89 protein-coding genes, 1 pseudogene and 1 riboswitch (1 of these 91 running past the window's edge) are annotated in these 115,343 nt (G+C 71.0%); of the genes and pseudogenes, 31 read left to right on the top strand and 59 right to left on the bottom strand.

The window, feature by feature from the left end:
• Positions 1–947, top strand: partial view of an SWIM zinc finger family protein gene (locus tag AQJ67_RS26695; RefSeq protein WP_062721833.1) — the 3' portion only. The gene continues 409 nt to the left of window position 1, outside the view; only the last 947 of its 1,356 coding nucleotides appear in the window; its start codon lies off the left edge, out of view; the stop codon is at positions 945–947.
• Between the two features lie 44 nt (positions 948–991).
• A complete protein-coding gene (locus tag AQJ67_RS26690; protein ID WP_062721832.1) occupies positions 992–2,668 on the top strand; it encodes a DUF5691 domain-containing protein in 1,677 nt (558 codons plus the stop codon).
• Here the strand turns inward: AQJ67_RS26690 and icmB are convergent.
• Positions 2,644–3,066 (bottom strand): coenzyme B12-dependent isobutyryl CoA mutase small subunit, encoded by a 423-nt coding sequence (icmB, locus tag AQJ67_RS26685; protein WP_062721831.1) that lies wholly within the window; start codon positions 3,064–3,066, stop codon positions 2,644–2,646. The two genes, AQJ67_RS26690 and icmB, sit on opposite strands and share 25 nt — an antisense overlap.
• 663 nt (positions 3,067–3,729) lie before the next feature.
• Here icmB and AQJ67_RS26680 point away from each other — a divergent pair.
• Both AQJ67_RS26680 and AQJ67_RS26675 read left to right on the top strand, forming a co-directional pair.
• On the top strand, positions 3,730–4,590 hold the full coding sequence (locus AQJ67_RS26680) for a lipase family alpha/beta hydrolase (protein WP_062721830.1): 861 nt from the start codon (positions 3,730–3,732) through the stop codon (positions 4,588–4,590).
• A gap of 154 nt (positions 4,591–4,744) precedes the next feature.
• Entirely contained in the window at positions 4,745–6,373 is a 1,629-nt protein-coding gene (locus AQJ67_RS26675; protein ID WP_079056185.1) for a M23 family metallopeptidase, read from the top strand.
• A 106-nt stretch (positions 6,374–6,479) separates the two neighbouring features.
• Here AQJ67_RS26675 and pcrA read toward each other — a convergent pair whose 3' ends face one another.
• Positions 6,480–8,963, bottom strand: a complete 2,484-nt coding sequence (gene pcrA / locus AQJ67_RS26670; RefSeq protein WP_062721828.1) for a DNA helicase PcrA — start codon at positions 8,961–8,963, stop codon at positions 6,480–6,482.
• Between the two features lie 304 nt (positions 8,964–9,267).
• A riboswitch (cyclic di-AMP (ydaO/yuaA leader) is annotated at positions 9,268–9,426 on the top strand.
• Positions 9,427–9,434: 8 nt separating this feature from the next.
• Here pcrA and AQJ67_RS26665 point away from each other — a divergent pair.
• Together AQJ67_RS26665 and AQJ67_RS26660 are read left to right on the top strand one after the other, a co-directional pair.
• The gene (locus AQJ67_RS26665; protein ID WP_062721827.1) at positions 9,435–10,598 is read left to right on the top strand and encodes a C40 family peptidase; all 1,164 of its coding nucleotides are present in this window, start codon (positions 9,435–9,437) and stop codon (positions 10,596–10,598) included.
• Between the two features lie 340 nt (positions 10,599–10,938).
• The gene (locus tag AQJ67_RS26660) at positions 10,939–11,967 is read left to right on the top strand and encodes a tellurite resistance/C4-dicarboxylate transporter family protein (protein WP_062721826.1); all 1,029 of its coding nucleotides are present in this window, start codon (positions 10,939–10,941) and stop codon (positions 11,965–11,967) included.
• Here the strand turns inward: AQJ67_RS26660 and AQJ67_RS26655 are convergent.
• Entirely contained in the window at positions 11,945–12,298 is a 354-nt protein-coding gene (locus tag AQJ67_RS26655) for a hypothetical protein (RefSeq protein ID WP_062721825.1), read from the bottom strand. The two genes, AQJ67_RS26660 and AQJ67_RS26655, sit on opposite strands and share 23 nt — an antisense overlap.
• A 543-nt stretch (positions 12,299–12,841) precedes the next feature.
• On the opposite strand from AQJ67_RS26655, the gene AQJ67_RS26650 reads away from it, so the two are divergent.
• On the top strand, positions 12,842–13,906 hold the full coding sequence (locus tag AQJ67_RS26650) for a C40 family peptidase (RefSeq protein WP_062722060.1): 1,065 nt from the start codon (positions 12,842–12,844) through the stop codon (positions 13,904–13,906).
• Between the two features lie 48 nt (positions 13,907–13,954).
• Here the strand turns inward: AQJ67_RS26650 and AQJ67_RS26645 are convergent, their stop codons facing one another.
• Together AQJ67_RS26645 and AQJ67_RS26640 are read right to left on the bottom strand one after the other, a co-directional pair.
• A complete protein-coding gene (locus tag AQJ67_RS26645; protein ID WP_062721824.1) occupies positions 13,955–14,674 on the bottom strand; it encodes a LuxR C-terminal-related transcriptional regulator in 720 nt (239 codons plus the stop codon).
• Positions 14,671–15,960 (bottom strand): ATP-binding protein, encoded by a 1,290-nt coding sequence (locus AQJ67_RS26640; protein ID WP_062722059.1) that lies wholly within the window; start codon positions 15,958–15,960, stop codon positions 14,671–14,673. The genes AQJ67_RS26645 and AQJ67_RS26640 overlap by 4 nt, the downstream gene beginning before the upstream one ends.
• 179 nt (positions 15,961–16,139) lie before the next feature.
• On the opposite strand from AQJ67_RS26640, the gene AQJ67_RS26635 reads away from it, so the two are divergent.
• Together AQJ67_RS26635 and AQJ67_RS26630 are read left to right on the top strand one after the other, a co-directional pair.
• The gene (locus AQJ67_RS26635) at positions 16,140–17,531 is read left to right on the top strand and encodes a PspC domain-containing protein (RefSeq protein ID WP_062721823.1); all 1,392 of its coding nucleotides are present in this window, start codon (positions 16,140–16,142) and stop codon (positions 17,529–17,531) included.
• Entirely contained in the window at positions 17,518–17,745 is a 228-nt protein-coding gene (locus tag AQJ67_RS26630) for a hypothetical protein (protein WP_062721822.1), read from the top strand. Before AQJ67_RS26635 ends, AQJ67_RS26630 begins: the two co-directional genes overlap by 14 nt.
• Here the strand turns inward: AQJ67_RS26630 and AQJ67_RS26625 are convergent.
• Together AQJ67_RS26625 and AQJ67_RS26620 are read right to left on the bottom strand one after the other, a co-directional pair.
• Positions 17,736–18,266 carry a DoxX family protein gene (locus tag AQJ67_RS26625; protein ID WP_062721821.1) on the bottom strand — a complete coding sequence of 177 codons (531 nt, stop codon included), beginning with the start codon at positions 18,264–18,266 and terminating at the stop codon, positions 17,736–17,738. The genes AQJ67_RS26630 and AQJ67_RS26625 overlap by 10 nt on opposite strands.
• Positions 18,267–18,557: 291 nt before the next feature.
• Positions 18,558–19,838 carry a hypothetical protein gene (locus AQJ67_RS26620; RefSeq protein ID WP_062721820.1) on the bottom strand — a complete coding sequence of 427 codons (1,281 nt, stop codon included), beginning with the start codon at positions 19,836–19,838 and terminating at the stop codon, positions 18,558–18,560.
• Between the two features lie 279 nt (positions 19,839–20,117).
• Between AQJ67_RS26620 and AQJ67_RS26615 the strand changes: the two genes are divergently transcribed.
• Positions 20,118–21,008 (top strand): DUF4429 domain-containing protein, encoded by an 891-nt coding sequence (locus tag AQJ67_RS26615; RefSeq protein ID WP_062721819.1) that lies wholly within the window; start codon positions 20,118–20,120, stop codon positions 21,006–21,008.
• A 74-nt stretch (positions 21,009–21,082) separates the two neighbouring features.
• Here the strand turns inward: AQJ67_RS26615 and AQJ67_RS26610 are convergent, their stop codons facing one another.
• On the bottom strand, positions 21,083–21,889 hold the full coding sequence (locus tag AQJ67_RS26610) for a class II aldolase/adducin family protein (protein ID WP_062721818.1): 807 nt from the start codon (positions 21,887–21,889) through the stop codon (positions 21,083–21,085).
• Between the two features lie 163 nt (positions 21,890–22,052).
• Between AQJ67_RS26610 and AQJ67_RS26605 the strand changes: the two genes are divergently transcribed.
• On the top strand, positions 22,053–22,526 hold the full coding sequence (locus tag AQJ67_RS26605) for a pyridoxamine 5'-phosphate oxidase family protein (RefSeq protein WP_062721817.1): 474 nt from the start codon (positions 22,053–22,055) through the stop codon (positions 22,524–22,526).
• A 3-nt stretch (positions 22,527–22,529) separates the two neighbouring features.
• Here the strand turns inward: AQJ67_RS26605 and guaA are convergent, their stop codons facing one another.
• Positions 22,530–24,107 carry a glutamine-hydrolyzing GMP synthase gene (gene guaA / locus AQJ67_RS26600; RefSeq protein ID WP_062721816.1) on the bottom strand — a complete coding sequence of 526 codons (1,578 nt, stop codon included), beginning with the start codon at positions 24,105–24,107 and terminating at the stop codon, positions 22,530–22,532.
• Positions 24,108–24,456: 349 nt separating this feature from the next.
• Between guaA and AQJ67_RS26595 the strand changes: the two genes are divergently transcribed.
• On the top strand, positions 24,457–24,765 hold the full coding sequence (locus AQJ67_RS26595) for a chorismate mutase (RefSeq protein WP_062721815.1): 309 nt from the start codon (positions 24,457–24,459) through the stop codon (positions 24,763–24,765).
• Between the two features lie 584 nt (positions 24,766–25,349).
• Here AQJ67_RS26595 and AQJ67_RS26590 read toward each other — a convergent pair.
• Positions 25,350–26,525, bottom strand: a complete 1,176-nt coding sequence (locus AQJ67_RS26590) for a hypothetical protein (protein WP_062721814.1) — start codon at positions 26,523–26,525, stop codon at positions 25,350–25,352.
• 250 nt (positions 26,526–26,775) lie between these two features.
• On the opposite strand from AQJ67_RS26590, the gene AQJ67_RS26585 reads away from it, so the two are divergent.
• Positions 26,776–27,825, top strand: coding sequence for an LPXTG cell wall anchor domain-containing protein (locus AQJ67_RS26585; protein WP_062721813.1), 1,050 nt, complete (start codon positions 26,776–26,778; stop codon positions 27,823–27,825).
• A 95-nt stretch (positions 27,826–27,920) separates the two neighbouring features.
• Here the strand turns inward: AQJ67_RS26585 and AQJ67_RS26580 are convergent, their stop codons facing one another.
• The 8 genes from AQJ67_RS26580 to AQJ67_RS26545 form a co-directional block, all read right to left on the bottom strand.
• Positions 27,921–29,738 carry a GMC family oxidoreductase N-terminal domain-containing protein gene (locus AQJ67_RS26580; protein ID WP_062721812.1) on the bottom strand — a complete coding sequence of 606 codons (1,818 nt, stop codon included), beginning with the start codon at positions 29,736–29,738 and terminating at the stop codon, positions 27,921–27,923.
• 48 nt (positions 29,739–29,786) lie between these two features.
• The gene (locus AQJ67_RS26575) at positions 29,787–31,400 is read right to left on the bottom strand and encodes a succinic semialdehyde dehydrogenase (protein ID WP_062721811.1); all 1,614 of its coding nucleotides are present in this window, start codon (positions 31,398–31,400) and stop codon (positions 29,787–29,789) included.
• Positions 31,401–31,533: 133 nt separating this feature from the next.
• On the bottom strand, positions 31,534–33,240 hold the full coding sequence (locus tag AQJ67_RS26570) for a serine/threonine-protein kinase (RefSeq protein ID WP_062721810.1): 1,707 nt from the start codon (positions 33,238–33,240) through the stop codon (positions 31,534–31,536).
• A 40-nt stretch (positions 33,241–33,280) separates the two neighbouring features.
• The gene (locus tag AQJ67_RS26565; protein ID WP_062721809.1) at positions 33,281–34,921 is read right to left on the bottom strand and encodes a serine/threonine-protein kinase; all 1,641 of its coding nucleotides are present in this window, start codon (positions 34,919–34,921) and stop codon (positions 33,281–33,283) included.
• 92 nt (positions 34,922–35,013) lie between these two features.
• Entirely contained in the window at positions 35,014–36,234 is a 1,221-nt protein-coding gene (locus AQJ67_RS26560; RefSeq protein ID WP_062721808.1) for a serine/threonine-protein kinase, read from the bottom strand.
• A gap of 104 nt (positions 36,235–36,338) precedes the next feature.
• A complete protein-coding gene (locus tag AQJ67_RS26555) occupies positions 36,339–38,027 on the bottom strand; it encodes a serine/threonine-protein kinase (protein ID WP_062721807.1) in 1,689 nt (562 codons plus the stop codon).
• A gap of 162 nt (positions 38,028–38,189) precedes the next feature.
• The gene (locus AQJ67_RS26550) at positions 38,190–40,946 is read right to left on the bottom strand and encodes a protein kinase (protein WP_062722058.1); all 2,757 of its coding nucleotides are present in this window, start codon (positions 40,944–40,946) and stop codon (positions 38,190–38,192) included.
• A 185-nt stretch (positions 40,947–41,131) separates the two neighbouring features.
• Entirely contained in the window at positions 41,132–43,273 is a 2,142-nt protein-coding gene (locus AQJ67_RS26545; protein ID WP_062721806.1) for a serine/threonine-protein kinase, read from the bottom strand.
• A gap of 210 nt (positions 43,274–43,483) precedes the next feature.
• Between AQJ67_RS26545 and AQJ67_RS26540 the strand changes: the two genes are divergently transcribed.
• Positions 43,484–44,569, top strand: a complete 1,086-nt coding sequence (locus AQJ67_RS26540; RefSeq protein ID WP_062722057.1) for a serine hydrolase domain-containing protein — start codon at positions 43,484–43,486, stop codon at positions 44,567–44,569.
• 84 nt (positions 44,570–44,653) lie between these two features.
• Here the strand turns inward: AQJ67_RS26540 and AQJ67_RS26535 are convergent, their stop codons facing one another.
• Entirely contained in the window at positions 44,654–46,360 is a 1,707-nt protein-coding gene (locus AQJ67_RS26535) for a glycerol-3-phosphate dehydrogenase/oxidase (protein ID WP_062721805.1), read from the bottom strand.
• 263 nt (positions 46,361–46,623) lie between these two features.
• On the opposite strand from AQJ67_RS26535, the gene AQJ67_RS26530 reads away from it, so the two are divergent.
• Entirely contained in the window at positions 46,624–47,832 is a 1,209-nt protein-coding gene (locus AQJ67_RS26530; protein WP_062721804.1) for a nucleotide sugar dehydrogenase, read from the top strand.
• Between the two features lie 683 nt (positions 47,833–48,515).
• Here the strand turns inward: AQJ67_RS26530 and AQJ67_RS26525 are convergent.
• From AQJ67_RS26525 to AQJ67_RS26510, 4 genes are all read right to left on the bottom strand, one after another.
• A complete protein-coding gene (locus tag AQJ67_RS26525; protein ID WP_062721803.1) occupies positions 48,516–49,640 on the bottom strand; it encodes a GuaB3 family IMP dehydrogenase-related protein in 1,125 nt (374 codons plus the stop codon).
• 119 nt (positions 49,641–49,759) lie between these two features.
• On the bottom strand, positions 49,760–51,262 hold the full coding sequence (gene guaB, locus AQJ67_RS26520) for an IMP dehydrogenase (RefSeq protein WP_062721802.1): 1,503 nt from the start codon (positions 51,260–51,262) through the stop codon (positions 49,760–49,762).
• A 140-nt stretch (positions 51,263–51,402) separates the two neighbouring features.
• On the bottom strand, positions 51,403–51,990 hold the full coding sequence (locus AQJ67_RS26515) for a sigma-70 family RNA polymerase sigma factor (RefSeq protein ID WP_030946246.1): 588 nt from the start codon (positions 51,988–51,990) through the stop codon (positions 51,403–51,405).
• A gap of 332 nt (positions 51,991–52,322) precedes the next feature.
• A complete protein-coding gene (locus tag AQJ67_RS26510) occupies positions 52,323–52,934 on the bottom strand; it encodes a response regulator transcription factor (protein WP_003948568.1) in 612 nt (203 codons plus the stop codon).
• Between the two features lie 381 nt (positions 52,935–53,315).
• Between AQJ67_RS26510 and AQJ67_RS26505 the strand changes: the two genes are divergently transcribed.
• Entirely contained in the window at positions 53,316–53,648 is a 333-nt protein-coding gene (locus AQJ67_RS26505; RefSeq protein ID WP_062721801.1) for a WhiB family transcriptional regulator, read from the top strand.
• A gap of 65 nt (positions 53,649–53,713) precedes the next feature.
• Here the strand turns inward: AQJ67_RS26505 and AQJ67_RS26500 are convergent, their stop codons facing one another.
• Entirely contained in the window at positions 53,714–54,619 is a 906-nt protein-coding gene (locus AQJ67_RS26500; protein WP_062722056.1) for a LysR family transcriptional regulator, read from the bottom strand.
• Between the two features lie 81 nt (positions 54,620–54,700).
• On the opposite strand from AQJ67_RS26500, the gene AQJ67_RS26495 reads away from it, so the two are divergent.
• Both AQJ67_RS26495 and AQJ67_RS26490 read left to right on the top strand, forming a co-directional pair.
• The gene (locus AQJ67_RS26495) at positions 54,701–55,369 is read left to right on the top strand and encodes an MOSC domain-containing protein (RefSeq protein WP_062721800.1); all 669 of its coding nucleotides are present in this window, start codon (positions 54,701–54,703) and stop codon (positions 55,367–55,369) included.
• Between the two features lie 109 nt (positions 55,370–55,478).
• Complete coding sequence (locus tag AQJ67_RS26490; protein ID WP_062721799.1) at positions 55,479–56,252, top strand: SDR family NAD(P)-dependent oxidoreductase; 774 nt, start codon at positions 55,479–55,481, stop codon at positions 56,250–56,252.
• Here the strand turns inward: AQJ67_RS26490 and AQJ67_RS26485 are convergent.
• Positions 56,215–59,712: a tetratricopeptide repeat protein gene (locus tag AQJ67_RS26485; protein WP_159058832.1), complete on the bottom strand. Its 3,498-nt coding sequence runs from the start codon at positions 59,710–59,712 to the stop codon at positions 56,215–56,217. The two genes, AQJ67_RS26490 and AQJ67_RS26485, sit on opposite strands and share 38 nt — an antisense overlap.
• Positions 59,713–59,810: 98 nt before the next feature.
• On the opposite strand from AQJ67_RS26485, the gene AQJ67_RS26480 reads away from it, so the two are divergent.
• Positions 59,811–60,503, top strand: coding sequence for an ester cyclase (locus AQJ67_RS26480; RefSeq protein ID WP_062721797.1), 693 nt, complete (start codon positions 59,811–59,813; stop codon positions 60,501–60,503).
• Positions 60,504–60,573: 70 nt separating this feature from the next.
• Here the strand turns inward: AQJ67_RS26480 and groL are convergent, their stop codons facing one another.
• The 4 genes from groL to AQJ67_RS26460 all read right to left on the bottom strand — a co-directional run bounded on the left by groL (position 60,574) and on the right by AQJ67_RS26460 (position 64,893).
• The gene (gene groL / locus AQJ67_RS26475; RefSeq protein ID WP_062721796.1) at positions 60,574–62,202 is read right to left on the bottom strand and encodes a chaperonin GroEL; all 1,629 of its coding nucleotides are present in this window, start codon (positions 62,200–62,202) and stop codon (positions 60,574–60,576) included.
• Between the two features lie 118 nt (positions 62,203–62,320).
• Positions 62,321–62,629, bottom strand: coding sequence for a co-chaperone GroES (gene groES, locus AQJ67_RS26470; RefSeq protein ID WP_013001368.1), 309 nt, complete (start codon positions 62,627–62,629; stop codon positions 62,321–62,323).
• A 360-nt stretch (positions 62,630–62,989) separates the two neighbouring features.
• A complete protein-coding gene (locus AQJ67_RS26465) occupies positions 62,990–63,823 on the bottom strand; it encodes a polysaccharide deacetylase family protein (RefSeq protein ID WP_062721795.1) in 834 nt (277 codons plus the stop codon).
• A complete protein-coding gene (locus AQJ67_RS26460; protein WP_079056184.1) occupies positions 63,820–64,893 on the bottom strand; it encodes a polysaccharide deacetylase family protein in 1,074 nt (357 codons plus the stop codon). Before AQJ67_RS26460 ends, AQJ67_RS26465 begins: the two co-directional genes overlap by 4 nt.
• A 90-nt stretch (positions 64,894–64,983) precedes the next feature.
• On the opposite strand from AQJ67_RS26460, the gene AQJ67_RS26455 reads away from it, so the two are divergent.
• Entirely contained in the window at positions 64,984–66,165 is a 1,182-nt protein-coding gene (locus AQJ67_RS26455) for a class I SAM-dependent methyltransferase (protein WP_062721794.1), read from the top strand.
• 9 nt (positions 66,166–66,174) lie between these two features.
• Here AQJ67_RS26455 and AQJ67_RS26450 read toward each other — a convergent pair whose 3' ends face one another.
• The 5 genes and pseudogenes from AQJ67_RS26450 to AQJ67_RS26430 form a co-directional block, all read right to left on the bottom strand.
• Positions 66,175–67,485, bottom strand: coding sequence for an RNA polymerase sigma factor (locus AQJ67_RS26450; protein WP_062721793.1), 1,311 nt, complete (start codon positions 67,483–67,485; stop codon positions 66,175–66,177).
• Between the two features lie 59 nt (positions 67,486–67,544).
• Positions 67,545–67,898: a YciI family protein gene (locus AQJ67_RS26445; RefSeq protein WP_062721792.1), complete on the bottom strand. Its 354-nt coding sequence runs from the start codon at positions 67,896–67,898 to the stop codon at positions 67,545–67,547.
• Positions 67,899–68,054: 156 nt separating this feature from the next.
• Positions 68,055–68,873 (bottom strand): annotated as a pseudogene (locus tag AQJ67_RS26440) (LCP family protein); the annotation flags it as partial.
• Between the two features lie 94 nt (positions 68,874–68,967).
• Positions 68,968–70,350: a glycoside hydrolase family 10 protein gene (locus tag AQJ67_RS26435; protein ID WP_062721791.1), complete on the bottom strand. Its 1,383-nt coding sequence runs from the start codon at positions 70,348–70,350 to the stop codon at positions 68,968–68,970.
• 99 nt (positions 70,351–70,449) lie between these two features.
• Entirely contained in the window at positions 70,450–71,535 is a 1,086-nt protein-coding gene (locus AQJ67_RS26430; protein ID WP_062721790.1) for a LacI family DNA-binding transcriptional regulator, read from the bottom strand.
• Positions 71,536–71,657: 122 nt separating this feature from the next.
• Here AQJ67_RS26430 and AQJ67_RS26425 point away from each other — a divergent pair, with 122 nt between their 5' ends.
• A complete protein-coding gene (locus tag AQJ67_RS26425; RefSeq protein ID WP_062721789.1) occupies positions 71,658–73,976 on the top strand; it encodes a beta-xylosidase/alpha-l-arabinosidase in 2,319 nt (772 codons plus the stop codon).
• 108 nt (positions 73,977–74,084) lie between these two features.
• On the opposite strand, the gene AQJ67_RS26420 is transcribed toward AQJ67_RS26425, so the two are convergent.
• The 7 genes from AQJ67_RS26420 to tsaB form a co-directional block, all read right to left on the bottom strand.
• Positions 74,085–74,504 carry a hypothetical protein gene (locus AQJ67_RS26420; RefSeq protein ID WP_062721788.1) on the bottom strand — a complete coding sequence of 140 codons (420 nt, stop codon included), beginning with the start codon at positions 74,502–74,504 and terminating at the stop codon, positions 74,085–74,087.
• A 3-nt stretch (positions 74,505–74,507) separates the two neighbouring features.
• The gene (locus AQJ67_RS26415) at positions 74,508–81,398 is read right to left on the bottom strand and encodes a polymorphic toxin-type HINT domain-containing protein (RefSeq protein ID WP_079056182.1); all 6,891 of its coding nucleotides are present in this window, start codon (positions 81,396–81,398) and stop codon (positions 74,508–74,510) included.
• Positions 81,399–81,426: 28 nt separating this feature from the next.
• Positions 81,427–85,779 (bottom strand): LamG domain-containing protein, encoded by a 4,353-nt coding sequence (locus tag AQJ67_RS26410; RefSeq protein WP_244190607.1) that lies wholly within the window; start codon positions 85,777–85,779, stop codon positions 81,427–81,429.
• Between the two features lie 191 nt (positions 85,780–85,970).
• Positions 85,971–86,243 carry a hypothetical protein gene (locus AQJ67_RS26405; RefSeq protein WP_062721787.1) on the bottom strand — a complete coding sequence of 91 codons (273 nt, stop codon included), beginning with the start codon at positions 86,241–86,243 and terminating at the stop codon, positions 85,971–85,973.
• Positions 86,240–87,346 (bottom strand): tRNA (adenosine(37)-N6)-threonylcarbamoyltransferase complex transferase subunit TsaD, encoded by a 1,107-nt coding sequence (gene tsaD / locus AQJ67_RS26400; RefSeq protein ID WP_062721786.1) that lies wholly within the window; start codon positions 87,344–87,346, stop codon positions 86,240–86,242. The genes AQJ67_RS26405 and tsaD overlap by 4 nt, the downstream gene beginning before the upstream one ends.
• On the bottom strand, positions 87,339–87,836 hold the full coding sequence (gene rimI / locus AQJ67_RS26395) for a ribosomal protein S18-alanine N-acetyltransferase (RefSeq protein ID WP_062721785.1): 498 nt from the start codon (positions 87,834–87,836) through the stop codon (positions 87,339–87,341). The genes tsaD and rimI overlap by 8 nt, the downstream gene beginning before the upstream one ends.
• A gap of 56 nt (positions 87,837–87,892) precedes the next feature.
• The gene (gene tsaB, locus AQJ67_RS26390) at positions 87,893–88,549 is read right to left on the bottom strand and encodes a tRNA (adenosine(37)-N6)-threonylcarbamoyltransferase complex dimerization subunit type 1 TsaB (RefSeq protein WP_062721784.1); all 657 of its coding nucleotides are present in this window, start codon (positions 88,547–88,549) and stop codon (positions 87,893–87,895) included.
• A 112-nt stretch (positions 88,550–88,661) separates the two neighbouring features.
• Here tsaB and AQJ67_RS26385 point away from each other — a divergent pair, with 112 nt between their 5' ends.
• Positions 88,662–89,216, top strand: a complete 555-nt coding sequence (locus AQJ67_RS26385; protein ID WP_062722053.1) for a L,D-transpeptidase — start codon at positions 88,662–88,664, stop codon at positions 89,214–89,216.
• Between the two features lie 398 nt (positions 89,217–89,614).
• Here AQJ67_RS26385 and tsaE read toward each other — a convergent pair whose 3' ends face one another.
• The 4 genes from tsaE to AQJ67_RS26365 all read right to left on the bottom strand — a co-directional run bounded on the left by tsaE (position 89,615) and on the right by AQJ67_RS26365 (position 93,647).
• Entirely contained in the window at positions 89,615–90,127 is a 513-nt protein-coding gene (gene tsaE / locus AQJ67_RS26380) for a tRNA (adenosine(37)-N6)-threonylcarbamoyltransferase complex ATPase subunit type 1 TsaE (RefSeq protein ID WP_062721783.1), read from the bottom strand.
• On the bottom strand, positions 90,093–91,334 hold the full coding sequence (locus AQJ67_RS26375; RefSeq protein WP_062721782.1) for an alpha/beta fold hydrolase: 1,242 nt from the start codon (positions 91,332–91,334) through the stop codon (positions 90,093–90,095). Before AQJ67_RS26375 ends, tsaE begins: the two co-directional genes overlap by 35 nt.
• Before the next feature lie 186 nt (positions 91,335–91,520).
• Positions 91,521–92,687 carry an alanine racemase gene (alr, locus tag AQJ67_RS26370; protein WP_062721781.1) on the bottom strand — a complete coding sequence of 389 codons (1,167 nt, stop codon included), beginning with the start codon at positions 92,685–92,687 and terminating at the stop codon, positions 91,521–91,523.
• A 69-nt stretch (positions 92,688–92,756) separates the two neighbouring features.
• Positions 92,757–93,647 (bottom strand): L,D-transpeptidase family protein, encoded by an 891-nt coding sequence (locus AQJ67_RS26365; protein WP_062722052.1) that lies wholly within the window; start codon positions 93,645–93,647, stop codon positions 92,757–92,759.
• Positions 93,648–93,745: 98 nt separating this feature from the next.
• Here AQJ67_RS26365 and AQJ67_RS26360 point away from each other — a divergent pair, with 98 nt between their 5' ends.
• Entirely contained in the window at positions 93,746–94,117 is a 372-nt protein-coding gene (locus AQJ67_RS26360) for a holo-ACP synthase (RefSeq protein WP_062721780.1), read from the top strand.
• Between the two features lie 45 nt (positions 94,118–94,162).
• Here AQJ67_RS26360 and AQJ67_RS26355 read toward each other — a convergent pair whose 3' ends face one another.
• Positions 94,163–94,855 (bottom strand): hypothetical protein, encoded by a 693-nt coding sequence (locus AQJ67_RS26355; protein ID WP_062721779.1) that lies wholly within the window; start codon positions 94,853–94,855, stop codon positions 94,163–94,165.
• A 156-nt stretch (positions 94,856–95,011) separates the two neighbouring features.
• Here AQJ67_RS26355 and AQJ67_RS26350 point away from each other — a divergent pair, with 156 nt between their 5' ends.
• Entirely contained in the window at positions 95,012–96,448 is a 1,437-nt protein-coding gene (locus tag AQJ67_RS26350) for a bifunctional ADP-dependent NAD(P)H-hydrate dehydratase/NAD(P)H-hydrate epimerase (protein WP_062721778.1), read from the top strand.
• A 49-nt stretch (positions 96,449–96,497) separates the two neighbouring features.
• Here the strand turns inward: AQJ67_RS26350 and AQJ67_RS26345 are convergent, their stop codons facing one another.
• Positions 96,498–97,406 (bottom strand): RpnC/YadD family protein, encoded by a 909-nt coding sequence (locus AQJ67_RS26345; RefSeq protein WP_079056180.1) that lies wholly within the window; start codon positions 97,404–97,406, stop codon positions 96,498–96,500.
• 104 nt (positions 97,407–97,510) lie between these two features.
• The gene (locus AQJ67_RS26340) at positions 97,511–97,921 is read right to left on the bottom strand and encodes an ATP-binding protein (RefSeq protein WP_062721776.1); all 411 of its coding nucleotides are present in this window, start codon (positions 97,919–97,921) and stop codon (positions 97,511–97,513) included.
• A 203-nt stretch (positions 97,922–98,124) separates the two neighbouring features.
• On the opposite strand from AQJ67_RS26340, the gene AQJ67_RS26335 reads away from it, so the two are divergent.
• Genes AQJ67_RS26335 through AQJ67_RS26325 form a run of 3 tightly spaced genes read left to right on the top strand, consistent with a single transcriptional unit; the run spans position 98,125 to position 99,706 of the window.
• A complete protein-coding gene (locus AQJ67_RS26335) occupies positions 98,125–98,961 on the top strand; it encodes a helix-turn-helix domain-containing protein (protein WP_062721775.1) in 837 nt (278 codons plus the stop codon).
• A gap of 8 nt (positions 98,962–98,969) precedes the next feature.
• Positions 98,970–99,167, top strand: a complete 198-nt coding sequence (locus AQJ67_RS26330) for a DUF397 domain-containing protein (protein WP_062721774.1) — start codon at positions 98,970–98,972, stop codon at positions 99,165–99,167.
• Positions 99,164–99,706: an MOSC domain-containing protein gene (locus AQJ67_RS26325; RefSeq protein WP_062721773.1), complete on the top strand. Its 543-nt coding sequence runs from the start codon at positions 99,164–99,166 to the stop codon at positions 99,704–99,706. Before AQJ67_RS26330 ends, AQJ67_RS26325 begins: the two co-directional genes overlap by 4 nt.
• Before the next feature lie 16 nt (positions 99,707–99,722).
• Here AQJ67_RS26325 and glmS read toward each other — a convergent pair whose 3' ends face one another.
• The 3 genes from glmS to AQJ67_RS26310 form a co-directional block, all read right to left on the bottom strand.
• Positions 99,723–101,570, bottom strand: a complete 1,848-nt coding sequence (glmS, locus tag AQJ67_RS26320) for a glutamine--fructose-6-phosphate transaminase (isomerizing) (protein ID WP_062721772.1) — start codon at positions 101,568–101,570, stop codon at positions 99,723–99,725.
• 133 nt (positions 101,571–101,703) lie between these two features.
• The gene (locus tag AQJ67_RS26315) at positions 101,704–102,519 is read right to left on the bottom strand and encodes an ABC transporter permease (protein WP_062721771.1); all 816 of its coding nucleotides are present in this window, start codon (positions 102,517–102,519) and stop codon (positions 101,704–101,706) included.
• The gene (locus AQJ67_RS26310) at positions 102,516–103,547 is read right to left on the bottom strand and encodes an ATP-binding cassette domain-containing protein (protein WP_062721770.1); all 1,032 of its coding nucleotides are present in this window, start codon (positions 103,545–103,547) and stop codon (positions 102,516–102,518) included. Before AQJ67_RS26310 ends, AQJ67_RS26315 begins: the two co-directional genes overlap by 4 nt.
• A gap of 266 nt (positions 103,548–103,813) precedes the next feature.
• On the opposite strand from AQJ67_RS26310, the gene coaA reads away from it, so the two are divergent.
• Complete coding sequence (coaA, locus tag AQJ67_RS26305; protein ID WP_062721768.1) at positions 103,814–104,782, top strand: type I pantothenate kinase; 969 nt, start codon at positions 103,814–103,816, stop codon at positions 104,780–104,782.
• Between the two features lie 16 nt (positions 104,783–104,798).
• Positions 104,799–105,734 carry a DUF389 domain-containing protein gene (locus AQJ67_RS26300; protein WP_062721766.1) on the top strand — a complete coding sequence of 312 codons (936 nt, stop codon included), beginning with the start codon at positions 104,799–104,801 and terminating at the stop codon, positions 105,732–105,734.
• A gap of 111 nt (positions 105,735–105,845) precedes the next feature.
• Here AQJ67_RS26300 and glmM read toward each other — a convergent pair whose 3' ends face one another.
• From glmM to AQJ67_RS26280, 4 genes are all read right to left on the bottom strand, one after another.
• Entirely contained in the window at positions 105,846–107,204 is a 1,359-nt protein-coding gene (glmM, locus tag AQJ67_RS26295) for a phosphoglucosamine mutase (protein WP_062721764.1), read from the bottom strand.
• A gap of 238 nt (positions 107,205–107,442) precedes the next feature.
• Positions 107,443–107,964 (bottom strand): 30S ribosomal protein S9, encoded by a 522-nt coding sequence (rpsI, locus tag AQJ67_RS26290; RefSeq protein ID WP_062721762.1) that lies wholly within the window; start codon positions 107,962–107,964, stop codon positions 107,443–107,445.
• 42 nt (positions 107,965–108,006) lie between these two features.
• A complete protein-coding gene (gene rplM / locus AQJ67_RS26285) occupies positions 108,007–108,450 on the bottom strand; it encodes a 50S ribosomal protein L13 (protein ID WP_030046395.1) in 444 nt (147 codons plus the stop codon).
• Between the two features lie 398 nt (positions 108,451–108,848).
• On the bottom strand, positions 108,849–110,159 hold the full coding sequence (locus tag AQJ67_RS26280; RefSeq protein WP_244190606.1) for a glycosyltransferase 87 family protein: 1,311 nt from the start codon (positions 110,157–110,159) through the stop codon (positions 108,849–108,851).
• 73 nt (positions 110,160–110,232) lie between these two features.
• Here AQJ67_RS26280 and AQJ67_RS26275 point away from each other — a divergent pair, with 73 nt between their 5' ends.
• Positions 110,233–111,117 (top strand): hypothetical protein, encoded by an 885-nt coding sequence (locus AQJ67_RS26275; protein ID WP_062721760.1) that lies wholly within the window; start codon positions 110,233–110,235, stop codon positions 111,115–111,117.
• 507 nt (positions 111,118–111,624) lie between these two features.
• On the opposite strand, the gene AQJ67_RS26270 is transcribed toward AQJ67_RS26275, so the two are convergent.
• Positions 111,625–111,816, bottom strand: coding sequence for a hypothetical protein (locus tag AQJ67_RS26270; protein ID WP_062721758.1), 192 nt, complete (start codon positions 111,814–111,816; stop codon positions 111,625–111,627).
• 173 nt (positions 111,817–111,989) lie between these two features.
• Here AQJ67_RS26270 and AQJ67_RS26265 point away from each other — a divergent pair, with 173 nt between their 5' ends.
• Complete coding sequence (locus AQJ67_RS26265) at positions 111,990–112,979, top strand: SGNH hydrolase domain-containing protein (protein WP_062721756.1); 990 nt, start codon at positions 111,990–111,992, stop codon at positions 112,977–112,979.
• Between the two features lie 31 nt (positions 112,980–113,010).
• On the opposite strand, the gene truA is transcribed toward AQJ67_RS26265, so the two are convergent.
• The 3 genes from truA to AQJ67_RS26250 form a co-directional block, all read right to left on the bottom strand.
• Complete coding sequence (gene truA / locus AQJ67_RS26260; RefSeq protein ID WP_062721753.1) at positions 113,011–113,868, bottom strand: tRNA pseudouridine(38-40) synthase TruA; 858 nt, start codon at positions 113,866–113,868, stop codon at positions 113,011–113,013.
• A gap of 146 nt (positions 113,869–114,014) precedes the next feature.
• On the bottom strand, positions 114,015–114,521 hold the full coding sequence (gene rplQ, locus AQJ67_RS26255; RefSeq protein WP_062721751.1) for a 50S ribosomal protein L17: 507 nt from the start codon (positions 114,519–114,521) through the stop codon (positions 114,015–114,017).
• A gap of 179 nt (positions 114,522–114,700) precedes the next feature.
• Positions 114,701–115,343: DNA-directed RNA polymerase subunit alpha (locus AQJ67_RS26250; RefSeq protein ID WP_167366226.1), on the bottom strand; the 643-nt coding region annotated here is incomplete at its 5' end.

Raw genomic sequence — 115,343 nt, 5'->3', positions numbered from 1 at the left:
ATCCGGAGGCGGCGCGGCGCCGGGCGGAGCGCCGTGCCGTGCGGGTCACCGCGGGCGCCACGGAGCTGGAGCAGCGCCTGGCGGACCTGCTGCGCGGCGGCCTGGCCGGGGCGGAACAGGCCGGGTACGGGATGTGGGAGGAGACGGCCGCCCGCATGGTCGACGCCCAGGCCCCCGGACTGGCCGCGCGGGTGCGGGAACTGGGGGCGATCCCGGCATCCGGTCCGGGCTGGCCGGTGCGCCTGCTGGAGGAGTGCGCCCTCCTCCATCTCCTCGACCAGGGCTGGCTGCGCCGCGAGGGGCTGCCCGGCGCCCTCTCGGACACCGTCCGCTCCCGCGTCGGCCTGCCCGCCTCGGCAGACGGCCCGCCGGTGCGGGACCGCTGGCTGGTCCTCGCCCAGTACGACACGGCGGACGTGAAGCTGACGACGCGCCGGATATGGCTGTACGGCGCCGACACGGGCCGCACCGCGCTGCTCCTGTCCTACGGCGCCGCCGGCCGAGCGCCGGAGCTGACGCTGCCGGTCGGGCTGGTCCTGGACGGGGAGGTCGCGGCGTACCCGGGTGCCGGGCAGCTGCGGGCGTCCCTGGGCGAGCAGTTCGCCCCGCCTGCGCCCGTGTCGATACGGCCGCCGGGTGTGACGACGGCCGAGGCGACCGCTCGTTACGGCCAGGCGCTCCGCGACGACCCGTGGCTGGACTCGGTCCCGGTCACCCTGGACCGGGTCGTACCGATCCCGGACGGCGACTCCTGGCAGCTCGCGGACGCCGACGCGGACACGGCCCTGCCCCTGACCCCGGCCGCCCGCGCCCGCCCGGGCCTGTGGCGGCTGGTCTCACTGTCCGGCGGCAGACCGGTCAAGGTGTTCGGCGAGTGCGGCCACCGCGGCTTCACCCCGCTGACGGCCTGGCCGGAGGGCAAGGGAGAGGCGGTACGGCTGTGCTGACCGGCACCTCTCGGACACCAAGGCAGAGTGGAAGGCGGACAGGCATGAGCCTCACGAACACTCCCTCCGTTCCTGCGGACGCGCCGGCGCCGAGCGCCTGGGAGGAACTCGTCACGGCGGCCCTCCTCGGCACGGACCGGCGTACGCCCCCAGGCTGCGTGCCGGGCCGGGAAGCACCGGTGACGCTGCTGGACACCGCGGCCGTGGAGACCGTACGGCGGCGGGCCGGGCTGAAGCCGGCCCGGGCGGCGGGACGGCCCGATCCGGCGCCCGAGGACCTCCGCCCGGTGCTGCCCCCGGCGGCGGCCCGCAGGCTGGCGAGGCTGCTCGCCGACCGTCCCGGCGCGGGCGGCGGACGCAGAGGCACGGCACCGGACCTGATGGAGCTGCTGCCCCAGTGGCTCGCCACGGCGAACGACCGCGGTTTCGCGCCGCCCCCGGAGACGCTGCCCGCGCTGCTGGACGCGGCACGGGGCCGCACGGATCTGCGGCCGTCCGCGCTGACGTTCGCCGGCCCGCGGGCGGTGTGGCTCGCCCGGCTGAACCCTGACTGGCGGTTCGCCCTGCGTGCGACCCCGGGCGGGGGTGCGGCACTGCCGTACCTCGACGATCCGGCCGAGGTCCAACAGCTGTGGCAGGAGGGCCTGTTCGCCGAACGGGTCGCCCTGCTCTCCGCGATCCGCGCCCGTGAGCCCGCCGCCGCACGCGAGCTGCTGACCGCGACGTGGCCGACCGAACGGGCGGAGGACCGGCTGATGTTCCTCGACTCGCTGCGAACCGGTCTGGGCCCGCAGGACGAGCCGTTCCTGGAGCAGGCGTTGGCCGACCGGAGCCGTAACGTCCGGGCGACGGCCGCGGAGCTGCTGTCGGCGCTGCCGGGTTCGGCGCTCGCCGCACGGATGGCGGTACGGGCCGGGACCTGCGTGGCCCTGGACCACACCCGGGACGCGCCGACGATCAGCGTGGAGGCGCCGCACGAGTGCGACGCGGGCATGGAGCGCGACGGAGTCGTGGCCAAGGCTCCGGCGGGACGCGGTGAACGGTCCTGGTGGTTCGGCCAGTTGGTGGAGGCTGCACCGCTCGGCACCTGGCCGGGACGGCTCGGAGGCCGCACGCCCGCCGAGATCGTGGCGCTGCCGGTGACGGACGGCTGGCAGGGCGAGCTGCACGCGGCGTGGTGCCGGGCGGCGGTACGGCAGCGGGACGGCGAGTGGGCGCGGGCGCTGCTCGGGTCGCCGTCCGCCCCGGAAGCCGGCGGTCCGGGGGCGGTGTCCCTGGCCGAGCGCGCCAAGCTCCTCGGCACGCTGGGCGCCGCCGAACGGGCCGAGTGGGTCGCCGGGTTCATCGCGACGCACGGTCTGTCGGAGGCGTTCCAGCTGCTCGGGGTGTGCGCGGTGCCGTGGAGCGGGCCGCTCGGGCGGGCGGTGGTCGACGCGCTCAACATCGCACGGGACGAGGGGAGTTACCCATGGAGCTTCAGTGGAGCGATGGGCCTGGCCGAGCGCTGCCTCGACCCGGCCGAGGCAAGCCGCCTCGACGGCCTGCTCGCGATACCGGACGAGCCGGAGGACGCGTCGCCGGGGGCCGGGGGCTACTGGGCGGAGGCGTTCCAGCGACTGGTCACGACGCTACGGTTGCGGGCGGCCATGATCGAGGAACTGGAATCGAGCAGCCCGCCCCCGCACCGGACGTCGACTCAGCCGCCGGAGGCAGCCGGCTGATGCACGTTGGCCCGCACCCAGTCCACGATCGCCTGCGTCGTCGCGCCCGGCGTGAAGATCTCGGCGACACCCTTCTCCTTCAGCGGGGCGATGTCCGCCTCGGGGATGATCCCACCGCCGAAGACCAGGATGTCCTCCGCCTCGCGCTCCTTGAGGAGGTCGATCACGGCGGCGAAGAGAGTGTTGTGGGCGCCGGAGAGAATGGACAGACCGATCGCGTCGGCGTCCTCCTGGATCGCGGTGCCGACGATCTGCTCGGGCGTCTGGTGAAGCCCGGTGTAGATGACCTCCATACCGGCGTCGCGCAGCGCCCGCGCGATCACCTTGGCTCCCCGATCGTGGCCGTCGAGCCCAGGCTTGGCCACCACCACGCGGATCGGACCGGCTGCCACACCCATCACTGCCTCCATGAAGCGACTACATCCATCCGTACCGACAGGCACCGCTCATATCTGAGTTATGCCGCACTCTCCGCACATGTCATACATGGTGCGCGTATCGCACTCCTCCGTCGCCCATCGCTCCGGAGGCGCCCTTGCGGCACGGACGCCCCGGGCCACATCACCCGAGGAAGTGAACGAACGTTATCTCCAGCATCCCGCAACCGGCAGTTTCGCGGTGCGGACAGAGGGGGAAATCACACGGTGGGACACGTTCGCCGCGCACCGTTCCACATCTCTGCGGCACACGGGCCGCAGAGTCTGCGGTGCACGCGTCGCAGCGGGACCACGCGCAAAGGGAGCCGCAACGAGGTCGTCGCACCACCGCGCCGCCGACCGCGCGCCGTGGCGATGCGGCATCGACGGTGGCACGAAGGGCACGTAGGGCACGTAGGGCACGTAGGGCAGGTAAGGCACGACAAGCGGGGAGCTTCGTCGCCACACCGGCAGGGAGCCCCGTCAGGTCGTCGGCGCGCCATGGCCGACCCGACCGAAGCACAGCACGCGCCTCGCTCACCCCACGCGCCTTCCTCATGCTCCGCCGGCCGATCTCCGCCGCGACTTCCACGAGGGCACACGGGGGCCGGAGCCGTCCTCCTGCGTGCCACAAGGAGGTCGGCCATGAAGGTCACCGGGGCAGCACTCCCCTTTCTTCCGCTCTGCCGACGCCTGCTCCCGAGCAGACTCGCCGGCCTCTCCCTCGCCCTGCTGAAGGCGACCGCCCTGGAGATCGCGATCCTCGCCGGTCACGCCCTCCTGTACCCCTCCGGCATCACCCAGGAGCGCCGTACGACCCCCATGCTTCCCGCTCGGGACACCGCCCCGCTGCCGACCCGGACCCGGCCGCCCGTCGTCCTGCTGCACGGCTTCATCGACAACCGCTCGGTCTTCGTCCTGCTGCGCCGCAGCCTCGCCCAGCACGGCAGGCACCAGGTCGAGTCGCTCAACTACTCCCCGCTGACCTGCGACATCCGTGCCGCCGCCGAGCTGCTCGGCCGGCACATAGAGGGGATCTGCGAGCGCACCGGAAGCAGCCAGGTGGATGTCGTCGGACACAGCCTCGGCGGGCTGATAGCGCGCTACTACGTGCAGTGCCTCGGCGGGGACCTCAGGGTCCGCACCCTGGTCACGCTCGGCACACCGCACTCGGGCACCCGCGTCGCCCCGCTGGCGAACGCGCACCCGATCGTGCGTCAGATGCGCCCCGGCTCACCGGTCCTCGAGGAGCTGTCCCGGCCCGCACCCGGCTGCCGTACGCACTTCGTGAGCTTCTGGAGCGACCTCGACCATCTGATGGACCCGCTGGAGACGGCCTGCATCGACCACCCGGACCTGCTGGCGCAGAACGTCCGCGTGAGCGGCATCGGCCACCTCGCCCTCCCGGTGCACCCCGCCGTGGCGACCGGGATACGGCAGGCACTGGACACCGCATCGCCAGGAACCGAAGCCACTCCGCGGGCCGACGGCCTGACCGTGGCGTAACGACCTCCGACGACGCACCCCGACCGACCCCTCGACTCACCCGACTCACCCTCGGCCCACACCCGACACACAGCCCCGGAACAGCCGACCGACATCGAACAAGCTTCGAACACAAGGCCAAACTCGCGCCCGCAGTCCGCCAAAACACGGCCGAATGCCCGTTTCCTTCGCGCGCGAAACCTGCCGAAGATTGTCGTGCCCGCATACCGCCGGGTACAGTCGCCGCACTGCTCTGGCAGCCCCTGTTGTCGAGGCGAGAGAGAAGTTGGTGAACGATCGTCACCCGTCGGGGACCATGAACTCCCCGGCCACGGCTTCCGACGCCGCCTCGGCGCACTACGCGTCCTATGGCGCCCAGGAAGCCCAGTACGGTGACTCCACCACGTACGGCACCTACGACGCCACCGGATTCGACGCCGCCGGTCACGCCACCACCACCTTCGACGCCGACCCCCTGTTCGGCTGCCTCCCCGGCGACACCACGGGCGCGTACGACGCCACGCAGTGGTCCACGGGCAGCCACCACACCGTGAACTACGACGCCTACGCGGCCCAGCACCACGCCGCCTACGACACCGGCGCGTACGACACCACCGCGTGGACGGCCGAGCACGAGCGACTGGCCTTCGTCCCTCAGCAGGCCAACGGCCACGACACGTCCGGCCATTGGGACGCGACCGCCTGGGCCCAGCCCGACCAGTCCGGCGTCCCGGCCGACCAGACCCAGCAGTGGGAATGGGGCACGCAGTCCTTCGACACCGGCGCGTACGACGCCACGCAGTGGAACTCCGACGGCGCAATCGACGGCACCACGGCACAGGCGACGGGCGAGTACCAGCAGCCAGCAGAATCCTTCGATCAGCAGTCGACCGCGCACTTCGACCAGATCGACCCCGCAGGACACGCCGACCCGACGGCGCACGACGGTCCCGCCCAGCCCGACGCCGAGTCGGCCGCCACCGGCGAACTCCCCGCCGCGGCGCCGCTCCTTGACGACCAGGAGGAGACCGCTCCGGCCCCCTCCCCGCGCGCGGCGTCCCGCAGCGGCTCGCGCTCCCGCCGCCGTACGCCCCCCAAGCGCTCCGCGCTGCTGACGGTCGCCGTGCCTTCCGCCTGTGTGATGGGCGTCGCCGGCATCGCCGCCGCCTCCGTCGGCACCCTGACCGACGACAAGGACGCCTCCACGCTCGCCTCGGACAGCGAGGCCGTGAAACCGTCCGCCGCGAACAACAAGCTGGACACCCAGCTCGAGAGCCTCTCCGCCGGCGCCGACGACTTCGCCGACCGGGCCAGCCGTACGCAGGAGCGCATCGACCTCAAGGCCCAGCAGGCGGCAGAGAAGCGCAAGGCCGCCGAGGAGGCCGCCCGCAAGGAGCGGCTGCGCCCGAAGTTCGCGATCCCGGTCGCGAACCACGGCCTCAGCGCCTATTTCGGTCAGTCCGGCATCAACTGGATGTCCGTGCACACCGGCATCGACTTCCCCGTCTCGTACGGCACGACGGTGATGGCCGCGACCGACGGCACCGTGCGGACGCAGTGGAACAGCGCCTACGGCAACATGATGATCGTGACCGCGAAGGACGGCACGGAGACGTGGTACTGCCACCTCTCCAGCTACCGCGTCGCCTCCGGTACGACGGTCAAGGCCGGCGACCCGATCGCGTACTCCGGCAACTCCGGCAACTCGACCGGCCCGCACCTGCACTTCGAGGTCCGCCCGGGCGGGGGCTCGGCCATAGACCCGCTGCCGTGGCTGCGCAGTCACGGTCTGGACCCGACGTAACCGACCGGCCGTCAGCAGACGACGCCGACCACCGGACCGACCGCAAACCGCCTTCCCCGCATGCCGCACGCCCCCGCCCGTCAGCGGGGGCGCACGCTTGCCCGTCCTACAACTTCTCCACCGGCGCGTACCGCAGCAGCAACCGCTTCGGCTTGGTCTCCCCGAAGTCGATCGTCGCCTCGGCGTTCGCGCCGGTTCCCTTCACGGCCATCACGGTGCCGAGCCCGAACTGGTCGTGCGTGACCCGGTCCCCGACAGCCAGTTGGACGACGGGCTTCTCCGACGTACGGCGGGTGGCGAAACCGGACGCGCCCGAGGCCGAGGAGCGCGAGCGGGACGAGGACAGCGAGGCGGCCACCGCGGACGCGGGACCGGAGGACACCGGCGAGGTCGCCCCCGTCCGCTTCCAGTCCACGTGCTGGGCGGGGATCTCCTCCAGGAACCGGGACGGCGGGTTGTACGACGGCTGTCCCCAGGCGCTGCGCATCGCCGACCGCGTGAGATAGAGCCGCTCACGCGCACGCGTGATGCCGACATACGCGAGCCGCCGCTCCTCCTCCAGCTCCTTGGCCTGGCCGAGGGCGCGCATGTGCGGGAAGACGCCGTCCTCCATGCCGGTGAGGAAGACGACCGGGAACTCCAGGCCCTTGGCGGTGTGGAGGGTCATCAGGGTGATGACGCCGGAGCCGTCCTCGTCCTCGTCGGGGATCTGGTCGGAGTCGGCGACGAGGGCGACCCGCTCCAGGAACTCCGCGAGACCGCCGGAGGTCTCGCCCTCGCCCGACTCCTGCTCGAACTCCAGGGCGACGGCCGCGAGTTCCTGAAGGTTCTCGATCCGGGTCTCGTCCTGAGGATCCGTGGAAGCCTGCAGCTCGGCGAGGTAGCCGGTCCGCTCCAGGACCGCCTCCAGGATGGTGGCGGGACCAGCCCCGGACTCGACGACCGTACGGAGCTCCTCCATCAGCGTGTTGAACCGCTTGACGGCGTTGGTCGACCGCGCGGCCATGCCGTACGCCTCGTCCACGCGCCGCAGCGCCTGCGGAAAACTGATCTTCTCCCTCTGTGAAAGGGCGTCGATCATGGCCTCGGCACGGTCACCGATGCCCCGCTTGGGCACGTTCAGAATCCGCCGCAGCGGCACGGAGTCCTCGGGGTTGGCCAGCACCCGCAGGTAGGCCAGCACATCGCGGACCTCCTTGCGCTCGTAGAACCGGACCCCGCCGACGACCTTGTAGGGCAGCCCGACGCGGATGAAGACTTCCTCGAAGACACGGGACTGCGCGTTCGTCCGGTAGAAGACGGCGACGTCGCCGGCCTTCGCGTCCCCCGCGTCCGTCAGTCGGTCTATCTCGTCGGCGACGAACTGCGCCTCGTCGTGCTCGGTGTCCGCGACATACCCGGTGATACGCGCGCCCGCGCCCGCGTTGGTCCACAGGTTCTTGGGCCTGCGGGACTCGTTGCGCTCGATGACGGCGTTGGCGGCGCTCAGGATCGTCTGGCTGGAGCGGTAGTTCTGCTCCAGCAGGATGGTCGTCGCGTCCGGGTAGTCCTCCTCGAACTGGAGGATGTTGCGGATCGTCGCACCCCGGAAGGCGTAGATCGACTGGTCGGCGTCACCCACGACACACAGCTCGGCGGGCGGGACGTCGTACTCGCTGGGCGGCACGTCGACGGGGTGCTCACTGGTCCCGACGAGCTCGCGCACCAGCGCGTACTGGGCGTGGTTGGTGTCCTGGTACTCGTCCACCAGCACATGGCGGAAACGTCGGCGGTAGTGCTCGGCGACGTCCGGGAAGGCCCGCAGCAGATTGACCGTCGTCATGATCAGGTCGTCGAAGTCGAGGGCGTTGGCCTCCCGCAGCCGCGACTGGTACAGGGCGTACGCCTGCGCGAGCGTCTTCTCGAAGCCGTCCGTGGCCTGCGCGGCGAAGTCCTCCTCGTCGATCAGCTCGTTCTTCAGATTGCTGATCTTGGCGCTGAAGGACTTGGGCGGAAACCTCTTCGGATCAAGATCCAGGTCCCGGCACACGAGCGCCATCAGCCGCTTGCTGTCGGCAGCGTCATAGATCGAGAACGACGAGGTGAACCCGAGCCTCTTGCTCTCCCGCCGCAGGATGCGCACGCACGAGCTGTGGAAGGTCATCACCCACATCGCGTTCGCCCGCGGCCCGACGAGCTGCTCGACGCGCTCCTTCATCTCGCCCGCGGCCTTGTTGGTGAAGGTGATCGCGAGGATCTGCCCCGGATGCACGCTCCGCTCGGCCAGCAGATGGGCGATGCGATGGGTGAGCACACGTGTCTTGCCGGACCCGGCGCCGGCCACGATGAGCAGCGGGCTGCCGGAGTGGACGACGGCCGCACGCTGGTTCTCGTTCAGCCCCTCCAGCAGCGCGGCGGCGTCGAGGGCCGGGCGCGGGGCGCCGTCACGGTAGTAGGCGTCCCGGTCCGGCGGCACGTCGAACTTCCCACCGAACAGATCGTCCGGAACCGGTTCCGGAGCGTGATCGTCCTCGGGCGGTGGCGGGTGCTCCTCGTGGGCCCGTGGGGCCTGGAGGTCCGCCAGGAAGCTGTCGTCAAAGAGGCTGCTCATCGCTCTCCGAGTCTAGGGCGCCCCACTGACAGCCCGCCGCCACCCCGAGAACCTCGCCCGAACCAATCCCCGACACCGCCCCACCCCTCACCCTCCAGCACCCGGCAATCACCCTCAGCGACCAACTCGCCAAGCACCCCACACTCCACCAATCACCCCCAAACCGACCTCCGCCCGCGATACACCTCCCCCAGGTCACGAAAATGTATCGGGCATATCGAACATCAACCTTCACAGGGGCCACACGAGTTGGCTACCGTGCCGGGCAGGCCGTACGACCCCCACCGGCGAACGTCGCCGGGCCGCGCGGCCTCCGCCGAGTCCGGTACGCCCCGTGGGGCCCGGAGCCGGGGACCCACCGAACTTGGGGTGAATCGGCCGGATTTCCGAGCCGTAGGGCAACCCTTCCGAACCACCCGCCCGAACCCGACAGCTAACTCGGTAGGCGGAGCACGGAAGGAGTCGCCTCCCTTGGCGTCGCACCGCAAGTCGCGTCCCGCAGGTACGCGCGTAGCAGGCATACGGACCCCCGCCCTCGCCACGGCGGCCCTCACGTCCGTGGCCCTGCTGTCCCAGACGGCCAACGCGAACCCGTCCACGGACGACAAGCCGAGCCTCGAAGAGGTCGAGAAGAAGGTCGACGACCTCTACCGCCAGGCGGAGTCGGCGACCGAGAAGTACAACGCGGCCAAGGAGAAGACCGCGAAGCAGCGCAAGCGCGTCGACACCCTCCTCGACGACGTCGCCGAGCGCACCCAGACCCTCAACGACGCCCGCGAGGAACTCGGCCGCAACGCAGCCGCCCAGTACCGAACGGGAGCGGCCGCCCCCGACACGGCCACCTTCCTCCTCGCGGACACCCCGCAGGACTACTTCGACCAGTCCCAGCTGATGGACCGCATGACGGGCCGTCAAAAGGAGGCGGTCGACGAATACTTCACCCAGCAGTCCGCGACGATGAAGAAGCGCCAGGAGGCCGCCAAAAGCCTCGAAACGCTCACCGAGTCGCAGAACGACCTTCGGTCCGCCAAGGCCACCGTCCAGACGAAGCTCGCCGACGCCCGCCAACTCCTCTCGAAGCTGACGGCCGAGGAAAAGGCCCGCCTCGCCGCGATCGAGAAGCGCAAGCAGGAAGAGGCCGCCCGCAAGGCAGAGGAACTGGCCCGCCAGCAGGCAGAGGCCGAGCGCCAACGCCAGGAAGCGGCACAACAGCAGGAGAGCACCGAGCCCCCGGCCGACTCGTCCTCCTCGGACTCCTCCTCGGACTCCTCGTACGCCACCAAGGCCGAAAAGGCCCTGGCCTTCGCCCGCTCCCAGATAGGCAAGCCATACGTCTGGGGCGCCACCGGCCCCGACTCCTACGACTGCTCCGGCCTCACCCAGGCCGCCTGGAAGGCCGCCGGCGTCGACATCCCCCGCGTCACTTACGACCAGGTCAACGCCGGCACCACGGTCCCGCTCTCCAGCGCCCAGCCCGGTGACCTGGTCTTCTTCTACGACGACGTCACCCACGTAGGCATCTACATCGGCAACGGCATGATGATCCACGCCCCCAAGCCCGGCGCGTACGTCCGCGAGGAGTCGATCTACTACGACGGCGAGTCATCGATCCACAGCGTCGTACGCCCGGCGTAGGACGCCACACACCGAAGGCCATCCGGAACCCCCGGCGGCGCCGCAGCCGCGTGCGGCGACAGGGGGCCGCGTCGGGGGTGTCCGCCGGCAGCGGCGGGCGTCAACAAACAGCACCTCTGGAGCCACGGCAACCGCCCGACCGAGGACGGACACCCCCCGACGCGGCCCCGCCCCCCGCAACGCACCGCAAGGCGCTACGCGCACCTCCACCCACCGCGACAGGCCGCCGCAGGCACCCCCGCCATACCGCCGGGGGCACCCGCAGGCATACCGGCCAAACCGCCGGAGGCAACCGGCGTGCCCCACCCCCCGACCCCCACCCCCCTCCTAGCATCGACGCATGCCCGCCACCACCACCCCCACATCCCCCCTCCACACCTGGTGGTCGCGACGTCCCCCCACAGCCGGCGCCGCGGTCATGGCCACCGGCATCCTGTCGGTCACCCTGCACCAGACCGGCTACGAAACCCTCTCCCGCCTCGCCCTCGCCCTGGCCTCCGTAACCTGGCTCGCCCTCGCCGCCGACTTCACCGCACGCCTCCTGTGGGACCGCGCGAGGTGGGTGAAGGAGGCAGCCACCCCGGCCGCCCTGACCGCCATCGCCGCGACGACCGTCCTGGGCACCCGCTTCAGCGTCCTCGGCTGGCAGACCCTCGCCAAGGCCCTCCTGGCCCTCGCCGCCGTCCTGTGGCCGGGCCTCCTCGTCGCCGTCGTACGCCACTGGCACCGCGGCATGCCGGGCGCCGTGTTCCTGGGCTGCGTGGCCACAGAGGGCCTCGCCGTCCTGGGCGCGACGCTCGCCGTGACCGAGGCCTCGGCGTGGCTCGCCCACGCGGCCCTCGTACTGTTCTGGCTCGGCCTGGTGCTCTACGTCGTCGCCCTGACCCGCTTCGACCTACGGCAGGTGGCCCACGGCGCCGGCGACCACTGGGTGGCGGGCGGTGCCCTCGCCATCTCCGCGCTCGCCGGCTCGAAGCTCTTCGCCGCCGACAGCGCCCGCCTGTACCTCTGGAACGACGACGACACCAGCACCCTGCACACGGTGACCGTCGCCCTGCTGGTGCTGGACCTGGCCTGGTACGCCGCCCTGCTGCTGGCCGAGATCGCCTGGCCACGGCCGCGCTACGACATACGGCGTTGGGCGACCGTGTTCCCCCTCGGCATGACGGCCGCGGCGACCCTCTCCGTCGCCACCGCCCTGGACGTCCCCTGGCTCGACGGCCCCGGCGAGGCACTGATGTGGATCGCGGTGGCGGCCTGGCTGGTGGTCACGGCAGGCGCGGTCTGGGCCTACGCCCACCCGGGCTCCACCACCGGAGCCGGAGCCAGGACCTCCGGGACGGACGTCACGTCCACAACACGGCGATGAAGATGTTCGCCACGGTCAGCAGCCCCACCACCCCGAACAGCCGCTTGTCCACCGTCTCCTCGTCCCGCTTGACGTACACGAGCCCGAGGATCACGACCAGCAGCGCCAGTTTCACGCCGATCTTGACGTTGTCGACGGGCTGGTCGTCCGCCTGATTGAGGCCGACGAGGATCACCCCGGTGACCAGCATGGTCAGCGCGCCGTGCAGCATCGCGGGGACGAACCGGGCGGTGCCCTGGCCCATCGCCTTCATCTGGGTGAGGAAGCCACCGAGCAGGGCGGCGATACCGATGATGTGCAGGCCGACGAAAAGGTGGATGAGTACGTCCATAACGCCGGAGCCTAACCAGCCCCACCGACACCCCCACCACCGCACCCCAACTACCCCACTCGCCCCACCCACCCCTCTCGATCATGCATATATGCGCCCCATAGCACCCGATCGCCTCGCCCCACCCCCCATTTCGCCACATCGGTCAGCACACAGCGTGAACACGACGCCCCCAACCGGGGATCACGCTCACTTACGGTCATCCCCCGGTCTGCTCCCGGCACTTCCGCACAACGCGTTACCGGCCCGACACACAGAGGTTTAGCGTCCTCCACCAGGTGACCGGCTCCCCACCGCCGCCCGGGCCAGGGGCGGCAGTCGGACACCACCGCCGAGAAAGTCCGGCGGCGGCCCGCTCCCCCTGTGCAGGCCGCCGCCGGACGCGTGACCCGCCCCCGGGCGGCCGTACGTCCGCACCCCCAGGCGCTCGTACGCCCGCCGCTCCCCCAAGGGCGGCCCGCTTCCTCCGGGGACGGCCGTACGGCCACCGCCCTGGCGGACGTACGGGACGAGGCGGTCGTACGAAAGGACGTGCAAGTCCACGTGGCAGCGCACCGAAAACCCCGTCAGCGCTCGGCCGGCGGCAGTACGGCCCGCACGGCATGGACGATCGCCCTGGCGGGCGCGGCGACGGCGACGGGCTTCGACGGGACCGGACATGCCGAGCCGCAGCTGACTCCGGCGCAGGTGAAGGCGAAGGTGGACAAGCTGTACCAGGAGGCGGAGGTCGCGACCGAGAAGTACAACGGCGCGAAGGAGCAGGCGAACGCGGCCGAGCGGCGGATCAGGACGCTGCAGGACGAGGCAGCCCGCAAGACGGAGAAGCTCAACTCGGCCCGGGAGAAGCTCGGTTCGATGGCCGCGGCGCAGTACCGCGACGGCGGCCTCGACCCGGCCCTCCGGCTCGCTCTTTCCGCCGACCCCGACCGCTACCTCGACGGAGCGGAGTTCGCCGAACGCACCGGCAACCGTCAGGCGGCGTCCGTCGCGAGCGTCCGCAGCCAACTGCGCGAGATCGAGCAGCTGCGTGGGGCGGCCCACATCGAACTGACCTCCCTGAAGTCCCGCCAGGCGGAACTGCGACGCCACAGCAGGACGGTCAACGGCAAACTGGACACCGCCCGCACTCTGCTCGCCCAGCTGACCACCGAGGAGCGCGCCCGGCTGCAGGCGAACGGCACGGACCGCGCCGCCCGATCCTCGACCGGCAGCCGCGACGCCCTTACGGCCCCCGGATCGGCCACGGCCCAGGCACCCAACTCCCGTGCGGCGGCGGCCGTTTCGTACGCCTACTCAAAGCTCGGCAGCCCTTACGTCTGGGGCGCGACCGGCCCCGACGCCTTCGACTGCTCCGGCCTCACCCAGGCCGCCTACCGCTCGGCCGGTCTCTCCCTCCCCCGCACGACCTACGCCCAGATCGACGCCGGCCGCCGCGTCTCCCGCTCCGAACTGCTCCCCGGCGACCTGGTGTTCTTCTACTCCGGCATCAGTCACGTGGGTCTCTACATCGGCAACGGCCAGATGATCCACGCCCCGAACCCCTCGGCCCCGGTCCGCGTGGCCCCGCTCGACGAGATGCCGTTCGCCGGAGCCACACGGGTCGCGTGACCTCGGAGGCCCCGGCACCCCGACACCCCGGCGCACCGGGGCCCGGTCTCACACCAGACGCCGCGCCGTCGCCCACCGGGTCAGCTCATGCCGGTTGGACAGCTGGAGCTTCCGCAGCACCGCCGACACATGCGACTCGACCGTCTTGACGGAGATGAACAGCTGCTTGGCGATCTCCTTGTACGCGTACCCCCGCGCGATGAGCCGCAGCACCTCCCGCTCGCGCTGGGTGAGCCGGTCGAGGTCCTCGTCGACCGGCGGTGCGTCCGTCGAGGCGAAGGCGTCCAGGACAAACCCGGCGAGGCGCGGCGAGAACACCGCGTCGCCGTCCTGGACCCGGAAGATGGAGTCGACCAGGTCGGTGCCGGTGATCGTCTTCGTCACGTACCCGCGCGCACCGCCCCGGATCACCCCGATCACATCCTCCGCCGCGTCCGAGACGGACAGGGCGAGGAAGCGGACGGGCTGCTCGGGGTCCGCCATCAACGGGGCGCAGCGGCGCAGGACTTCGACCCCGCCGCCACCCGGGAGGTGCACGTCCAGGAGGACGACCTCGGGCCGTGTGGCGGTGATGACGGTGACCGCCTGGTCGACGTCGTCGGCCTCCCCGACGACCTCGACGCCGGTCTGCTCGGTCCGGCCGATCTCGGCCTGGACTCCGGTGCGGAACATCCGGTGGTCGTCGACGAGGACCACGCGCACATGCCGCTCGACCGCGCTCCCGCCGGTCGACTCCACAGGCTCGTTCGCCTCGGTCGGGTCGCTCATGACGTCTTCTCCGCCCTCTCCATCTCCAGCTCGACCTCCGTGCCGCCGTCGGGTACCGCCCGAAGCCGGGCCGTACCGCCGTTGCGCTCCATACGGCCGATGATCGATTCTCTGACGCCCATGCGGTCGGCGGGTATCGAGTCGAGGTCGAAGCCCGGACCGCGGTCCCGGACGGACACGAAGACGGTCCTTCCTTCCACCTCGGCGTAGACCTGCACGGCGCCGCCCTCGCCACCGTACTTCGCGGCGTTCACCATCGCCTCGCGCGCGGCCTGCATCTGTGCGGCGATTCTCTCGTCGAGCGGGCAGTCGCCGACGACCACGACCTCTATGGGGACGCCGTGCTTGTCCTCGATCTCGGCGGCGTTGCGCCGCACCGCGTCGGCGAGGTTGGCGGGTTCGTCGGCCTCGTCCTTGCCGGTGCCCTCGGGTTTGTAGAGCCAGGTGCGCAGGTCACGCTCCTGGGCGCGGGCGAGGCGGCGGACCTCGTTCGCGTTCTCCGCGTTGCGCTGGATCAGGGTCAGGGTGTGCAGCACCGAGTCGTGGACGTGCGCGGCGACCTCGGCGCGCTCCTGGGCGCGGATGCGCATCAGGCGTTCCTCGGACAGGTCCTGCGTCATCCGGACCAGATACGGGCCCGCGAGGAGCGTTATCCCCACGAGGACCGCCAGGGCCGCCTGAAGAACGGAGCCGAGATGGGCGGCGGAGCCCTGGAGGACGAAGATGCCGGAGACACCGGCCGTGACCAGCACGACGCCGCCCGCGGCACGCAGCAGAGTGAGGGTGCGCCGGCGCCGGCCGACCTCCATCCAGCGGGCCCGCCGGGAGTTGTCCGCCTGGCGCCAGACCAGGGCGACGCCCGCGCCGACGAGCACGGCGGGCAGCAGGTAGGCCTTGGCGCCGCTGCCCAGGTCCACGCTGCCGACGAAGACCATCGCCACCACGACCATGAGGAGCAGCGCGACGATCTGCCCCTTGTCCGGCTTGCGGGCGACGAGTCTGCGCCGGCCGTCGGGTGCGGTCTCGGTGGCGAAGGGGGACGGCCGCTGCGCGCCGACGCCGCCGACGCCGAGCGGCACGAAGAACCAGAACGCGGCATACAGCAGCGCCCCCAGGCCGTCCGCCATGAACAGGCCGACGAAGACGACCCGCACCCAGATCACGGGCAGGCCGAGATGCCCGGCGAGCCCCCGCGCCACGCCCCCGAGCCAGCGTCCGTCGCTGCTGCGGTAGAGCTTGCGCGGCGGCCGCGGTTCGACGAGGGGCGCTGCTGCGGCTTCCGGCATGCCATCGATGTTCACACGGTCGGAGCACCAGGGCATCAGGGTCGACCCCGGATACTCCCCTGATCTTCGACACCCGCCGCGTCGAACACTTCCCCCGCCGCCTCCTCAGGGCCGATATCAGGGTCCGACCAGGGTCATTCCGACTCCCGCAGAACCGACCCGCCCGTCACCATGGACACATGACAGATCACCAGCCCGCCGCGGACTCCGTGCCCGAGCCGGACGCCGTGCCCACCGCGGGCACCGCGTCCGGCCCGGCAGCCGCGTCCGAGCAAGCGGGCGTGGAAGCGGAGGCACTCGACCCGCCGCACAAGTTCCGGCGCGACCGTCGGCACAAGATGCTGGCCGGCGTGTGCGCCGGGCTCGGGCGGCAGTGCGACATGGACCCGGTGATCTTCCGGATCACCCTCGCCGTGCTCTCCGCGACCGGTGGCATAGGCCTCCTCTTCTACGGCTTCGCCTGGCTCTTCGTCCCGTACGACGACGAGGACGAGAACGAGGTGCGCAAGCTGCTGACCGGCCGCGTCGACGGCCAGGCGCTGACGGCCGTGCTGTTCGCGCTGGTCGGCTGCGGCGTGTTCCTGACGCTGCTGAGGAACGGCGGCGTGCTGACCTTCGCCGTCGTCCTCTCCGTCCTGGTAGCAGGCGCCGGCTACTGGTCCCGGCACCGCGGCACCCCCGATCCCGACCCCCTCGCCGCCCAGGCCGTCGCCGACGCCCCACCGGAGGCCCAGGCCCCACCGGTCCCCGCCGCCTACCCCTCCTGGTGGCGCGACCCCATCGTCAAGGACGGCACCCACGAGGGCGGCACCGGCTATCTCTGGGGCCCCCGCGACTCCCGCGACCGCGATGTCGCGGCGGCCGTCAACATCGGCCTCGGCACCTGGAGCAGCCGCCGTGACACACACGCCCGACGTCCCCCGCAGCCGAAGCCGCGCGGCCCCCGCTGGATCGGCGGCTGGGTGTTCCTGCTGGCCCTCCTGGCGGGCGCCCTCGGCACCGGCGCCACCTGGGACGACCACGCCCTCGGCACCACCCTCCAGACCGGCCTGGCCTGCGCGCTGCTGGTCCTCGGCCTGGGCATAGCCGTCAGCTCGTTCCTGGGCCGTACCGGAGCGGGCTCCATATTCCTGGCGATCGTCACCGCGGGCCTGCTGGCCGCCTCGGCGGCACTCCCCAAGGACATCAGCACCCACTGGGTCGAGCGGGACTGGCGACCGGCGGCCGTGGCGGACGTACAGCAGCAGTACGACCTCGGCACTGGCGTCGGCACCCTCGATCTGACCCGCCTGACCATCGCCGAGGACAAGACCTTGACCACCAGAGCCGACGTGGGCGTGGGCCGCCTGAAGGTGATCGTCCCCAAGGACGTGACCGTGCAGCTGAGCATCGACGTAGGAGTGGGAGACATCCAGCTGCCGGGCGACGACCGGCAGGACGTGGACGTGGCACCGGGCAAGCACAAGGAGCTGACGCTGACACCGCCCGCGGGCACCAAGGAGGCGGGCACGATGGACCTCGATCTGAGCGTAGGCGTGGGACAGGCGGAGGTGAGCCGTGCTACGTCATGAGTTCCAGCCCGGCAGGCTGGTCGCCGGCACCTTCCTGACCGTCACGGGCGTCATCTACGCCGGAGACGCGGGCGGCGCCTGGGAGACACCCTGGTTCGTGGTGATCCCTCTGGTCATAGGCGGCCTCTGTCTGGCAGGCGCGGTGGGAGTCCTGACCCGAGGGATACGCAAGCGCGGCGCCGCGGACCCCCAACCCCCCACCGACTACCGGTAACCGCCCGCCCGCTGCCGTCGCCGCCCACGAAGCGCGGCGTCCACGGACAACATGGGAGCGCCCGCCAGCACGAGAGGCAGCCAGGCCATCAGATAAGCCAGGTCATTGCCGTAGTAGTAGGGATCGGAGGCCCAGCTCACCGTCAACCACAAGCTCAGTGAAATGAGGGCCCCACCGAGCGCCGCCAGTCGGGCGAACAGCCCGATCAACGTTCCGATACCGACGGCCAGCTCACCGAAGGCAATCGCGTAGCCAAACGCGACGGGACTCTCCAGGGCCATGTCCACCATGGCCGGAATGGCCGAGGAGTCACGAACGGCACGCATCATGTCGCCGACCGATCCCGCACCGGAGACCTTCATGAAGGCACTGTCAGTCAGCTTGTCCAGCCCGGCGTAAATAAAGGTGACGCCCAGAAAGACGCGCAGCGGAAGCAACGCATACCGGGAAGCCGTGTCCCGCCAGTTCCGGTCGCCGTCGAGATAAGGGGAGTGCGTGTCCGAATGCATACCGTGAGTCATCGCCCGTAGCCGCCTCTCGCCCGCCGTGCCGTGACCCCTCAACAGACGATACGTACGCAGCGCCCGCGCCGCTCACCTGTCACAGCCCCGTATTCTCCGACCACCCCCGCCCGAGCGAAACCCCACGGCGCCAACAGCCGCCCGGCGAGAAGCCCCACCCACCCCACCCACCCGCAGTCGCCCACGGCGGCACGGCCCCGACCACAACGCCCGCTCAGGCGCTACGCGAACCCCCGCCGAACACCAGCGGGCCGCCGCAGGCATCGCCCGCCCAACCACCGGAGGCACCCGTCACTCGGTCACATCAATCACGTACCGGTTGGTCTCCACCCCCACCGCACTGACCACCTGCACCTCCACCCGCCCCGGCTCCACATCCGCCGGCACCGGCACCATGAGCACCGCGTCCGTCGGATTGCTGAACCCCCCGTTCACCGGCACCAGCGGCACCCGCACATGCACGGTCCCGATCCGCACCACCATCCGCGACAACCGGTCCGCCCCCTGCGCCCCGGGCGGGACGAACCCGGCCCCCCGGATCTCGATGTCGTCACCCGTACGGATGGGCGCGTCCAGGTCACCGGCCTCCCTCGCCCGTACCACCGAAAGGATCACCGGCCGACCTCCCTCGGCGTACTTCCCGGCCAGATACGTCGCCGCGGAGACCAGCACCACCACCGCCAGTCCCCACGGCAGATCGGGCAGCTGATCCGGCCGCCGAGCCAACCGCACCGCCGCGAACAGCAGTGCCACCCCGCTGATCACGACGTACTGGATGTCGGCGAAGGTGCCCCGTCCCGCGTCGTCCGTCAGCAGGTCCGCCGCCCGAGGCCGATGGGCCCGTACCTTCTGGAGGCGTTGCCCTAGCACCCGCACCCCGACGACCCGCCGCACCAGCACCGCGATGGCACAGACCACGGCGAGCACGGTCACCACACCGGCACCCCGCCCGAGTTCAAGACCGGCGATCAACGCGTCGCGCTCACGGTGCCCGGACGCCGCCGCGAGCTGACCGACCAGCACCAGCACGGCGTAGGCGACGAACAGCACCCAGGCCGCGGCCACCGCACGCGACGTGGACAGCCGGTTGTCCTCACCGATGATCGGAGCCAGCGCCCCGCCGCGCGCCCGGTGGAACCACGAGGCGGCCGTGAGGGCCCCGGCCGTCACCAGCGCCGCCAGCAGCCCGGCCGTACGCGCCGACGTCCACCCCGTGCCGATGGCCGTGAATGCCTGCACCAGCAGCAGCGCGACGACGAGACCCCAGACGGCCCCCGTCGTGCGTGACCACAGCCGCGCCAGCCACGCCTCCCCCTCGGCGCGCCCCCGCTCGGCGACGAGTTCCGCCGACTGGGTCAGTTCCTCGGAGACCCACTGCCGGGAGGCCGAGGCCGAGTGGGCCACCGCGGCGGGGAGTCCTTGACCGGCCGCGAATTCGTCCCGTTTCAGCAGGAATTCGGCGACCGCGCGCCGATGCCCCGCCCGCGCCCCGTGCGGACAGTCCCCACAGGCGCAGCCACCTCCGTGCGCGCCCACCGCCGCGCTGCCCCGTCCAGCCTCCTGCACCGCCACGCCCGACGCCCGCCTTCCCGAAAAACCCTCATGCCCCAGTGCCCCATGGCCTACGACCTCATGGCCTTATAGCCCCACAGCCCCACGATCGGCAGCCCGATCTCAGATACCGGCCACCGCCGATTCCGGCCCCGGCCGCACCACCGACCACCATCGCCGCCAACTCACGTGCGGCGACAGCGAATTGTGCCGTAGTCCAGGCACGACCCGCCCCGCAGGCCGGTTCGGCGCGGGTGATGGGCGGGCCCCCGATGTTGACCCGGCTGCGAGAATTTCCCCATGGCCGAGATCATCCAGCGCGACGGGACCTGGGCCTTCGACGGCACAACGGTCCGGATCACGCCGGGACTCCACCGCTCCGTGCCGCTGTTCCGGCAGACCTACGGAGAGATCGCCGTACCCCTGGAAGCGGTCGCGAGCATCGTCTTCGAGCCCGAACGCAAACGGGGACGGCTGCGGATGCGGCTGCGTGAGGGCGCCGACCCGCTGCTCCAGGCGACCGGCGGCCGGCTGCCCGACACGGCGGATCCGTACCGGCTGACGGTGGACGCCGACCGGGCCGGGGTCGCCGAGTACGTCGCCGAGGAGATCCGCCACGCGCTGCTCCTGGACCAGATCCCCAAGGAGCCGACCAAGACGTATCTCCTCCCCGGCCCACCGGTCCCGGTCTCCGTCCGTTCCTCCGACGGCACGGTCTCCTTCGACGGCAGCCAGGTGCGGATCGACTGGTCCGACACCTCCGAGCGGGTCAAACGGGCGACGGGCCCGCGCATCATCGGCATGGGCGATCTCGTCCAGGTCGAGTGGCTGCCGAACTCCGGTCACGAGGACGGCTTCCTGCGGTTCGTGACCCGGGAGACGGTGTTCTCCAAACTGCCGCCGGAGAAGGACCCGTACGCCCTGGACCTGTGGGGAAGCGTCCGCCGCGACCTGCTCACCGCCCTGGTGGCCACCGCGGTCATCGCCCGCCTGCCGCACCCGTCCACCCGCCCCGTCATCGACTCCCCCGACCGCGCCCCGCTGACGGCGTCCGTCCCGCCACCCCCGGCCGCCGACCACCACGACGTACTCCTGCGCAGACTGAGGGAGTTGGGGGAGCTGCACCGGGACGGCGTGCTCACGGACGAGGAGTTCGCGAAGACGAAGGCGGTGGTCCTGCGGGGCTTCTGACCTCGGCCGGGCTACCCGCCCTCGGCCGGGCTTACGGACCTCGGCCGGGGCTACGGACCCCGGCCCTCCCGCCGTCAGCTCAACAGATCCGGCTCGCTCCGGCTCACGTCCTGCCACAACGGCTGATAGTTGATCCACGCCACCAGATCCCCGCCCAGCTGCTCCCGCGTGGCCACGGCCTGCCGGTGTTCGATGAGTACGGGACGCCCCGCCGCCCGGGCCGTCAGCTGGACCTGGCTGGAGCGTTCCATCGACAGGAACCACCAGGCCGCCGCGTCCACGGAGTCGCCGACGGTCAGCAGGCCGTGGTTGCGCAGGACAAGGGCCTTGCGGGAGCCGAGCGCGGTGGCGATCCGGCGGCCCTCCAGGGCGTCGACGGCCACGCCCGAGTAGGCGTCGTAGAGGGCGTGGTCCTCGTAGAAGGCGCAGCTCTCCTGGGTGATCGGGTCCAGCAGCTCCCCCAGCGCCGCGAGCGCCCGTCCGTGCACGGAGTGGCAGTGGGCGACGGCGACGACGTCCGGGCGGGCGGCGTGGACCTGGGAGTGGACCGTGAAGGCCGCCTGGTTGACGTGGTACCGCCCCTCGATCACCTGGCCCTCGGAGTTGACCAGGACCAGATCGCTGACGGTGACGTGCTTGAACGGCATCCCGAACGGGTTCACCCAGAAGCAGTCGCTGAACTCGGGATCGCGCGCGGTGATGTGCCCGGAGACCCCGTCCTCGAAGCCGCGCCGCCCGAAGATCCGCAGCGCGCCCGCGAGCCGTTCCTTGCGGTGCCGGCGCTCGTCCTCGACCGCCTCGTGCATGGGCGGCATCGCGAACTGCAGCCGTTCGGTCGGCAGCGGCGAGGGCGGAGTGGGCCCGAGGGGCGTCCCGTGCATGTGTCCTCCCGCACTGGGTTGCTTACGGGGCGGAAGTTACCGGCGGTCAGCGCAGGAGAACAGAGATGTTCTGTAAAGATCCCGCCCCCATGGCCCCGGGATCGGCCCTCCCCACCCGGGAATCCAGACAGCGGATGTCGGATATCGACGCGACACTCACCGTATGACAGCGAACTGGGCCACCTTCACCGAGGCCGAACCCGATCTCGCCCGCACCGCCGAGGAACGCTTCGGCGCCTTCACCCACCACGTCCTCGCCACCCTCCGCAAGGACGGCTCACCCCGCACCACCGGCCTGGAGGTGCGCTTTCTGAACGGCGAGCTGTGGCTCGGCATGATGCCGGACTCACTCAAGGCCCTCGACCTGCGCCGCGACCCGCGCTTCGCGCTCCAGGCGAACCCCGGGGACGGGCAGTCCATGGGCGGTGGTGACGTACGGGTCTCCGGGCGGGCGATCGAGGTCGAGGACCCGGCGCAGAAGGCCGCGTACGGCGAAGAGGTGGAACCGCCGGAGCCGTTCCACCTCTTCCGCGCCGAGCTGACGGAGGTCGTGCGGACCTACGTCGAGGACGACAAGTACCTGGTTCTCCAGGTCTGGAAGCCCGGCGAGCCGGTGCGCACGATCAAGCGCAGCTGAGCCCTACTCCCACTCGATGGTGCCCGGCGGCTTCGAGGTCACGTCGAGGACGACCCGGTTGACGTCCCGCACCTCGTTGGTGATCCGCGTCGAGATCTTCGCCAGGACGTCGTACGGCAGCCGCGACCAGTCGGCCGTCATCGCGTCCTCGGACGAGACCGGCCGCAGGACGATCGGGTGGCCGTACGTCCGTCCGTCACCCTGTACGCCCACGCTGCGGACGTCGGCGAGCAGGACCACCGGGCACTGCCAGATGTCGCGGTCGAGGCCGGCCGCGGTCAGCTCCTCGCGGGCGATGGCGTCGGCCTCGCGGAGCAGGTCGAGCCGCTCCTTGGTGACCTCGCCGACGATCCGGATGCCGAGGCCGGGGCCCGGGAAGGGCTGGCGCTGGACGATCTCCTCCGGCAGCCCGAGCTCCTGGCCGACCATCCGGACCTCGTCCTTGAACAGCTTGCGCAGCGGCTCGATCAGCTGGAACTCGAGGTCCTCCGGCAGCCCGCCCACGTTGTGGTGGGACTTGATGTTGGCGGTGCCGGTGCCGCCTCCGGACTCGACCACGTCGGGGTAGAGCGTGCCCTGGACGAGGAACTCCACGGCGGGACCCTCGTCCGCGATGATCTCGGCCTGGGCCTGCTCGAAGACCCGGATGAACTCGCGGCCGATGATCTTCCGCTTCTCCTCGGGGTCGGAGACCCCGGCGAGTGCCTTGAGGAACCGCTCCTCCGCGTCCACGACCTTCAGCTGGACGCCGGTCGCGGCCACGAAGTCCTTCTCGACCTGCTCGGTCTCGCCCTTGCGCATCAGGCCGTGGTCGACGTACACGCAGGTCAGCTGGGAGCCGATGGCCTTCTGGACCAGGGCCGCCGCCACGGCGGAGTCGACGCCGCCGGAAAGGCCGCAGATGGCGCGCTTGTCGCCGACCTGCTCGCGGATGGCCGCGACCTGCTCGTCGATGACGTTTCCGGTGGTCCAGTCCGGCTTGAGGCCCGCGCCGCGGTACAGGAAGTGCTCCAGCACCTGCTGGCCGTGCGTGGAGTGCATGACCTCGGGGTGGTACTGGACGCCGTACAGCTTCTGCTCGTCGTTCTCGAAGGCGGCGACCGGGACGACGTCCGTGGAGGCCGTCACGGAGAAGCCCTCGGGGGCGGCGGAGCAGGCGTCGCCGTGCGACATCCACACATGCTGCTCGGCCGGGGTGCCCTCGAAGAGGGTGGAGGACGACTTCGAGACATGCAGATCGGTGCGGCCGTACTCGCGGGCGCCGGTGTTGTCGACGGTTCCGCCGAGGCTCTGCGCCATCAGCTGGAAGCCGTAGCACATACCGAAGACGGGGACGCCGGCCTCGAAGAGCGCGCGGTCGATACGGGGGGCGCCCTCCTCGTACACGGACGAGGGGCCGCCGGAGAGGATGATCGCCGCCGGGTTCTTGGCGAGCATCTCGGCGACCGGCGTGGTGCTCGGCACGATCTCGCTGTAGACCCGGGCCTCGCGGACGCGACGGGCGATGAGCTGGGCGTACTGCGCACCGAAGTCGACGACCAGGACGGTGTCGGTGGCGGCGGCGGGGTTCGCTGATGACACGGGTTGCCTTCCGGCGGTGAGCGAGGTGTGTGTAGGGCCGAGTCTACCGGGCTCGCCGGAGGCCCTCCCGGGCCGAAGCCCGTCTCACGATGCGAACCCTCTTGGACACCCGTCGACGGCACGGCATACTGACGCCATGCTCACGCACCAGACCTTCCTCTTTACCTATGGCAACCGGCCCACCGGCTGCCATGGTCGTGCTGCTTGAGCAACTGACAAGCGACTTCCCAGGCGCCCCGGGCCGACAAGGTCCGGGGCGCCTGGCGTTTTCCGGATCCTGCCGCTCCGGGGCCCCGCATCCATCCACCCCCATCACCCCCATCAGCCCCATCCAGCGAGGAGCCCCCAGATGACCGCCACCGCAGCAGAGAAGACCGCTTCCGCAGCGGAGAAGACCGGCGCGCACACCCCCGAGGCAGCCGGCGTGATCACCGGTGCCCGGGAACGCATCGACGCACTCGACGACCGGATCATCGGCCTGATCCAGGAACGCGTGGCCGTCTCGGCGGTGATCCAGGAGGCGCGGATCACCTCGGGCGGCCGGCGCGTGAACCTCTCCCGCGAGATGGAGATCCTCAACCACTACAGCGAGGCGCTGGGCAAGCCGGGCACCTCGCTGGCGATGACGCTGCTGGAGCTGTGCCGCGGCCGGATCTGAAACCGCGTTCCGGGGACAGACGTACGCATCCCCTCTCACCCGGACGGAGCGTGACGCCTCCCCGACCCCTTCGTTGGTACCGGTGTCCGTGCCAGCCAGGGGCGGGCCCGAAAGAACCACGCGTGGCTCGCTGGGGCGATGAGGCGTACGGATCGTGTCGTACGCCGTGGGACCTCGCCCCAGGAAGGTGACCGGACGGCAGGGGACAGCAGCCCGGTCACTCAAGAGAAGGTCGGCTCCGGGGACGCCCGGGGCCGACCGGCGGGGAGGGCGACAGGAAGTGCGAGGCCCGGGCCGGAGTACAAGACAGGGTCGAGCGGTTGCGGTGACCCCGTCCGTCCAGCACGATGCGTGAGAAGCGCCTCGGTTCCCTCGACCACCCGGCGCACCCCGACCTGACCAGCGGCGCAACCCCCCGGCGCCGCTCCGCAGGCACCGACGCTGCCCTGACGTCGGTGCTGACGAAAGAAGGGCCCCGCGGCTCCGTCCCGCGGGGCCCTTCTCATGCCGGTCTCCCGACGGTCGCCCGACCGTGGAGCGACGTGTCAGGTGGACGCGTCAGGTGGACGTATCAGGTGGACGCGTCAGGTGCGGGAGACGATGCCGCATCCCTCCGCGCGGTCCGCTTCGATGTCCTTGCTGCGGTCGTACGGGTCCGTCGTCGGTCCGGAGGGGGGTGCGCCGGTGGGTGCCGACGAGTCGAACTGCGGATGCAGATATCCGTCGTACACGTCGCAGGCCGAGTTGCCGATCTCCTGGTCGTAGCGCAGGACGGCGATCTTCCCGGGAGTGACCTGGTACCTGGCCGGGTCGGACAGCTCGATGTCGACGACCCGGCGGACGATGGTGCGGGCCACCTCGGTCGAGCCCTCACGGACGAGGGGGTAGACGAACGTGTAGTCGGCGTGCACGGCGACGGAGGCGTCCTCACCCGCCTTGAACGTCATGCGGCCCCGCGTCTTGACGACGTCACCGGCGAGCCGGACCTCGTCGGGGTCGAAGCGGCTGAACATCCACAGCGGGTCGTGGTCCTTGTCCGGCTTGCGCAGCGCGGTGGTCAGCAGGTTCAGCAGTTCCGTCTGGCGGGGCTCGATGACGCCGAGGGCGGTTTCCGGGCGTTCGCCGCGGAGCGTGGCCGGGTCGAGGTTGGCGTCGACCAGGAGCTTTCTGGTCTGTTGCAGCGCCTGCTCCACCTGGCCCTTGGACAGCGTGCCGACGGGGGTGGCCTTCGGCAGCGATATGCCGGCCTCGCCGTCGGCCCAGCGCTCGGCCGGCGAACCGGCGAACGGCCGGGCCACGGTGGGAACGGCGGAATCGGCGGCTCCGGGCGCGGCCGTCGGGGCGGCGGTCTCGGCCGGGAGCGGCGACGCGGCCACGCCCTGCGGGGACGAGTCCGCGGTGCCGAACGGGTCCCCCGGTATCAGCGAGGGCCGTATCGCCACGACGGCGACGGCCACGGCGAGCGGCACGCCGACGATCGCCCACCGCCGGCGGCGCCGGGCGGCCTGCCCGTTCATCTCCTGCCAGGCGGGTCCGGTACGCCAGCCGGGCGGCAGCTCTCCCCGCGCCTCCTGCTGCCGCAGCCGCTCGGTGACCATGCGGGCGCGGGCGGAGGGTTCCTTCGGGGCGGAGGCGGCTTCGCGCTCGGCGTCCTGAACGAACTTCTGCCACTCGTCGTCGGATATGGACGACGAGGAGGGGCCGGCTCCCTCGCCCTCGTCCGAACCGGGTCTGGGCCCTTCTGACGGTCTGTCGGCCATGCCTGTGCACTCTCTCTCGGTCTGTTGCAGGGCAGCTGAGCGTACGTCAGGCCTCGGACATCGCTCGGTGCCGCCGGGACCGGGCGATGTGATGCAGGCCACATAAGAAACCTGTTAGTGAAGGCACAACCATTCACAGCCGTCACTGATCAAACCCTGCGAATCAAGGGCCACACCCGCGCCCCACACGGGGAGGCCTCCCTGACACGCGTGCCGCGACATCGCGGCACTCCGGACTTTCGAGGTCTTCATGAAGCTTCGCCGTGCCCTGGCCGCCGCGGCCACGACGGCCGTCATAGCGCCGATCGCGCTGCTGTCGGCCCCGGTCGCGTTCGCCACGGACGAGACGCCGACGCCGACTGCGTCGGAGAGCACGCCGGCCGCCGAGGAGTCGACCCCGGCCGCCGAGGAGAGCACTCCCGCCGCCGAGGAGTCCACCCCGGCCGCCGAGGAGAGCACTCCCGCCGCCGAGGAGTCCACCCCCGCGGCCGAGGAGAGCACCCCTGCCGCCGAGGAGTCCACCCCGGCCGCCGAGGAGAGCACGCCGGCTCCCGAGGAGAGCAACCCTGCGGAGGAGCCCCTTCCGTACTGCGAGGAGGTCGACGAGGACTTCGCCGAGGAGGCGCTCGAGACCGAGGTCAGCGCCCTGCCCGGCAAGATCGTGGCGGGCAGCGGTTGGCACTCCTTCTCCCTGAAGGTCACCAACACCTCCGACGTCACGCTCAAGGACGTCGCCTTCTACGCCGAGGTCGAGAGCACCAAGTACTGGGAGACCTGGAAGCCGACCCTCAGCCCGTACGTCGACCTTCAGTTCCGCAACCCCAGCACGAAGGCCTGGGAGGGCATCGAGGGCGAGGACGGCCTGGCCGGTGCCTACTTCTGGGGCACCGACACGATGAAGCCCGGCGACTTCAACAAGATCGACCTGCGGGTGAACATCCACAAGGGTGCCCCGGCCGGTGAGTCCTACCACTTCGGCACCGGTGCGTACGTCGACAACATCAACGGCGAGGACTGCATCGCCGAGGGCTTCGGCGACGGCTGGTTCTTCGACGTCCTGCCCGCCGGCTCGTCGAACGAGAACCCGGGCGAGGCCGAGCCCGGCGCCGAGAAGCCCTCGACCGGGGCGGAGGAGAAGCCGCAGGGCGGCGTCAGCGAGCAGCCCGTCACCGGCAGCCTCGCGGAGACCGGCTCCAGCTCCGACATGCCGGCCATCGCCACCATCGGCGGCATCGCCATTGTCGCCGGTGCCGGCGTCATGTTCGCGATGAAGCGTCGTCGGAGCGGTGCGGAGGCCTAAGCCTCACCAGAGCTCGACGCAAGACAGAGAAGGACCTGCGCTCGGAGGGGGGCGCAGGTCCTTCTGTGTTTCCGTGACTTGCCCAGCGGCGTCGCCTACTGCTTCGGCGGCACCGTCGGCATCCCCAGGAACGGCAGCCGCAGGGCCCCGAAGGCCTCCGTCGGGACCGCCGGGGACAGGGGCTCCACCGGCTTGAGGCGTTCGTAGGCGGAGCCCTGGGCCGGGCGTGGGTCGGCCTCGCCCTGGTTGGGCCAGTAGGACATCGCGCGTTCGGCCTGTGCGGTGATCGTCAGGGACGGGTTGACGCCGAGGTTGGCCGAGACCGCCGCTCCGTCGACGACCGAGATGCCGGGGTGGCCGTACAGCCGGTGGTACGGGTCGATCACGCCGGTCTCGGGTGAGTCGCCGATGGGGCAGCCGCCGAGGAAGTGGGCGGTGAGGGGGGTGCCCATGAGTTCGCCGACGTTGGAGCCGGCGAAGCCGTTGATGTCGGCGGCGATGACCGACGCGGCCTGCGAAGCGGCCTTGATCTGCTTGGGGTTGGGGGCGCCGTGGCCCTGGCGGGCCGTCAGCAGGCCCTTGCCGACGCCGTCCTGCTTCAGGTACGTCGTGAGCGAGTTGTCCAGCGACTGCATCACCAGGCCGATGATGGTCCGCTCCGACCAGCGGCGATTGGAGAGGGAGCGCAGGACCAGCAGGGGGTGGCGGGCGGCGTTCGCCAGCCAGCCGCCTACCCGTGAACGGCCCTCCGCGTACGGGACCTGGAGGATCGACAGGCCGCCCATCGAGTTGGAGCCCCGGCCGTAGCGGACCGGCTCGATGTGGGTGTTCTCGTCCGGGTGGATGGACGACGTGATGGCGACCCCGCGCGTGAAGTCGACCTTCGTCTCGCCCGTCGCCTTGCGATAGCGCCGGTTGTCGGTCTGCGCGCCGACCAGGGCCTCGGAGTTGGTCCGGGTCAGCTCGCCCAGCTTCGGGGAGATGTACGGCAGCTGGCCGCCCGCCTTCATGCGGTGCAGGAGGGTCTGGGTGCCGTACGTCCCGGCCGCGATCACCACTCGGCGGGCCTTGAACAGCCTGCCCTCGCCCTTCTTCCCGCGGTCGGTCGGCAGGGTCGACACCGCGTAGCCGCCCTGCGAGTCGTCCGTGACGGAGACGACCGTCGTCAGGGGGTGGACGACCGCGCCGGCCTTCTCGGCGAGGTAGAGGTAGTTCTCGTTGAGGGTGTTCTTCGCTCCGTGGCGGCAGCCGGTCATGCACTCGCCGCACTCCGTGCACGCCCTGCGCGCCGGGCCCGCCCCGCCGAAGTACGGGTCGGCGACCTCCTGGCCGGGCTTGACCTGTGCCTTGCCCTCGGCGTCCTTGCCGTCGCCGAAGAAGACGCCGACCGGCGCCATGTGGAAGCTGTCGCCGACGCCCATCTTCTCGGCGGCCGCCTTGAGGTGGACGTCGGACGGGGTCATCGTCGGGTTGAGCCGTACGCCGAGCATGCGCTGGGCCTGGTCGTAGTACGGCTTCAGCTCCTCCTGCCAGTCGGTGATGTCCCGCCACTGGGGGTCGTCGAAGAAGGCCTTCGGCGGTACGTAGAGGGTGTTGGCGTAGTTGAGGGAGCCGCCGCCGACGCCGGCTCCCGCCAGCACCATGACGTTGCCGAGCAGGTGGATGCGCTGGATGCCGTACATGCCGAGCTTGGGGGCCCAGAGGTAGTTCTTGAGGTCCCAGGAGTTCTTGGGGAGGCTCTCGCGGGTCCAGCGGCGGCCGGCTTCCAGTACCCCGACCCGGTAGCCCTTCTCGGTCAGGCGGAGCGCCGTCACGGAGCCGCCGAAGCCCGACCCGACGACGATGACGTCGTAGTCGTATCCGTCGTGATCCGAGCCGTCGCCCTGTTTCTGGGCAGAGTTCTCCTGTGACACGTGCTCTCCTCGTTGAAAGCGGTGGTGCGGCGGCTGGAAAGCCGGGCTCTAGCGGAAACGGAACGCCTTCATCAGCCGGAGGCTGCGGCTCATGAACTGCGCGTACTTCTCGTCGTCCATCCCCAGCGACGGCGCCATCGGCAGCAGCCGCTGCTGGGCGACCGTCTGGGCCTCCGTGTACTTGAGGATGCCCTCGGAGCCGTGCCGGCGGCCGAGGCCGGAGTCCTTCATGCCGCCCATCGGGGACTGGACGCTGCCGTAGGCGGGGGCGTAGCCCTCGTTGACGTTGACCGTGCCGGTGCGCAGCCGGGCGGCGACCGCGCGGCCGCGGCTGCCGTTCTTCGTCCAGACCGAGGAGTTGAGGCCGTACGGCGTGGAGTTGGCGTGGTCGACGGCCTCGTCCTCGGTCTTGAAACGGTAGATGGAGACGACCGGGCCGAAGGTCTCCTCGGCGCAGACGCTCATCTCGGGCTCGACGCCGTCGAGGATGGTCGGCTCGAAGAAGTACGGGCCGATGTCGGGACGGGCCACGCCGCCGGCGACGAGCTTCGCGCCCTTCGCCACGGCCTCCTCCACATGCCGGGTGACCGTCTCCAACTGGCGCTCGCCCACCAGGGAGCCCATGTCGGCGCCGTACGCGAGGGACTTGCCGAGCCGCATCGCCTTGGTGCGGGCGGCGAAGCGCTCGACGAAGGCGTCCGCGATCGACTCGTGGACGTAGAGCCGCTCGATGGAGATGCACAGCTGGCCGGCGGAGGAGAAGCAGGCGCGGACGGCGCCCGCGGCGGCCTTCTCGACGTCGGCGTCCTGAAGGACGAGCATGGCGTTCTTGCCGCCGAGTTCGAGGGAGACGCCGACCAGGCGGGCGGCGGCACCCTGGGCGACCTGGCGGCCGGTGCGGGTGGAGCCGGTGAAGGAGACGTAGTCGGCGTGCTTGACGACCTCGGGGCCGACGACCGGGCCCTCGCCGAGCACGACCTGGAAGACGTCGGCGGGCAGACCAGCCTCTATGAGCAGGTCACGGGCCCACAGAGCGGTGAGGCAGGTCTCCGTGTCCGGCTTCATGACGACCGCGTTGCCCGTGACGAACGCGGGGAGCGCGTCGCCGACGGAGAGCTCCAGGGGGTAGTTCCAGGGGGCGATCTGGCCTACGACGCCGCGCGGGTGGCGCAGTTCGGTGACGCGGGTGAGCGTGGGCATGGCGCCCGCGTGCCGCTTGGGCTTGAGGTAGGCGGGGGCCTTGCGGCCGTAGTGGCGGGCCGCGACGGCTACGGCCTGCACCTCCTCGTGGGCGTGCAGCCGGGCCTTGCCGGTCTCCAGCTGGATGAGGTCGAGGACCTCGGCCTGGCGTTCGAGCAGCAGGTCGTGGAAGCGGAGCAGGACGGCGGCACGCTGCCGTACCGGAACCTGCGCCCAGACGGCCTGGGCCAGGCGGGCCGCCTCGAAGGCCTGCCGTACGTCCTCGGGCGTCGATTCGGGCAGGTCGGCCAGCTTCTCGCCGGTGAACGGCGTGTGGTTGGCGGTGCGACCGGAGCCGACCACGCCCTTGGTGAGCTGGGCCACCAGCTCGGGGGTGACCACGTCGGCTGCGGTACGGGCGCCCTCCGGGGCGGGGGCGAGGGGGTTCGTGCCGGTCTTGGCCGGGGCCTGCGCGTCCGTCATGAGGCGCAGGGTATGCCGGAGGGCCGGGCTTTGTGTACCCGTCGGTAACGGGGATTCACCGACTGCTCACATGCCGCCAGTGTCCACTGGCAACAAACGCGCTGATCAGGGCGTTGCCGGGGCCGGTGCCGGGTCACTCGATCTCGAGTCGGTCACGGGCGCCCTTGAAGACGGCGGTGCCTTCCTTCTCCCGCGCGGTTCCCTTCGGCATCGTGACGCGCAGTGCGTACAGGCGGCCGTCGTCGGTCTTGACGAACAGCTCCATCACACGGGTCGGGACGTCGCCGTCCTCATAGGCGGTGTCGGCGAGGACGGCGTCGTAGCCCTGGAAGCCGGTGTCGTTGTACTGGGTGGCGGCCCTGTCGTCCGTCAGTTTCCAGTAGCTGGAGTGCAGGCCCGCTTGGCTCCTGACCGGCCCGGAGACCTTGTCCCACCGGGTGAGCCGGACGCTGATGCGGTCGCCCTCGTAGATCACGAGCCGAGGCTGGTCGGTCGGGCTGCCCTGGCGGTGCAGCAGCTCGTACCGGCTCGGCACGGAGAGGACGGCGCCCAGCTTCTCCTCGCGGTGACCGGTCCAGGTGAGGTCGGTGGGGCTGGGAGTGGACGCCGGGGCGAGGGGGGCGGTGTAGACGGGGTTCATCACCTTGCCGTCGTCGTTGTCGACGAGGAAGGAGGAGGTGGTGAACCAGGTGCCGGCGACCAGGAGGACGCCCAGGACGGCGACCGGGACAGGGCGCAGCAGCCAGGAGCGGCGCTGGGACCCGGAGGCCGTGGGAGGCCCGGTGACCTCCGCGCCGGAGGTTCCCTCGGTGGCTTCGGACGTCGGCTCGGGCGCCGGCTCGTCCGCCTCTCGGGCCGCCGCCTCGCTCCTCAGCCGTACCGTGCCCGAGTCCTCCGCGAACTCCCGCAGCCCTGAAGCGTCCTGTGACTCCTCCCCTGCCGGCCCCCCGGAGGGCACCGGCACCGGCCACCCCTCCACCACCGCCTCCAGCACCGCACCGACCTCGTCCGCGCCGGGCCGCCGGTCGGGGTCCTTCACCAGCAGTCGCAGGAGCAGCGGCCCCAGCGGCCCCGCCTGCTTCGGCTCGGGCGGGTCGGCGGCGAGGATCGCGGCGAGCGTGGACTCCAGGGTCGTACGGCGGAACGGGGACCAGCCCTCGACGGCGGCGTACAGCAGAACGCCCAGCGACCACAGGTCGGAGGCGGGGCCGGCGCCGCGGCCGGACATCCGTTCCGGGGCGATGAACTCCAGGGAGCCGACGAACTCGCCGCTGGCGGTGAGGGATTCCTCGCCCTGGATGTGGGCGATGCCGAAGTCGGTGAGGACGACGCGGCGGTGGGGGTTCCCCCGCTTGAGCGCATTCGATAGCGGCGGAGGGCCGAGCAGTACGTTGGCGGGCTTGACGTCGCGGTGGACGATGCCGACGGCGTGCGCGGCGCGCAGGGCGCCGAGGACGGCGAGGCCGATACGGGCGGCCTCGGTCGCCTCCAGCGGGCCGCGCCGCAGGAGTTCGTGCAGGGACTCGCCGCGGACCAGCTCCATGACGATCCAGGGCAGGGTGTCCTCGACGACGACGTCGTGGATGGCGACGGCGGCCGGATGCTCGACGCGGGCGGCGGCGCGGGCCTCACGGTAGAGCCGGTTAGCGGCGCGCTGATGCGCCGCGTCCTCCGGGTCACCGGGCAACCTCGGCTGCTTGACGGCGACTTCGCGGCCCACCAGCTCGTCGGCCGCCCGCCAGACGGTGCCCATGCCGCCGGAGCCGATGCGCTCGATCAGGCGGTAACGCCCGCCGATCACACGCCCGTTGGGCCCGGTGCGGGCACCGTCTTCGCTCATGTGTCCCATGACTACCTTGCGGGACCGGCCCTTGGCCAGTTCAGAGATCGTCGATCTTCAGGTTGTCGACGGCCGTCTGCGCCACCTCGCGTCCGCGGTCCGTGAAGTCGCCCTTGCCGGGGTAGTTGACGGTGAGCTTGTACATGTTCCCGGCCGAGGTCTTGTAGTAGAAGATCCTCATCTCGCGCGGACGGGGGTTCTGGCTGTCGGTGGTGGTGTAGGCGACGGTGTTCTCGGCAGCCGACTTGCCCTGGTACGTGGTCTCGCCCTCGGGCTTGGTCCGAGCGCCCTCGGCCATGTTGAGGTCGTAGGCGGTGCCTTCCTTGAAGTCGCTGTTGTCGTCGTACATCTCGGCGGCCGCGGAGTCGGCGATACTGTTGCCCGTGTCCTCGGCCTTCTTGTCGAGCCTCAGGCCGATCCAGATGGCACCGCTCTCATCGGTGTACGTCACCCAGTGGCCGTCGTCCGTCTCGTCCGGCACGCCCCGCTTGTACCCGTCGGGCACCGCGAGGGAAGCGCCCAGGACCTTCTCCTCACGGACCTTCCAGTGGTCCGGCAACGGCCCCGCGAACGGATCGGCGACCACCAGATACGCGCCCACCGCCCCGGCGACGACCGCCGCACCGATGCCGAGCAGCGCCTTGGGCCCCAGCACGATGCCCCTCTTGACGCTCTCGGGTATCCGTACGACCTGCGTGGCGGCCTGCACCGGCGGATTGGCGGCCTGTTCCAGCAGCGCACGCGTCCGCGCGGCGTCGGGGCGGCGCGCCGGGTCCTTCTGGAGCAGGCCGTTGATGGCCTCGGCGAGCGGACCCTGGGCCGCGGCGGGCAGTGCGGGCGTGGCGTTGAGGACCGACTGCAGGGTGGCGGGGGTGTTGCTGCGGCGGAACGGCGAGACGCCCTCCGTCGCCGCGTAGAGCACGACGCCCAGGGACCACAGGTCGCTCGCGGGTCCCGGGCGCTGGCCCAGCACCCGCTCCGGCGCGATGTACTCGGGCGAGCCGACGAAGCCGCCGGTGTCGGTCAGGTTGGTCTCGCCCTCGATCTGGGCGATGCCGAAGTCGGTGAGGACGACGCGGTCGTGGCGGCCGAGCATGACGTTGTCCGGCTTCACGTCGCGGTGCAGGATGCCCGCCGCGTGCGCGGCCTCCAGCGCGCCGAGCACTTCGAGGCCGATTCTCGCCGCGTCCCGGGCGCCGAGGGTGCCCTCCTGGAGCGCGTCGCCCAGCGAACGGCCCTGCACCAGCTCCATCACGATCCACGGCCGGCCGTCCACGACGGCGACGTCATGCACGTTCACGACCGCGGGATGGTCGAGCCGGGCCGCGGCGCGCGCCTCGCGACGCATGCGCTCGTACGCGTTGGCACGTTCACGTTCGGGAAGGTGGTCCGGTACGCGGGGCTCCTTGACGGCGACCTCGCGGTCCACCGTCTCGTCCTTGGCCCGCCAGACGGTGCCCATGCCGCCGTGGCCGAGCTTGGCCAGCAGCCGGTAACGGCCCGCGATCAGCCGTCCGGTGCCGGGGTCCGGGGTGGGCGCGGAGGGTGCGGCGGGCGGGGCGGGTGTCGCGTACGGGTTGTCCGGGTGGGGGACGACCGGGGGCAGGTTCGGCTGCGGCGGTTGCAGTTCGAAACTCGTCGGCTCGTCGGACCGGTAAGGGGCTCCCCCGTTGCTGCTCATGCGTCCATCCATATCTCGGCAAGCGGTTCGACATCCAGCATGAATGCTTTCCGGTCACAGAGCCGTGACGCGGATCGCTCCTTATCCACCCTTTATTCGGAGTTGGCGGGCAAGGGAGTGGAGGTGCCGGGCGAGGAGGACGTGCTGGGCGATGGGGACGTACTCGGCGAAGGCGGTGTACTCGGCGCATGCGAAGTATTCGGCGCATGCGATGTATTCGGCGAAGGCGACCTGCTCGGCGACGGCGTCGTAGCGGTCGCCCCGCCCGACGTCGCCGGCGCCGAGGTGGTCGGCACCACACCCCCGTCCCCGTCCCCGCCCCCGTTCACCAGCAGCGCCGCCGCCGACACCCCCGCCACCGCCATCGCGGCGACCAGCACCACGGTGGCGAGCATGCTGCGGGTCGAGTGCCGGCGCTCCGCCGCGACGCCACCCGGCACGGCGGCGACGGTCCTGCCGAACCGTTTCAGCACGGGCGCGCTCCCCGTCTCCAGGAACTCCCGCAGCATCCGCTCCGCCCCCGCCGCGTCCAGCCGCCGCCCGGGGTCCCGTTCCAGCAGCCCCGCCACGACGGCGAGGATCGGCGCCGCCTGCGCGGGCGGGCGTATCTCGTCGGACACCACGGCGAGCACGATGCCGCTCAACGAGTCGCGCCGGAACGGCGATTCACCGCTCAGGGCCGCGCACAGCAACGCGCCCACGGACCACAGGTCGGCTGCGGGACCGGTCCTGGAGCCGGACATCCGCTCGGGCGCGGTGTACTCGGGCGAGCCGACGAAGGACCCGGACTCGGTGAGCGTGGAGGTGCCCGGGACCTGAGCGATGCCGAAGTCGGTGAGGACGACACGGTCGGTGCCGTTCTCGATGAGCACGTTGGCCGGTGTGATGTCCCGGTGCAGGACCCCGGCGGCGTGGGCCGTGCTCAGCGCGCTCAGCAGGTCGATGCCGATCCGGGCGGCCTCCTGCGCGTCAACCGGCCCGTGCGCGGCGATCCGGTCGGCCAGGGAGTCCCCGTCGACCAGCTCCATGACGATGTACGGGCGTTCGTCGTCCTTCAGGATGTCGTGGACGACGATGACGTGCGGGTGGCTCAGCTGTGCCACCGCCTGGGCCTCGCGCAGGGTGCGCTCGCGCTGGCGCCGGGCCTCGGCCGCGGAGAGGGTCTCGTCGAGGGGGAGTTCCTTGACGGCCACCTGCCGTCCGAGCAACTGGTCGGTCGCCCGCCACACGACGCCCATACCGCCGCGACCGAGCTGCGCCTCAAGGCGGTAACGCCCCGCGATCACACGGAAGTTGGCTCCCTCGGTCCCCATGGGCCCCATCATGCAGCACCGGACGGATCGACTCCGGGGCGCCGATCGGCCAACTCTGCAAAGGAGCAAAGGGTTTCAAAAGCCGCTCGCCGACCTTCGGACGCTCAGGATCCGCTCGTCTGCCAGCCCTGCAGCACCGCCGTGAACTGCTTGCGGGTGGCCTCCCAGTCGGCCACGGGCGAGGACATGTAGATCGCGTACTCCGTGCCGTCCCGGTCGATGTACGCCTGGTCGATGGCCCGGCGCGGCCCGGGGAAAGGCGTGTCCTTGGCCAGCGCGGTCCACGTGTACTCCCACAGGGAGCCCTCGCGGTCGCGGTAGAGGTCCTTCTTCAGGGACACCGTCGCGTAGTCGGCCAGGTGCCGCCGCAGGTAGTCCTCCAGGTCCCGCTGGTGGTCGTAGGCGTTCGCGAAGTCGGGCGAGGTGTCGACGGCGATACGGACGAAGTGCTCACCGCCGTCGGGCGTGTAGTCGACCTGCTGGAGACCTTCGATCTCCTTGCCGACCACCTCCCGCTTCCAGCCCTTGGGCAGGTAAAGGGTGAAGCCCAGGGGGTCCTTGTAGCGGACCCAGGACGCGGGGACGCCGGCCTCCTGGTCCGGCGACTCGCTCGCCGTGGGGCCGGGCGTGGCCGAGGAGGACGTGCCGCCCGTTTCCGTCCCCCATTTCTGCAGCACCACCGCCGTGCCCCCGCCGACGATCGCGGCGAGCGCGACGACGAGGGCGAGCGTGCGCAGCCGGCGGCGGCGCCTGGGCGGCCGGGCGGGCGCGGCACCGGTACCCGTGCCGATACCGGTACCCGCGGTGCCGTAGGGCGAGCCGATCGTCGTCGGGCCCGCCATCGGCGGGTACGGCGTGCCGGTCGCCGCCGTCACGGCCCCGGTGGGCGCGGCTCCCCCGGTGTGCGCGGCCCCTGTGCGCGCGTCCGGCTCATACCGTGTGTGCTGTGTCGGCACGTACGCCTGTGCCGCGTTCGGCCGCCTTCCCTCCGCCGCCTCGGCCAGCATCTGCTCGGCCTCGGCGGCGTCGGGCCGGGTGGCCGGATCCTTGCGCAGCAGGGCGCTGATCACGGGCGTGAGCGGGCCGGCGTGCCGCGGCTCGGCGGCCTCCTCCTCGACGACGGCCTGCATGGTGCCCAGCGGCGAGGTGCGGCGGAACGGCGAGCGGCCCTCGACAGCCGTGTAGAGCGTGGCGCCGAGCGCCCACAGGTCGGAGGCGGGGCCGGGGTCGTGGCCGCGGACGCGCTCGGGGGCGAGGTAGTCGACCGAGCCGACGACCTCGCCGGTACGGGTGATGGTGGTGTCGCCCTCGATCTGGGCGATTCCGAAGTCGGTGAGGAGGACCCGGCGGTCCTCGGAGAGCAGGACGTTTCCGGGCTTGATGTCGCGATGCAGGACGCCGGCGGAGTGGGCGGCGCGCAGCGCCCGCAGCACCCACAGGCCGATCCGGGCGGCCTCGGCCGGCTCGACGCGTCCCTGCTCCTTGACCTCGTCGGCCAGCGAGTGGCCCTCGACCAGCTCCATCACGATCCACGGCCGGCCGTCGTGCTCCAGCACGTCGTGCACGGTGACGACGGCGGAATGGTTGATACGGGCGGCGGCGCGGGCCTCGGCGCGGGTGCGGGCGAGCAGCCGGTCCTGGTCGCTCTCGGAGACGTAGAGCGCCGCGGTCAGCTCCTTGATCGCGACGGCCCGATGCAGCACCTCATCGTGCGCACGCCACACCCGCCCCATACCGCCGCTGCCGATCGCGTCGGCGAGCCGGTAGCGGCCCGAAACGAGCTGGCCCTGCATCTGATTCACGTTGCCCCGCAATGCTCTTGACACGCTCAGGTTAAGGACCGGCCGACGCGACCGGAACCACGGGGGTGCCAAGGAGACCGCACTGTGATGGTTGTCGCTTTCGGCGCCGGGAAGCAACCTGGAGCGGCTGTCACACAGGGTTCACGGACGCAATCACCCGGTGACCTGATACGTCGCCGACGCCTGCTCGAACAGCCGGGTCACCTCGTCCCGCTCGGCGTCCGGACCGCGCACCTGCACCACGTGGTACCGCCCGTCGACCAGGATCGCGACATTGCGCACGAACAGCTCGCGCCCCTGGTCGTCGGTCCAGGTGAACTGCCCCTCGGCCATAACCCGCTCGCCGACCTGAATGGTCTTCAGTCCGCCGGAGGAGGCCCAGCTGGAGTCCCGGTACGGCTGCAACTCCCGCTCGTGCTCCCGCTGGTAGACCATCGGGTCGCTGCCGTACCGGTCGGCGGTGTCCCGGCCCTTCACGACGATGAGGTCGAAGTCGCCGTGCGAGTACACGACCTGCCCACGCCCGTTCTCCGGGGTGCGGTTCCATCCGTTGGCGACGGCGATCCGGAACCCGGCCGCGTCCTCGCGCAGGGTGAAACCGTCCGGGACGTCGGGATCGTCGGGGCTCTTGGTCTGCGTCTCGGTCGAACCGGCCGACTCCGAGGGGTCGTTTCCGGATCCGGGTGAGGTCTGCTCGGGCCGCGGCTCGCTGCTCGCCTCGGCGGACTGCTCGGGTTCCGCCCCGCCGGCCTGGCCCGCGGCGCCGGTGCGGCCGGCGTCGGCCGTGGCGCCGTCGCCCTGGTCGGCCTTGGGCATGAACAGCATGGCGTACGCGATGGCCGCGGCCATCCCGAGCAGCACCAGCACCAGCAGCGTACGTCCGAGCCTGCGGGGCGAATGCCCCGTCTCCCGCCTGGCCCGCTTGTGCCGCCCGTGATGCGCGGGCAGTCCGGCCCGGCGCCTGCGCACCAGCTCGCCCCGGCGCCGCACGATCGGCAGCCGGTTGGGGTCGACCGGCGGGGCGGGAACGACATGCGTGCCGGCCTCCGGCTCGGGCGCGGACCGTACGAGCGAGCGCAGCCAGCCCCGCAGCTCCTCGAAGTCGAGGCGCTCGGTGGGGTCCTGACGCAGCAGCGACTCCACGACCGGCCTGAGCGGCCCGCACTCCTCGGCGAAGGCCGGGGGCTCCGCGCACACCATCTGCACGAGCTCGGCCGTCGACTCCTCCGGATACGGCGCATGCCCCTGCACGGCCCGGAAGAGCAGCGCGCCGAGAGCCCACAGGTCGGTCGCGGGCCCGATCGGCGCGGCAAGCTGCCAGTTCTCATGCACGGGCCCGGCCTGCTCCGGCGCCCACCGCTCGGTCACCGGCCCGACCACAGCCATCCGCGCCTGCCGCGCCCGCTCCGCGGCAAGCGCGGTGGTGGGCCCACGGTGAACGGGAGCACCGGTCACGAGGTCGTCCCAGCGGGCCGGGGGGCGGGGGGAGGGGCCATCGGCGGGAAGGCCCTGCGCGGGGACGCCTTGCGCGGGGACACCCGCGGGGGTGCCGGACGGGGTGCCGAGACCGCCGGAGTGGGCGCCTGGTACGGCCGGGGAGTGCGGGGCTGGGCCACCAACGGGCCCACCCTGCGCGGGGACGCCCGCGGGGGTGCCGGGCGGGGTGCCGAGACCGCCGGGGTGGGCGCCCGGGGCGCCCGGGGGGAGTGCCGTACGGCCGCGTGTGTCGTCCGTGGGTGTACCGGGGGCCCCGCCTCGGGGCGCGGCGCCGGGCCAGGAGGGGGCCCCTACGCCGTACGGGTCGGCGATCCGGCCCGGGGGCGTGGCCGTGCCGCTGCCGGAGCCGTACGGCTGTTGCGCCGCGCCGTTGGCCAGGGCGGCGGGGCCGTTCTCGGGCGCCGGGCGGGCGCCGGGCAGCGCGGCGCGTCCGTTCTGCGTCTCCTGCACCCGGGCGGCGGCTCGGGCACCCGCCCGGTACGCGGCGATGGCTCCGGCCCGCGCGGCCCTGATGTCCCCGCCGGTCTCCAGGGCACCGCGCGGTGCCCCGCCCGGCGCCTCGGTCCCGGTGCCCGCGTCGGCCCCGGGCACCGGCAGCGCTCCGGTCGCACGCGCCTCGATGGCGGCACGCCGGGCGGCCTCGGGGTCCGTGCCGGCCGCTCCGGGGCCGCCGATCGCCGGCTCACCCGCGCGCGGACCGGGAGGCACGGCCACCCCCGCGCCGCCGGGGCCGCCACCGAACGTCCCGGACGCGCCGCCCTCGCTCTGGTCCCCGTCACCGTCCTCGACCGGCACCGGGTCATACCCGCACAGCGCCTCCTCCGCGGCCCCGACCGCGAGCCCGGTGAGCATCACCCGGCCGTCGTCGCAGACGAGCACCGTGCGGGCGGTGATGTTCCGGTGGACCCAGCCGTGCGCGTGCAGCACCCGCAGCGCCATGAGGACGTCGGAGGCGACCTCGGCCGCCCGATACGGCGTCAGCGGCTTCTCGGCGAGCAGCGCGGCCAGCGGGCGCGCGGCCACGAACTCACTCACTATCCACAGGGAACCGCCCTCGGCGAACACGTCGAAGACCTGGTCCAGCCGGGGATGGTCGGGGATCCGCGCCGCGGCCTGCGCCGCCTCGACCGCCCGCCGCACGGCGGGGTCGCTGGGCCGGCGCGTGCTCGCCCGGGACGAGGAACGCCGTCCCGCCCCGCGCTCCCGCGTCTCCCGTGCCGTGAACCCGGCGGGCAGCCCCTCGGCGTCCAGCACCTCCGCCTCGACGACCTCCGGCAACGGCACCTGCCGGACCAGGACTTCCTGCCCGCTGTAGGTGTCGAAGGCGCGGGTCTCGGTGAGTTCGTACTCGTCGGAGGGCGGCAGCGGCAGGCGGTAGCGGTCGGCGAGCACCCGACCCGCATAGTCCTCCACGTTGCCTCCCCCGGCCGCCCGGTTGGTCAATTCCGTTCGCCTTGCGTGCCGTTCCGGACGCACGACCAAATGCGTACGGTCCGCAAGCATTCACGATACGTGCCGGAGGCAACTCGCAAAGCGGGGTTGCCGTATCTCACGGCTCAATCCCGGCCCTCGCGAGCCCAAACCGAATTCCGCTCACTTCACGACTTCGGCTTGAACGATTCCGTCAGCGTCTTCCATGTGTCCTTGCGCAGCTCGCTGTCCCAATTCGAAGCTTTCGCCGTGTACATCAGCGCATGTCCGAGATGGTCGTCCACCACGAACCCACGGTCGATCGTGCGGTACTTCGTGCCGCCTTCGGCATAGGTGAACTCCCAGTCGGCCGTGTTCCAACCGCGGTACTCCACCTCCTCTATGCGGATCCGCTTGTACTGCGAGCGGACCATGCCCCGCTCCTGGTTCTTCCAGTCCGTCACCGGGTCGCCCTTCGGCGTGGACGTCCAGGCGACGAGGAGCTTCTGCCCGTCGGGCCCGGTGAACCGGTCGCCCGCCGACCCCGAGGACTGGAACTTCCACCCCGCGGGCAGCCCGATCGAGTACCCCTGGCTCCCCTTGTGGGTCGACGCGACCTTGCTGTCGCCGTCGGACCCCGCCTCTGCGCCGCTCCCGCCGGTCGCGCTCGGGCCGGCGCTCGGCGTCTTCCCGGTCTCCGCCGCTCCGGACCCCGAACCGGCCGTCGCGGACGCGGACTTCTCGCCGTCCGCCCGCGTGCCGTCGTTCTCGTCCGTCTTGGTGTCGGCACTGGCGCTCGCCTTGGCGGAAGCCTTGCCACCGCCGCCGTTCGCCGACGAATTCGAGTCGCCGTCGTCGCCGAGCGTGAGGGCCAGCACCACACCGAGCACGACCAGCGCCACGGCCACCGCGATGACCACCAACGTCCGCTTCGGCACCACATCGGTGAGCGGCGCCCTCGGCACCGGCCGCGGCGGCAGATCCGGCGGCGTCATCACGGGCCACCCGGAACTCCGGCCCCCGCTCTGCCCCTTCCCCGACTCCACATCCCGCTCACCGGCACCGACACCGACACCGACACCGGCAGAGTCGCCAGCACTGGCCCCGGCACCTGAACCGGCGGCAGCACCCGCCGCCCCGGCCCCGGAAGCCCGACGCACACCCGAAGCCGAATCCGAACCCCCGGCCTTCGCCGACGCCCCGGCCCCGCCCACTCCCGTAGACGCCGCCCCGGACTCCGAAACGGCCGCCTCGCTCCCGGACTTGGTACGCGCCGCAGCCGCCCCGGCCCCCGCACCCGCCGCGGCCTTCCGCACGGAACGCAGCGCCCCGCGCAGCCGCTCCCCGGCCTCCTCGCCCCGCTTGCTCCCGGACCCGGCGCCCGAACGGCCCTTGCCGTCGGGCTGCGGCGGCAACGGCACGACCTTCGTCGCGTCCGCCGGCTCCGGCTCGGCCTTGGGAGCGGGCGCGTGGACGACGGCGTTGAGCATCGCCCGCGCACCGGCGTCGTCCAGCCGCTTCTCGGGGTCCTTGGTGAGCAGACCGTAGATGACGTCCTTCAGCGGTCCCGCGTTCTTCGGCTCCTCCAGCGGCTCGGTCATCACCGCGGTGAGCGTCGCGATGGCGGAGCCCTTGTCGTACGGCGGGGTGCCCTCCACCGACGCGTACAGCAGCCCGCCCAGCGACCACAGGTCGGCCGCGGGGCCCGGCTTGTGACCGCGGGCCCGCTCCGGGGAGATGTAGGAGGGCGCGCCGACGAGCATGCCGGTCGAGGTGATGGAGGGGTCGCCCTCGACCTGGGCGATACCGAAGTCGGTGAGCACGACCCGGCCGGTGTCGGACTCCAGCAGGACGTTCGACGGCTTCACGTCACGGTGCAGGATGCCCTCGCGGTGCGCGGACCGCAGCACGTCGAGCACGGCGAGGCCCACCTCGGCCGCCCGCTTGGGCTCCAGGAGACCGTCCTCGCGGATGACCTCGGCGAGCGACTTGCCCTCGACGAGCTCCATCACGATCCACGGCCGGTCGTCCTCGTCGACCACGTCGAACACCGTCACGGCGCTGTTGTTGCGGATCCGCGCGATTGCCTTCGCCTCACGCAGGGTGCGCGTGATCAGCCGCCGCTTCTCCTCCTCGTCGATGTTCGACGGGAACCGCAGCTCCTTGACGGCGACGGTCCGTCCGAGAGTCTCGTCGACGGCACGCCACACCGTGCCCATGCCGCCCCTGCCGAGCACTCCGCCCAGCCGGTACCGCCCCGCGAGGAGACGCTCGCGGTCGTCCTGACGAGTGTCCTGACGAGATGTCCCCGCCCGCTCCGCCTCCGACATGCGTCCCCTCATACAACCCGCCCTGACAGAGCCTCCATTGTCTCTCACCCGACAAGTGCCCGACGCCCAGGGTGCCCCAGGCCCCACCACCCGACCGCACAGCCCTCGCCCGCACGGCACGGCGCCCTCGAGGCCCGGTGAATCGCGCGTTCCGCTTGACCGGCATGATGAGCCGCGACAAGGGAAGGAACCCGCATGGCACGACCGGCGATGCCCCTGCTCCGGACACTGGTGGCCCTGCCCGTGGCCCTGACGCTCATCGGCCTGGTGGCCCCGGCACTCCTCGGTCTGTCCTCCACCTCCTCCTCGACCCGCACCGCCTCGTCGTCCTCCACGGCACAGGCGACGGACTCCCTGCTACCGCGGCTGCTCACCCGGGGCAAGGCCACCGCCGCGGCCCTGCTGGCCCGCGAGACGACCGGTACCCATTACGCCGGGGCCGGCCAGGGCATCGCCCGCGCCGACCACTTCCGCGCCGGCAGCATCACCAAGACCTTCATCGCGACGGTCGTCCTGCAACTGGCCGCCGAGCGACGGCTGTCCCTCTCCGAGCCGGTGGAGCGGTACCTGCCGGGACTGGTGCGCGGGGCGGGCAACGACGGGCGCGCGCTGACCCTTCGTTCCCTGCTGACCCACACCAGCGGCCTGTACGACTACACCGCCGCGACCGGGGGCGCCGTCCCCCTCACACCGCTTCAGGCCGTGCGCATCGCGCTCACCCACCCCCCTGCCGAACCCGGCACCTTCTCCTACTCGAACACCAACTACGTCCTGCTCGGCCTGGTCGTCGAACACATCACCGGCCGCTCCTACGCCACCGAGACCGAGCGCCGGATCGTCGCTCCGCTGGGCCTGACCGGTACCTCCTTCCCTGGCTCCCGCACCTCGCTGCCCGCTCCGCACGGCCGTGCCTACGCCACCGACGGGACCGATGTCACCGAACTCGACCCGCGGGTGGCCGGCGCCTCGGGCGAGCTGGTGACCACGCTCGCCGACCTCGACCGCTTCTACGCCGCGCTGCTCGGCGGCCGACTGCTGCCCCCGCGCTGGCTGCGCGAGATGCTCGACACCCGTGCCGCGCATGGCTCGTACGGCATGGGGCTCTTTCCCCTGAAACTGCCCTGCGGCACCGTCGTCTGGGGGCACAACGGGCGCATCTCCGGCAGCTACGTGCGCTCCGCGGCCACCGTCGGCGGTCGTCGTGTCCTGACTTTCCGGGTGAACACGACGGCGATAGCGGATCCCGGTCTCGAACCCCGGCTGCTCGCCGCCGGGTTCTGCCCTCGCACCAAGTAGAACGGCCCGGGTTCGAGCGGAGATCCCAACTTCCGCCACCCGTTCGAGTGACGTTCCCGGGCTGGCCCCCCACCGGCCCGATCCCTACAGCGGCACGATGTCCGGCGCCCCCAACCGCGCCGCGTCCGCCGTCAGGTCGTCCGGCTGCCGCTGCGACTCACGCTCGGCCTCCACCCGCTTCTCGTAGTGCTGGATCTCGCGCTCGATGTGGTCCTTGTCCCAGCCCAGCACCGGCGCCATCAGCTCGGCCGCCTCACGCGCGCACCGCGTCCCCCGGTCGAACGTCTCGATGGAGATGCGCGTACGCCGCGTCAGCACGTCGTCCAGGTGCCGCGCCCCCTCGTGCGAGGCGGCGTAGACGACCTCGGCGCGCAGATAGTCGTCGGCGGAGTGCAGGGGCTCGCCCAGCGTGGGGTCGGCGGCGATGAGTTCGAGCACCTCCTCGGCCAGCGAGCCGTAACGGTTCAACAGGTGCTCCACGCGCACCACATGAATGCCCGTCCGCGCCGCGATCCGCGCACGCGCGTTCCACAGCGCCCGGTACCCCTCCGCGCCCAGCAGCGGAATGTCCTCCGTGACGCACTCGGCGACCCGCATGTCGAGCCCGTGCACCGCCGCGTCCACGGCGTCCTTGGCCATCACCCGGTACGTCGTGTACTTGCCGCCCGCCACGACCACGAGCCCCGGCACCGGGTGCGCCACCGTGTGCTCGCGCGACAGCTTGCTGGTGGCGTCCGACTCACCGGCGAGCAGTGGCCGCAGGCCCGCGTACACGCCCTCCACGTCGTCGCGGGTCAGCGGCACCGCGAGCACCGAGTTCACGTGTTCCAGCAGGTAGTCGATGTCGGCACTGGACGCGGCCGGGTGCGCCTTGTCGAGGTCCCAGTCGGTGTCGGTGGTGCCGACGATCCAGTGCCGGCCCCAGGGGATGACGAACAGCACCGACTTCTCGGTGCGCAGGATCAGGCCCGAGGTGGAGTGGATGCGGTCCTTGGGCACGACCAGGTGGATGCCCTTGGAGGCGCGCACATGGAACTGCCCGCGCTCCCCCACCATGGACTGGGTGTCGTCGGTCCACACACCGGTGGCGTTGACGATCTGCTTGGCGCGGATCTCGTACTCCCCGCCCGCCTCGACGTCCTGCACCCGGGCCCCGACGACCCGCTCGCCCTCGCGCAGAAACCCGGTCACACGCGCGCGGTTGGCGACTTTCGCGCCGTAGGCCGCCGCCGTGCGTACGAGGGTGGCCACATAGCGGGCGTCGTCCATCTGGGCGTCGTAGTACTGAAGGGCGCCGACCAGTGCGTCCTTCTTCAGCGCGGGGGCGATGCGCAAGGCGTGACGGCGGCTCAGGTGGCGGTGCAGGGGCATGCCCCGCCCGTGGCTGCGGGCCATCGACATGACGTCGTAGAGCAGGACGCCCGAACCGGCGTACAGGCGCTCCCAGCCCTTGTACTGGAGCGGGTAGAGGAAGGGCACCGGTTTCACCAGGTGCGGGGCCAGCCGCGACACCAACAGCCCGCGTTCCTTCAACGCCTCGCGTACGAGGGCGAAGTCGAGCATCTCCAGATAGCGCAGGCCGCCGTGGATCAGCTTGCTCGACCTGCTGGAGGTACCCGACGCCCAGTCGCGGGCCTCGACCAGGCCGGTGGACAGTCCCCGGGTGGCCGCGTCGAGGGCGGTGCCCGCACCCACGACGCCGGCGCCCACGACCAGTAGGTCCAGCTCGCGCTCGGCCATTGCTGCGAGTGACTCGGCGCGCTCCGCCGGCCCCAGTGTCGCTGTCCTCACCGCTGCCTCCCGCTCATCGGTCGCGTAGGCCGCACCCGTCGGGCGAAGCCCGCTTCGTACCCCCCATGCCCAGAATTCTGACCGGGTTGCCCGAGTTCAGCCACCACGCGCCCCCAGCCTGTGGACAACACTCCCGGAAACGCGATCATTCAATGCCGCAAATCGGTCATATTTACTCCTAGTCTGACATTGCGCTCCCTCGATCTGTCCACAGGGCTTGCGCACCTGCTCCACTTCGGTTACTGGGAAGGACGGCCCACGCCATGCCCGCAGATCTCGCCGTCATCGGACTCGGCCCGTACGGCCTGCCGCTGGCCAAGGCCGCCGTCGCGGCCGGCATCGCCACGCTCGGTTACCGGACCGGGCCCGAGGCCGCCTCCCTCAGCCCCGCGGAACTGCGCCGGATGCTCTCGGGGGGCTTCCGGCACGCCACCAGCCCCGCCGAGCTCGGCCGCGTACGCACCGCCGTCATCTGCGCGCCGACCCCGCCCGGCGCGGACGGCGGGCTCGACCTCAGCCAGGTGGAGGCGGCCGCCCGCACCCTGGCCGCGCACTTGCGCCCGCACACCACCGTCATCCTGGAGTCGCCCGTCCCGCCGGGCACCACCGAGAACGTTCTGCGCCCCCTCCTCGAAGAGGGCTCGGGCATGGCCGCCGGCCGCGACTTCCACCTGGCGTACTCCCCCAGCCGCATCGACCCCGGCAACCGCGACTTCACCCCCGCCAACACCCCCAAGGTGATCGGTGGCCTCACCTCCGCGTGCACCGAGTCGGCCGCCGCCTTCTACGGCCGTCTCACCGACAAGGTGGTACGCGCGCGTGGCCCGCGCGAGGCGGAGACCGTGCAGGTCCTGGAGACGAACTTCCGGCACGTCAACATCGCCCTCGTCAACGAAATGGCCGTCCTCTGCCACGACTTGGGTGTCGACCTGTGGGACGTCATCCGCTGCGCGGAGACCAAGCCGTTCGGCTTCCAGGCCTTCCGCCCCGGCCCCGGCGTCGGCGGCCACGCCGTCCCGCAGGACCTCACCGCCCACGCCGGCCGCACCCTGCGCATGGTCGAACTGGCCCAGCAGGTCAACAGCCAGATGCCCCAGTACGTCGTCCAGCGCGCCGCCGCCCTCCTCAACGAACACGGCAAGTCCGCGCGCGGCGCCCGAATCCTCCTCCTCGGCGTCACCTACAAACCCGACCTCGCCGACCAGCAGTCCACCCCCGCCGAGGAGGTCGCGGTCCGCCTGATGCGGCTCGGCGCCTCCCTCAGCTACCACGACCCGCACATCCCGTCCTGGAACGTCCTGGACCGCCCGGTCCCCCGCGCGGACTCCCTGTACGAGGCCGCCGCCGACGCCGACCTGACGATCCTGCTCCAACAGCATCGCCGGTACGACCTTCAGGGGCTGTCGGTGAAGGCACAGCTGCTGCTGGACACGCGGGGGGCTACGCCTACGGGGGCGGCGCATCGGTTGTGACGGGGGGCGCGTGGGTGGTCGGGCTCCGGCGGCTGGTGGCATGCGGGGCGCGGCGCGGGTACCTTACGGAGACAGGTGGGGTCGGCCGCAGTGGGCACTGTGGCTGGCTCGTGGATGGATCAGGGAGTGTCCGCCCCTAGTCTTCGTAGGGACGGCCGCTCACCGTCTCACCAACAGGTGGAGCCCACTGCAGTGGGTGCTGCAGCGGGCTCCTAGCTGATTCACGGGTGTCCGCCCCTAAGCTCTCTGGGGGCGGCCGCTCACCAGCTGTTGATCCACAAGACACACCTCCTCCGGAACTTCACCAGCCGAAGCCGAATGCGATCCCAGCGGGTGGGCTTGCGGTGACGGCCCATGGGCGCGCCCCCTTCCACGATGCCGCCCATATCCCGGTAGGCAGTCCGTCTGGAGCTCGGGCCGGGCCCCGAGGGCCGGGGTCCGGAACATCTCCTTGGAAGGGGGCGCCCCGGAGAGCTTGGGACGCCGATCACGGACACTACCGACTCCGTACGCCCGTTCAGCCCACATTCGCCCCAAACGCAACCACGCGCCCCCTCCCCCACAACACGCCCCCACCCAGCCCCACTTGGACACTCCTGGGCGCTCCTGAGCACGCAAAAGGGCCGGTCACCCCACCCGGGGCGACCGGCCCTTCCCTGACGTATCGGCCGTAGCCGTACCGGCTACCGCATGTGCTGCGAGTCCGCCACCGTCACCTCGACGCGCTGGAACTCCTTCAGCTCGCTGTACCCGGTCGTGGCCATGGCCCGCCGAAGTGCGCCGAAGAAGTTCATCGAACCGTCGGGAGTGTGCGACGGGCCCGTCAGGACCTCCTCGATGGTGCCGACCGTGCCCAGGTCGACCTTCTTGCCGCGCGGCAGCTCCTCGTTCACGGCCTCCATGCCCCAGTGGTGGCCCTTGCCCGGCGCGTCCGTGGCGCGGGCGAGCGGGGAGCCCATCATCACGGAGTCGGCGCCACAGGCGATGGCCTTGGGGAGGTCGCCGGACCAGCCGACGCCGCCGTCGGCGATCACGTGGACGTACCGGCCGCCGGACTCGTCCATGTAGTCGCGGCGGGCCGCCGCCACGTCCGCGACCGCGGTGGCCATCGGCACCCGGATACCGAGGACGTTGCGCGTGGTGTGCGCGGCGCCGCCGCCGAAGCCGACCAGGACACCGGCCGCGCCGGTGCGCATCAGGTGCAGGGCCGCGGTGTACGTGGCACAGCCGCCGACGATCACCGGGACGTCGAGCTCGTAGATGAACTGCTTCAGGTTCAGCGGCTCGGCCGCACCGGAGACGTGCTCCGCCGAGACCGTCGTACCGCGGATGACGAAGATGTCCACGCCGGCGTCGACGACGGCCTTGGAGAACTGGGCCGTGCGCTGCGGGGAGAGCGCGGCGGCGGTGACGACGCCGGAGTCGCGCACCTCCTTGATGCGCTGCCCGATCAGCTCCTCCTTGATGGGAGCGGCGTAGATCTCCTGGAGGCGGCGGGTGGCGGCCTCGGTGGGCAGCTCCGCGATCTCGTCGAGGAGCGGCTGCGGGTCCTCGTACCGCGTCCACAGGCCCTCGAGGTTCAGCACGCCGAGGCCGCCGAGCTCGCCGATGCGGATCGCGGTGGCCGGGGAGACGACCGAGTCCATGGGGGCGGCCAGGAACGGCAGCTCGAAGCGGTAGGCGTCGATCTGCCAGGCGATCGAGACCTCCTTCGGGTCGCGCGTACGACGGCTGGGGACGACGGCGATGTCGTCGAAGGCGTACGCCCGGCGGCCGCGCTTGCCGCGCCCGATCTCGATCTCAGTCACGATGTGTGGCCTTTCCCTGATGCGTTTCAGCGTCTTCCAGTATCGCCGACGGGCACGACAGGGGCGGCCCCGGATGCTTCCGGGGCCGCCCCTGAAGGACCGTGCCTGAGGACCGATGCCTACTTACGGCTGTAGTTCGGCGCCTCGACCGTCATCTGGATGTCGTGCGGGTGCGACTCCTTCAGACCCGCGGAGGTGATCCGCACGAAGCGGCCCTTGGACTCCATCTCGTCGATGGTTGCCGCGCCCACATAGCCCATGGTCTGGCGCAGCCCGCCGACGAGCTGGTGCAGGACGCTGGAGAGCGGGCCCCGGTAGGGCACCTGGCCCTCGATGCCCTCGGGCACGAGCTTGTCGTCCGCGGAGACCTCGGCCTGGAAGTAGCGGTCCTTGGAGTACGACTTGCCCTGGCCACGGGACTGCATCGCGCCGAGCGAGCCCATGCCGCGGTACGACTTGAACTGCTTGCCGTTGATGAACTGGAGCTCGCCGGGCGACTCCTCGCAACCCGCGAGCAGCGAGCCCAGCATCACGGTGTCGGCGCCGGCGGCGAGCGCCTTGCCGATGTCGCCGGAGTACTGCAGGCCGCCGTCACCGATCAACGGGATGCCCGCGGGGCGGGCGGCGAGGGAGGCCTCGTAGATCGCGGTGACCTGCGGGACGCCGATGCCGGCGACGACGCGGGTCGTACAGATGGAGCCGGGGCCCACGCCCACCTTGATGCCGTCGACACCGGCGTCGATCAGCGCCTGGGCGCCGTCGCGGGTGGCGACGTTGCCGCCGATCACGTCGACGCCGACGCTGGACTTGATCTTCGACATCCAGCTCAGCGCGTTGCTGTTGTGGCCGTGCGAGGTGTCGACGACCAGAAAGTCCACACCGGCCTCGGCGAGCGCCTGGGCGCGCTCCAGGGCCTCGGGGCTGGCGCCGACGGCGGCACCGACGAGGAGCCGGCCCTCGGAGTCCTTGGCGGCGCTCGGGTACTTCTCCGCCTTGACGAAGTCCTTGACGGTGATCAGGCCCTTGAGGACACCGGAGTCGTCGACGAGCGGAAGCTTCTCGATCTTGTGCTTGCGCAGCAGGTCCATGGCGTCGGTGCCGGAGATGCCGACCTGGCCGGTGACCAGCGGCATCGGCGTCATGACCTCGCGCACCTGACGGCTGCGGTCCGACTCGAAGGCCATGTCACGGTTGGTGACGATGCCGAGGAGCTTGCCGGCCGGGTCGGTGACCGGGACACCGCTGATGCGGAACTTGGCGCACAGGGCGTCGGCCTCGGCGAGGGTCGCCTCCGGGTGCACCGTGATGGGGTCGGTGACCATGCCGGACTCGGACCGCTTCACCAGGTCGACCTGGTTGACCTGGTCCTCGACGGACAGGTTGCGGTGCAGCACACCGACACCGCCGAGGCGGGCCATGGCGATGGCCATGCGGGACTCGGTCACCTTGTCCATGGCGGCCGAGAGCAGTGGGATGTTCACCCGGACGTTGCGGGAGATGCGGGACGAGGTGTCGACCGCGTTGGGGAGCACCTCGGACGCTCCCGGCAGCAGCAGCACGTCGTCGTAGGTCAGCCCGAGTGTCGCGAATTTACCGGGCACTCCGTCGACGTTTGCAGTCATGACACCTTCCCCAAATGGCCTTGATCGGTGCGGATGTCCATGCTAACGGGAAGCAAGGGTGGCAAATTCCACGGTTCAGGGCCGCTCCGGGCTTCGTATGTTCGTACGGAATCGGCGCGACGCCCGTTCAGGAGCGCCGCCTACTGCTCGGCCAGCGCCCGCAGTCTGCTCAGCGCCCGGTGCTGGGCCACCCGGACCGCGCCGGGTGACATTCCCAACATCTGGCCGGTCTCCTCCGCGGTCAAGCCCACCGCGATCCGCAGCAGCAGCAGCTCCCGCTGGTTCTCGGGCAGGTTGGCCAGCAGTTTCTTGGCCCACTCGGCGTCGCTGCTCAGCAGCGCCCGCTCCTCCGGGCCCAGCGAGTCGTCGGGGCGCTCGGGCATCTCGTCCGAGGGAACCGCCGTGGACCCCGGGTGCCGCATCGCCGCCCGCTGGAGGTCGGCCACCTTGTGCGCGGCGATGGCGAAGACGAACGCCTCGAAGGGGCGGCCGGTGTCCTTGTAGCGCGGCAGCGCGAGGAGGACGGCGACGCAGACCTCCTGGGCGAGGTCCTCGACGAAGTGGCGGGCGTCACCCGGCAGCCGGGACAGCCGGGTGCGGCAGTAGCGCAGGGCCAGGGGGTGGACATGCGCGAGCAGATCATGCGTGGCCTGCTCGTCTCCGTCGACCGCGCGATGGACGAGTGCACCGATCGCCCCTGCGGCTTTGGCCGCCTCGTCGTCGCGCATCGGTCCATGGTGCCTTGTGGCCGTATGGTCCGTGGCATCGCGCCCGATGTTGTGCACCGAAGCGTTATGAGCAGGTGCGCCGGCACTCATCCCCTGCGCCCTCCCCTTCCGCTCGATCGACTCGTCCCCGAGAGACTCCACACCTCAAGGATGCGGCATCCGCCGCGAAACGAGCAGCGGGCACCGACCAGAGCTACTTGGCCGACCTGGCTCCCGCGCCCCTTCAGGGGCGCGGGGCTGCATCGATCGGCGGCTACCGCCACGTGGGCGCGACCAGCCACGACGCACCCGCAGCCGCCGTACGCCACAACACGGCAGCCTCGGTGAGGCGACTAACGAACCAGGCCCCACCGGAAGCCGAGAGCCACGGCGTGCGCCCGGTCCGAAGCACCCAGCTTCTTGAACAACCGCCGGGCATGCGTCTTCACGGTGTCCTCGGAGAGGAACAGCTCACGGCCGATCTCCGCGTTGGAGCGACCGTGACTCATGCCTTCCAGCACCTGGATCTCACGCGCGGTGAGCGTCGGCGCGGCGCCCATCTCCGCGGACCGCAGCCGGCGCGGGGCCAGCCGCCAGGTCGGGTCGGCCAGCGCCTGCGTCACCGTGGCGCGCAACTCCGCGCGCGAGGCGTCCTTGTGCAGATAGCCGCGGGCACCGGCGGCGACCGCGAGGGCCACACCGTCCAGGTCCTCGGCGACGGTGAGCATGATGATGCGCGCACCGGGGTCGGCGGACAGCAGCCGCCGCACGGTCTCGACGCCGCCCAGACCGGGCATGCGTACGTCCATCAGAATCAGGTCCGAGCGGTCGGCGCCCCAGCGGCGGAGGACTTCCTCGCCGTTGGCCGCCGTCGTCACGCGCTCGACGCCGGGCACGGTCGCGACCGCGCGGCGGAGCGCCTCTCGGGCAAGCGGGGAGTCGTCGCAGACGAGGACGGATGTCATGGCCGCCCTCCGCAGCTGATGCACGTCACCTTGAGCCTCCAGGCTGGTACGAAATCGTCACCTGTGCGGTCGACCGTCTCGGACGCCTGCCCGAGCCCTTGTTCCTTCAACCGCCTCCGCCCTCTCAACGACGGTCACTCGAAAGAGTTACGGGGGCATGTGCCGTCTTCGGCACTCTACGTGAGGGGGCGGACACGGGGCAGACATGCACGGCGGACCCTCAATCTTTCATCACAACCCATGCCCCATTCGGCCCTTTTTCTTCCTGTTTACTGGCGTTTGGGGCTAGATTCGCAATGAGTCATATTTTCATCTTCTTAGATCGTAGATGTACGGTCGTAGACACCGTATCCGCCCAGAACGGCTACAAGGGGTCACGCAATGGCAGATTTCTCCCGCCTTCCCGGACCGAACGCGGACCTGTGGGACTGGCAGCTGCTGGCTGCTTGTCGCGGGGTGGACAGCTCGCTCTTCTTTCATCCGGAGGGCGAGCGCGGTGCGGCCCGGAGCGCTCGAGAGAACTCGGCCAAGGAGGTCTGCATGAGGTGCCCGGTCCGCGCACAGTGCGCGGCGCACGCGCTCGCGGTGCGCGAACCGTACGGCGTCTGGGGCGGCTTGACCGAGGACGAGCGCGAGGAGCTCATGGGGCGGGCGCGCAACCGGCTGGTGGCGGCAGCGTCGACGGCCGGCGGAGAGCCTGGCCCGCATACCTGAAGGAACGTTTCTGCACCTACGGGCACGCGCACGCGTGCCCTTCTTCTTCGCCGAGGGCTCCCCCGCTAGCGGGCGGCGGCCCGCGCCAGCTGGTCGAGCGTCGCCGCCACGGCCGGCACCTGCGCCAGGTCGGGCAGCGTGAGCGCCACGATCTCCCGCCGGACAGCCGGTTCCAGCGTCAGCATGCGCACCCCTCGCGGCCGTACGGACTCGACGGCGAGCTGGGGCAGGACGGCCACGCCCAGGCCGGCGCCCACCAGGCCCACCACCGCCGGGTAGTCGTCGGTGGCGAAGTCGATGCGGGGCGTGAAGCCGGCGCTCGCGCACACCTCGATCAGCTGTCCCCGGCAACGCGGGCATCCGGCGATCCACGGCTCGGCGGCGAGCTCGCCGATGGCGACCGGTCCCGCGGAGGCGGTGCGCGCGAGGCGGTGGCGTTCGGGGACGAGGCCTACGAGACGGTCCGTCAGCAGGGGGCGTACGACCAGGTCGTCCCACTCCTCGGCGCCCGCGGCACCCTCGTAGCGGAAGGCGAGGGCCACGTCGCAGTCGCCCTCGCGCAGCAGCTCGACGGAGTTCGGCGGCTCGGCCTCCTCCAGGGAGACCCGGGTGCCGGGGTGGACGGCGCGCAGGGCGGCCAGGGCGGTCGGGACGAGGGTGGAGCTGCCGCTGGGGAAGGAGACGAGGCGGACGCGGCCGGCGCGCAGTCCGGCGATGGCGGCGACCTCCTCCTCGGCGGCGGTGAGTCCGGCCAGGATCCCGGCGGCGTGCCGCACCAGGGCCTCTCCGGCCTGGGTCAGCCGCATCTCGCGTCCGCTACGGATGAGCAGGGGGGTGCCGACGGACGCCTCCAGGGCCTTCATCTGCTGGCTGACGGCGGGCTGGGTGCAGCCCAGTTCGCGTCCGGCCGCGGAGAAGGAACCGGTGGCGGCGACGGCGCGCAGGACGCGGAGATGACGGGCTTCGAGCACGGGACCGATCATAAGCGAGCCTTGGGGAGATCGCCGAATAATGCGTCGGCACTTTGGCCACCGCTCGCCTACCGTGCCCTCATGAAGCTTCTGTCTGTGAACGTGGGCCACGCGAAGCCGGTGCCGGACGCGGATGACCCCGACACCGTGACCGGCATCGACAAGCGGCCGGTGGCCGGGCCGGTGCGGGTCGCGGCGCCCGGGCCCAAGGGCATCGGGGGCAGCGCACTGGCCGGGGACGCGGTGTGCAAGAGGGAGCACCACGGCGGCGACGACCAGGCCGTTTACGCGGTGGCGCGCGAGGACCTCGACGAGTGGGAGCGCGAGCTGGGGCGGCCGCTGGCGAACGGCGGCTTCGGCGAGAACCTCACCACGTCCGGCCTCGACGTGTCCGGCGCGCTGATCGGCGAGCGCTGGCGGATCGGGTCCGGGGTGGTGCTGGAGGTCACGAGCAGCCGGATTCCCTGTCTCACCTTCCAGGGCCATATAGGTGAGAAGCAGTGGGTGAAGCGGTTCACGGCGAAGGGGGCGCCGGGCGCGTACCTGCGGGTGATCGAGCCGGGCGAGATCCGGGCGGGTGACGCGCTGGAGATCATCCACCGCCCGGCTCACGAGGTGACGGTGGCCCTCCAGTTCCGGGCGGTCATGACCGAGCGGAAGCTGCTGCCGCGGCTGCTGGCTGCCGGGGAGGCGCTGCATCCGGAGTTGCTGGAGCAGGCGCGGAAGTACGTGGCGCAGCACGGGGCCTGACAGACGCTCACCGGGACGCTCCTCGCACGCGTCTTCGCCAGGGCTTCACTGATCGGGAGGGCCTGTGCAGCAAACGGATCCATGCGGTCCGGGTCACTAATCTTGCGTCATGACAACGGCATTGATTACGGGATCGACCGCGGGCATCGGCGCCGCGTTCGCGCGGCGGCTCGCGGCGGGCGGGCACGACCTCGTCCTGGTGGCCCGGGACGTCAAGCGGCTGCGCGAGCAGGCGACCGAACTGCACGACCGGCACGGCATCGAGGCGGAGGTGCTGGCGGCCGACCTCGCCGAGGACTCCGGCATCGAGACGGTCGCCGCCCGCCTCGGCGACCGCAGGAACCCGGTCGACCTGCTGATCAACAACGCCGGCTTCGGTAACAAGGGCCGCTACCTCGACGTCTCGATGGCCGACGAGCTGAAGATGCTCAAGGTGCACTGCGAGGCCGTACTGCGGCTGACCTCGGCGGCCGCCGAGGCGATGCGGGAGCGGGGGCGCGGGGGTGTCGTCAACGTCGCGTCGGTCGCGGCCTTCGTGCCGCGCGGGACGTACGGCGCCTCCAAGGCGTGGGTCGTGCAGTTCACCCAGGGGGCGGCGCGGGACCTGGCCGGGAGCGGGGTGCGGCTGATGGCGCTGTGCCCGGGGTTCGTGCGGACCGAGTTCCATGAGCGGGCCGGGATGGGCACGGACAACATCCCGGGGTGGATGTGGCTGGACGCGGACAAGGTGGCGGCCACGGCACTGGAGGACCTGGCCCGGGGGAGGTCGCTGTCCGTTCCCGACCCCCGGTACAAGGTGCTGATGGGGGCGGCGAAGCTGGTGCCGCGGGGGGTGCTCGGGGGGATCAGCTCGCGGACGGGGCGGAAGTACGGGCCGCAGTAGCCACCTGGTGTCCGGGGAGGCAGGCCGCCCGCATCGCCTCCGCGGTCTCGACGACGAGCGGCACCGCTTCGGGGGCGAGTTTCAACAGACCCGGAAGAGCCGGCGCCCAACCCCCGGCCCGGAGGGCCACTGTCGTCATGCGCCGGGCCTGTCCGGCGTCCGTCGTCACGAGGGCGACGTGAACGCAGGCCCGGGCAGCCGACGAGGGGACGCCGATGGACTGAGCGAGGTGCTCAGCGCGGTCGAGCGTCCCGGCGTCGGCCAGAGCCGTAGTGATCTCTTCCTGGATGCGGGCGCGCTCGTGGGGATCCGAAAGGAGTTCGGTGTGCGCGACAGCGGCGTCGAAGTCACCGAGGGCGACCATCAGCTGTGCTTCGTGGTTCACCTTCTGGTTCTGCGGGCGCCGGGACCTGTAGCGAGCCATCACCCTGCTCCGCACCGTCAACTCCATGACCGCGTCCCGTCGGCCCACCGCTGACAGCGTCTTCAACAGGAAGATGTCGTTCGCGTCGTTGAAGGTCCACAGGCGCCGAGTCCTTTGGAGGACCTCATTGATCACTGCCCGCGCCCGATCATGCTGGCCTGCCTTGTACAGACCCCAGGCGATGCGGGAGAGCTCCCGGTACTCACTGTTCAGGTCGGACAGACCCCGAGCCTCGGCAAGCGCCGGGGACCACCGTCCGCCGTCGGTGAGACCACGAACGAAGGCGATCCGTTCCGGGGAGTCACCGCGATCGGGCAAGGCACTGGCCCTCACCAGACGCCGGGCACTTTCCACTTCGCCCACCGCGGCGCATCGCCGGATCAGAGCCACTCGCAGCTCAGCGGTCTCTTCGGGAGGTGCATGCCGGGCGAGGAGCGACTGGGCACGCTCCACCTCTCTCACGCAGGCCAGTGCTGTGACGGCGTGCCGCAACGCCGCGGCCTCGGCGGTCAGCGCTGTCATCCTCGTCGGCGGGAAGAGGTCTTCTATGCCGTCAACGAGTCTTCGGGCCGTCTCCCCGGCTCCCGCCTCACAGAGGGCCACGGCCGCCTGGCTCAGCTTCTGTGCGGCCAATGGCGCGCTGGGGACGCGGGTGCTGCTCTCGATCTCCAGGAGCAGCTTCTCCGCCGCCGGCGACCGGCCGGCCCGGGACAGACCGGCGGCCAGTTGGACCAGCGCCCGGGCTTGGGCCTCCGCCCCGTTCAGCGACCGGGCCACCTCCGCCGCCCGATCCTGCGAGCCCGCCTCCGCCATACAGCCGACGATCTGGCAGACCGCATCGACACGCTGCTCATCTTCCGGGATCCCACGGGCCAGTTCCTCGGCCCGGTCGAACTCGCCCTGTCGCGCGAGGGCTTCCGCGAGATTCCTCGAGACCGCGGCGAAGCCTTCCTCGCTCAACGAGACGAGACGGGCTTCGGCACGGTCGTGGTCGCCGTCCCGCACCAGACGGAGCGCCACGATTTCCCTCGCCTTGTCACGCATCACCCGGACGTTGATGGCCTCGCCGACCACTTGGGCACGAACCATGTCGCCCGACAGCACAAGCGCCTGGACGACGTCGATGCGCCGGCCGCCGGTACGCGTCAGCCGCTTCGCCTGTTCCATGAGGGCATCCGCGCGGCGGCGATCACCGGACCTGGCCCGGGCGACGGCGGCCACGACCAGGCTCCGGCATCGGACCGGGCGGGGCGCGGTACGTGCCACCCGCTCCGCCTCCTCCAGCAGTCCGTCCTCCACCAGCGCCGAGACCACAGCAGCCAGCGCCCGGCCACCGCATGCCTCGTCAGGCGCATCCCGCACCAGTTGTTCCGCCTGCTCGCGGCGACCGTCCGCCATGCACGCGGCGACCGCAGCCGCATAGAGACGACTCGCTTCGCCCGATCCGACGGCGTCACGTGCCAGACCGGCCGCCCTCTCGTACTGGCCTGCCTTCAGCAGAGTCAGGCTGACGCGCAGCCGGACCACGTCTCCGAGTGTGCGCTCGTCACACCTGGCCGCGCAGTCCTCGGCCTCGGCGCACACCTCGAGAGCCTGGCCGTGATCGTCGCCCCGATCCAGCAACTCCTCGGCGATCGAGGCGAGTTCCATTCCCCGCCGATAGGCATCGGGAAGGCTGCGCGCGAGGGCCAGAGCGCGGCTGGCCCCACCCATGGCAGCCCAGGTCGCGGGCAACGCCTCGGGGAGGCCGGCGTTGCGATCACCGAGCCGGTCCCGGTGGACAGCCAGCCGCAGTGCGTCCAGAAGCGAGGCGGTCTCCCGCTCGGCGAGCAACTCCTCGGTGGCCCGCACCTCGTTCACCGCGGCCACGTCGCCTCCGGTGAGCAGCAGCATGCGGTCGTGCCGGGCTTCGTCCAGGGCACAGCGGAGCATGCGGTCGAGGTCGCCGTCCGCCCACAGCATGCGGAAGTAGCCACGCAGCAGGTAGTGCGGCGTTCCATCGGGCCAGCCACGCGCAGCCCACTCGTCGGCCCAGGCGTACAGCTTCTGCCGGTACCGGCTCAGCTCGGCGGCGCTCAACATGTCCTCGGCCTGTGCCTGCAGTTCCTCGTGGCCCAGGAGGTACACATCATCGACCCGTACGGCGAAGGTCCGCCCGGCCCGGGTCCGGAGAACGTCACGCACCCGGTACGGCACCGCTCTGGTCAGCTCGGCCAAGTCCTCGGCCGTCAGACCGCCCCCCGCCGCGGTGACCAGGGCGAGAAGGTCGTACTCCAGCCCACCGTCCTCGATCAGTTGTTTGAGTTCCTTTTCCGCTTCGGCGCGGATCGCCTGGGCGTGCGGTGACTGCCGAAGGAGACGCACGATCCCGGGATCTCGCAGCGGATGATCGTCCGGGACGTCGACCGGCAGCGGAGGGTTCAGTCTTCCGGCGACCATGACGCGCATGCCCGCCTCCGTCCGCGCGGGCAGCAGACCGGCGATGCTGTGCGTGCCCGACCGTGTCGTCACGCCCCGGTCCTCATCCAGGCCGTCGACCAGAAGCACGAGCCGTTCACCGCGTGCGGCGCATGCGCGGGTCGCCTCCCCGTACAGGCGCAGGAGGTGTGCGTCCCGGGTCGACTGCGTCAGATACGCCGGAAGTCCCTCGCCCGCGATCTCGGCCAGTTGCTCCAGCACGACGTCGACATACGCCGTGGCGTCGTTCTGCGCGCCCAACCGCGCCGTGACGAAGAACGGCACAATGCGTACGCCGGGCGGTGGATGCAGTGCGAACCACGCCATCAGCGCCGTCTTGCCCGCCCACGCTCCCGCCCGCCACCAGGTGTACGCCGGGCCGGAGTCCGCCGTGCAGAAGTCGGCCAGGTCGCTCAACTCGTCCGCGCGGTCGACGAGTTCGAGGGGAGCGATGCGGTGCACCTGCTCCCAGTACGCCGAACGCACCGCGGGCGCCAGCAGCAGCTGATTGTGGTCGCCGGTGACGGCGACACCTATGTCTCCGCCTGCCGTGACGGACTGTCTCCCCCGCGTGTGCATGCCGTCATGATGCCAAAACGCCGAGAGGCGCACCGTCACGCCGGCGGGGACAATGGTCGTGTCCAGCCCGCCCAGCGTCACCGGGAGGCGACGACGTCATGACCTTCGTACAGCTCATCGACTGCAAGACCAGCCGCTTCGACGAGATGAACCGGCTGATGGACAGGTGGGTCGAGCAGACCAAGGGGAAGCGGACGGCGACGCACGACATCATCGGGAAGGACCGGTCCGACCCGGCGCACTTCATCGAGATCGTGGAGTTCGCCTCGTACGAGGAGGCGATGCAGAACTCCAACCTGCCCGAGACCGACCGGATCTTCCAGGAGATGGTGGCGCTCTGTGACGAGGAGCCCACGTTCACCGATCTGGACGTGGTGCGCGACGAGCAGTTGAACGTCCTGGCCGCGCGGGCCTTCTTCGAGGCCATGGGCAGGATGGAGCCGGGGCGGATCGGTGACCACCTCACCCGGGACTACGTGGACCACGATCCGTCGTACCCGCAGCCCGTGCAGGGCATCGACGGGATCCGCGAGCAGTACGAGGGGTGGCGGGCCGCCTTCGACTTCACCTTCCGGATCGACGACCAGATGGCGCAGGACGACCAGGTGTGCACCCGGTGGACCTGGGTCGCGCACCACAAGGGCGAGTTCCTGGGGATTCCGGCGACCGAGCAGGACGTGAGCATGCGGGGCATGACCTGGCAGCGGTTCCGGGAGGGCAGGATCTGCGAGAGCCACTGGCTCTACGACCGCGCGGGACTGCTGGAGCAACTGGGGGTACTCGGTCAGTGAAGCCCGCGAAGGGGGAAGGCCCCGGTCCCGCGCACACGCGCGGGAGCGGGGCCTTCTTCGAGCACTGGGCTCAGTGGGCGTGCCCGTGGCCGTGGCCACCGGCGGCGGCCGGCTCTTCCTCTTCCTTCTTCTCGACGACCAGGGTCTCGGTCGTCAGCAGCAGGGAGGCGATGGAGGCGGCGTTCTCCAGGGCGGAGCGGGTGACCTTGACCGGGTCGATGACGCCGGACTTGACCAGGTCGCCGTACTCGCCGGTCGCGGCGTTGAAGCCCTGGCCCTTGTCGAGCTCGGCGACCTTGGAGGTGATGACGTAGCCCTCCAGGCCGGCGTTCTCGGCGATCCAGCGCAGCGGCTCGACGGCGGCCTTGCGGACGACCGCGACACCGGTGGCCTCGTCGCCGGTCTTGCCGAGGTTGCCCTCCAGGACCTTGACGGCGTGGACCAGCGCGGAGCCACCACCGGAGACGATGCCCTCCTCGACCGCGGCGCGGGTCGCGGAGATGGCGTCCTCCAGACGGTGCTTCTTCTCCTTCAGCTCCACCTCGGTGGCGGCACCGACCTTGATCACGCACACGCCGCCGGCCAGCTTCGCGAGGCGCTCCTGGAGCTTCTCGCGGTCCCAGTCGGAGTCGGTGTTCTCGATCTCGGCCTTGATCTGGGCGACCCGGCCCTGGACGGCCTCGGACTTGCCGGCGCCGTCGACGATCGTGGTGTCGTCCTTGGTGACCGTGATGCGGCGGGCGGAGCCCAGCACCTCAAGGCCGACCTGGTCGAGCTTGAGGCCGACCTCCTCGGAGATGACCTCGGCGCCGGTCAGCGTCGCCATGTCCTGCAGCATCGCCTTGCGGCGGTCACCGAAGCCGGGGGCCTTGACGGCGACCGCGTTGAAGGTGCCGCGGATCTTGTTGACGACCAGGGTCGACAGGGCCTCGCCCTCGACGTCCTCGGCGATGATCAGCAGCGGCTTGGAGGCACCGGCCTGGATGACCTTCTCCAGCAGCGGCAGCAGGTCCTGGATGGAGGAGATCTTGCCCTGGTTGATGAGGATGTAGGGGTCCTCCAGGACGGCCTCCATGCGCTCCTGGTCCGTCACGAAGTACGGCGACAGGTAGCCCTTGTCGAAGGCCATGCCCTCGGTGAAGTCCAGCTCCAGACCGAAGGTGTTGGACTCCTCGACGGTGATGACACCGTCCTTGCCGACCTTGTCCATCGCCTCGGCGATGAGCTCGCCGACCTGCTGGTCCTGGGCGGACAGACCGGCGACGGCGGCGATGTCGGACTTCTCGTCGATCGGGCGGGCCGTCGCGAGGAGCTCCTCGGAGACGGCGGCCACGGCCGCGTCGATGCCCTTCTTGAGCGCGGCCGGGGAGGCACCCGCGGCGACGTTCTTCAGGCCCTCGCGGACGAGCGCCTGGGCCAGCACGGTGGCGGTGGTCGTACCGTCACCCGCGATGTCGTTGGTCTTGGTCGCCACCTCCTTCACCAGCTGGGCGCCGAGGTTCTCGTAGGGGTCCTCGACCTCGACCTCGCGGGCGATGGTGACGCCGTCGTTGGTGATGGTGGGCGCGCCGAACTTCTTGTCGATGACGACGTTGCGGCCCTTGGGGCCGATCGTCACCTTGACCGTGTCGGCAAGCTTGTTGACGCCGCGCTCGAGGGCGCGACGGGCGTCCTCGTCGAACTTCAGGATCTTCGCCATGGGAGCGGTTCAGCCCTCTCGGAAAACGTGGGTGAAACGAACTGCGCCCCAGACGCCCGGCTTCACAAGGTGGCGGGGGCCCGGGGCGCAGCTCACAAGCAAATGTGCTTGAGGTGACTTACTTCTCGATGACCGCGAGCACGTCGCGGGACGAGAGGACGAGGTACTCCTCGCCGTTGTACTTCACCTCGGTGCCGCCGTACTTGCTGTACAGCACGATGTCGCCGACCTTCACGTCGAGCGGCAGACGCTCGCCGTTCTCGAAGCGACCCGGGCCCACGGCGAGGATGACGCCCTCCTGGGGCTTCTCCTTCGCGGTGTCCGGGATGACCAGGCCAGAGGCGGTGGTCTGCTCGGCGTCGAGCGGCTGGACCACGATGCGGTCCTCGAGCGGCTTGATGGCAACCTTGGAGCTGGTGGTCGTCACGATCCGACCTCCCCCTTCGGAGATCTCACGGGGTTAACTGTCTGAGGTGGCGACCAGGTGGATCCGTCGTCGCGGGTGCCGGACCTGCCCGTCGCGTAGTTGGCACTCTCATCTGCCGAGTGCCAGAGCCGAGACTATGGCGGGGGTTAGCACTCGGTCAAGCGGACTGCTAATTCACTGCGTGTTCGCTGCGGGTTCGCTGCGCTGGCTGAGCGGGGTTTCGGGTGGCCGGCGTTGCCGTGGCCGCCCTGGGGGCTGCGCCCCCGGACCCCCCTTGTCGGCCTGAACGGCCTCGTCCTCAAACGCCGGACGGGCTGAAAGGGCCGGGCCGGTGTCCAAAGGTTCTGCCGGAGAACTCCGTCAGACGTAGTCCTCCAAACGGCCTACCGTCAGGCCCCTGCGTTGGATCTCGCGCAGCAGCCTTGTCGTGCGGTCTCTCAGGGAGAGGCCTGTCGGTTCGCCTGAGGGGACGGAGATGATGTCGCCGGGGTGGAGGTGGGTGGGGCCGTGGGCGTAGGTGAGTTCGCCGTCGGCTTCCATGGCCGCTCGCCAGAGGGTGACGGCCGTGATGCCGCAGTCCCGTGCCGCGCGGAGGGTGGTGGTGTCGTACGTGCCGTAGGGCGGGCGGAAGAGGCGGGGGCGGATGCCGAAGCGGGCGCGGAGTTTGTTCTGCTGGCCGCAGATCTCGGCGCGCTGGCCGGCGTACGGCAGACCGCGCAGGGCGGCGTGGTCGAGGGTGTGGTTCTGGATGGACGCGCCCACCGAGCGCAGGCGCGCGAAGTGGCCGTAGCCCGGGCCGACCACGCTGTCCGTGAGGAACATGCTGACGGGCAGCCGTAGTTCACGGACCAGGTCGACGAAGCGGGGGTCCTTCTCGGCGCCGTCGTCGTAGGTGAGGAAGACGACCTTGTCGCGGGTCGGGACGCGGTGCACGACGGGCAGCGGACCGTGGGCGGGGAGCCGCAGCCGTCGGGTGGGCGGGGGCGGCGGAGGGGGGAGCGGGGCGGTCAGGCCCCAGCGGCGGTAGGGCTGGGCGGTGTGGGTCGGGCCCTTCGCCGAGCGGGCGCTGTGGGACCCCTCGGTGGACGGACCTGCCTCGGGAGCCACCGTCGTCGCCGGCCGGGCGCAGCCGGCGAGCAGGACGGACGCCAGGACCGCGGCTGCCAGCGCGCGCGGCCCCGGCGTCGGCCTCACAGGTAGTCCTCCAGCCGGGCCACCGCGTACCCCTCGGCCGTGACCTTGTTCAGGAACCGGCGGATCATGTCCGGCATTGTGCCCTTCCAGTCGCCCCTGCCCCGGAAGTGCGTGAGGACGATGTCACCCGGTCGGATGCTCCGGTCCCACTCGCGGTAGTCCCAGTGGTCGACGAAGACCTCCTCGTTCCACAGCGGGACGTACTTGACGCCGCACGACTTCGCGGCGCGCAGGCTGTCCCGGTTGTAGTTCCCGTAGGGCGGGCGGAACAGCAGCGGGCGCTTGCCGTAGCGCTCCTCGATCACGTCCTGCATCGCGCAGATCTCGTACTGCTGGCGGCGGTAGGAGAGCGCGGGGAGGTACGGGTGGTGGAGGGTGTGGTTGTTCAGGGCCACGCCGTCGCGCTGCATGCGCTTGAAGTAGCCGTAGTCGTCCTTGATCAGGTAGTCGCTGAGGAAGGCGGTGTACGGCACCTGCAGGTCGTTCATCATCCGCAGGAACGCCGGGTCCTTCTCGGCGCCGTCGTCGATCGTGAGGAAGACGACCCGCTGCTTGGTGGGGACGGTGGTGAAGACCGGCGGGAGACCCAGTTCCTCGTGCCCGTCGACCTCGAAGCCCTCGCGGGTGGTGATCTTCGGCTTGGTGAGGGGTGGGGGCGGGGGCGTGAGGGGGATTCTCGCCAGGCCCCAGCGCCTCGCCGCGGCCGCCCGGGCGGCGAGGGCGGACTTTCCCGAACGGTACTTCTGGGCGGGCGGGGTCTGGCTGGGCCGGGTCTGGGTGGGTGGGGTCTGGGTGGGTGGGGTCTGGGTGGTGGCCGGGGGTGGGGCTTTCAGGGGCTGGCGGCTGGTGGTGGGGGCGGCCGTGGGGTGTGCCGGGCCGGTGCCGCCCGGGGCGCCCGGGGAGCCGGCTGGGGCACAGGCCGAGGCGATGGCCGCTGCGGCCAGTGCGGCTACTCCGCCGCGGAACCCGGCTTGCCCGGCACGCCCGGCACGCCCGGGTCTCCCTCGACGGCGGCGCCTCACGGCTGCCCCATTGCGGTGACTTTTGTCATTTTGTACTACTAGTCGCATGGTGCGGGATCTTCGCAGGCACTCACCCCGAACCCCGGCCGACACCGCCGCCGGCCGCGGACCATCCACCGACTGGCCGACAATGGCCCGGTGAACGACCTCGCTTCCTTCTCCGCGCTCCTCACCCCCAAGGGCCGCGCCCTCCTCGACGCCGTACGCGACACCGATCCCGCCGACGAACTCGCCGTCGCCACCCGTCTGCGCCGCGAGCACCCCGCCGAGCTGGTGTCGGCGGCGCTCGGGCAGGCGCGGCTGCGGCAGCGGGCGGTGGCGAAGTTCGGGGCGGCGGACGCGGGGCGGATGTTCTTCACGCCGAACGGGGTCGAGCAGTCGACGCGGGCGAGTGTCGCGACGTACCGGGCCGGGCGGATGAAGGCGCTGGGGGTCGGTTCGGTCGCCGACCTGTGCTGCGGGATCGGCGGGGACGCCATCGCGTTGGCGCGGGCCGGGATCCGGGTGCTCGCGGTGGACCGGGATCCGGTGACGGCGGCGGTGGCGCGGGCGAACGCGGAGGCTCTGGGGCTCGCCGACCTCGTCGAGGTGCGCGAGGCGGACGTCATGGGCGTCGGAACGGCCGGCTACGACGCCGTGTTCGTCGATCCGGCCCGACGCGGCGGCCGCGGGAGGATCTTCGATCCCGAGGCGTACTCGCCGCCGCTGTCCTGGGCCGTGGAGACGGCCGGCAAGGCGCCGTGCGCCGCGCTGAAGATCGCGCCCGGCATCCCGCACGAGGCGGTCCCGCAGGACGCCGAGGCCGAGTGGATCTCGGACCGCGGGGACGTGAAGGAGGCGGTGCTGTGGTTCGGCACGGACTCCGGCATCGCCCCCGGCGCGGTACGGGCCACCCTGCTGCCGGGACCGCGCTCACTGCTCTCCCGCGGCCTGCCCGACCCCGAAGTCCGGCCCGTCGGACGGTACTTGTACGAGCCGGACGGCGCCGTCATCCGCGCCCATCTGGTCGCCGAGGTGGCCGAGGACCTGAACGGCGGGCTCATCGACCCGACCATCGCCTACGTCACCGCCGACGAACCGCACGACACGCCGTACGCCACCGCCTACGAGATCACCGACCAACTCCCCTTCAACGTCAAGAAGTTGCGGGCCCTGCTGCGGGAGCGCGAGGTCGGGGTCCTGACCGTGAAGAAGCGGGGGTCGGCCGTCGAGCCGGAGGAGTTGCGGAAGAAGGTCAAGCCGCAGGGGCCCCACGCGGCGACGGTGTTCCTGACCCGGGTGGCAGGGGCGCCGACGATGCTGGTCGGGCGGCCGGCATAGCGGCACGGCTCACTCGACGACGGCCGCCGCCCGCCGCGACAGCATCTCCCGCTCCCGCTCGTTGTGGGTGAGCGTCGCCGCCCGCTCGAACTCGGCCCGCGCCTCCGCCGTACGGCCCAGGCGCAGCAGCAGGTCGCCGCGCACGCTCGGCAGCAGGTGGTACTCCCGCAGGGCCGGTTCGGCGGCGATCGTGTCGATGATCCTCAGGGCGGGCTCCGGGCCGTCCGTCATGGACACGGCGACCGCGCGGTTCAACTCGACGACAGGGGAAGGGGACCGCGCGGCCAGCAGGCCGTAGAGGGTGGCGATGCTGTTCCAGTCGGTCTCCTCGTACGTGTACGCGTGCGCGTGGCAGGCGGCGATGGCTGCCTGGAGGGCGTACGGGCCGGGGGCGCCGGTGGCTGTGGCGTCCGCGCGGGACAGGGCCGTGATGCCGCGGGCGATGAGCATGCGGTTCCAGCGGCGGCGGTTCTGGTCCTTGAGGAGGACCGGTTCGCCGGACGGGCCGGTACGGGCCGCGGTGCGGGACGCCTGGAATTCGAGGAGGGACGCCAGTCCGTGGACCTCGGGCTCCTTCGGCATCAGTCCCGACAGCACGCGGGCCAGGCGCAGCGCGTCCTCGCACAGGGCCGGGCGCAGCCAGTCGTCGCCCGCGGTGGCGGCGTAGCCCTCGTTGAAGATCAGGTAGATGACGTCGAGGACGGAGCCGAGGCGGGCCTCGCGGTCGGGGCCGTACGGGACCTCGAAGGCGATGTTCCTGGTGGCGAGGGTGCGCTTGGCGCGGACGATGCGCTGGGCGACGGTCGGCTCCGGGACCAGGAAGGCACGGGCGATCTCCGGGGTGGTCAGGCCGCCGAGGAGACGCAGGGTGAGGGCGATACGGGCCTGAGGTGACAGCACCGGGTGGCAGGCGGTGAAGACCAGGCGGAGCAGGTCGTCGTCGATGTCCTCGGGGTGGGACGGCTCCTCGGGCGGTGCCGTCGTCTCCAGGTCGCGGCCGATCTCCGCCAGCTTGCGGGCGTAGTTCTCGCGGCGGCGGATCAGGTCCACGGCGCGGTGCCTGGCGGTGGCCATGAGCCAGGCGCCGGGATTGTCGGGGATGCCGTCGCGCGGCCACTGCTCCAGCGCGGCGACCAGCGCGTCCTGCGCGAGCTCCTCGGCGATGCCGATGTCGCGGACGGTGCGGGCGACGGCGGCGATGACGCGGGGTGACTCGATGCGGAAGACGGTCTCGACGGCGGCCGCCGTGGTGTCGTGCCGGAGGACGCCGGGGTCCGCGGTGCCGTGGGTGTCTGCGGTGGGCTGGGGCTGCGGTTCCACAGTCCACCATCAGACACCCCTACGGCCGTGCAGCCAAGGAAGATCAGGCCGGCGGCGGCTCAGCCCTCCACGATCTCCCGCACCTCGCAGGTCAGGGTCCAGTGCTCCTCGTGGATCTTCAGGAACCGCTTGGTCCACTCGACCGCCTCGGCCATGTCCTTGCACTGCGAGATGGCGTAACCGCCGACGACCTCCTTGGCCTCGGTGAACGGGCCGTCGGTCACGGACAGCTGCCCGCCCTCGTAGTGCACCCGGCTCCCCTGGGCGGTCGGGGTCAGTCCGGCGGTGTCCAGCAGGACGCCCGCCTTGGTCATCTCCTCGATCAGCTCGCCCATCCGCTGCATCAGCTCGTCGCTGGGGCCCTCGGCGGCGGCCGACTCGTCGACACGGATCATGGAGAGGTAGCGCGGCATGGTGACTCCTCGGGTCGGCGACCGGGTCCTTCCCGGCCTCTCACCCCTGCGTCGAACGGGAGACCCCCGGATCGACACGCCGCCCGGGATTTCCTCGAAGATCTTTTTCTCTCACCGCAACGACTCCCACAGCTCCCCCGCCTCCGGCTCCCGCGCCAGGAGGGCCTTCAGCAGGTTCTGCTGGAGGCCTATGCGGCCCAGGTCGCTGCCGTCGCCTATGCCGTGCCGGGTGCGGGCGAGGGCCAGGGCCTGCTCGCCGTCCAGGTGGTGGGTGCCCGCCGCGAGGGTCAGGTGGCTGTCCTCGTCGTCGATGTCCTCGTCCGTGGTGACCGTGACGCCGCCCAGCGCGTCCACCAGCTTCGCGAAGCCCGAGAAGTCGATCTCCAGGTAGTGGTCCATGCGGACGCCGGTGAGCGACTCGACCGTCTTCACCGCGCAGACGGGGCCGCCGACGGCGTACGCGCTGTTGAACATGGTGTTGTACGCCTCCCGCGTCGTGCCGCCCGAGGGGAGCGGGCAGGAGGGGCGGGTGACCAGGGTGTCGCGGGGGATGCTGACGACCGTCGCCGCCGTGCGGCCGGCGTCGACGTGGACCACCATCGCCGTGTCCGAGCGGGCACCGCCGCCGCTGCCGCTGCCGCTGCCGCTGCCGAGTTCCTGGTTCTCGGCGCCGGTGCGCGAGTCCGAGCCCAGGACCAGGATGTTCAGGGATCCGGTGGGCAGGGCAGACGCCGAGGCGGAGGGGGACGGTGTCGTCATTGCGTGGGGTGGGCGGTTGTCGCCGAGGGCGCTGTTGATGTCGACGCTCTTGATGTTGTCGTTCAGGTGCCAGTAGGCCCAGCCGGCCGTGCCCACGCCCAGCAGCAGGGTGCCCGCGAGGAGGAGGCCGGCGGTCTTCAGCACCCTCGACCGCCGGCCCGTATGTCTGCCGTCGTCCCCGTTCGCGTCCCGCCCGTTCGCCCCAAGTCCCGTCACAGGCAGGAACGTACGTCCGAATTATTACGGGCCGGGACGCCAGGGACGGATTTCTTCGGAAATTCTCAGATTTCCCCGTCCTGTCTGCTCTGCCTCAGCCCAGCGTCACGGCCGGCACCGGATTGCTCCCGCTCCACGACCCGTTGAAGCCGAAGGTGACCGAACCGCCGTCGGGAACCGTCCCGTTGTACGAGGCGTTGGAACAGGTGACAGTCGCCCCCGACTGCGTACAACTCGCGTTCCAGGCCTGGGTGAGCTGCTGGCCCGCGCCGAAGGTCCAGCTCGCCTTCCAGGACGACAGCGCCGCCCCCGAGCAGGCGATCCGGACCTGCCCGGTGAAGCCGGTGTTCCACTGGCTGGTGACGCTGTAGGCGGCCGTGCACGCGTCCGTGGGCGGCGGGGTGGTCGTGCCGCCGCCCAGCGACTCGGCGATGGCGTGGTAGGCCGGTTTCGGCGCGTAGTTCTCGTCGTACGGCGTCGCCGCGCCCTGCCCGGGGAAGGTGGACGGGACCCAGGAGTCGGAGTCGGTGAAGCCCCACACCGTGGCGCCGACGCACCGGGACACGGCGAGGCAGGCGTTCATGACGGCCTTGTAGTCGGCGGCCTGCTGGGTCAGCTTGGCGCTGTCCGAGGGCAGTTGCATACGGATGTCCAGCTCGGTGATCGCCACGTCGACGCCGAGATCGGCGAACCGCTGGATGTTCTGCTGCATGGTCGACGGCACCTGGCCGAGGATCAGATGGGCCTGGAGTCCGACGCCGTCGATCGGGACGCCGCGCTCCTTGAGGGACTTGACCAGGTTGTACAGCGCCGTGCTCTTCGCGTTGACGCCCTCGACGTTGTAGTCGTTGATGTACAGCTTGGCGCTCGGGTCGGCGGCGCGGGCCGCGGTCAGGGCCTGGGCGATGTAGTCGGCGCCGAGGCCGTTGTACCAGAGGGTCTGGCGGTAGGTGCCGTCCTCGTTGAAGGCCTCGTTCACCACGTCCCAGGTGGCCAGCCGGCCCTTGTAGCGGCCGACCTCCAGCGCGATGTGGTCGTTCATCAACTGGCTCAGCTCGGCGGACGTCCAGCTGCCGTTCGTCAGCCAGCTCGGGTTCTGGCTGTGCCAGACCAGGGTGTGGCCGCGCACCTGCTGGCCGTGCGCCTCGGCGAAGTCGACGATCTGGTCGGCCTCGGCCCAGTTGAAGGAGCCGCGCGTCGGCTCGACCGAGCCCCACTTCATGGCGTTGCCGGGGGTCAGCGCGTTGAACTCGCTGCCCGCGATGTCGCCGTAGGTGCCGGTGAGCTTGGAGCCGGTGACGGCGGTGCCGATGACCTTGCCCTTGGCGGCGGCCAAGTCGCGCAGCGGTGTCTCGGCGGCGTGCGCCGCGGGCGCCGTGAGCAGAAGGGCCCCGATCGTCGCGACGCCGGTGAGAAGTGCCCCGAGGGGTAAGCCTGTTCTCAGAGTGGTTCTCAGAGTGGTTCTCAGAGATCTCATTGCGGGTGCCTCCGAAAGTTTCGGTCGAACAACCGACTGGCTTCGGTGCAGTGTGGGGCGCCACGAAACACCCGTCAATACAGCAACAGGCTTCTCCTGCTAAACCGCCGGAGGCGCCCCCGTACTGCTGCGCACGACCAGGCTGGTCGCCAGCTCCACCCGCGTGGCCGCCGGTGTCCCCGCCTCCCGTGCCAGGTCGAGGACCAGCTTCGCCGCGGCCTCCGCCATCTCCGTCAGCGGCTGCCGGACGGTCGTCAGCGGCGGCCCCACCCAGCGCGCGATCGGCAGATCGTCGAAGCCGACCACGCTGAGGTCCTCCGGGATCCGCAGCCCCAGCTCGCGCGCGGCCTCGTACAGCCCGAGCGCCTGGAGGTCGTTCCCGGCGAAGACGGCGGTCGGCCGGTCCGGGCGGCGCAGCAGCTCCAGGCCCTGCCGGTAGCCGGTCTCGTGGTGGAAGTCGCCGGGCCGGATCAGGTCGGGGTCGACCGGGAGTCCGGCCGTCTCCAGGGCGGCGCGGTAGCCGTCGATGCGGGCGCGGCTGCACATCATCCGGGACGGCCCGGTGATCGCGCCGATCCTGCGGTGCCCGAGGTCGACCAGGTGCCGGGTGGCGGCGAGTCCGCCCTGCCAGTTCGTCGCCCCGATGGACGGCACGTCGGCGCCCGGGTCGCCCGCCGGGTCCATCACCACGAACGGGATGGACCGGCTGGTCAGCAGGGCGCGCTGGGACTCGTCGAGGCCGGACAGCACGAGGATCACGCCGTGCGGGCGGCGCGCGGCGACCTGGTCGGCCCAGGTGCGCCCCGGGGTCAGCCGCCCGGCGCTCTCGCTGAGCACGACACTCAGCCCGGCGTCCCGGGCGACGTTCTCCACGCCCCGGATGACCTCCATCGCCCAGGCGCTCTCCAGCTCGTGGAAGACCAGGTCGATGAGGGGGGAGCGGCTGGCCTCGGCCCGTCGTCGGCGGTAGCCGTGGGCGCGCAGCAGTTCCTCGACCCGGCTGCGGGTGGCCGGGGCGACGTCGGCTCGTCCGTTGAGGACCTTCGAAACAGTCGGCGCGGAGACGCCGGCCTCGCGGGCGATCTCGGCGAGCGTCGCTGTCTGCGTGGACCGGCCGGAGGACGGTGATGTCGTCCGGGTTTCACGCGTTGTCGTCCGGGTTTCGGCGGGCTCCGAGGGTGTCATGGCGGCGATCGTATCCCTGCACGACCTCTTGACGAACCCTTCTCACCGCGCCTAGGTTCCCGGAACATTCGAGGTGAACAACGAAACATTCGCGAGTGGGCCATCGCCCCGACAGGAGTTTCATGACCACCGCCCCCTGGCGCGACCCCGCCCTGCCCGCCGCCGCCCGCGTCGACGACCTCCTCTCCCGGATGACCCTCCAGGAGAAGACCGCCCAGCTGTACGGCGTGTGGGTGGGCGCCGCCACGGACGGCGAGGGCGTCGCCCCGCACCAGCACGACATGACCGCCGACCGCTCCGACGACGAATGGGACGAGCTGATCACCCACGGCCTCGGCCAGCTCACCCGCTCCTTCGGCACCGCCCCCGTGGACCCGGCGCTGGGCGCGCAGGCGCTGGCCCGCGCCCAGCGCCGGATCGCCGCCGCGGGCCGCTTCGGCATCCCGGCCGTCGCCCACGAGGAGTGCCTGGCGGGGTTCACGGCCTGGCAGGCCACCGCCTATCCGGTCCCGCTGGCGTGGGGGGCCACCTTCGACCCCCCGCTCGTCGAGGAGATGGCCCGCCGCATCGGCGAGGACCTGCGCTCGGTGGGCGTCCACCAGGGTCTGGCGCCGGTCCTGGACGTCGTACGCGATCCGCGCTGGGGCCGGGTCGAGGAGACCGTCGGCGAGGACCCGTACCTGGTCGGCACGATCGGCACGGCGTACGTGCGGGGCCTGGAGTCGGCCGGGGTGGTCGCGACGTTGAAGCACTTCGCCGGGTACGCGTCCTCGGCGGGCGCCCGCAATCTCGCGCCGGTGCGGGCGGGCGTCCGGGAGCTCGCGGACGTGACCCTCCCCCCGTTCGAGATGGCGCTGCGCGAGGGCGGGGCGCGGTCGGTGATGGCGGCGTACAACGAGACGGACGGGGTGCCGGCGTCGGCGGACCCGGGGCTGCTGACGGAGCTCCTGCGGGAGCGGTGGGGCTTCACGGGCACGGTGGTCGCCGACTACTTCGGCATCGGCTTCCTCCAGACGCTGCACCGGGTGGCGGGCGGCCCGGGCGAGGCGGCGCACGTGGCGCTGACGGCCGGCGTCGACGTGGAGCTGCCGACGGTGAAGTGCTACGGGAAGCCGCTGGCGGACGCGGTACGGGCGGGGGACGTACCCGAGGAACTGGTGGACCGGGCGGCGCGTCGGGTCCTGCTCCAGAAGTGCGAGCTGGGCCTCCTGGACGAGGACTGGGCCCCGGAGCCGAAGGCGTCCCGCATCGACCTGGACTCCCCCGCGAACCGGGCGCTGGCCCGGCGCGTGGCCGAGGAGTCGGTGGTGCTGCTGGACAACCCGGACGGCGTGCTGCCGCTGCCGCCGGACGCCCGCGTCGCGGTCGTCGGACCCCGCGCGGCCGACGCCCTGGCGATGCTGGGCTGCTACTCCTTCCCCTCCCACGTCCTCACGCACCACCCCGAGGTGCCGATGGGCATCGAGATCCCGACGGTCCTGGAGGCACTGCGCGCCGAACTCCCCGACGCCAAGGTGACGTTCGCGGAGGGCTGCGGGGTCGTGGACCCGGACACGGCGGGCTTCGAGGAGGCGGTGGCGCGGGCGTCGGAGGCGGACGTGTGCCTGGCGGTGCTGGGCGACCGCGCCGGGCTGTTCGGGCGGGGCACCTCGGGTGAGGGCTGCGACGTGACGGACCTGCGGCTGCCGGGCGTACAGGCCGATCTGCTGGACGCCCTGGTGGCGACCGGCGTCCCGGTCGTCCTGGTCCTGCTCACCGGCCGCCCGTACGCGCTGGGCCGCTGGCAGGGCCGGCTGGCGGCGGTCGTCCAGGCCTACTTCCCCGGCGAGGAGGGCGGGCCGGCGGTGGCGGGGGTGCTGTCAGGCCGGGTGAACCCGTCGGGGCGGCTGCCGGTGAGCGTGCCTCGGGTGCCGGGAGGCCAGCCCTGGACGTATCTCCAGCCGCCGCTGGGCCTCGCGGGCGAGGTCAGCAACCTGGATCCGACGCCGCTGTACGCGTTCGGACACGGGCGGACCTACACCGACTTCACCTGGGACGACTTCCGGGGAACGGCCTCGCGGATCACCACGGACGGCACATACGACCTCTCCCTCACCGTCCGCAACAGCGGCGACCGCGCCGGGGCGGAGGTGGTCCAGCTGTATCTCCACGACCCGGTGGCCTCCGTGACCCGGCCGGACGTCCGGCTGATCGGCTACCAGCGCGTGGAACTGGCCCCGGGCGAGGCGATGCGGATCACCTTCCGCTTCCACGCCGACCTGTCGTCGTTCAGCGACCGCGCGGGGCGCAGGGTGGTCGAACCGGGGGTGCTGGAGCTGCGGTTGGCGGCGTCCAGCGCGGAGGTCCGGCACACGGCGCGACTGGAACTCACCGGGCCGGTACGGGAGTTGGGGACCGAACGGCGGCTCCGGTGTGAGGCCGTGGTGTCGGAAGCGGGCTGACGCCCGCGCCCCGGGACGGGGGGAGGCCCACCAGCACCGGCTGGTGGGCCTCGGACTCACGCTTCGGCTTCAGGCTCCGGATTCGGGCTCCGGATTCGGGCTCCGGATTCAGGCGCGCAGCGCTTGGAGCCTCCTGAAGTCGGGCTGGTCGCCCCAGCCGTGCGCCCGGCACGCTTCGAGAAGGGCGTCACCGACGGCGTTCAGGGACCGCAGCAGTTCCTCGGCCGAGGCGACCGCCGTGCCGCCCGGGACGGCCGCGTTGACGGACAGTTCGATCGATTCGCCGTCGCGGTTCGTCAGGTCGACCCAGTAGGGCCCGTCGAAGAACCGCACCGTCCTGCGTCTGCCGGATGCCGCGCGGACGTCCTGGACCGCGTCGAGGAACTCGACGACGAACGCCACCGGCATGTCGTTCCAGCCGGACTCCGGAAAGGCGACGCCCGAGAGTTCGACCCAGACACCTCCCCAGATCGCACCCGACCTGGCCTGCTCGAGCGATCCGGCGTCGAACCGCACCTCGAAGGACATCCCTCACCGCCATACCGGGTACGCAGTTTCCACCGTGCGGGTCTCCCGGTTCACCCACATCTCGATGTCGAGGCCGTTCGCCCGGCCCCGGAGGAACACGCGCGCACCCTGCGAGGGTCCGGCCGTCGAAGCGGAGCGGTAGGCCTGCTTGATGGTCTTCTCGATTTCTCCGGCCGACATGTAGTCCGGGAACTTGGTCTTGATCCCGCTCTGCTTGTAGGTCTTTCCGGCGGCGGTGTGCCGATCGAGAACGTGCTCCATGTCGATGCTCACCTTCCGCCAACTCGGAAGGTTCACCGGCTTCGTGCAGCTGGTGTTGTGCACGAGGACCGGGGTGTCGCCCGCCAGCACATAGTACGTGTGGAGATCGGCGACGGTGAGGTTGCGCACGGCCGCGAACCGCTTGCCGTGCCGGACCGCGGTGATCCGGACGCTGTTCCCGGCGGCGGTGCGCAGGTCCTGGCCGGCCTTCAGGTCACCGGCGTCGATCCAGTCGGCGAGCCCCGGGACCCAGAACGGGTGGCCTGCCGTGGCCGTCACGTGGACTGCCCGGCCGTCGACCGTGAGCGTGATGTCCACGAGGTCCTTGAGACCCTCGCCGATGATCTCGGCGGTGACCTCCTTGACCGTGGTACGGCCGGTCTCCGGATCCGTCGCGAGGATCTCGTCGCCGATCCGGACGTCCTCGATGGGCTTCGTGGTGCCGTCCGCCATGAGGACCTCGGTGCCCGGGACGAAGCTGTTGCACTTCTCGGCGACCTTGCCCGCGTCCGCGAGTTCGTCGGACGCCCTGAGGACCTTCACCCCCTTGAGCACCCGCGCCCACGGCAGATCCAGCGCCGCCGAGCCGCAGGCCTTGACGCTGTCGCCGCCCAGGCAGCTCTTCCAGGCGTCGAAGTCCGGGGCGACGAGGGCGACCACGACCTTGTCGAACAGGGTCTGCTCGTAGTTGAGCAGCCCGAGCGCCTCGGCGGCGCCGCAGAACGAGGCCGTGTTGCCGTCCTGGGCGAAGCACTTGCGCTTGGCCCACTTCTCGACGCGCTCGTTCTCGGCGACGAGCGGGAACATGTACTCCAGCTCGATGGCGCTGGGCACCCTGACGTCCTCGATCCAGACCTCGTCGTCCTTCTGTGTGACGTTGACGGTCTGGGAGGGCGACTGGCTGTTCCCGCCGTTGCCGTTGCCGGTGCCGCCGCTGCCCGTGTGGCCCTTCGAGGGCTCGTCGTCCTCGTAGCCGTCGACGGTGGGCCAGCCCTTGCCGTCGTTGCAGCTGTCGCACCACAGGCCGGTCGGGTCGGAGAACGTCACCGGGTTGTTGTCGCTGTAGGCGTAGCCGTTGATCTGCTGCGGGTCGGTCAGGTCCAGCACCGGGTCGACCGAGAGGAAGCGGCCCGTCGCCGGGTCGTACTCGCGGGCGCCCAGGTGGGTCAGCCCCGTGGCCGTGTCCCGCGTTCCGCCGACGAAGCCCTTCGTGCCGGGCCAGGAGGCGGGCGCGGTGCCGCGGTCGCCGCCGAAGGGCAGCACCCGGCGGTGGCTGAGCTGCTGTGTCGCCGCGTCGATGGCCAGCAGTGCGGTGCCCTGGTGGTCGGCGGTGGTGAAGGAGACCTTGCCGTCGTCGGACTGGACCGCCGTGTGGCCGCCGCCGACGTCGATGTAGCGGGTGGCCTTCGGGGCCGTCGTGCCCTTGGCGACCGTGATCTCGGTGCTGCCCAGGTAGAGGGTGGTCTCGGTCGGGGTGCGGCCGACGAGCCGGTTGCCGTCGGCGTCGTAGACGTACTCGGTGACCTTCGGCGAGCCGCCCTCCACGGGCTCGGTCACCTTCGTCAGCCGGCCCTCGGCGTCGTAGTCCAGGTCCTGGGTGGTGCCGCTGCCCAGGGTGCGGACGTCCGTGTTGCCCGTGGCGTCGTAGGTGAAGCTGTCGCCCGCCGTGACACCGCCGCCGGTGCGGGTGACCGCCTTCAGGGCGTGCGGGCGGACCACCCCGGCACCCGGCACCGGATAGTCGTAGGTGCTCCTGACGTCCTTGGCCGTGTCACCCGTGACATCGTGCTGGACCTCGGTACGCCGGTTGCCGATCTTGTCGTAGGTGTACGACTGCCAGTACGGCGCCGGTCCGCCGAGCACGGACGCCGTGGGCGCCGGGGCACAGGCGGCCGTCGGCTGGGTCCACGCCTGCGTCATGCGGCGCAGATGGTCGTAGCCGAAGCACTGGGTGTCCGTGCCGGCGCGTGAGGTGTCCGAGACGGACAGGACGTTGCCGGCCTCGTCGTAGCGGAACGTGGACGCCTGGTCGACGCCGGCGACGTCCTGGCGGTCGACGCGGGTGTACGACAGGCGCTGGGTGCCCGGCTCGTACTCGTTGGTGACCCAGGCCTTCCTGCCGCCCGCGTTGGACAGTTCGTACTGCAGCGGCTTGCCCGTGAGGCTGTAGCGCACCGAGGAGCGGATGCCCTCGCGGCCGTCCACGGTGATCGGCCGCAGTGTGTCGTCCTCGTACGCGTAGACCACGGAGGACGCGGCCAGCGAGCCGGCCTTGGGCAGGCCCACGCCGGCGACCAGGCCGGACACGTCGTACGAGGTGGTCGACAGGTAGGTGCCGCTCAGGCCGTTGTTCGCCTCGGTGGCCGGGATGGTCACGGAGGTGCGCAGCGGCCGGTAGAGCCGGTCGTAGGCCACGACCTTCGAGGTGTAGGCCTGCCCGTCGACGTACCGGGTCGACTCGGCGAGGTAGCCCTTCGCCCCGCTGACCGTGTCGTACGTCCACTTGGCGCGCAGGGCGCCCGTCGCGGACCCGGACCGCGTCTCGGTCTTGCGCCCGATGCCGTCGTAGCCGTAGGCGAGCGTGTTGTTCCGGGCGTCGAGGGTGGACTTCAGCAGGCCCCGGTCGTCGTAGAAGTACTCCACCGTGCCCTTGTCCGGGTCCTCGGACCGGCCCATGTGGCCGAGCAGGTCGTACTGGTAGCTCCACTCGTTGCCCGCCGCGTCGGTGACCTTCGTCAGGTTGCCGCTCGGCGAGAAGCCGTACTTCGTGGTGTCGTACGCCGCTTCGGCGGCCCGCGTGTGGTGCTGGCGCAGCTCGGTGGTCTGACCGCGGGCGTCCGTCAGGGTGGTGGTGGCGGTGCCGCCGACCGGCGGGACGACCGTCGTGCGGTCGCCGCCGTAGATCGTCCGCGTCGTGTTGAGGACCGTGCCGCCGTCGCCGTTGCCCGCGATCTGCCGGAACTCGGTCTGCCGGCCCAGGCCGTCGTACGCGTACCGGTTCTGGGTCTCGACGTCCAGCGCGTCCTGCGGTGCGACCAGCGTCGTGGTGGGCCTGGCCGTGTCGTAGTAGGAGAGGAACTCCTTCGCCGTCAGGCCGCGTTCGTCGTAGAAGGTGTCGGTGAGCAGCCGTCCGCCGTCGGGCCCGGGGTCCTGGGTCTGGCGGGGGCGCAGGAAGCCGTCGTAGAGGACGTACGCGCTGATCTGGGCGCCGTTGTTGCCGATGCTCTTCGTCCCGACGACGACCGGCCGGCCCTCGGTGACCGTGTAGGTGTACTCGTACGTCGGGACGTCGCCCGTGTGCCGGTCGGCGAGCCACACCTTGGTCTTGCGGCCCAGCGCGTCGTAGGCGAAGTCGGTGACCTTGCCGTTGGTGTCGGTGACCGTCAGCGGTACGCCGCGTGCCGGGTCGTTGGTCGTGGTCGTGGACTGCGCGGTGGTGCTGTCGCCCGGGGTGACCGGCGGGGTGGTGACCTTGGCCGAGGCCGGGAAGCCGGTCGTCGGGGTGTACGCGGTTGTGGTGGTGCGGCCGTCGTCGCGCGCGGTCCGCGTGAGCGTGCCGGACTTGACCGTCACCGTGCCGCTCAGGTCGTTGGCGGTGAGCTTGCGGCCGTAGGTGTCGTAGCCGGCGCCGGTCTCCGTGTAGGTGGCCGTGGTGCCGTCGTGGGACTTGAGCATCGCGGTGCGCGTGGCGTCGCCCTGGGTGGGGGCGGCGTCGTAGCCGAGGCCGTCGTAGGCGGTGCGGACGTCGGAGATGACGTCCTTGGCGCGGTCGGTGGTGGCGTCGCAGGCCTTGGCGACCGTCTCGGCGCGGGACGGCAGGGTGAGGATCGCGCCGGACGCCGGGTAGGACGTGCGGGTGCACTTGTCGTCGGCGCTGGTGGCGTCGTCACCGCGGTCGTCGGTCCGGGTGATCCGGCCGGCCGTCGTGTCGAAGGAGTTCGCGGTCGTGGTCGTGCGCCATCGGTCGCCCGCCCCGCCGTCCAGCGACGTCCAGGTCCTGCTCTCGGCCGTGCCCGTGAGGTTGGCCGTGATCGTGCCCCAGTCGCGGACCCGCTTCGCGGTCTCGTGGTGCCAGGGCCGGCGGACGGTCTTGGACAGCACCGAGCCGCCGGGGCCGGAGAAGTCGACCGTCCGGTACTCGAAGCCGGCCGCCGACTCGTGGTCGCCGATCGCGTCGCCCTCGCCCGCGCCCAGCGGGACGCTGACGCTCTTCGTGCCGCCGCCCGGCGTCTCGCGGTCGCCGTGCATGCCGCGCAGGAAGTAGCTGTCGCTCTGCGAGCGCATCGCGGCCGCGCCGCCCTGACCACCGGTCCGCACCCGGACGTGGCCGTAGCCCCGCCACTGCGACCAGGTCTTCTCCTTCTCCTTGGTCAGCCCGTCATCGTCGTCGTAGTGCCAGGCCGCGCCGTCCAGGTACTCGTACGCGGTGACCTGGTCGGGCGCGCCGCCGGTGCGGTCGGTGAGGGTGACCGCGGAGGTGACGTACTTGTTGAACCAGTGCAGGTCCGGGTCGTCCGTCGCGCTGCCGCCGATGTACTGCGGGAAGCAGCGCGTGGTGTTGGTCTGCGGCGTCGGCAGGGCGTCGAAGGAGCAGACGGGCGCCGAATAGCCGACGTCGATCTGTCCGCCCGCCTCGTCGGCGACGGTGGCCAGGCGCTCCTTGACGAACGGGGCGAAGCCGTCACCGGTCCGGTCGAGCCGGTTGGCGAGCTGGACGTAGGAGAAGGACGTCTTCGGCAGGGTGACGGCCGGGCTCGCGCTGTGGCCGGTGCGCTGCACGGACTCCAGCAGCAGCTGGTAGTCGGTGTCGGCCATGCCCCAGCGGTGGGTCAGTTTCCAGGAGTCGACGTCCGTGTAGGCGCCGGACTTCAGCACCTGTGTCTTGACCGAGGTGAGCCGCTTGCGGGTGAAGAACACCGGGGACAGCCGGCCCTGGTCGCAGGTGGCGCCCTCGTCGCAGTTCAGGTCCCAGGGGGTGTCGTACCAGGAGAAGGCGTCCTTGCCGATGTCGGTGCAGGTGGTGTCGGCGTCCGGGAGGCACCGCTCGCCGCTGGTGAAGTCGACCTTGGCGAGCGGCTGCGCCGAGTACATCGAGGTTTTGCGCAGGCCGTACTCGATCCGGTCGAGGAAACCGCCGCGCACATAGCGGGTGTCGTCGGTGTCCTTGAGGTTGCGGCCGTAGGAGTTCCACTCCTTGTCGTAGTAGTACGCGAGGGCGTTGCCGTGCGGGTCGACGACGTAGTCGAGGTTCCAGCGCCAGCCCTGGTCGCAGGAGGAGCTCGCGAAGGTCGAGGCGTGGCAGGGCTCGCCCGTGTCGTCGCCGAAGACGGGGGCCGTCCAGGCGGAGTCGGTGGTCTCGTCGCCGCTCGCCCAGCCGGGCAGCCGGTTGTAGCCGAAGTAGTACTGGACGCCGTCCGGGGTGGTGACCTTCCAGTACTCGTCGTCGCGGGCGCCGTTGGACCGCACGTCGGAGGCGGTGCCGTGGATCCGCTGGACCTTGGTGCCGTCGTCGTTCTTCAGCCGGAAGGCGTCGGTGCCGTCGGGAACCAGCTCGCCGCCCTTGCCGTTGAAGGAGATGAACGCGTTGTCGTAGGCCCAGCACAGGTCTCCGGGCTTGCCGCCGTCCGCGTTCTCCACCCCGTCGTCGGCGCCGCAGGACTTGTAGCGGCGCTCGATGAACCCGGGCCACAGGTCGAAGCCGTCACCGAGCCAGGAGCCCTGGTTGTTGGTGTTGCCGGTGCGCCCGTCGATCGAACCGGAGGAGTAGGACATGCCGACGCTCGGCGTCAGCCCGCCCGGCACGTCCGGCACACCCATCTGGTACGACCAGGAGAAGTCACCGGTGTTGAGGTTCGTGCTCCACTGCGCGGACGGCGACAGCGGGGTCGCCTTGTAGTCGCCGCCCATGCCCGCCTCGTCGGCGACGGCCGCGAGGACGGTGGCGCCGGAGCCGCTCAGGGCGACCTTCGGCGCGGTGAGGGTCTGCCGCTCGGTGTCGTTGACGGTCTCGATCGGCTTGGCGGTACGGCACCCGGCCCGGTCCGGGGTGGTCAGCGCGCAGGCGGGCAGCTCGACGAGGCGCATGCGGTCGGCGTATCCGCCGCCGAAGGCCCCGGCGAAGGACGCGTAGTCGACGCGCGTGCGGACCGACTGCTTCCGGCCGGACTGGAGGCTGAACAGCAGCCCGCCCGTGCCCGCCCGACGGGCCGCCGCACGGTCGAACAGCCGGGCCTTGACCTCGCCTTGAGTTCCCCGAGCCCCTCTGAGTCCCTGTGCCCCGTTGGCCCGCTGGGTACCGCCGACCGCGAGTGGCAGCCCCTTCGCCCGTACGACACCCGAGGGGCCGCCCCCGGCCAACTCCACTGTCGCCGAACCCGCCTCGGGCCAGCTCGCCCTCGGCTTCTCCTTCGGGGTACGGGGCCCCTTCGTCACCGGCCGCGGTGTGACCTTGACCGGCGTGACCTCGACCGGCTGTTCCGACCCGGGCAGGCCGGGGCGGCCGGTGCCGCGGTCGGCGGCGACGCTCGCGGGCTGGGCCACAGCCTGGAGCAGCGTGCCGACCATGACCGCCGCCGAGGCCAGGGCGACACGGCGGCGCAGGGCACGCGCAGGCGTGCGGAATCTACCGTTCATCCTCGTCCTTCGGTCCCGGAGTGGGCGATCAGCTGTGACCCGGCACGGTGGTGGCCGTGCCCGGCATACCGAGCGACAGGTGCCCGATCTGTGCGTCGTCGAGGGCGCCCTGGAAGGTCCAGACGTCCGAGAGGGAGCCGGGGAAGTAGGCGCCGGCCCGGTCGCGGCCGAGCTGCAGCGACTGGACGGCCTTGAAGGTGAGCACGTTCTCGGCGTACGACACCTGCTCGGCGCAGCCGCTGACGTCGGGCTCGCCGTCGTCGTCGGCGTCCTGGCAGGCGACCTCCTCCAGCTCGCCGTTGACGTACAGCCGCAGCTCGTGCGCGAACCCGTCGTAGACCAGCGCCAGATGGGTCCAGTCCTCGGGGCCGTAGAACTGCCCGTTCTCCACCTCGGCCGACGTGGCGTCGGTCTTGTCGGCGTCGGCGGTGGTGATCCGCCAGCGGCCGCCGTTGGTGTCCGGAGTGCTGCTCGGGATGTAGCGGACGGAGAAGGCGTCCTTGTTCGTGCCGGGCGCGCTGAGCAGGGCGACCTGGCCGGTGGGCCGGGCCGAGGCCTGTGCGAAGGCACTCACGGTGAAGCTGGCGGTGGTGTCGAGGGGCACCGTGCCGCTCGCGGTGGCGGCGTAGTCGTTGACGCCGTCGAGGGTGAGGCCGCCGTCGACCCAGCCGGAGCCGAGCGCTGCGCCGTTGTGCAGGCTCAGGCCCGCGGCGGCGGGGCCGGCGTCCGGGGTGACCGGCGGGGTGGCGGTGGACGCGGTCTCGAACTTCCAGCGGCTCTTGACCAGCGGCCGCTGCCTGAACAGCTGCTTCACCTCGTCGTCGGAGACGGCCCGGTCGTAGAGGCGTACGTCGTCCATGGCGCCCTTGAGCGGGCTGCCCAGGGTGCCGTCGGCCTTGCGGGTGCCGCCGAGGGTGACCTGGCCGACGGCCAGCCACGGGGTGGTGAAGGCGGCCGTGCCCTCCAGGACGCCGTTGACGTACAGCAGGATCTTGCCCGCGTCGACGTCCTGGACGGCGACGACGTGGTTCCACTCGCCGAGCCGGGCCGCGGCGCAGTTGGTGTTCGCCGGGCAGGCGGACTCGGTGACGCGGACGACCGTGGAGTCGGCCGTGTCGCTCTGTTCCCGGATGAAGACCCAGCCGCCGAGCGCGGTGGAGTGGTACAGCTCGAAGCCCGGGTTGACGGTGCCGGCCTGGGCGACCGCCGTCATCGCCTTGGCCTCCTTGTCCTTGGGCAGCTTCACCCAGGCGGAGACCGCGAAGCTCTGCGCGGTGTCCATGATCGGGCGGCCGGTGGTCGCGTGGTCGTCGACGCCGTCGAACTCGACCGCCCGGTTGTTGACCCCGGCGACCCCTGCGGTGGCGCCGCCCTTGAGCTGGGCCGGGGCCTGCTGGGCGCGGCCGGTCAGGGCGACGGCCTCAGCGGTCTCGTCCAGCGGGAAGACCAGCTTGGCCGGACGCGCGCTGCTCACCGGCACCTTGTTGTACAGCTGGGTCACCTGGGAGTCGGTGATCTGGTAGTCGAAGAACTGCGCCTCGTCGAGGGAGCCCTTGAAGAACCCCTCCACGGTCCCGTAGTGGGAGGCGGCGCCGAGGATCGTGCGGCCGCGGGCGTCCCACGGGGTGGTGGTGTACGGGGCGGTGGCGACGAGGGCGCCGTTCACGTACAGCTTCAGCTGCTGGCTGGGGTAGTTGAAGGCGGCGACCAGATGGGTCCAGGTGTTGACGCGGGCCGACTGGCAGGCGGTGTCCCCGCTCGCGCAGGCGGGCTGCACGGCCCTCGCCACACCGGTGCCGGACGCGTCGGTGGTGTGCCGCAGGAAGACCCAGCCGCCGAGCGCCGTCGAGTAGTAGATCTCGTAGCCGCTGGTGCTGGAGCCGGCCTGGGCGACGGCGACGGGTGCGCCGGTCGGGTCGGCGGGCAGCTTCGCCCACACCGACACCGCGAAGCTCTTGGCGGTGTTGAGGACCGGGGAGTCACTGGCCGCGTAGTCGTCGGTGCCGTCGAGTTCGAGACCGTTGCCGCTCACGCCCTCGGCGCCGGGCTTGGCGCCCGCGTACAGCTGGGCGGGCCACTCGCCGCCCGAGCCGGTGACCTCGGTGGCACCCGTGCTCTCGTCCATCTGCCAGGACAGCCGGTCGGGCTGGCCGGAGCGGACGCGGAAGTAGTAGGTGCGGGTCTCGGAGCCGTTGCCGGCGGCGTCGAAGGCCTTGGCGGTGATGAAGTTGACGCCGGGCTTGGTCGGCATGAACTTCATCGTCTTGGCGCCGCCGCCGGAGGTGGTCAGCGTGTGGGCGCTGGTGGGCGAGCCGTTGACGCCGAACCAGTACTTGGTGACGTCACCGGAGGAGGTGTCGATGGTGAAGGTGCCGTACCGGCCGACGCCGTCCCACCAGGGGTCGTTCGGGTCGGCGGGGTCGGAGGCCGGGTACTGCGACGAGGCGATCGACGGGCCGACGGGCACGGTGGTGTCGTAGACGAAGTGACAGCTGTGCGCGTTCTGGGAGCTCCAGGCGGACCACTGGCCGCCGTCCCAGGCACGGGCCTGCCAGCCGACGGTCTTGTTCTGCGGGATGGTGGTCGGCAACTGGATGGAGAAGTCCGAACCGGACGCCTTGTCCGTGCTCTTCGCCGAGATCCAGTGCTGCTTCCAGCCGTCGCCGTTGTCCCACAGCGCCCGGAACTGCACCTGGATCCGGTCCTTGTCCGGGTCGCTGACGTTGTTGGCGCGGACGGTCGCCCGGGAGCGCACCCGCACCCGGGTGTCGTTCGGCTCGCAGGTGCCGCCGGGGTCCATGGTGAGCTGCGAGGTGGAGATCCGCGGCGGCGGACGGTTGTAGCGGACGCGCAGGAACGCGTCGTCGGAGAACCGCTTCCAGCTGTAGCGGTCGCCCTCGCCGGAGGCGCTGGCCCGCATGCCGAAGGTGATCTGCGGCCACTTCTTCGCCGCCGCCATCGCCACGGCGTCCTTCACGTCGAACTCCGCGTCGGCGGCGGCACAGCCGTCGTAGCCGTAGGCGAAGCTGCGGCTGCGCAGGTGGTCGATCCAGAAGCCCGAGTCGTCCTGGGTGTTCCAGGTGGTGGAGGAGTTGATCGCCTTGGTGCGCCAGAGCTGCACCTCGCGTGCCTCACAGGACGACGACCAGGTGTTGCGTACGACGAACTCGGCGGACAGGATGCTGCGGCCCGCGAACTTGGTGGTCGGGATCTGGTAGAAGAGCCGCTTCACGTCCTGCGGCTGGCAGTAGCTCCAGCCGCAGAACCCGAGCCCGGCGTCCGAGTCACCGTTGAACTTCCACTGCGGTGAACTCGCCCAGTACCGCGAGGCCATGGTCCACGAGGTGGCCTTCGGCGTGTACCACTGCGGGTCGATGAAGACCGGGTAGACGGTGTCGGACCCGGTGAGCAGCTCCTTGTCCGGGGTGAGGACGAGTTCGTCCCCGCCCGCGGGGAGGTCGACGCCGATGGGCTCGACCCGGCCGGCGTCGGCGGCGGTGGGCTCGGCCCCGGAGGCGTCCGTGCCGCCGGCGGCCTGGGTGATGTCGCCGGCCGCGGTGCTGTCGTCGGCCTCGGCAGCCGAGAACGACGCCGGCTGTACGCCCGTCCCGGCCCGGGTGTCCGACGACGGCTGCGGTTCCTGGGTGCTGGAGTCCCACATCACGGGCCGGGGCGCCTCGAACACGACCCCGCCCGAGCCCTCGTCGACCGCGGCCAGACCCCCGTTCGCGGTCTCCCGCGTCACGAGCCCCTCGGTCCCCAGCCTGAGCCGCAGCTCGGCGAGTTCCCCGCTGCCGGCCGCCTCGGCCGACTTGACGACGAGGAGCTGGGTGAAGCCCTCGGGCCGGGCTGCCAGTCGGAGGTCGACGTCCGGCAGGATGTCGGGGTACGTGGCCGTGTCGCCGTCCAGACGAGGCGCCGGCACGGTGCCCGGCCACGACAACTCCAGGGTCCGACCGGCACGTTCCAGCCGCACGAGCGGCCCCGCGCCGCCACCGGAGAACGCCAGCCCCACGGAGGCCGCCTTCGGCGCGACCATCCCCTTGCCGGCGCCGCCGGTCACCGCGGCGAGGTCGGTGTCGATCGCCCGCCAGGCCCCGTCGATCCGGGTCCGCACCGGACGCAGGTACTCACGGGACTCAAGGTCGCCGTCGGGGGTGGCGAAGACGTCGGTGCTCTCGCCGCGCAGCGCGAGGATCTCGACGTTCCTGCCCAGGCGCGCGGCCCGCGCGAACGCCTCTGCCTCGGTGTCGGCGAACGCCTCTGCCTCGGTGTCGGCGACGGCCGCTTCCCCGGCGTCGGACGACTGGCCGCTCACGGCCCGCGTCACCGCGGCGGCCTGCGGACCGCCCCAGGACGACGGCAGGAGGCCGACCGTCACAGCGATCCCCACACCTGTCGCGACGAACGCGACGGATCTACCAGACCCCCTGCGGCCACGCGCACGACGAACCGTCACGGCCCCTCCCCCGTCCGGCGAAAGCCGGTTCAAGATCCCGTTATGGACACGTCAAAGTAAGGGGATCCTGGGAAGGAAGGGTGAATTCCGAATGCCGGAAAGCTGAACTCGCCTCACGCCTCTTGAGGCAACTGGGGCCCCACCGGCTCGAACCGCCACCGATGCACGGCCCGCTGCGCCAACTCCGCGTCCGGCTCGGGAAGTTCGGGCAGCTCGGCGTCGAACTCCGCGTCCCACCACGTGATGACGAGGACCCGGTCCTGCGGCGCCCGGAAGGTCTCCCGGCGCAGCGGCGCCACGGCCAGCTCCTGCGCCCGTGCCCACGCCAGCAGTTCCTCCCCGCGCCCCGCAACCGCGCGCGCCTCCCACATCAGCGCGACCGTCACGAGTACAGGTTCTCCTTGCTGACCTCGTGCACATGGTCGTGGCTGTGGTCATGCCCGGGCACATGAGGGTCCGTCACCGGCAGCGAGGAGTCCGCCGACAGGTCCCAGCTGGACGCCGGCCGGTTCCGCGCCACCATCTCCGCGCCCAGCGCCGCCACCATCGCCCCGTTGTCCGTGCACAGCTTCGGCCGGGGCACCCGCAGCCGGATGCCGGCCGCCTCGCAGCGCTCCTGGGCCAGGGCCCGCAGCCGGGAGTTGGCCGCCACGCCGCCGCCGATCATCAGGTGGTCGACGCCCTCGTCCTTGCAGGCACGGACGGCCTTGCGGGTCAGCACGTCCACGACCGCCTCCTGGAAGGAAGCGGAGACGTCCCGCACCGGCACCTCCTCACCCGCCGCCCGCTTGGCCTCGATCCAGCGGGCGACCGCCGTCTTCAGACCGGAGAAGGAGAAGTCGTACGCCGGGTCGCGCGGGCCGGTCAGACCGCGCGGGAAGGCGATGGCCGCCGGGTCGCCCTCGCGCGCGTACCGGTCGATGACCGGGCCGCCCGGGAAGCCCAGGTTCAGCACCCGGGCGATCTTGTCGAAGGCCTCGCCGGCCGCGTCGTCGATGGTCGCGCCCATCGGGCGGACGTCGGAGGTGATGTCCGACGACAGCAGCAGGGAGCTGTGCCCGCCGGACACCAGCAGCGCCATCGTCGGCTCCGGCAGCGCCCCGTGCTCCAGCTGGTCCACGCAGATGTGGGAGGCGAGGTGGTTGACGCCGTAGAGCGGCTTGCCCAGCGCGTAGGCGTACGCCTTCGCCGCCGAGACGCCGACCAGCAGCGCGCCCGCGAGCCCGGGACCTGCGGTCACCGCGATGCCGTCCAGGTCGCGGGCGGAGACACCCGCCTCCTTCAGCGCGCGGTCGATCGTCGGGACCATGGCCTCCAGGTGCGCCCGGGAGGCGACCTCCGGCACGACGCCGCCGAAGCGGGCGTGCTCGTCGACGCTGGAGGCGATGGCGTCGGCGAGCAGCGTGGTGCCACGGACGATGCCGACGCCGGTCTCGTCGCAGGAGGTCTCGATGCCGAGGACGAGCGGCTCGTCCCGTGAGTCAGTCATTGATCTCGGTTCCTTGTACGGAAGGTGAACCCGCGGCGGAGCCGCTGCCGGATTTCGTGTTCAGTCGCATCACCAGGGCGTCCACGTTCCCCGGCTGGTAGTAGCCGCGCCGGAAGCCGATGGCCTCGAAGCCGAAGCGCTCGTACAGCTTCTGCGCGCGGACGTTGTCCACCCGGCACTCCAGCATCACTTCGGCGCACTCGAAGGCGGTGGCGGCCCGCAGCAGTTCGGTGAGGAGCCGACCACCGAGGCCGGTGCCCCACTGGTCGCGGGCGACGGCGATGGTCTGGACGTCGGCCAGATCGCCGGAGGAGGCGAGCCCGGCGTATCCGACGAGCCGTTCGCCGTCCTCGGCGACGACGTAGTGCCGGGTCGCGCCGGGCCCCCGCGCGTGGGCCAGCTCGGACCAGAACATCCCCCGGGACCAGGCGTCCTCGGGGAACAGGGCCTTCTCGAGACCCAGTACGGCGTCGATGTCCCACCAGCGCATCTCGCGCAGCGCAGGAGTCACGGGCGGCCCGGTCCGCGGTCCGGTCGGCTGTCCTGTCACTTGGGGGTGACCACCTTGTAGTTCTTGGGGACCTGCGCGTCGGGGCGGCGCAGGTACAGCGGCCGGGGCGCGGGGAGTTCCTCGCCGGCCGTCAGTCTCTCGGCGGCCAGCGCCGCGAGGGCCGCCGCCGACACGTGCTCGGGCGCGTGGGCGCCGGGGAAGGTGTCGGGGTACAGCAGCGCGCCCGCGCCGACGGCGGGCAGGCCCGCGACCTGGTCGGCGATGTCGGCGGGCCGGTCGACGGCCGGGTCGGTCAGCCGGGTACGGGAGTCGGCGTACCGGGCCCAGTAGACCTCCTTGCGCCGGGCGTCGGTCGCCACGACGAAGGGGCCCGTCTCGATGTCGGTGGCGTACGCGAGACCGTCCAGCGTGCACACGCCGTGCACGGGGACGCCGAGGGCCAGCCCGAAGGTGTCGGCGGTCATGAGTCCGACGCGCAGCCCGGTGTACGGGCCGGGTCCGATGCCCACGACGATGCCGGTGACGGCGTCGAGTTTGAGTCCGGCCTCGGCGAGCACGCGGTCGACGGCCGGCAGCAGCAGCTCGCCGTGCCGGCGCGCGTCCACCTGGCTCGACGAGGCGATGACGTCCGTGCCGTCGTGCAGCGCGACGGTGACGGCGGGGGTGGCGGTATCCAGAGCGAGCAAGAGCACGCAAACAGCCTACGGCGCCCGCGCCCCCAGAAGCGCCGCCCCGGTCGGCCGCTTGACGGCTGCTACGGTCGGCTCGAACCCGACGTACGACACGAACGCTGAGGTGGTGACGGTGGCAAGCAGCAGCTCCTCGATCGTCGCGGGGCTCACCGTGGCGGCCCTGGCGACCGTCGGCTTCCTCGCCTTCCAGGCCTCGGCGACCGTCCCGGCCGACCTGCGGGCGCCGCACGCCGCCCGCTCACCCGAGGCGAGCACCTCCAAGGCGCCCCACGACAGGAAGCCGGGCGCGCTGCCCGCCGGTTCCGGCGCCGGTCAGCGGGTCGTGTACGCCATGGGCCGCGACCGGGTCTGGCTGGTCGACCCGGGCGAGAAGGTCAAGCGCACGTTCCGCGTGACCCCCGGAACGGTCGACCCGCCACCGGGCACCTACACCGTCACGTCCCGCTCCAACACGGTCACCGGCACCGACGGCCTCCCCGTCGAACACGTCGTCCGCTTCGCCACCGTGGAGAACACCACCGTCGGCTTCAGCGCCCCCGCCGACGGTTCGTCCCCCCGGCCCAACAACCCGACGGCGAAGACGGGCGGCATCCGCGAATCCCGGGCGGACGGCAACGCCATGTGGGACTTCGCGACGATCGGCCGAACGGTGGTAGTGATCCCCTGAGAAGCGGCTACGGATTCGGTCGCGGTTCAGCAACGTCCTTAGGGGCGCGGGGCTGTATCAATGTGCGGCTCCGCCGCGTGGGCGCGACCAGCCACAGCGGACCCGCAGACAACGGACGGCCTCACGGCACACCCAGCGGAGCGCCGCGGCGGCGTCGAAATCACCTTCGCCGCCACCCCCGCCGCCAACAGATCCCGCATGGACACCCCGGCGACCACCTGGGAACCCTGCGGAACCTTGTTCTCCGAAGCCGACATGGACGCCTCCTGGGAGCCGGGGGCGGAGTAGTTAGGCACACCTAACTACGAGCTGGATACCATGTGACCACGCACGCGACCGCGAACGCAATATTTTGCCGACACCTTGTCGGAACGCACTGCACCCGGTTCAGCCCCGGTTCAGGCGGACAGCACGCTCAGGTCCACGGAGCCCCACCGCTCCCCCAGCCCCGTCACCGTCACATGCCGCACCTCGTCGGTCGTGTCGCCCACGGCCCGGTGGATCACGAGCTGCAACCGCTCCTCGGTCAGCTCCTCGACCTTCCCCTCGCCCCACTCCACGACGATCACCGACTCCGGCAGCGAGACGTCGAGGTCGAGGTCCTCCATCTCGTCCAGCCCGCCGGCCAGGCGATACGCGTCGACGTGGACGAGCGGCGGACCGTCGCCGAGGGACGGGTGGACCCGGGCGATCACGAAGGTCGGCGAGGTGACCGCACCCCGGACCCCCAGCCCCTCGCCGAGCCCGCGCGTCAGCGTCGTCTTGCCCGCGCCGAGCTCCCCGCTCAGCATCACGAGATCGCCGGCGCGCAGCAGCTTGGCGAGTCGGCGGCCCAGCTCCCGCATCTGGTCGGGAGAGGTGACGGTGAGCTCTAGATCACCCGCGTTGTGCGGTGCTGCTGGTGCTTCCATAGCCACTTACGGTAGCCCCTGCCGGCACGGCACCCGCCCGGGTGAGCAGGTCGGCCATACGGTCGGTGACGACCTCCGGGTGCTCCAGCATCACCAGGTGCCCGGCGTCCGGCACCAGGACCAGCTCGGCGTCCGGCAGCAGGTCGGCGATGGCCTCGCTGTGCTCGCTGGGCGTGACGAGGTCCCCCACACCGGCCAGCACGAGCACCGGCATGTCCGTGAAGAGGGCGAGCGCCTCGGTCTTGTCGTGGTCGGAGAAGGCCGGGTAGAACTCCGCGACCACGTCGATCGGCGTCCCCTCGATCATCCGCTCGGCGAACCGGGCGACCGCCGGGTCGACGTCCCGGGACGAGAACGAGTACCGCTTGATGATCCCGGCGAACAGGTCGGCCGTGGCCCGGCGCCCCTTCTCCACCAGCTCGGCCCGCTGCCCCAGCGCCCTGAGCACGCCCGGCAGCACCCGCCGCACCGCGTTCACTCCCGCGACGGGCAGCCCGAAGTTGACCTCGCCGAGCTTCCCGGACGACGTACCGACGAAGGCGGTGGCGACGACCCGGTCACGGATCAGCTCCGGGTACTGGTCGGCCAGCGCCATGACGGTCATGCCGCCCATGGAGTGCCCGACCAGCACGAGCGGTCCCTCGGGCGCGGCCGCGTCGATGACGGCCTTCAGGTCACGGCCGAGCTGCTCGATGTCGACGTGGGTGCCCTGCTCCGTCTGGGCGACACCCCGGCCGGACCGGCCGTGGCTGCGCTGGTCCCAGTGCACGGTGCGCACGACGCCCCGCAGCGCGGCGCGCTGGAAGTGCCAGGAGTCCTGGCTGAGGCAGTAGCCGTGGCTGAAGACGACGGTGACGGGGGCGGGAGCCTTGCGGCCGAAGAGCCGACGCCGGCGCGGTGTGAGGGCGGGAGCGGCATCGGGGTCGATGTCGTCGACCTCGTAGTACAGCTCGGTGCCGTCGTCGCCGTAGGCCTTGCCGGGCATGCCGCGCAGCGAGCCGTACGGTCCCGCGGAGTCGAGGGCGAGGCGGGCCTTGGCCCGCATGCCCCGGCCGACGGTCATCCGCTCTATGGCGACGCCGGCGGCCGCCCCGGCCGCGATCACGCCTATCGCCGCACCGGCGAATCCGGTCGCCCTGCGCCAGTTCGCGGCCGCCCCCGTGGCGGAGGCGACGGCCGCGACGACCTCCGCGCTGCTCTCGCTCACGTACCGCTCCTCTTCGCTGGGTCGGGTGGTGCTGGTGTGACGTGGGTGGTGGATGGTGCCGGTGTTCGGTTGCGATGTTCCGCTACGGGTTACCCGTCTCGTTCCTCATTCACATAGCCGCATGCCCACGAACGCGTCACATGGACGCGTCCATCGGCCGCATCCTGGGCCTGTCGGCAGGCCGCGTCACAGGGACGCATTCCTATAGACGCGTGGAACGCGCGTTCCGATCCGGGTGACGATTTCGTACGCGATGGTCCCGGCGGCCTGCGCCCAGTCCTCGGCGGTGGGCTCGCCGTGTTCGCCGGTCCCGAACAGCACGGCTTCCGCCCCGGCCTCGGGCTCGTCCCCGCCCAGGTCGACCACGAACTGGTCCATCGCGATCCGCCCCGCTACCGTCCGCCACTTGCCGCCGACCAGGACGGGGCCGGCGCCGGAGGCGTGCCGCGGGATGCCGTCGGCGTAGCCGAGGGGGATCAGGCCGAGGGTGGTCTCGCCCGGGGTGACGTATCGATGGCCGTAGCTGACGCCGTGGCCGCCCGGGACGTGTTTCACCAGTGCGAGGGACGCCGAGAGGGTCATCACGGGCCGCAGTCCGAAGTCGGCGGAGCTGCCGAGCTCGGGGCTGGGCGAGATGCCGTAGGTCGCGATGCCGGTGCGCACCAGGTCGAAGTGGCTGTCCGGGACGGTGAGGGTGGCGGGCGAGTTGGCGATGTGCCGCACCTCGGGCCGCGCGCCCTGCGCCTCGGCGTACGCCACCATCTCGCGGAAGCGGGAGAGCTGGGCGGCGATGGACGGATGTCCGGGCTCGTCGGCGCAGGCGAAGTGCGACCAGAGCCCGGTGATCCGGAGCAGCCCGTCGGCCTCGGCGCGCAGGGTCTCGCGGACCAGCTCGGCCCAGTCGTCACCCGGCTGGCAGCCGTTGCGCCCGAGACCGGTGTCGGCCTTGAGCTGTACGCGCGCGGGGGCGCCGGCCTGCCGGGCGGCCTCGGTGACCTCGCGCAGGGCCCACATCCCGCTGACGGAGACGTCCAGGTCGGCCTCGATGGCCTCCCGCCAGGGCCCGCCCGGCGTCCACAGCCAGCACATGATGCGGACGCCGTCCAGCCCGGCGGCCCGCAGCACGAGGGCCTCCTCGGGCGTGGCCGTACCCAGCCACCGGGCCCCGCCCTCGATCGCGGCGCGGGCACACGGGAGCGCCCCGTGGCCGTACGCGTCCGACTTCACGACGGCCATCAGGGCCGCGCCCGGCGCATGGGCGCGCAGGGTCCGCACATTGGCCCGCAGGGCGGCCAGATCGATCTCGGCGCGGGCCCGCAGGGGCGCGGTCCGCAAGGCTGCTGTTTCTGTCATGGCGCCCCCAGTGTCTCAGAGGGCACCGACAACGCCGCCGAGCCTGGACCCGGCCCGTGGCTGCCGGGTCTACGGCTCCGAGCGGTGCCCCCACACGTACACCCGGTCGTTCTGCTTCAGCAGGCCCCACAGTTTCCGCGCGTCCTCCAGGCGCATGTTGACGCAGCCCATGGAGCCGACGGGGGTGAAGAGGGTGGCGTAGACACCGTGGAAGGCCTGGCCGCCGCTGAAGAACTGGGAGTAGGGCATGGGGCTGTGGTAGAGCGACGACACATGGTTCTTGTGCCGCCAGTAGACGCGGTGCCAGCCGACCCGGGTGCCGTATCCCTTGCGGCCGCTGCGGATGTGCACGGGCCCGTACACGACCTTCTTGCCCTGCTGCACCCAGGCCAGCTGCCGGTCGAGGTCGACGCAGGCGACCCGGTACGCCCGCACCGGGCACTTCCCGGCCGCGTTGGGGTCCTTGCGGGCGGCGTCGAGCTGCATGGTGGCCCAGGTCACGGGCCCGGCGAAGCCGATGGCGGGCTTGATCTTGTGCTTGGTCTGGAAGGTGCGGATGGCCCGGCAGTCGTCGGGCGACTGCTTCCCGTCCGCCTCCCGCTTCAGCCACGCCTCGACCTCCCGCTGACGGGGACCCGTCTGCTCGCTGCACTTGGGCTCGTCGAGGACGTCCCAGGGGTCGACGTACTCCACGAGTTCGTCCGTCCCCTTCTTCGCCTTCGGCGGCTCTACGGCGTCCTCCTCGGCGGTGGGCTCGTACACCTTCGGCGGCAGGGCCTGGTCGGGCGTGTCGGTCGCCCAGAGCGGGAGCGTGCTGAGGGGGACGCCGGGCACGAGTTCGGCCTGCGGTCCGGAAGCCGGGGGTTCGGGGTCGTCGGCCGAGGCACTGCCGACGGGCAGCACGGCGGCGCCGGCGAGCAGCAAGGCGATGCTCCGGCTTGCGATACGTCCGCTGATCATGCGGACAGGGAAGCGTGCGGAACCCGCGGTGCGGGAGGCGCCGCGCGGCGGGGTCACTCTTTAGGGAGCGTTTTCGAGCGCGCCATAGGGTGCTAGGCATGAGCATCATCGGGGTCGGTATCGACGTGGCGGAGATCGACAGGTTCGAGGCGGCGCTGAAGCGCACCCCCGGGCTGGCCGAACGCCTGTTCCTGCAAAGTGAGTTGCTGCTGCCCACGGGCGAACGCCGGGGCAGTGCCTCGCTGGCCGCCCGTTTCGCCGCGAAGGAGGCCCTCGCGAAGGCGCTGGGCGCGCCCGCGGGCCTGCTCTGGACGGACGCCGAGGTCTTCGTCGAGGACAGCGGCCGGCCCCGGCTGCGGGTGACGGGGACGGTGGCGGCGAAGGCGGCCGAACTGGGCGTCCGGTCCTGGCACGTGTCGCTGAGCCATGACGCCGGGGTGGCGTCGGCGGTGGTGGTGGCGGAGGGCTGATCCCCGCCACCCTCCACCCGCCCCGCGCCCCGCGCCCCGCCGGCGTCAGCAGATGGACTGGCTGCTGTTCACCCGCGTGATGTTCCGGAAGGTCGTGTTCTCACCGCAGGGGCTCTCCCTGATCGCCGAGTTGGTCACGGTCAGGTTCTGGACGGTGATGTCCCGGTTGTTCGGGAACTCCGACCGCGCCGCCAGCCGCAGCTCGCCGCCGCCGGTGATGCTGCCGCTCTGGGCGGCGAGGTTGACGTTGTAGCAGTTCTCGATCAGCACCGAGTTGTTCCCGGTGTTGGTGAGGGTCACCCGGTCGATGACGGCCCCGCCGCTCTCGGACACGCAGAACGTGCCGCGCGAGTAGACGGGCGCCTGGTCGCCGGACCCGCTCCCGGTGACGTCGATGGTGCCGCAGACGTCGAGCGCGGTGTAGCTGGGCAGGGAGATCCGCGACCCGGCGGACATCGATCCCGAACCCCGCACCACCACCCGCTCCTTGGCGGTACGCCCGGAGGTCAGGCTGTTCACGGCGGCCTGGACGGCGGCCCGCATGTCACCACCGGTGTAGACGGTGCTGCCGCCGCGCCGGGCGGTCCAGGTGCTGCCGTTCAGTACGGCCTCGGCCTGGTAGGAGCCTTCACCGCAGGCGGCGGCCGCGGCCTGCGGCGCGGGACCGGTCAGGGTGCCTACGACGGTGAGGAGAGCGGTGGCGCCGACAGCGGCGAGGAGGGAGGCTCTGCGTCCCATGGGGGTCCTCTCATCAAACCGATCGCGTCGAGGTCCGCTCGCATCGAACGGATCGACTGAATCGATTCACCATGTGGGGGCCGGCGAGTTTGGCAAAGGCACGGCAAAGCGTCAATGGATGCGACGTGTTCGGGCCGGTGCGGGAGACTCGAACGCATGCGGACTGCGTACAGCGTGGAGACGGTAAGGGCGGCCGAACGGGAGCTGATGGCGCGGCTTCCGGACGGGACGCTGATGCAGCGGGCGGCGGCCGGACTCGCCGCGGCCTGCGCGGATCTGCTGGGCCGGGTGTACGGCCGCCGGATCGCCCTGCTGGTCGGCAGCGGCGACAACGGCGGCGACGCCCTCTACGCCGGGGCCCGACTGGCCAGGCGCGGCGCGGGAGTCACGGCGATCCTGCTGACGCCCGAACGGGCGCACGCCTCAGGCCTCGCGGCGCTGCGCCGGGCGGGCGGCCGGGCGGTGGGGGTCACCGGGGCCGAGGCGTTGATCGAGCGCGCGGATCTGGTCGTCGACGGCATCGTCGGGATCGGCGGCAAGGGCGGGCTGCGCCCGGAAGCGGCCCCGCTGGCCGCGGCGGCCGAGCGGTCCGGCGCTGCCGTGGTCGCCGTCGACCTGCCCAGCGGCGTGGACGTCGAGACGGGCGAGGTACGCGGCACGGCACTGCGGGCCGACCTCACCGTCACCTTCGGCACCCACAAGCCCGGCCTGCTGATCGATCCGGCGCGGGAGTACGCCGGTGTGGTGCGCCTGGTGGACATCGGCCTGGCGCTCCCGAACGACGCGGTGGAGCTGGAGGCACTGCAACACGCGGACGTGGCCCGGCTGTTGCCCCTGCCGGCCGCGGAGACGGACAAGTACCGGCGAGGCGTCGTCGGTATCGCCGCGGGCTCGGCCCGCTACCCGGGCGCGGCGGTGCTGGCGGTCGCGGGGGCACTGCGGGGCGGGGCCGGCGCCGTACGGTACGTCGGTCCGGCCGGGGACGCGGTGATCGCCCGGTTCCCCGAGACGCTGGTGTCGGACGGGGGCCCGAGGAAGGCGGGGCGCGTGCAGGCCTGGGTGGTCGGCCCGGGCGCCGGGGACGACGCGGCGACGGTCGCGGAGGTGCTGGCGACGGACGTACCGGTACTGCTGGACGCGGACGGGCTACGACTGGCGGACCCGGCGGCCGTACGGGACCGTACGGCACCGACCCTGATGACCCCGCACGCCGGGGAGGCGGCGGCCCTGCTCGGGGTCGCGCGGGAGGAGGTCGAGGCGGCTCGGCTGGCTTCGGTACGGGAGTTGGCGGCGCGGTATGCGGCGACGGTGCTGCTGAAGGGGTCGACGACGCTGGTGGCGGACGCGGGGGGTGGGGGCGCGGTCCGGGTCAACCCGACGGGAACCGGCTGGCTGGCCACGGCCGGCAGCGGTGACGTGCTTTCGGGTCTGGCGGGATCGCTGCTGGCAGCGGGCCTGACGACGCTGGACGCGGCAAGCGTGGCGGCGTATCTCCACGGCCTCTCGGCGAGGTTCACGGCGGACGGGGCGCCGGTGGGGGCGCATGATGTGGCGGAGGGGATTGGGGGGGCTTGGCGGGATGTGCGGGGGTGAGGGGACGGGGAGGCGGGGGCCTGGGGGGCCTGGGCACCTGTCCCAGGGCTCAGGCCTTTCCGGGTTCGGCCCGTGGAAGGCCCTTGTCCTCGGCGAACAGGTCCTCGACGGCGGCAGCTGTCAGAGAGCGGTCGAACCAGAGCGTGAGGGCATCGAGATCAGTGCACGAGGAGATGCGCTCCCGCACGCTGTCCGGTACGGGGACGCCACGCGCCTCAAGCACGGACAGGATCGCCTCAGCCTTGCCCTCAGCCTTGCCCTCAGCCTTGCCTTCCAGGTAGGCCGTCTCACGAACCGTCCCCCGGCCGGGGAAGTAGCTGACGAACGTCGACATGATTGCCTTCCATTTCTCTCCGGCTGGAGTCTTGCCCAGGGTGACTTCGAGGAAGTCGAAGAAGTACTTGGCGGTGGCAGGATCGGTTTCCAGGAGTTCCTGGAGGGCGATGCCAATGGCCTCCAGTATGGCGTTGCCTTGGCGGCTACGGGCGTGTGCCAGGGCGGAGAGCACGGCCAACGGGAGATTCTTCGCCACGGTCCTGACGTCGGTGATCACCGGCAGGTTGTCCGGCCCGGCGACCAGGGGATACGTCCGCAGAGCCGTCCAACCGCGCGTACCGCAGTCGAAGGGACCGGCGGCCCACTTGGCAGTCGCCCTGTTCTGACAGACGACGAGAAGCAGTACGGGCAGCTTGTACTTCGCCTGGAGGTAGCCGATGTAATACGCCCAACTCCACTCCTTGCCTTCGACCTTGCCCGACTGCGCTTCGATGGCAAGCAGAAAGTCCTCGCCGTCAGACGGCCCGACGCGCAGCACGGTGTCCACACGCCGCTCCAGCGGCCGGGTCTCCGTCACGTCCGCGGTGACAGCATCCACCGTCGCCTTGGCCGATAACGGGACGCCCAGCACCCCGAACACGGGAGCCAGAATCTCTGGCCGCTCCTGAAAGATGCGGTGCATGCCCTCGTGAGCTGATGTGACCATGTGCGCAACCTTGATGCCGTGATGGACAGAAGATCCAGATGATCGGGATACGTTCACTCTTTCGAGCAGCGAGAAAACGTTCAGGCCGCCGAGATCAGCTCGCACCACACGTACTTACCCCGGTTGCCGTTCCTGGTCAGCGGCTGCCACCCCCACAGATCGGAACAGGCCCGGACCAGCGCCAGCCCCCGCCCCTCCTCAGCCTCCCCGAGCGCGGCCAACTCCCGTGGCGGCTCCGGCGGTTCGGGGTTCGCGTCCCACGCCCCAATCCGCAGCACACCGGCCGACCAGCGCACACGCAGGGCGGCGGGGCCCTTGGTGTGGAGTACGGCGTTGGCTACCAGCTCGGTGGCGAGGAGTTCGGCGGTGTCGGCGAGGTCGATGAGGCCGTGCATGGTGAGGATGAGCCGGAGGGTGCGGCGGGAGACGGTGACGGCTCGGACGTCGTTCGGGATATAGAGCGTGTACTCCCAGGGTTCGGTTTCGGGCATGAGTGAACTCCGTTCGGGTGGAGGGGAGTTAGGCGTGCGGTGTCATTGCCGCGGCCGTCATGGCAGGACGGAACGGTGCGCTTCCGCTGCGTGTACGTTGCGTCACTGACAGTATGGGTTACATGTAACCCCGGGCAAGCCGATCCCGTAATCTGACCCCGAACGAGCCGTACGGGCAGCCGCGTTGAACCAGGGAGCAACTGATGGTCCAGAGGCGCGAACCGACCGCGCGTCAGGTGCGGCTGGGCGTGGAGCTACGGAGGCTTCGAGAGGCGGCAGGACTCAACGCTGTCGAGGCAGCAAGGCTCCTTGGTCTGAATCGAGTCCAGATCAGCCAGATCGAATCCGGGGCCACAGGGGTGAGTGAACAGCGCTTGCGTCGCCTCGCATCCCACTACGCGTGCACGGATGAAGAGTTCGTCAACGCGTTGGTCGGCATGGCCACGGACCGAACGCGCGGCTGGTGGGAGGAGTACCGCGGCCTGCTGCCGACCTCGTTCCTGGATCTCGCCGAACTGGATCACCACGCCACGTTCCTGCACGAAGTAGCGATCCTCTACGTACCGGGCTTGCTGCAGACCGAGGGCTACGCCCGCGCCGTCCTCTCCGGAAGAGTCCCCGAACTCACACACGATGAACTCGATTTGCGCGTACACCACCGATTGAGGCGTCAGCAGATCACCCGACCGTACAAGTTGGTGATCCACGAGTCGGCCCTGCGCATCAGGGTCAGCGACCGCGCGACCTCCCGAGCTCAACTCACCAAGCTCCTGGAACTCTCCGAGGCGGACAACATCACCTTGCGCGTGATCCCCTTCGACCTGGACGGCTTCTCTCGGGCAGCCGACACCATGTCGTACGCAGGCGGCACCGTTCCCAAACTGGACACGGTGGTACGTGACGTACCCCATGGCTCAGCCTTCATCGATTCCGAAGCACAGCTCAATGTCTTTCGAACGCGCTTCCGTAAAGTAGAAGCGGTATCACTGGACCCTGAACAGTCGCGTGACTTCATCAACCGTCTGACGAAGGAACTGTGAGGCACCCCATGGACAACTGGCGGAAGTCGTCCTACTCAGGTCCGGATGACGGCAACAATTGCGTAGAGATCGCGAACTCGAACACCCACGTCGCCGTCCGCGACTCAAAGACCCCGGCCAGGGCAACCCTCACCTTCCCCCGAACCGCCTTCACCCCGTTCATCACCGCCCTTAAACACACCACCCAGGGACCCCACGCCGAATGAACGCCAAGGTAACCGCAGTCAGCAGCAACAACGACTACTCCTTCACCAAGCCCAACCGCCCCGGCATCACCCTGTTGGCCGGCCTCGGCGTCGAGGGAGACGTGCACGCCGGCGTCACCGTCAAGCACCGCTCCCGTGTCGCACAGGACCCCACACAGCCGAACCTGCGTCAGGTCCACCTCATTCACGAGGAACTGTTCACCGAGGTCGGCAAGGACGGCTTCGCCGTCAGGCCCGGTGAGCTCGGGGAGAACATCACCACCAACGGCATCGACCTGCTCGCCCTGCCGACCGGGACGCTGCTGCACATCGGCGACGAGGCGGTCGTGCAGGTCACGGGCCTGCGCAACCCCTGCCTGCAGATCGACGCCTTCCAGCAGGGCCTGCTGAAGCAGGTCGTCGGCCGCGACGAGGCGGGGAACATCGTGCGCAAGGCAGGGATCATGAGCGTCGTCGAGGTGGGCGGCGCGGTGCGTCCCGGTGACACGATCACCGTGAAGCTCCCGGACGAACCGCACCGCCCGCTCGAACAGGTCTGACCCCACCGGCGACGCGCTACTCCACCGTCACCGACTTCGCCAGGTTCCGAGGCTGGTCCACCTCGTTCCCCCGGGCGGTGGCCAGCTCACACGCGAACACCTGCAACGGCACCGTGGCCACCAACGGCTGAAGCAGCGTCGGCGTGGCCGGGATCCGGATCAGGTGGTCCGCGTACGGCACCACCGCCTCGTCCCCCTCCTCGGCGATCACGATGGTCCGGGCGCCCCGAGCCCGGATCTCCTGCATGTTGGACACGATCTTGTCGTGCAGAACGGACCGTCCCCGGGGCGAGGGCACGACCACGACCACCGGAAGATCGTCCTCGATCAGGGCGATGGGCCCGTGCTTCAACTCCCCCGCCGCAAACCCCTCGGCATGCATATAGGCGAGTTCCTTCAGCTTCAGCGCGCCCTCCAGCGCCACCGGATACCCCACATGCCGCCCGAGGAAGAGCACCGTGTTCTTGTGGACGAGGCTGCGCGCGAGCTCCCGTACCGGCTCCATGGTCTCCAGGACCCGCTCGACGTCACCGCCGATGTGCGCGAGGTCCCGGATCACGGCGTGGATCTCGTCGCCCCATTTCGTGCCCCGCACCTGCCCCAGGTACAAGGCGACCAGGTAGCAGGCCACCAACTGCGTCAGAAACGCCTTCGTCGAGGCGACGGCGACCTCGGGCCCGGCATGGGTGTACAGCACCGCGTCCGACTCCCGCGGAATGGTCGACCCGTTGGTGTTGCAGATCGCCAGCACCCGGGCACCCTGCTCACGGGCGTGCCGTAGCGCCATGAGCGTGTCCATGGTCTCGCCGGACTGGGAGATGGCGATGACGAGGGTCTGCTGATCGAGGATCGGATCCCGGTACCGGAACTCACTCGCCAGCTCCACCTCGCACGGAATCCGCGTCCAGTGCTCGATGGCGTACTTGGCGATCAACCCGGCGTGGAAGGCCGTACCGCAGGCGACGATGACGACCTTGTCGACCTCCCGCAGCTCGGAGGCGCTGATCCGGACCTCGTCCAGCGTCAGGGAGCCGGCGGCGTCGATGCGCCCCAGCAAGGTATCGGCGACAGCCTTGGGCTGCTCGGCGATCTCCTTGAGCATGAAGTAGTCATAGCCCCCCTTTTCCGCGGCGGCGGCATCCCAGTCGACGCGATACGACCGCACCTCGGCCGGCCGCCCGTCGAACCCTGTGACGGTCACCCCGTCCCGCCGCAGCTCGACGACCTGGTCCTGACCCAGCTCGATCGCCGACCGCGTATGGGCGATGAACGCGGCGACGTCCGAGGCGAGAAAGGCCTCACCCTCACCAACGCCCACCACGAGCGGCGAGTTCCGCCGCGCGCCCACGACCACATCGGGGTCGTCGGCATGCACGGCGACCAGCGTGAAGGCCCCTTCGAGCCGCCGGCACACGAGCCGCATGGCCTCGGCGAGATCGGCGGTCACCGAGAACTCCTCGGCCAGCAGGTGCGCGACCACCTCGGTGTCCGTCTCGGAGGCCAGCTCATGCCCCCGCTCCTCCAACTCCGCCCGCAACGCGGCGAAGTTCTCGATGATCCCGTTGTGCACGACGGCGACCCGCCCGGCGTTGTCGAGATGCGGATGAGCGTTGGCGTCGGTGGGCCCGCCGTGAGTGGCCCACCGCGTATGCCCGATCCCCGTACTCCCCGTCGGCAGCGGCCGCTCCGTCAGCTCCTTCTCCAGGTTGACGAGCTTCCCCGCCTTCTTCGCCGCCGCCAGCCCCCCGTCCGCCAGGACGGCGACGCCCGCCGAGTCGTACCCCCGGTACTCCAGCCGCTTCAGTCCGGCCGTGACAATCTCCAGCGCCGACTGCGACCCCACGTATCCCACGATTCCGCACATGCGCGGCAGCCTACGGTCCGGACGTCACCGAGTTCGCCCCCGAACACCGCGCCGCCTGCCCGAATTCGGAAATTCCCGCCGAGGTACTAGCACCTGGTCCGAGCACCTGGTCCGCACGCCCCCGCAGGTCATCTCACGTCTTCGCCCGATAGGCCCGCATGGCCACCGGATAGAAGACCATCGCTATCCCCGCGGCCCACACCAACGACCACAGCACCGGCTCCGCCACAGCCCCACCCAGCAACAGCCCCCGGAACGCGTCCGACAGATGCGTCACCGGATTGACGTCGCTCCACGCCTGGAGCCACCCCGGCATGGTGTCGACCATCACGAAGGCGCTGCTGGTGAAGGTGATCGGGAAGATGATCGTGAAGGCGAACGCCTGCACCTTCTCCGCGTCCCCGGCGAGCATCCCGATGAGCACCGCGCTCCACGACACCGCCGCGGCGAAGACGACCACCAGCAGCATCCCGAGCACCAGCCCGTCCAGTCCCCCGGTGATCCGGAAGCCGAGCAGCAGGCCGAGGCCGATCATCAGAAGCATCGCCCAGACGTGCTTGGCGAGGTCCGCGGTGATGCGGCCGATGAGCGGGGCGGAGCGGGCTATCGGCAGGCTGCGCAGGCGGTCGAAGACGCCCTTGGTGAGGTCGGTGTTGAGCGCCATGGCCGTGTACATGGTCATGAACAGGGTGTTCTGGACGATGATCCCGGGCAACGCGTACTTCAGGTACGCCTCGGGCGACCCGGCCATCTGCCCGCCCAGCACATACGTGAAGAGGAACACGAACATGATGGGCGTGATGCTGTAGTCGACCAGCTCCAGCGGGTTGTGCTTGACCGCGACCAGGCTCCGCCAGGCCATCGTGAAGGTCTGCCGGAGCCCGTCGAGCGGTCGGACGCGGCCCGACTTGGTGACCGGGGCCGTGATGGTCGTGGCGGTGGCGGTCATGGCCGCGTCACCGCCTTCCGCAGCTCGGCCTCCCGCACCTGAGCGTCGTCCCCTTCCCGGACGGCGGCACCGCCGTTGCCCTCCGGCTCGCCCGGTTCGGCGCGGTGGCCGGTCAGGGCGAGGAAGACCTCGTCGAGCGAGGAGCGGCGCAGCGCGAGCTCGCCCACCGCGATCCCCTCCCGGTCGAGGGTGCGCACTACGGCCGGCATCAACTCGGGGTCCTTCACCGGGGCGGTGACCGTCTCGCCCTCGATCCGGGCCTGAGGCCCCGCGGCCGCGGCCACCAGCACGTGCGCCCGCGCGAGATCCCGTTCCGCGACCGGCCGCAGCTCCAGCACCTGCCCTCCGACCTGCGACTTCAGCTGGTCCGGGGTGCCCTCGGCGATCACCCGCCCCTTGTCGATCACCACGATGTCGTCGGCGAGCACATCGGCCTCGTTCAGATACTGCGTGGTCAGCAGCGCCGTCGCCCCGTCCGCCACCAGCCCCCGCAGCAGGTCCCACAGCTCACCGCGGCTGTGCGGGTCGAGGCCGGTCGTCGGCTCGTCGAGGAAGAGGATGCTGGGCCGGCCCACGAGGCTGGCGGCGAGGTCCAGACGTCTGCGCATTCCGCCCGAGTACGTCTTCGTGGCCCGCCCGGCCGCGTCCGTCAACTGGAAGCGCTCCAGCAGCTCACGGGCCCTCGCCCTGGCGTCCCGCCGGGACAGACCGAGCAGCCGGCCGATGAGCAGCAGGTTCTCCGTGCCGGTCAGGTTCTCGTCCACCGCCGCGTACTGCCCGGTCAGCCCGACCATGGCGCGCACGACCCCGGCGTCCCGGACCACGTCGTGCCCGGCCACCCGCGCCCTGCCCCCGTCGGGCCGCAGCAACGTCGCGAAGATCCGCACCGCGGTCGTCTTCCCCGCGCCGTTGGGCCCCAGCAGTCCGAGCACCGTGCCTCTACGGGCCCTCAGATCGACCCCGGCCAGCGCCTCGGTGTCCTTGAACCGCTTGACCAGGCCTTGCGCCTCGATCGCATACGTCGTCATGGTCACCCCTCGTCACCCCTCGAGGTCGTGGACCCGGCCCGGGCCCACCTCTCCCACAACTGTGACGCACGCCACTGACATTCCCCACTTGCCCAGCCTTGCCCTCCATTGCCCCCTTTGCTCCCCCTGGCTCCCTCTGGCTCCCCCTTGCCCCCCTTCCTTCCGATCGCCGTATCTTTCTCCAAAAGGTCGCGGGGTGACGGATCCCACCTCACCGTCCGTTCGTACTCCCGTAACAATGGACTGTGATCTCTCCGGTCTCCTCGATGCCCCGGAGCGCCCACCGGCCCAGGCCGGAGGCGACTCCCTACGTCGACCTCACCCGCTCGGAGTGGAGCGCGCTGCGCGACAAGACCCCGCTGCCGCTCACCGCGGAGGAGGTCGAGAAGCTGCGCGGTCTCGGCGATGTCATCGACCTCGACGAGGTACGGGACATCTACCTCCCGCTCTCCCGCCTCCTGAACCTCTACGTGGGCGCCACCGACGGCCTGCGCGGCGCCCTGAACACCTTCCTCGGCGAACAGGGCTCCCAGTCCGGCACCCCGTTCGTCATAGGGGTCGCCGGCTCGGTCGCCGTGGGCAAGTCCACGGTCGCCCGCCTCCTCCAGGCCCTGCTCTCCCGCTGGCCCGAGCACCCACGCGTCGAGCTGGTGACCACGGACGGCTTCCTGCTGCCGACCAAGGAGCTACAAGCCCGCGGCCTGATGTCGCGGAAAGGTTTCCCCGAGTCCTTCGACCGCCGCGCGCTGACCCGCTTCGTCGCCGACATCAAGGCGGGCAAGGACGAGGTCACGGCCCCCGTCTACTCCCACCTGATCTACGACATCGTCCCGGACCAGAAGCTCACGGTCCGCCGCCCCGACATCCTGATCGTCGAGGGCCTGAACGTCCTCCAGCCCGCCCTCCCCGGCAAGGACGGCCGCACCCGGGTCGGCCTCGCCGACTACTTCGACTTCAGCGTGTACGTCGACGCGCGCACCGAGGACATCGAGCAGTGGTACCTCAACCGCTTCAAGCGGCTGCGCGAGACCGCCTTCCAGAACCCGTCCTCGTACTTCCGCAAGTACACCCAGGTGTCCGAGGAGGAGGCCCTCGACTACGCCCGCACGATGTGGCGCACCATCAACAAGCCCAACCTGGTGGAGAACATCGCGCCCACCCGGGGCCGGGCCACCCTGGTCGTCCGCAAGGGCCCAGACCACAAGGTGCAGCGCCTGAGCCTGCGCAAGCTGTGACGGCTACGCTGCCGCCATGCTGCACCTGCGCCTGATCACACCGTCCGACAAGACCGACGACGTGGTCCGCCTCATCGAGAAGACGGTGGGGACGGCCCATGTCGCCGTCCTGCCCGGCGCAGCCCGCAACCCCGTCGGGGACCTGGTGCTGTGCGACGTGGCGCGTGAGGCGGGCGACGAACTCCTCACCGACCTCCAGGAGTTGGGCATCCAGGAGCGCGGCTCCATCGCCGTGGAGAACATCGACCTGTCACTGTCCAAGCGAGCCGACAAGGCCGAGGCGGAGGCCCCCGGCGAAGGCGCCGACGCGGTGCTGTGGGAGCACCTGGCCGACGCGACGCACGAGGAGTCGACGCTCTCCGCGACGTACCTCGCCTTCCTCACGCTCGCCACGATGATCGCGGCCTGCGGTGTCGTGCTCGACAACGCGATCCTGATCGTCGGCGCGATGGCGGTCGGCCCGGAGTTCGGCCCGCTCGCCGGCCTCAGCACGGCCCTCGTCCAGCGGGCACCCCGGCTCGCCCTGCGGTCGCTGATCGCGCTCGTCGTCGGTTTCGCCGTCGCCATGGCGGTGACGGTCGGCTTCAGCTCGTTCATGGACACGCTGGACCTGTTCTCGAAGGAACAGCTGAAGGCCGACCGCCCGAGCACCGCCTTCGTCTACGCCCCCGACGCCTTCTCGTTCATCGTGGCGGTCCTGGCCGGCATCGCCGGCACCCTGTCCCTCACGTCCGCCAAGTCCGGCGCCCTGGTCGGCGTCGCCATCTCGGTCACCACGGTCCCGGCAGCCGCCAACGCGGCGGTGGCCCTCAGCTACGGCGACACAAAGCAGACCTGGGGCTCCACAGAACAGCTCCTGCTGAACCTGCTCGGCATCGTCCTGGCCGGCGCCCTGACCCTACTGGCCCAGAAATGGCTCTGGGGGAAACGCCCGAGGGGCAACGCCCCTTAGGGGCGCGGGGCTGTATCGATGTGCGGCTCCGCCGCGTGGGCGCGACAAGCCACGACGAGCCCGCAGCCCGCAACGCCACGGAAACCCCCCACCCCTACCCGGCACGCTCCACTACCCCAGCGCGGACTTCACCACATCAGCCAACCGCCCGGCAACAGACCGCGCCTGATCAATATCCGCGGCCTCAACCATCACCCGCACCAACGGCTCAGTCCCGGACGGCCGCAACAACACCCGCCCCGTAGCCCCGAGTTCCCGCTCAGCCTCGCCAACGGCAGCCGCAAGGTCGGCCGAGTCCCCGACCCGGGACCGGTCCACGTCCGGCACATTGATCAGCACCTGAGGCAACCGCTCCATCACAGCCGCAAGCTCCCGCAGCGTACGCCCGGTCTGCGCGACCCGAGCGGCCAGCAGCAGCCCGGTCAGCGTGCCGTCACCGGTCGTCGCGTGATCGAGGATGATCACATGCCCGGACTGCTCGCCGCCGAGGGCGTACCCGTGCTGCTTCATCTCCTCCAGCACATACCGGTCACCCACGGCGGTCTGCACCAGCTTCAGCCCCTCGCGCTCCAGCGCCAGCTTGAAGCCGAGGTTGGACATGACGGTCGCCACGACCGTCTCGGAGCGCAGCACGGACCGCTCCCGCATGTCCAGCGCGAGCACGGCGAGGATCTGGTCGCCGTCCACCTCGTCGCCGGTGTGGTCCACGGCGAGGCAGCGGTCGGCGTCACCGTCGTGCGCGATCCCGAGAGCGGCACCGTGCTCGACGACGGCGGCCTTCAGCTTCTCCAGATGCGTGGACCCGCACCCGTCGTTGATGTTGAGCCCGTCCGGCTCGGCACCGATGGTCACGACCTCGGCACCGGCCCGCTTGAACGCCTCCGGCGACACACCGGCCGCGGCGCCGTGCGCCTCGTCGAGGACGATCTTCAGCCCGTCCAGCCGGTTGGGCAGCACGCCAAGCAGATGGGCGACGTACTCCTCGAACCCCTCGCCGTACGACCGCACCCGCCCGACCGCCGCACCCGTCGGCCGCTGCCACGGCTCACCGTGGCGGTGCTCGTCGTAGACGGTCTCGATACGGTCCTCCAGCTCGTCGGCGAGCTTGTGGCCGCCGCGGGCGAAGAACTTGATGCCGTTGTCGGGCATGGCGTTGTGGCTGGCGGAGAGCATGACGCCGAGGTCGGCGCCGAGCGAGCCGGTCAGGAACGCCACCGCGGGCGTCGGCAGCACGCCGACCCGCAGCACGTCGACGCCCGCACTCGCCAGACCGGCCACCACGGCGGCCTCCAGGAACTCCCCGGACGCACGCGGATCCCGTCCGACCACCGCTGTGGGCCGGTGGCCCTCGAAGGTGCCCGCCTCGGCCAGTACGTGCGCGGCCGCCACGGACAGACCGAGCGCCATCTCGGCCGTCAGATCCGCGTTGGCGACGCCGCGCACGCCGTCCGTGCCGAAGAGTCGTCCCACTTGTCCTCCTGAGGAAACTTCAGATCCGGAAGCGGACCCGGCCCGCGGTCTGCGGCCGGCGGCTCCCGCTTCCCGGCATTCCATGCCCGGGGTATCGGATCACACAAGCCTTTGAACGTCTTGTGCCGTTATACGCCCGAGGCCGGTGATAAAACGAACGCCCCGGTGGCACTGTGGCGTGCCGCCGGGGCGTTCGGAGTACTCGGCGTACCGGAGTACGTGCAGAGGCAGCCCGCGCTTAGCGCTTGCTGTACTGCGGGGCCTTGCGGGCCTTCTTCAGACCGGCCTTCTTGCGCTCGACCGCACGGTCGTCGCGCTTGAGGAAGCCGGCCTTCTTCAGCGCGCCGCGGTTGTTGTCGACGTCGGCCTCGTTCAGCGCACGGGCGACACCGAGACGGAGCGCACCGGCCTGGCCGGAGACACCGCCACCGGCGATGCGGGCGATGACGTCGTAGCGACCCTCGAGCTCAAGAACCTTGAACGGCTCGTTGACCTCCTGCTGGTGCACCTTGTTCGGGAAGTAGTCCTCGAGCGTCCGCCCGTTGATCTTCCACTTGCCGGAACCCGGCACGATGCGAACGCGCGCGATGGCGTTCTTGCGACGACCCAGGCCGGCGGCGGGCTGGGGCTCACCGAAGCGCGAGGCGAGGGACTCGGAGGTGTACTCACCCTCCACCGGAACCTCGGACTCGGTGGTGTAGCTGTCGATGTCGACGAGCTCGGTCTCTTCGATCGGCTGCTCGGCAGTGGTCTCGGCCACGATTCTCCTCAGATTCTCTTCAGGCTTAGGGGGTGGCCGGACTTACTGCGCGACCTGGGTGATCTCGTACGGCTGCGGCTGCTGCGCGCCGTGCGGGTGCTGGTCACCCTTGTAGACCTTCAGCTTCGAGAGCATCTGACGGCCCAGCGTGTTCTTGGGAAGCATGCCCTTGACGGCCTTCTCGATCGCCTTCTCAGGGTTCTTGTCGAGGAGCTCGTCGTAACGGACGGAGCGCAGACCACCCGGGTAGCCGGAGTGGCGGTACGCCATCTTCTGGGTCCGCTTGTTGCCGGACAGGTGCACCTTGTCGGCGTTGATGATGATGACGAAGTCACCGGTGTCGACGTGGGGCGCGTAGATCGGCTTGTGCTTGCCCCGCAGGATGGAGGCGGCGGTGCTGGCGAGACGGCCCAGGACAACGTCCTGAGCGTCGATGACGTGCCACTGGCGCGTCACATCGCCGGGCTTGGGGCTGTACGTACGCACGGTTCGTAGCCTTCGCTTCGAGTGAATGGTCCTGAACAGGTCACCGAAACGATCACGACAGCCTGGACCGCACTGCGGCGACGCATACCGCGTACGTGGGGTCGCTGGTCATCGGCCCGGTGGACCGGTGTAAGGGCCCGTCCCGTGAGAATGAGCAAGCCAATACACAACGAACATGCAGGATACCTGCGGCGCCTCGGCCGGGTCAAAATGGCGTGACGACGACTGCCCTGCTGTCCACCGACCAGGATAAACACCCCGCCCGCGATCCGGCACCGGAAGCCGCCCCGGCACCGGGAGCACCTGAGCCGGACGCGGTCGCTCGGCGACGGTGGCGCCGACCTCGGCGCCGCCCTCACTGCGTGCGACGCACGGCGCGCTCGACGCGGCACCGGCGCTCACTCCCCCGCCCCGGGCGCCTCCGACGCCGCCCGGCGCCGCCTCCTGGCCGACCGGCTCGGGGCCGGGTGCTTGAGGGCGGAGCCCTCGGCGGGGTCCAGGGGCGCAGTCCCGGGCGGGGTCGAAGGGGCGGAGCCCCTGGAGGACGGGACGGGCAGGGGCGGCGGGGGCGAGGAAAGACCTCGTCGGCAGTGCGCGGCCAACGTCACCGCCGCCGCACACAGCGTCACCGCGTCCCGGAACGCCCGCCGCTGGACCGTCTCCAGATACGGCCAGCTCACACCGGGCAGCTGCGGCACCAGCGCCAGCCAGAACCACGGCCCCCGGGCCACCGCCCCCGCACACGGCAACCCCGCCACCAGCAGCGGCACGACGACGAGCAGATAGTGGTCGTACGAGGGCCTGGCCACCAGGAACGCCGAGAGCATCACCATCGCCGCCGTCTCCGCGAGCCGCACGGCCCCACCGTCCCCCCGCCGCCACCGCCACCACGCACACCCCACCCCCACCCCGGCGAGCACCACCCCGATCCCCCCGGCCAACGCCCCCGGCACCCCCACCCGCGGCAGTACCGCACCGGGCGACGCCTCATAGAGCCGTACGAACCCGTCGTCCCCGCTCAGCAGGAACGGCAGGGTCCGGGTGAAGAACCCCGACGGATCCGGCAGCAACAACGCCGCGCCCGCCGACGCCACCACCGGCACCCCGACCAGCGCCCCCAGCCCCCGCCAGCGCCCCGCGAACACGAACACCAGCGCCACCGGCGCCAGCAACGGCTTCAGCGCGACCGCCGCCCCGATCACCGCCCCCGCGGCCACCCACCGCCCCCGCCCGGCCAGCAGCAACCCCAGCGGAAGGGCGAGCGCGGCCGTCGCCGTCCAGTTCCCCAACAGGACGAGGTGGGCGAACGGCGCGAACCCGACCGCGAGGCCGAGCAGCCCGAGCGCGGCGAAGCGACTGCGCAACGGGACGCCGTGGAGACGAACGGCACACACCCAGCCCCCGACCAGACACCCGGTCACCACCAACGGCACCAGCACGCACAGCACACCCCGCGGCAGCAGCATCTGAGGCGCCGCCGCCAGCACCGCGCTCGGCAAATAGAGGAAGTGGGAGTCGTCATACGGCGAACCCCCGGCCCACCACACCCGCGCCGCCCGCACGACGATGGCGTTGTCCATCCCTCCGTCCGAGGTCATCCGGGCCGTACGCGCCACAAGAGCGCCCAGCACCACCCCGAGCGCCCCCCACAGATGCCACGTCGCCCGTCGTACCAACCACCCGGAGATGTCGCTTTTGCGCTCGCTCACCGTGTGAACGCTAGGTGGGGGTGCGCCTCTTGGGGCGGACCGGCACACCCTCGGTCCGTCTAAGATGCGCCCCATGAGCTACGGGCAGCAGGGGGGACCCCAGTCCCAGTGGGATCCCTGGAAACCGCATTCCCAGCAGCCGTGGAACAGCGGCGCCGACGAGACGCCGGACTGGGCCGCACTCGCCGAGGCGTCCGAGACGCGCAACAAACGGCGTCGGCTGCTCTTCATCGGCGGCGGCGCACTGGCCACCGTCGCGATCGGTGCCGCGGTCGCCGTGGCCGTGGTGTCGGCGAACGACGGCAACCCGGCCGCGAACAAGCCGAATTCCGGCGTCCCGGGCAGCTCAGGCCTGCCGACCCAGACCACCGCCCCGTCGTTCGCGTCGACCAGCGCTCCGCCGCCGCTGAACCCGAAGGACTTCATCTCCAGCAAGAGCAAGGACACCGCCCCGCTCAGCGCGGAGAGACTCTTCCCGGGCACCCAGCTGACCGTGGGCAGCGACACGGTGTACAAGAAGGGCGCGACGGACGACACGAAGAACTGCTCCGCGGCCACCAAGGGCGGTCTGCCGAAGATCCTCTCCGACAACAAGTGCACCAGTTTCATGCGCGTCTCGTACATGAAGGACGACGTGGCGGTGACGGTCGGCGTGGCGGTCTTCGACAGCGCGGCGCAGGCCACCAAGGTCAAGGGCAAGGTCAACACCGACACGGACCTCGTCAGGACGCTCCCCGGCAAGGGCATCAAGGACTTCTGCACGTCCGCCTTCTGCCTCGTGACCGCGAACTCCTACGGCCGTTACGCCTACTTCACCCTCACCGGCTTCACCACCGGAAAGGACATGACGGACAAGGACACCGAAGCCCTCCAGGTCGGCGAGACCCTGGAGGACTTCACCTTCCGTCAGATCCGCAGGCGCGGCGAGATCCAGGCGTCGGCAGCGGCCGGCGAGTGACACCCGGCCTCACCTGAGCCCCCCCCCCGCCCCCGGGCGGGGGACAATCTCCGCACGAACGCGGCGGGGAGGGGCGGGGGCTGTGCGGATGCGAGGCCGGATCGGGCTGCTCGGTGCGGCAGCGGGTGCCGCGCTGCTGGCGCCGCTGGGCATGTGGGCCTGGCCGGAGGAGACGGACGACGAACCGGGCGGGTCCGCGCTCGTGCCCACCGACCTGCGGACCCGGGACCCGAAGGCGACCGTCGCCGCCCGCCGGGTGTACGCCCTGCTGGCCGGCCTGGAGAACGACGCCCGCCGCGGCCGCCCGAGCCGCACGGTGATCGGGCAGCACGTCGAGCTGCACAACGAGCGGTACAACCCCGGGTACGGCGACTACCGGGGCACGAAACAGCCGGGCTACTACTACCGCAAGGCCCGGGACATCACCGGCCGGCTGCCGGGCTTCGTGGAACTGGACCTCGGGCCGGGCTACGGCCGTCCGGGCTGGGCGGTGGGCGAGGCCCGCTCCTACTCCCGCGCCTGGCCGAGCTGCCGGCCGCGGTGGGGGTACACCGAGGACGCGGTGGACCTGGCGGTCGGCGTGTGGGCGGGCCTGCCCCGGCCGGCCGACGGCTCGTACCGTCCCACCGGCAGGCACACGGACTGCGCCGACGGCACCGAGGTCTCTCTGCCGCGGGGCGCCGACGGCCCGGCGGGCATCGTCGGCTTCTCCTTCCACCAGCCCTACCCGGGCAGCCCCGTCAAGGGCTTCGCGCAGACACTGCACCGCAACTCGCCCGGCGCCCGGGAGCCGGACTGGTTCGCCCGACTGGGAGTTCGGCTACTCCGACCGGTTCCGGGTCGCGGTCCTCTCCTTCCTCTGCGCCATCGCGATGCACTTCATCGTCGAGAAGCGGTTCCGGGAGAACATGAAGCTGGTCGTCCGCCCCTGGCGAGGCATCCTCACCGGCGGCACCCTCACGGCCACCTCCGCCATCGCCATGGTGGTCGCCCTCCAGGTACCGCTCAACCTCTCCATCGGCACCGCGGGAACCGCCGCCGCCCTCACCGGATTCACCGGCACCGACTCCGTCGAACAGGCGGTACGTGAGAGGAACGACCCCAGGATCAGCCAGAGCACACTGCTGAAGTCCCCCGACGACCGGGGCGACCACGGCTGCATCGACCAGCTCCTGGTCACCAGCTTCACCCCGTACGACGAGTGCGTCATCGGCGACAAGACATCCGACCGAACCATGGTGCTGCTGGGCGACTCACACGCCTACCAGTGGGGCAACGCCTTCGACGCCCTCGGCCGAAAGCTGAACGTCAAGGTCGTCACGGTCATCAAGAGCGGCTGCTCCCCCGAGGTCTACAAGATCACGCGCGAGGATCTCGGCCGCGAGTACACCGAGTGCCCCCAGTGGCGAAAGACCGCCCTCGCCTACATCGAGAAGCTCAAGCCGGACGTCATCGCGGTGGCCAACCGCGTCCAGTACACGACCGTACGCGAGGGCGCCGAGGACACCTTCAAAACCCTCAGGGCCACAGGGTCGAAGCTGGTCTACCTGACCGACACCCCGAAGCCGACCTTCAGCGTCCCGGACTGCCTGGCCGAGCAGTCCGACAACCCCGCCGAATGCACCCTCAGGGCCGAAACCGCCGTCGACCTCCCCGACTTCCGCAAGCTGGAACGCGAGGTCGCCGAGGAGTACGGGGCCACGGTCATCAACACACTCCCCGCCTTCTGCGCCGACGGCTACTGCCCCGCGGTGATCGGCGGGCACGTCGTCTACTGGGACAACAGCCATATGACCGGCAGCTACGCCGAGTCCCTGGTGCCGTTCCTGGAGCCGGCCTTCAAGCAGGCCCTGGCCGGCTGACCCGGCACACCCCCGTCTCCCGGGGCCCGGCTCAACAGCAGCCGGCCCCGGGCAACGACCGCTTGTTCCGCGCCTCCTTGCTCCGCGCGGCCAGCAACTCGTCGGCCGGATACCCGACCTCCTCCAACGTCAGCCCATGCGGCCGTACGACATGCACGGCCGAGTCCCTGACCCCCGCGGCCAGTACCTTCCCGGGCCAGTCCGCCGGCCGATGCCCGTCCCCCACGAACAGCAACGCCCCGATGAGCGACCGCACCATGTTGTGGCAGAAGGCGTCGGCCCGCACGGTGGCGGTGACGATCCCGTCGTCCCCCCGCACCAGACTCAGCTCCTGCAACGTCCGGATGGTCGTGGCCCCCTCCCGCTTCTTGCAGTAGGCGGCGAAGTCATGCTCCCCGAGCAGCCGCTGCGCCGCCTCGTTCATGGCGTCGACGTCCAACGGCCAGTCGTGCCACAGGACATGACCGCGCAGCAACGGATCGACGCCTCCGGGATTGTCGGTGACGCGATACGCGTAACGCCGCCACACAGCCGAGAACCGCGCGTTGAACCCACTCGGCGCCTCCCGCAGCGCCCACACCCGCACATCCTTGGGCAACCGCCCGGCCAGCCGCTTCAGCAACTTCTCGTGATGCTCACGCCAAACCGCCTCCGGCAGATCAACATGCGCGACCTGCCCCCGCGCATGCACCCCGGCATCCGTACGCCCCGCCACGGTCAGCTCATACGTCGTCCCGCCCGACCGCGTCACGGTCCGCAGGGCATCCTCGATCTCCCCCTGCACGGTCCGCCGCCCACCGGCCTGCTTGGCCCACCCGGAGAACTCGGCCCCGTCGTACGACAGATCAAGCCGCACCCGCACGAATCCGGCCGGCACTTCGTCACTCACCCGTAGATCCTCTCACCCACACAAAAGCGGGCCCGCTCCTCGAAAGGAACGGACCCGCCAACGCCCTGCTTCTAGGGGCGCGGGGAACTGCGCGACCAGCCACGACGAAAGCCGCACCCGCCCACGAACAGTCCCCGGCAGAACGCTTACGCGTCCTTGGACTCCTCGGCAGCGTCCTCGACCTCGTCGGCCTTGGCCGTGTCGACCTTGGCCTCGGCAACCTCGGCAACCTCGGCGTCCTTGGCGGCACGCTTCGTGGCGGCCTCGGCCTCGCCCGTGGCCTCCTGCGCGACCGTCAGCGCCTCGACCAGCTCGATGACAGCCATGGGCGCGTTGTCGCCACGACGGTTACCGATCTTGGTGATCCGGGTGTAGCCACCGGGACGGTTCTCGTACCGCGGGCCGATCTCGGTGAAGAGCGTGTGGACGATGCTCTTGTCCGTGATGACCTGGAGCACCTGACGGCGGTTGTGAAGGTCACCCTTCTTCGCCTTGGTCACCAGACGCTCGGCGTACGGCCGCAGACGACGGGCCTTCGCCTCGGTGGTGGTGATACGACCGTGCTCGAACAGCGCCTTCGCGAGGTTCGCGAGAAGCAGCTTCTCGTGCGCGGCACTGCCGCCCAGACGGGCACCCTTGGTGGGCTTCGGCATTTCTTTCTCCTGTGTGTCTGCCCCGGCCGTGTCAGGTACCGGGGTCAGTATCCGAGCAGGCGGTCGCCTGTCGGAGATCCGGGAGCAGCCCCGAAGGGGCGCTCCCGGAAGGGGCGCGGGGAACTGCGCGACCAGCCACAACCGGCCCGCAGACGCAGTACGGCCTCCCCGCGGAGCGCTTAGTACTGCTCGGTCTCCACAAACCCGGCGTCCGCGTCGTCGTCCGCGCCAAAGGCGTCCGCAGCCGCGGTCGGGTCGAATCCGGGCGGGCTGTCCTTCAGGGCCAGGCCCATACCGGCCAGCTTCGCCTTGACCTCGTCGATCGACTTCGCACCGAAGTTACGGATGTCGAGCAGGTCGGCCTCGGAGCGCGCGACCAGCTCACCCACGGAGTGGATGCCCTCACGCTTGAGGCAGTTGTACGACCGAACGGTGAGCTCCAGCTCCTCGATCGGCAGCGCCAGATCAGCGGCAAGGGCGGCGTCCGTCGGGGACGGGCCCATGTCGATGCCCTCGGCGTCGATGTTCAGCTCACGGGCAAGCCCGAACAGCTCGACCAGCGTCTTACCGGCCGACGCCATGGCGTCACGCGGACGCATGGCCTGCTTGGTCTCGACGTCGACGATCAGCTTGTCGAAGTCGGTGCGCTGCTCGACACGCGTGGCCTCGACCTTGTACGTGACCTTCAGAACCGGCGAGTAGATGGAGTCGACCGGGATACGGCCGATCTCCTGGCCCACCTGCTTGTTCTGCACGGCGGAGACGTAACCACGGCCACGCTCGACCGTGAGCTCCATCTCCAGCTTGCCCTTGCCGTTGAGC

It is taken from the genome of Streptomyces caeruleatus (assembly GCF_001514235.1).
GTDB lineage: Bacteria > Actinomycetota > Actinomycetes > Streptomycetales > Streptomycetaceae > Streptomyces > Streptomyces caeruleatus.
This window is presented reverse-complemented; position numbering and strand designations above follow the sequence as displayed.

Bases quoted from the DNA above. Each gene is read 5' to 3' on its own strand.
- AQJ67_RS26690 (WP_062721832.1), top strand. From the start codon at position 992: ATGAGCCTCACGAACACTCCCTCCGTTCCTGCGGACGCGCCGGCGCCG.
- icmB (WP_062721831.1), bottom strand. From the start codon at position 3,066: ATGGGTGTGGCAGCCGGTCCGATCCGCGTGGTGGTGGCCAAGCCTGGG.
- AQJ67_RS26680 (WP_062721830.1), top strand. From the start codon at position 3,730: ATGAAGGTCACCGGGGCAGCACTCCCCTTTCTTCCGCTCTGCCGACGC.
- AQJ67_RS26675 (WP_079056185.1), top strand. From the start codon at position 4,745: ATGCCCGTTTCCTTCGCGCGCGAAACCTGCCGAAGATTGTCGTGCCCG.
- pcrA (WP_062721828.1), bottom strand. From the start codon at position 8,963: ATGAGCAGCCTCTTTGACGACAGCTTCCTGGCGGACCTCCAGGCCCCA.
- AQJ67_RS26660 (WP_062721826.1), top strand. From the start codon at position 10,939: ATGCCCGCCACCACCACCCCCACATCCCCCCTCCACACCTGGTGGTCG.
- AQJ67_RS26655 (WP_062721825.1), bottom strand. From the start codon at position 12,298: ATGGACGTACTCATCCACCTTTTCGTCGGCCTGCACATCATCGGTATC.
- AQJ67_RS26645 (WP_062721824.1), bottom strand. From the start codon at position 14,674: ATGAGCGACCCGACCGAGGCGAACGAGCCTGTGGAGTCGACCGGCGGG.
- AQJ67_RS26640 (WP_062722059.1), bottom strand. From the start codon at position 15,960: ATGCCGGAAGCCGCAGCAGCGCCCCTCGTCGAACCGCGGCCGCCGCGC.
- AQJ67_RS26635 (WP_062721823.1), top strand. From the start codon at position 16,140: ATGACAGATCACCAGCCCGCCGCGGACTCCGTGCCCGAGCCGGACGCC.
- AQJ67_RS26625 (WP_062721821.1), bottom strand. From the start codon at position 18,266: ATGACTCACGGTATGCATTCGGACACGCACTCCCCTTATCTCGACGGC.
- AQJ67_RS26615 (WP_062721819.1), top strand. From the start codon at position 20,118: ATGGCCGAGATCATCCAGCGCGACGGGACCTGGGCCTTCGACGGCACA.
- AQJ67_RS26610 (WP_062721818.1), bottom strand. From the start codon at position 21,889: ATGCACGGGACGCCCCTCGGGCCCACTCCGCCCTCGCCGCTGCCGACC.
- AQJ67_RS26605 (WP_062721817.1), top strand. From the start codon at position 22,053: ATGACAGCGAACTGGGCCACCTTCACCGAGGCCGAACCCGATCTCGCC.
- AQJ67_RS26595 (WP_062721815.1), top strand. From the start codon at position 24,457: ATGACCGCCACCGCAGCAGAGAAGACCGCTTCCGCAGCGGAGAAGACC.
- AQJ67_RS26590 (WP_062721814.1), bottom strand. From the start codon at position 26,525: ATGGCCGACAGACCGTCAGAAGGGCCCAGACCCGGTTCGGACGAGGGC.
- AQJ67_RS26585 (WP_062721813.1), top strand. From the start codon at position 26,776: ATGAAGCTTCGCCGTGCCCTGGCCGCCGCGGCCACGACGGCCGTCATA.
- AQJ67_RS26575 (WP_062721811.1), bottom strand. From the start codon at position 31,400: ATGACGGACGCGCAGGCCCCGGCCAAGACCGGCACGAACCCCCTCGCC.
- AQJ67_RS26570 (WP_062721810.1), bottom strand. From the start codon at position 33,240: ATGAGCGAAGACGGTGCCCGCACCGGGCCCAACGGGCGTGTGATCGGC.
- AQJ67_RS26565 (WP_062721809.1), bottom strand. From the start codon at position 34,921: ATGAGCAGCAACGGGGGAGCCCCTTACCGGTCCGACGAGCCGACGAGT.
- AQJ67_RS26560 (WP_062721808.1), bottom strand. From the start codon at position 36,234: ATGGGGACCGAGGGAGCCAACTTCCGTGTGATCGCGGGGCGTTACCGC.
- AQJ67_RS26555 (WP_062721807.1), bottom strand. From the start codon at position 38,027: ATGCAGGGCCAGCTCGTTTCGGGCCGCTACCGGCTCGCCGACGCGATC.
- AQJ67_RS26545 (WP_062721806.1), bottom strand. From the start codon at position 43,273: ATGTCGGAGGCGGAGCGGGCGGGGACATCTCGTCAGGACACTCGTCAG.
- AQJ67_RS26540 (WP_062722057.1), top strand. From the start codon at position 43,484: ATGCCCCTGCTCCGGACACTGGTGGCCCTGCCCGTGGCCCTGACGCTC.
- AQJ67_RS26530 (WP_062721804.1), top strand. From the start codon at position 46,624: ATGCCCGCAGATCTCGCCGTCATCGGACTCGGCCCGTACGGCCTGCCG.
- guaB (WP_062721802.1), bottom strand. From the start codon at position 51,262: ATGACTGCAAACGTCGACGGAGTGCCCGGTAAATTCGCGACACTCGGG.
- AQJ67_RS26515 (WP_030946246.1), bottom strand. From the start codon at position 51,990: ATGCGCGACGACGAGGCGGCCAAAGCCGCAGGGGCGATCGGTGCACTC.
- AQJ67_RS26510 (WP_003948568.1), bottom strand. From the start codon at position 52,934: ATGACATCCGTCCTCGTCTGCGACGACTCCCCGCTTGCCCGAGAGGCG.
- AQJ67_RS26505 (WP_062721801.1), top strand. From the start codon at position 53,316: ATGGCAGATTTCTCCCGCCTTCCCGGACCGAACGCGGACCTGTGGGAC.
- AQJ67_RS26495 (WP_062721800.1), top strand. From the start codon at position 54,701: ATGAAGCTTCTGTCTGTGAACGTGGGCCACGCGAAGCCGGTGCCGGAC.
- AQJ67_RS26490 (WP_062721799.1), top strand. From the start codon at position 55,479: ATGACAACGGCATTGATTACGGGATCGACCGCGGGCATCGGCGCCGCG.
- AQJ67_RS26485 (WP_159058832.1), bottom strand. From the start codon at position 59,712: ATGCACACGCGGGGGAGACAGTCCGTCACGGCAGGCGGAGACATAGGT.
- AQJ67_RS26480 (WP_062721797.1), top strand. From the start codon at position 59,811: ATGACCTTCGTACAGCTCATCGACTGCAAGACCAGCCGCTTCGACGAG.
- groL (WP_062721796.1), bottom strand. From the start codon at position 62,202: ATGGCGAAGATCCTGAAGTTCGACGAGGACGCCCGTCGCGCCCTCGAG.
- AQJ67_RS26460 (WP_079056184.1), bottom strand. From the start codon at position 64,893: ATGCGACTAGTAGTACAAAATGACAAAAGTCACCGCAATGGGGCAGCC.
- AQJ67_RS26445 (WP_062721792.1), bottom strand. From the start codon at position 67,898: ATGCCGCGCTACCTCTCCATGATCCGTGTCGACGAGTCGGCCGCCGCC.
- AQJ67_RS26435 (WP_062721791.1), bottom strand. From the start codon at position 70,350: ATGAGATCTCTGAGAACCACTCTGAGAACCACTCTGAGAACAGGCTTA.
- AQJ67_RS26430 (WP_062721790.1), bottom strand. From the start codon at position 71,535: ATGACACCCTCGGAGCCCGCCGAAACCCGGACGACAACGCGTGAAACC.
- AQJ67_RS26425 (WP_062721789.1), top strand. From the start codon at position 71,658: ATGACCACCGCCCCCTGGCGCGACCCCGCCCTGCCCGCCGCCGCCCGC.
- AQJ67_RS26420 (WP_062721788.1), bottom strand. From the start codon at position 74,504: ATGTCCTTCGAGGTGCGGTTCGACGCCGGATCGCTCGAGCAGGCCAGG.
- AQJ67_RS26415 (WP_079056182.1), bottom strand. From the start codon at position 81,398: ATGAACGGTAGATTCCGCACGCCTGCGCGTGCCCTGCGCCGCCGTGTC.
- tsaD (WP_062721786.1), bottom strand. From the start codon at position 87,346: ATGACTGACTCACGGGACGAGCCGCTCGTCCTCGGCATCGAGACCTCC.
- rimI (WP_062721785.1), bottom strand. From the start codon at position 87,836: ATGCGCTGGTGGGACATCGACGCCGTACTGGGTCTCGAGAAGGCCCTG.
- tsaE (WP_062721783.1), bottom strand. From the start codon at position 90,127: ATGGAAGCACCAGCAGCACCGCACAACGCGGGTGATCTAGAGCTCACC.
- alr (WP_062721781.1), bottom strand. From the start codon at position 92,687: ATGACAGAAACAGCAGCCTTGCGGACCGCGCCCCTGCGGGCCCGCGCC.
- AQJ67_RS26365 (WP_062722052.1), bottom strand. From the start codon at position 93,647: ATGATCAGCGGACGTATCGCAAGCCGGAGCATCGCCTTGCTGCTCGCC.
- AQJ67_RS26360 (WP_062721780.1), top strand. From the start codon at position 93,746: ATGAGCATCATCGGGGTCGGTATCGACGTGGCGGAGATCGACAGGTTC.
- AQJ67_RS26355 (WP_062721779.1), bottom strand. From the start codon at position 94,855: ATGGGACGCAGAGCCTCCCTCCTCGCCGCTGTCGGCGCCACCGCTCTC.
- AQJ67_RS26350 (WP_062721778.1), top strand. From the start codon at position 95,012: ATGCGGACTGCGTACAGCGTGGAGACGGTAAGGGCGGCCGAACGGGAG.
- AQJ67_RS26345 (WP_079056180.1), bottom strand. From the start codon at position 97,406: ATGCACCGCATCTTTCAGGAGCGGCCAGAGATTCTGGCTCCCGTGTTC.
- AQJ67_RS26340 (WP_062721776.1), bottom strand. From the start codon at position 97,921: ATGCCCGAAACCGAACCCTGGGAGTACACGCTCTATATCCCGAACGAC.
- AQJ67_RS26335 (WP_062721775.1), top strand. From the start codon at position 98,125: ATGGTCCAGAGGCGCGAACCGACCGCGCGTCAGGTGCGGCTGGGCGTG.
- AQJ67_RS26330 (WP_062721774.1), top strand. From the start codon at position 98,970: ATGGACAACTGGCGGAAGTCGTCCTACTCAGGTCCGGATGACGGCAAC.
- AQJ67_RS26325 (WP_062721773.1), top strand. From the start codon at position 99,164: ATGAACGCCAAGGTAACCGCAGTCAGCAGCAACAACGACTACTCCTTC.
- glmS (WP_062721772.1), bottom strand. From the start codon at position 101,570: ATGTGCGGAATCGTGGGATACGTGGGGTCGCAGTCGGCGCTGGAGATT.
- AQJ67_RS26315 (WP_062721771.1), bottom strand. From the start codon at position 102,519: ATGACCGCCACCGCCACGACCATCACGGCCCCGGTCACCAAGTCGGGC.
- AQJ67_RS26310 (WP_062721770.1), bottom strand. From the start codon at position 103,547: ATGACGACGTATGCGATCGAGGCGCAAGGCCTGGTCAAGCGGTTCAAG.
- coaA (WP_062721768.1), top strand. From the start codon at position 103,814: ATGCCCCGGAGCGCCCACCGGCCCAGGCCGGAGGCGACTCCCTACGTC.
- AQJ67_RS26300 (WP_062721766.1), top strand. From the start codon at position 104,799: ATGCTGCACCTGCGCCTGATCACACCGTCCGACAAGACCGACGACGTG.
- AQJ67_RS26275 (WP_062721760.1), top strand. From the start codon at position 110,233: ATGAGCTACGGGCAGCAGGGGGGACCCCAGTCCCAGTGGGATCCCTGG.
- AQJ67_RS26270 (WP_062721758.1), bottom strand. From the start codon at position 111,816: ATGCCCGCCGGGCCGTCGGCGCCCCGCGGCAGAGAGACCTCGGTGCCG.
- AQJ67_RS26265 (WP_062721756.1), top strand. From the start codon at position 111,990: ATGCACTTCATCGTCGAGAAGCGGTTCCGGGAGAACATGAAGCTGGTC.
- rplQ (WP_062721751.1), bottom strand. From the start codon at position 114,521: ATGCCGAAGCCCACCAAGGGTGCCCGTCTGGGCGGCAGTGCCGCGCAC.